Source organism: Shewanella psychropiezotolerans (genome assembly GCF_007197555.1).
Classification (GTDB): domain Bacteria; phylum Pseudomonadota; class Gammaproteobacteria; order Enterobacterales; family Shewanellaceae; genus Shewanella; species Shewanella psychropiezotolerans.
Genome location: NZ_CP041614.1, coordinates 3,512,367 through 3,627,709, shown reverse-complemented (window position 1 = coordinate 3,627,709; position 115,343 = coordinate 3,512,367). Strand labels below are relative to the sequence as shown.

Below are 115,343 nucleotides of genomic sequence, written 5' to 3'. Positions count from 1 at the left end.
GATGTGGATCTTATTGCCTATGGTCGCGGTCCGGGCAGCTTCACCGGGATCCGTATCTGCACCAGCATGACTCAAGGTCTGGCCTTAGGACAAGATATTCCGGTGATTGGCTTATCTAGTCTACAGACCATGGCACAAGCCGTATATGACGATCAAGGTGGCGAGCAGATCGTCGCTGCCATCGACGCCAGAATGGGTGAAGTCTATTGGTGCCAATTCGTGATTAAAGAGGGTATCGCGGAGGCTGTTAGCTCTGAGGTGGTGATTGCCCCGGATTTAGTGACCTTAGCACCGGATACCCAAGGCGCTATCCTGGCCACTGGTACGGGATTCGATACCTATCCTCAGCTACTCGAACTATCGAATGAATTAGTGCCTGCGGATAACATCAAGTTTCCCGATGCTAAATCGATGTTAGCGCTGGCAAAACAGGGTTATACTCGAGGACTATCGACCTCTGTCGATGAACTGGCACCTGTGTATGTACGCGATACGGTTACCTGGAAAAAATTACCGGGACGTGAGTAGCTTATACCAGTATTTAAGGTAAGCTTAATCTGTTAAAAGCCATTACGGAAATATTTGTGGCCTTAGGAAAGGAGTCGATTTAATGCAGATACAAACCAACCATTTTAACGTGCTCAAGTCCGGGTCATCGAGTATTGCGCCGGCATCCTTAGATGCCATAACCCTGAACACCAGTGATCGGGTTGAGAGCTCATCTCGAGTCGAGCAGATTGATAAGGTTCGCCCCTCATTCCAGAAAGAGGAGAGTAGAGAGAGTGCAGCAGAGGGGGCATCGAATGAGCTTCTCCTTGCTACCCAAGTTCAGTCTCCTACACCCGAACAGTTGGCGTTTCGTCTAGGCGCCAAGCTTGAATATGAGCAGCAGACCCAAGCCAGTGAAGGCGCGGTTGCTCAATACCTGACCAACCAACATGCGGCCGAAAGAGAAGCCATCCAACAGATGGTTGGAATTGATACCTATGCTTAATCAGTCAGGCGCACTCGAGACTCAGATAAACCTGCCTGTCACTGGTGCTCCCAGTCGGGGACGTTTCTTAGTCGAACTCTTAATCGCTTTGCTCATCACACGTTTACCTTTTATCAGTGTCCCTTTTAAATGGCTCGAAAGTTATTTTCATGAGCTTTCACACGGCTTGGCCACCTTATTGACCGGTGGCGCTGTGAGCCATATTCAGCTTTTCCCCAATGGTGCTGGCTTGTGTTTCAGCCAAGGTGGTTGGCCTGTGGCTATCGGCTTCAGCGGTTATTTCGGTGCCGCTCTTTGGGGGTATTTAATCTTTATTCTGGCGACTTGGCCCAAGGGCATAAGAGTGAGCTTCGCCCTATTGGGCGGCGCGGTTGTATTGACGACCTTGTTGTGGGGGAGGGATCTGCTGACTATCTCCATTTTAGCCAGTCTTGCCGTGCTCTTCCTGCTGCCGCTAAAATTAAATAAAAACCGCTTCATGGGCTGTGGCTTAAGGATCATGGCACTGATGATCATGTTAAATGCCCTAGCCAGCCCTACTGTCTTGCTCGGCCTCAATGGCAAAGGTGATGCTGCCATGTTGGCGACTGCCACGTGGATCCCAGCCTGGATCTGGGTGTTTATCTGGCTGGCCTTCAGCGCCTTGATGATCTTCCTTTGCTGGCAACGTGTCGATAGGGCAGCATCTAAGACCAGTTCCATTAAGTAAGTGATCATTCGATTGAGTCCACTCATTATCTTTTTGTTACATTTCTCCTCCACTTTCAGCCAGTAAGCCTCCCTATGGTCGGCTAAACCCACTTGGTTTTTGAGTTCGCTGCTGATAGGTTAGTCGAGTCCGATTTATGATTAACTTATATACAGGGAAGCAATAATGAGAAATAACATGTTTGTGGCTGGCGTGCTCGTCAGTGCCACGCTGAGTTTCAACGCCTTAGCCCATTCTGATGGTCATGGGGTGAGCAGTTTACAGCAAGCGGTGAATAGCGATTTTAGACAAGATAAGAATGCCAGCCGAGATGACTTTCGTCACCCTTTAGAGACCTTAGTGTTCTTTGACATCAATCCAAGCGATAAGGTGATCGAACTGTGGCCCGGTGGCGGCTGGTATGCCGAGATCTTAGCGCCATACTTGGCTGTTGATGGCCAATATGTTGCGGGGAACTTCGATACACAGCCTATTGATGAGAAGAAACGTGAAGGTTATAAAGCCAAGTCCGGTAAGAAGTTTGAAACTTGGCTACAAGATAATCGTCAACAGCTAGGTAAAGCGACGACTGTGACGTTCGATCCGCCGACACATTATGTTTTGGGTGGTGATGCCAGTGTCGATGTTGTACTGACATTTAGAAACTTACATAACTGGGCGATGAAAGATCAGCTAGAGCCAGTATTCGAGTCGGCTTATAAAGTGTTAAAATCCGGTGGAACCTTTGGCATAGTCGAGCACAGAGCCAAGGCGGGAATGGACGCTAAAACGGGTTATATGGATGAGGCGAAAGTGATCGCATTAGCCGAGAAAGTGGGCTTCACTTTAGTCGCTAAATCCGAGATTAATGCCAACACTAAAGACACCAAAGATTACCCTAAAGGTGTATGGACCTTGCCGCCTAGGTTAGCCTTAGATGATCTTGATAAAGAAAAGTATCTGGCCATAGGTGAGAGCGATCGCATGACACTAAAATTTACTAAAAACAGTCAATAAATAACTGACATCTTAGGTTAAGTATGGCACTGTTGCGCCCCCTGAAAATGGGGCGTGTTAACTAACAAGATCACAATGAGGTCCTATGCTGCATACTCGAGATGAAAAAAATGAGGTCCAGATACAGTTACCCCATATACGTTTATCCGGACGTCGTTGGGGAAGCGCTGATAAGCCCTTATTATTAGCCCTGCATGGCTGGTTGGATAATGCCAACAGTTTCGAGCCTTTGGCCGAGTTCTTACCTCAATACCAGATCTTGGCGATTGACTGGCCTGGCCACGGCCATTCTGAGCACAGGCCGGGATTATACCCATTACATTGGATTGATTACCTCTATGATCTTGAGTTGTTAATCAACAAGCTCAAAGAACAAGAAACATTCGTAGGCATCATAGGTCACTCTTTAGGGGAATCATCGCCGCAGCATATACGGCGGCTTTTCCTGAACGGGTCAAGAAGCTAGTGCTGATCGAAGCCATCAGTCCATTATTCGAGTCAGCCACTAAAAATAATTTAAGACTAAGAAACAGCTTCGCCAGTCACCTTCGCATGGTCAGTAAGAGCGTGAACTCTGCGGCCGTTTATGACTCGATTGAACTCGCGGTCAAGGCCAGAGCAAGATTGACCGGCCTCGATGAAGCTTGGTGTCGCTTGTTAGTCGATAGAAATATGCAACGAGAGGGGACGGGTGTCAGCTGGCGCAGTGATCCCCGGCTTAAATTAGACTCTCCATTGAGACTGACCTTCGAGCAGGTAGATGCCTTGATGACAGATCACAGTACTGAGACACTCATTATCACAGCCGAATCAGGTTATGAGCAGATAAGTCAATTATTGCCCAAGGCTCAACTATGGTTCAATCACTTGTCTTGTATTGAGTTAGCCGGCGACCATCATCTGCATATGGGAAATGCGAAACAAGTCGCCGATGCGATCTTAGTCTTTATGTCTGAAGAGGGAAAATGAGATAAAGAAAAATGGGGCTAGGTTTTTTACTCTATTTATGTGATGATGATCGAAATTAAAACACTTGTATGAAATTGGTGTTTATTAAAAAAATAATTAAAATCAGTGATTTTGCTTGTTGATTTTCAAGCTATTTATAGGCTGATAAGCTTATATCCACTGGATGTGGGGATTTAGGAGAGATTTGTGGAACAGATTTGGATTGATAATTTACCGGATGATGTACCCGCTGAGATCGACGTTGAAGAGTACGGCTCGCTTGTCGACATGTTTGAGACTTCAGTATCGCGATTTGCCGACCAACCCGCTTTCGTTAACATGGGCGCGACTTTAACCTATCGTAAACTAGAAGAGCGCAGCCGTGCTTTCGCGGCTTACCTTCAGAACGAGCTCAAGTTAGAGAAGGGTGATAGGGTCGCCATCATGATGCCCAACCTATTGCAATATCCTATTGCCTTGTTTGGGGTATTGCGTGCCGGCATGGTGGTGGTCAATGTTAATCCCCTCTACACACCGAGAGAATTGAAGCATCAGCTGAATGACTCGGGTGCCAAGGCCATAGTCGTCGTGTCTAACTTCGCTCATACCCTGGAAAAAGTTGTCGAGCAGACGCCGGTAGAGAGTGTTATTTTAACCGGACTCGGTGATCTTCTTAGCGCTCCGAAACGCACCTTAGTTAACTTTGTTGTCAAATATATCAAGAAGATGGTGCCAAAGTTCGATCTTCCCCATGCTATTTCCATGAGAAAATCCCTCAGCAAGGGGCGCCGCTTACAATATGTGAAGCCTAAGCTGAATAAAGATGATCTGGCTTTCTTGCAATACACAGGTGGTACAACGGGAGTGTCTAAAGGCGCGATGTTGACCCATGGTAATGTGGTCAGTAACTTACTCCAGGCCAATGCGGCATACTCTCCTATGCTCAACGACGGCAAAGAGTTTGTTGTTACTGCGCTGCCGCTTTATCATATTTTCGCGTTAACGGTGAACTGTCTGCTGTTTATGCATAAAGGCGCGAATAACCTACTGATCACTAATCCCAGGGATCTGCCCGCTTTTATCGGTGAGTTGAAGAAACATCCCTATACTGCGATTACAGGGGTTAACACCCTATTTAATGCGCTGGTTAACTCGGAAGAATTTAGAAAACTCGATTTTTCAAATCTGAAGTTGTCTATCGGTGGTGGCATGGCTGTGCAGCGCGCCGTCGCTGAGAAATGGCAGAATATCACTAAGACCAAGTTATTGGAGGGCTATGGCTTAACCGAAGCTTCGCCTTTGGTGACGTGTTGCCCCTATAACTTGGCTGGTTACAACGGTGCCATAGGCTTTCCCGTTGCTATGACAGATATTCAGGTTCGTGATGATGATGGCAAGGTCCTGGCTCAGGGAGAGACTGGAGAGTTGTTTGCTAAGGGGCCGCAAATTATGCTTGGCTACTGGCAACGTCCGGAAGAAACCGCTACCGTCATCGATAAGCTGGGTTATCTGGCTACCGGCGATATCGGTTATATGGATGAGAAGGGCTATTTCTTTGTTGTCGATCGTAAGAAAGACATGATTCTTGTGTCTGGTTTTAATGTGTTTCCCAACGAAGTCGAAGAAGTGGTCGCCATGCATTCGGCCGTGGTTGAAGTGGCTGCCGTGGGCGTGCCTAGTGACATCTCAGGCGAAACCGTGAAGGTGTTTGTGGTGGTAAGTGATAAATCTTTAAGCGAACGAGATATCATCGACCATTGCCGACTGCATTTAACGGGATATAAAGTGCCTAAGCTGGTAGAATTCAGAGATGAGCTACCGAAAACCAACGTAGGTAAAATCTTACGTAGAGAGCTAAGAGATGAGGTTAAGTCAGCTTAATCCTGTCATTGATATCTTTTCTCTCTAAGCCGGCTATATGCCGGCTTTTTAACGACACAATCTTGGGAGAAGACCTTGTTAGCGTTTGAATATATAGAGGACGATGCGAGCTTAACTGCACTCGTATCGCAATATCGACAAAGTGATCTATTGGTATTAGATACCGAGTTTGTCCGCACCCGCACCTTTTATGCCCGTCTAGGTTTAATACAGGCCTATGATGGCAAGACGTTAGCTTTGATAGACCCAGTTGCTGTCAATAATTTATCTGAGTTTTGGAGTTTACTGACTGAGCCTGGTATCACCACAGTGCTGCATTCATGTAGCGAAGACCTCGAGGTCTTTGCCCGTAATGGGGATTGCCAACCAGCTAATCTATTCGATAGTCAGATCGCCGCCGCCTTGTGTGGCTTAGGTCATGGACTCGGTTATGCTAAGTTAGTGGAGCAGACGTTAGATATCAGCTTAGATAAGGGAGAGTCGCGTACCGATTGGATGAAGCGTCCCTTGAGTGAGGCTCAGCTCAATTATGCCGCGAACGATGTCTATTATCTTTATAATCTCTATCCTCAGTTGCTCGAAAAACTGCAAGAGCAGGGGCGATTAGCTTGGGTCATTGAGGAGGGAGAGCGAATGACCCGAGGACGATTAACGCCGCCGGATCTGGAGCAAGCCTACCTGAAAGTTAAGAATGCCTTCCAATTGAGCCCAAGGCAGTTGGCCTACCTCAAGGTACTGGCTCGATGGCGCTTGAAAAAAGCCATCACACGAGACTTGGCTGTAGGCTTTGTGGTTAAAGATCATGCCTTGATAGGGTTAGCTAAGAAGCAGCCGAAAAATAGCCAAGATCTTTTTAAGATGATTGAGCTTACCGAGCAGGAGAAGCGAATTCACGGCAAGGACCTTTTGGCCTTATTGAACACAGCCGATGTCGAAAATCCGCCTAAGGCAATCGATGTTATCGCCTTAAAAACGGGCTACAAAACATCATTTAAGGCGATAAAGAACTGTCTGGTTAGCATATCCGAGGAGCAGCAAGTTCCTATCGAACTCTTGGGCTCTAAGCGATACATTCACGGGTATTTACAGTGGTTGTGGGACGGTAAAACTGGTGAGTCGCCCTTGTTATTGACGGGCTGGCGTAAGGATTTGGTTGAGACGGCATTGACTGAACTAAAGCTTTCAAATATTTAGTCGGCGCAAGACACAAAAAACCGCAGCATCAGAAAGGTGCTGCGGTTTTTTCGTTTAACTGTACGCCTGTGTACTTACTTTTCCGGTAAGGTCACATTCAGTTCGAGTACTGATAACCTGTCATCATTTTGATCCAGCTGCACGGATATCTGATCTGTATCAACCTGCACATACTTGCGGATCACCTCGATGATCTCTTGTTTCATCTGAGGAAAATAATCAGGTGCATCACGCTCGCCCCTTTGATGGGCGACGATGATCTGTAAGCGTTCTTTTGCCGTCGATGCCGTATTGGGTTTCTTCTTGGTCTTGAAATAATCGAGTAAAGACATAATTAGCTCCCAAATATCCTTTTTAAGAAACCTTTCTTCTCTTCGGTGACGAAACGTAGCGGGAGTTCCTCGCCCAGTAGGCGGTCCACGCTGTCGCTGTATGCTTTTCCGGCATCACTCTCTTGATCTAAGATCACAGGTACACCTGAGTTTGAGGCCTTTAATACCGCCTGTGACTCAGGAATCACGCCGATAAGTGGAATGGCGAGGATATCTTCAACATCTTCTACACTTAGCATCTCTCCGCTCGATACTCTTTTTGGAGAGTAGCGGGTGAGTAACAGATACTCTTTAACCGGCTCTAATCCTTCTTCGGCACGTTTCGACTTACTTTGTAGCATGCCTAGAATACGGTCGGAATCTCTCACCGAGCTCACTTCCGGGTTTGTCGTGACGATGGCGATATCGGCAAAATAGAGTGCCATCATGGCACCCGTTTCGATACCTGCGGGGGAATCACAGATGATATATTCGAAATCTTTAGCGAGATCTTGCAGAACCTTGCCAACGCCTTCCTTAGTTAATGCATCTTTATCACGGGTTTGCGATGCTGGCAGTATGTACAGTTTTTCGCAGCGCTTATCTTTAATCAAGGTTTGGCTGAGATTTGCTTCACCATTGATGACATTGACAAAATCATACACCACACGACGTTCGCAGCCCATAATGAGATCTAAGTTACGTAGTCCAATATCAAAATCTACAACGACAGTTTTATGTCCCTTCAATGCCAAACCTGTAGCAATTGCAGCACTGGAAGTTGTTTTCCCTACGCCGCCTTTACCTGAGGTGACAACAATAATTTGCGCCATGTGTGCTTCTATCCTTATTTCTGTCTTTTTAAAGTGGTAGAGCTTCGATGGTGAGAGATTCACCGTCTAGCCGAATACAACCACTTTTCGTTGTGCTGTTTGCTTGAATGTTTTCCGTTAGCCAATATTGACCCGCGATGGAAACCAGCTCGGCATCGATGGTTTTTGCGATTATGACCGCATGTTTATCACCCGCAGCCCCAGCCATTGCCTTACCACGAAGGGAGCCGTAGACATGAATGCTGCCATCGGCGATAAGCTCTGCGCCATTGCCGACTGTGCCAACCACGATCAGATCGCTGTTCTTAGCATATATCTGCTGACCCGAACGGACATTCTGTTTCACTATCTTGGTGGTCCTTGGCATTTGTGGTTGAGCTTTTGCTTGCTTGCCAGATTTGATCTGTGCCAAGCCTAAATCTTTAGCTTGAGTAGCCACTTCTGTGATCGCGCCTGTGATGCCAACGATGACGAGTTGCCTCGAAATGAGCAGGTCTTTGAGGGCGGCAAGGTTATAATCGGGATCGGTAATTGAGCTAAGATTGACAACCAGAGGGGCGCCAATAAAAAACTGAGGGGCGATAGCTAATTTGCTATCTAACTCTGCTGCGACTTTTTCCAGATCAAAATGATTGATATGAAGCACAGAAAGCGTAAAAGAGGAGCCTTTCAATTCTAGGCTGGGTTTCTGCATGCCGATATTGCTCTTTATAAATAATCAGCATTGACGCTGATGTGCATTATATTCCTGACCTTCCATGTTATAGTGTGACTCAGTGACTGGCAAGTTGAATAGTTTGGAAAGTTGGTAGTATATGATCTGTGCGGTATATAAGAGTCGCCTCAAGGCTGACAGTTATCTTTTTGTTGAGAAACGTAATGAATTTGAACGTGTCCCAGAGGCATTAATGGAGATGTTTGGTTCCCCAACATTAGTCATGATGTTACCCCTGTCAAAAAGAGATCATTTGGGCTTTGCCGACATAGATAAAGTCAAAAGTGAGCTGGTTAAAAAAGGTTACTATTTACAACTGCCCCCTCCAAAGGTTAACTTACTCGAAGAGCATAAGAAAGCGATTGGCTACAGCGGTAAATAGCCTGAATAGGGAATGTTTATGGTGCTAAAGAAGCCTCGTATGTGGGCGATGCGATTGTTAGTTATGCCATTATTGATGATGGCATCCCCAGCGGTGTTGGCCAATGAGCCAAGCAATGCGGGTAGTTTTAATGAGTATTTGTCTCAGTTAAAGCAAGAAGCCATCGATTTAGGCATCGATAAGGCCACGATAGAAACTGCATTTCCTAAGATTAAACGATTTAAACAATCTACCCCGCCAAAGCAAGACCTCAACCTTCCAGCATCTCTTGAGACATACCTACCGGCAACAGTAACCGACGCGAATGTGATCACAGCCCGTGCCATTTTTAAGGAGCACAAGGATGAGCTGGAAACCTTGGGGGATAAGTATGGGGTTCAGCCCAGATTTATTTTAGCCCTGTGGGGCATAGAATCCAATTATGGCGCCCATTTAACTAGCTACCCCGTACTTTCTGTTACCGCATCCTTAGCCTATGAAAGTAAAGAACCCTCCATATATAAAAATGAGTTTTTCGCCGCCTTGAGAATTCTTGACCAAAAGAAAATGGCTTTCGATGATCTCAGGGCGTCGAGAACCGGCAGTATGGGACAGATTCAGTTTACACCCAGTATGTATCTTGATTATGCTCAAGATGGTAACGGAGATGGCAACAAGGATATTTGGAATAACACCTTAGATGCGTTGGCGTCTGCAGCGGCTTTTCTAAAGAGCTCTGACTGGAAAAATCAAGAAACCTGGGGGCGACAAGTTAAAGTTCCTCAAGAGTTTGATGCCAAACTCGCTTCCTTAACGGTGAAGAAGACATTCTCACAGTGGTCGAATCTTGGGCTCACTCGCTTCGATGGCAGTGCATTACCAGCTAGGGATGATATGTCTGTGTCTCTCATCATGCCAGACGGCCCCTCGGGTCGAAAATACCTGATTTATGACAACTACCGTTCACTATTGGTGTGGAATCGCTCAGACTATTTCGCCATATCTGTGACTTATCTGTCTGAAAGATTGAAATACCCTCCTATCAAATAACGCTCAACCTGAGGTCTTACTAAGATAGAGAATCATGCAGAGAGCCATGAGCTTCAATGAATTCGCTAACTAGTGTAAAATAGCCTGCGAAAGTCGTCTTTTTTATAGAATTGAATAATGGAATTTTGGAAAGAAAAAACCTTAGCCCAGATGAATACTTCAGAGTGGGAGTCTTTGTGTGACGGCTGTGGTAAGTGTTGCTTGAATAAAATTATCGATGATGAGACCGAAGAGCTCTATTACACCAATGCGGCGTGTAAGTTATTAGATAGCCATGAAGGCCATTGTACCCACTATTCAAACCGATTCGACTATGTGCCTTCGTGCACTCAAGTGACCATGGATAACGTCGCCGAGTTGACCTGGTTGCCGGATAGCTGTGCCTATCGACGTTTATATTTAGGTAAGTCATTACCGAGTTGGCATCCACTCATTACTGGTTCCAAAACTCAGATGCATAAAAATGGCATGTCGACACAAGATAAGGTGATCTGCGAGACTAAAGTCAAATACATGGAAGATCATATCGTGCTCTGGCCGTTGAGAGACCTAAATTAGTCGACTAATTTCACCAGATATAGAAAACAAAAAACGCCCGGCTGGGCGTTTTTTGTTTTGGTTGATTACCTATAATCGGCGATGAATCCATGTCTCGGCTTACTGGCCGATAAAGCCGGGATAATGAAGAGAACTAAGGCCATCAGGTAAGCAGCGAAAGCCCCAATCATATATTGTCCCATAGTGACTCCCATCATTTCCCAAGGAATATCACTGCACATACCTGTAGGAAGGAAGATTTCAGGCATCCACTCATGGAGCGGCATCCAAGCAGGAAATTCGGGTAGGAAAGAGCAAGTCGCAAATGGAGATGGGTTGGTTTGCATATCGACCAGCTCAAGTGCTAGTTTCAGCCCCCAAGTGGCACTGACCCCCCAGGCTATAACAGCTATTAGCCGAGCAAAACGATTCTTATGGCCGACAATGCCAATCAAGCCCGCGGCTAAGATGCCAAAGATAGCGAGTCTCTGGTAGATGCACATCACACAAGGATCTAATTTCATTACATATTGAAAGAAGAGTGCGCATAACTCGAGTCCCAACGCCGTGCCTGCCAGGATAAGCCAGGCGAGGCGGGATTGAGCGAATCTCGTCATAGAGTTCAAATCATATTCTCCGTAATATTCTTTTATACTGCAGGCTAGGCCCTAGCCAAATTATTGATAAATCATATCGTACAGTGGTGAATGAGCCAATGAAAAACGCCCACGAAGGGCGTTTATAAGACTGGAATAGCGGGTAAAAGTTCAGTATCGGTTTTAATGACCTGTCACTGCACCCACAGCTTCTTTCGCCGAATGGTGAATGAGTATGCCTGAGTCATAGAAGTACTGAGTCATGTGCTCGAGTGCACCTAGCTGAATGGCCAACACACCGACTATGGATAAGACTATGGTGTAAGGTAAAGCCATCCATACCATGCGCCCGTATGAGAGGCGTATGAGTGGAGCAATTGCCGAGGTTAACAAGAACAGGAAGGCTGCCTGGCCGTTCGGTGTCGCAACCGATGGCAAGTTAGTACCCGTATTCACGGCGACGGCTAACAAGTCGAATTGGTCGCGGGTGATCTGTCCGTTGAGCAGAACTGCCTTGAGCTCGTTAATATAGACAGTGCCGACAAAGACATTATCGCTAACCATAGAGAGCAAGCCGTTGGCGATGTAGAAGATAACGAGCTGAGTGTTACCTTCGTAACTCAGTGCCCATTGAATCACTGGTGCGAACAGCTGTTGATCGATAATGACACCGACGATGGCAAAGAATACCGCCAACAGTGCGGTAAAAGGCAGGGCTTCTTCGAATGCCTTACCCAGTGCATGTTCGTTGGTGATACCATTGAAAGCCGTTGCAAGTATGATAACCGACAGGCCTATTAAGCCAACTGAGGCTAAGTGTAAAGCCAAGCCTAGTACCAACCATACACCGATGAGGGCCTGAACGACCAGCTTCATCTTATCGTGTTTAGTACGATGTGCATCTTCATGGGCATCGTAATCCGATAGTATCTTATGTACGGCTTCTGGCAGTTGTACGCCGTAGCTGAAGACCTTAAATTTCTCTACCAGGTAACAGGTCGCTATGCCAGCAATAAAGACGGGCAAAGTGACCGGTGACATACGTATCGCAAATTCGGCGAATTGCCAGTTTGCTTGTGCGGCTATGATTAAATTTTGTGGTTCTCCCACCATAGTACAGACACCACCTAGCGCGGTACCTACGCCGGCATGCATCAATAAATTACGCAGGAAACCGCGGAAGTTTTCTAATTCCTCTTCACACAATTGGTTATTGCCTTCATCTGTATGGTCATGATCATCAGAGAAAGATTTACCCGAGGCTACTTTATGGTAGATGGAGTAGAAACCTATGGCCACGGCAATGATCACCGCGATGACGGTTAATGCATCGAGAAAGGCCGATAAGAAGGCGGACGCTAAGCAGAACATTAAGGATACGGCGACTTTAGAGCGCACCTTAGTGATCATTTTAGTGAAGGCAAACAGAAGTAACTGCTTCATAAAATAGATGCCGGCAACCATGAAGATCAACAGCAAGAGGACTTCTAAATTGGCCTCTATCTCATGCATTACCTGACTCGGTGAGGTCATACCTATGGCAACGGCTTGAATGGCTAATAAGCCACCGGGCTGAAGAGGGTAACATTTTAGCGCCATGGCTAAGGTGAATATGAACTCGATAACGAGTAACCAACCAGCGGCAAAGGGGTTAATATAGAAAATTATTGGATTTATTATTAAAAAAGATATAATCGCGATTTTGAACCACTTGGGTGAATTTCCCAAGAAGTTGTCAATAAACGCCTGACGCATTGTCACAGGCATGGCACCCTCTCAAATTGGTATATGATTGATAGTAAAAAACGACAGTCTATTTGAATCGCCTCAGTTTAGCGTAAAGAAACCATTAATTTAATAGCTTAGTTACATCTAATACTTAAAAATAGCTTAAAAATTAGATCCAAATGGTAAAAACATCCTAAAGTCGTGAAGAGGGGGGGATTTTGTGCCTTTTTGAGAGAGTAAACTTTGATCTTAACCAGTATTACTTCATATAAGGTTTCCATTTTTTCTCGCTCTGGTATGATCAGTGCTCAAAACAACACGAACTAGAGTGGGAAAAGTAACCTGATGACAATTGCCCAAAAACCTCCTTTAACTTCAAAAGATTCGGGGATCATTGAGGCTAAAGGACCGGCGAGCTTTGCTGAAAAATACATTGTCCGATCGATTTGGGAAGATAAGTTCCCCCCAGGTACGATTTTGCCTGCAGAGCGTGAGCTTTCTGAATTAATCGGAGTTACACGAACCACACTCAGAGAAGTGCTTCAGCGATTGGCCAGAGATGGCTGGCTGACGATTCAACATGGTAAGCCAACCCGAGTCAATGATATCTGGGAATCATCTGGTCTCAATGTCTTAGAGACCATTGCCGATCTTAATCCTGCCGGTGAACCTGTACTATTGGAACAGCTACTCTCGGCCCGAACCAATATCAGCGCCATCTATTTCAAGGGCGCGGTTCGCCATAATCCGGACAAGGTACTGGAAGCATTGGAGCTGATCTCGAGTTTAGATGACGATCCTCAGGCCTATGTCGATTTTGATTATCAGCTGCATCATACTTTAGCGTTCAATTCAGGTAATCCACTCTATGTGCTGATCCTTAATGGCTTTAAAGGCCTTTATAGTCGAGTTGGTAAAGATTATTTCACCATACCTAAAGCGCGAGAGTTAGCGTTTGAGTTTTATGAAGGGCTAAGACAACTCGCAGCAGAGAAGAACCACAACGCGATACCGGCTTTGATGCGCAGTTATGGTATCAATAGCGGTAAGGTGTGGCAGAGATTTAAAAATAATCACACTCAAAATACGGAAAATTGACCGTCGCTTTTCTGTTAGCTGAATTATCGAACATCTAGTTAAACTGACCGTAGATCCTATATGGGTGTGTCAGTTTAACTTCTTTATTTGTAGTCTATTGACCAAACCTATTGCACTAGAGTCACATGCAGCTTGGCTGAGTGTCACTTCGACACATTTTCTTCAAGATCTATTTCTAGATAACAAACTTCATCAAAGTGTTATAGAGGATCCCTTCTCAAATACTGACACCGTTATACAGCATCTATAGTGACGCTTTTTCAACAAGGCCATTAATAAGTTAATTAGCAGGCCCCTTTGTTGCTGATTGGTTACTCCCTGTCAATTTGGATTTCTCTTGCGGTTGGAACTCTGCTAGCCTGACTAAAAATTCACTAGGAACCTCCATGCTGGCTAACGTCTCAAAACCATTAGTAAAATTAGTCGATCGGTATTTACCTGATCCGTATATTTTCGTCTTGATGCTCTCCTTAATGGTATTGGCTGCGGCAGTTATCATAGAGGGGAAAACACCACTAGAAGCTGTTAATTACTGGGGTGATGGCTTCTGGTCGCTACTCAGTTTTTCGATGCAGATGCTGCTGGTGCTTATCACAGGTTTTATGCTAGCCAGCTCTCCCCCGGTTAAAAAATTACTTAATTACATCGCAGGGTTTGCTAAGTCTGCCTCTCAGGCAATTATCTTAGTCACCGTCGTTTCACTTATCGCCAGTTGGATCAACTGGGGGTTTGGTTTAGTGGTCGGTGCTTTATTTGCTAAAGCCTTAGCATGTAAAGTTAGAGTCGATTACCGCTTACTCGTCGCCAGCGCCTACTCTGGTTTTTTAGTCTGGCATGCGGGGCTTGCCGGTTCCATCCCATTAACGATTGCCACTCCCGGCCACTTTTCCGAATCAGATATCGGCATTATTGCAACCAGTGACACTATCTTCGCCGGATTTAACTTAGCGTTACTTGCAATATTGTTTGTGGTTATGCCTCTGGTCAATCGGTTGATGTTGCCCGAAGAACAAGACAGTGTATATGTCGATCCGAGTAAGTTTACAGACAACGAAGAGCAAGCCTCTGAAAACCAAGCATCGGAACGGCCCGCCGACAAATTAGAGAACAGTCGTTTACTTGCTTGGAGTATCGGTGGAGCAGGGCTGATGTATTTAGCCTATTACTTCTTTGCTAACAGCGGCAGTTTGAATCTTAATGTCGTCAATTTTTTATTTTTATTTCTCGCCATTATCCTGCATCAAACACCACGTAATTTTCTAAACAGCCTGAACGAAGCGATCAAAGGGGGCGCTGGTATTGTCATCCAGTTTCCATTTTATGCGGGTATAATGGCTGTTATGATGCAATCGGGCTTGGCTCAGAGTATTTCCGAGGGCTTTGTTTCCATCGCCAGTGCTGAGAGTCTGCCCTTTTTTAGTTTTATCAGCGCAGGGATCATCAATATTTTTGTACCATCGGGTGGTGGTCAGTGGGCTGTACAAGCTCCAATTATGTTGCCAGCTGCCGAAGCTTTGGGGGCTGATGTAGCCCGAGTTGCTATGGCTGTAGCCTGGGGGATGCTTGGACTAACCTTATTCAGCCATTCTGGGCACTTCCAGTACTGGCTATCGCAGGTCTAAAAGCTCGCGATATTATGGGCTTCTGTCTGGTGCAGCTCATCATCACCGGAATCATTATTAGTATCGGCCTGAGCTGGTTTTAATCATTTTGATGATGTCACTGAACAGACTTATTTAAATGGCATCACTGAGTATTTCTCAGTTAAAAAGCAAGCCTAATCGATATCGAAGTTATAGTAGATATCTAATGACTGCTCTATGGTGCCCGATACAGTCTCTAAATAGAGCTGTGATAATAAGTAATACCTGACAGTCATCTCATAACCAGGATTAAAGACGCCATAACCATATTTGACCATCAGATCTTCGCCGATGAAACCACTGATAGCCACACGGCCGTCATCATTAGCATCGAGTTGAACATTTGAAAATCCAAGTTTTTCAATTAATCCGGTTGCCGAATCGCCGATGTTATTCACAGCACCACCACCGATCTGATTACTCAAGGTCAGCGCCGCACCCAACATCAAACCACTGTTCTGTTCATTATCATTGCTGTGAAATCCTGTACCCTTGATGATGTATGAGAGTATTTCGGCTTGTTCCTTGGTTGGGCTAGAGAATAAGGTGACAACGGGCTTGAGTGGCGTGCCTGTTATTCTTACTCCGGCCAAGACATCTTCATCTTTGATCTCTCTTACCGCCTCGATATTAAGGTTAGGCACTTCCATTGGGCCAATAAATTGGACTTCACCGGCCTTAATATCTAAAGTTTGCCCCATGAACTTATATTTACCGTCTACAACGCGTATATCACCGTAGAGTAGTGCTGGCTTAAAGGCTTCTTGTTTTAACTCTAAGACGCCTGTTAGCTTACCTTTGAGACCCATTCCATCAATTTTTAGGTTGTCTGCGAGCTTGATTTTTATGTCAGATGTGAGAGCCAAGGGATTTTGATTGATTTCCCCCGTTGAGAGACTGTCGTTAAAGACCACATCTTTAGATACCTCGACGCCTCCTTCGGGCAGCTGCACTATTTTTATATGGCCTGAAGGTACTTCGATTGCACCTTTTATATTGAAACTGTCTTTAGTGAAACTAAAGTCAAGATCGGGTGAGACATTGATGATGGCCAGAGGAGGTTGAATGATAACTAAGTCATTACCGTTAACTTGAATATTGCCATTGAGCGTACCTGTGCTCCAGTCTATGTTGCCTACGAGCTTAGCCTGACCCTCTCCCATGTTCCAGGTTCCATCGAGTAGGGCACGTTGACCTGATAGGGACACCGCAAGCTTAATATCTTCAAAGAGTGTTGGGTTCGCTGCCGCCAGGAGTTCACCATTTTCCAGTAGTAGCTGACCGGAAACATCGGGTTGATCTAATGTGCCCGCTATTTTCAACTCACTGGATATATTCCCCTGTATGATTTCCAGTTGAGGTAAAAACTCTGCCAATGCATTTAAGTTTATCTTATGTAATTTTGTATAACCCGATAGCGTTCGGTCTGGGGTCACCGCGATGTCTAGTCGTCCTTCCCAACTCGCGATATCATGTGAATCGAATCGCAGTTGCGTTGATAATATCTTCTCATCTAGTGAGGCGTGCAGTGCGAGTGTTTTATAACCTATATCCACGCTGCGCTGATTGTTTTTCAGGCTGAGATAACCAGGTTCGAAATCAAGATTCAAGGCACCTTGAGGTTTAGTATCTTTGGCCCATATCAAATGTGAAGATAATTTTGCCGGCGCTTGCCATATCAAGTTGTCGGGCAATATCGGCGCTAATATGGCACCTATGTCTCCCTGGAATTTTATACTGGCATCACCATTTTCGCCAAGCTCGGCTTGGTCATCCAGACAAAATTTGCCATCGATGTTGAGCCAACAAAAGGTACTGAGTAAGCCTGTCTGGCTTAGATTGTCCCAAGATACATTAAAAGGCGCTTCCAGATCCCAATCACCTAAGATAGAACTCAAGCTTAATCTTCTGACCTCAGCGACTAACGTTTCAGTTTTGGTGTTAAGGTTCGAGTATATTTGCGTGTCGAGTCTATACTCTCCCGATGTCTGTAGGTTCAGCTTTTGATGCTGCTCGTCTCCCTCAATACTCAGTGTGATTGAGTCTAGTTGCTGTGTATTATATTTAAACTCTCCAGTATCAAGTGTTAGGGCAAACTCTTGATTATCCAGCGGACGATAGAAACCTTTAATCTGGGCTTGCTCTAGCTTGAAATGTTCAAACTGCAGATCCAGCGCCTTGGCTGAGACTCTGACTTCAGGGTGGTCACTTTCTCCCGACACATTAATCTTAGCCTTGATACTGCCAGATGAATCCGGGTGCCAGAGGTTAAGATCGGGAACATCGAGTTGGGCATTGATTGACCAGTATTCGTCGGCTGTGCCCGAAATGGTCAAAATGGATTGTAAGGCGCTCAGTTTTAAGCTGTCGGCACTGAGATGGAGTTTATTATCCAAGCTGAGATCGCCAATGAGATGAAAAGGGTATCCTTGAATTTCACCCGTTAAATCTGATTGAGATATAGCCACTCGCCACTGTTTTTTCTGCACCTTACCTCGGGTGTTAAACCTACCGCTGATGAAACTCTCCGGTAACGGATTATCAAGGGGTAATGCCAGCTGCTCCATATCAAAATCTATGGCATTGATAGCCGCATTCCAGCTGATGTTTTTTGCGTAGCTGGCATGGCCGGAAATTTCTATGTCACCTAGTTCCCCTTTTGCTCTCAAATGTTTTACTTCGACTTCAGAACCAGCATGTGTCAGCTGGGCGTCGATAGCCAAAATGGGGTGGTAAGGGCTGTTAACTTGTCCTGAGAACGTCAGGTTTTGCAGATCGAGATCACCCACACTTTCAAGGTCGACAGACTGGGCTGAATAGGTATTTTTGTCTAAGGGCCAACCCAGTTGTTTAGATGTGAGAGAAAGATGATAAGCCAGTTTAGGGTCGGCCAGTGCAATATCGCCAGTCAGTGAATAGTCGATATGACCCTTGCCGCTCGATTCTATCTTGAGTCTATTAAAGCCTCCGGATAATGCTAAAGTGGCATGTTGCTGTCCCAATCCCGGTATCTCATCGACATGCCCGGCATCTATGACCGCAATAACATCCATTGGGTAATCATCGATGAGGGATATCTCGCCCTCAAGCTCGACCTTACCATAGGTGTGATGGACCTTAAGGTTCTCGATATGGATGAGGAAACTGTGATAACTGGCTTCAAAGTCTATCTGGGAGAAAAGGTCGTCTCTCTGCCCAAGCCTTAGATGACTCTTGGTGAGGGAAACACGTTCGGCAAATACGGGAATAGGCATAAAAACTCGAGGTAAATCTGCCATGGCCCAAGTGTTATCTTGGTCTATATCTAGTTGTGAATACTTATCTGAATCGCTTGATAATGGAATATCGACCAGCAGATCTTGAGAGGTTAAATAATTCACTCTGATACCTGTTGATTGCCATTGTGCTCTTGTTTGTAGACGCGATACATTGAAATGCATATCATCGACCCTGACTCTGACATTCGCCAAGTCAGCCTTAGTCAGATCTATGCCGAAAGGCAGGGTGATCTCTTCATTGATTTCATCCAGTCCCTCTTGCTCTTTTATATCATTCTTAGCCGGCTTTGTAGCTTCAGTTGCTTCGCTAAGTTCGGCTGTTTCTTTCTCTATTATGGATGTTTGTTGTTCTGAGGGTAAATCAGTATCTATTTCGACAATGACTCTCGACGCTAACAGTTCACTAACACAAAGCTGTTTACGTAGCAGACATAAGGGGTGCCAATCTAAGGTTAAGTCATCCAGCTCTACTGCAACTCCCGGGATCTGCCAACGGACATCCGTGACCTCGAGCCTGTTATTGATAGCACCGCCGACATAGGTGATCTGCAGATCTGGCACTAAAGCATCTGCTAATAACACAGTTATCCGGCTGCCTATATGGGTGCCGATTAAGAGTGCAAATGTGATCAGAAAACCCAGTGGGATATAAACTAAGGTGCGCGAAACAAGCTTGAAGCTTCGCCAAAGCGTGTATAGATAGCCCGTTTTTTTCTCTGGTTTTCCAGTGGATGATTTTGTGGGTTGCTCTGGCTCATTGATGGTAACGTCATTTGATTCTTGGGTCATAGCTCTGCCCCCATAGTCAAATGGATGCGCCATGGCCTGTCTACTGTATCAGTCTCTTTGAGGCCAACACCGAGATCGAGCTTGATAGGTCCGATAGGCGATATCCAATGTAATCCGCCACCCACAGAGACGATGGGCTCTATTTGGTTAACATCGAATGCATTACCCGCATCGATAAAGGTGCCCACACGCCAAGTTGGGGTGACGTAATACTGATACTCGAGACTTCCCACCATCAGGTAACGTCCACCGACAACTTCTCTGACTTCATCGCCACCACTATTGGTGTAGTCGAGGTAAGGTCCCAGTTCCTGATAGCTGTAGCCCCTGATACTCTGATCACCACCGGCAAAATAGCGTAATGAAGGGGGAATAAGGGCTAGCTCATCTTCATCGTCATCGGCTAAGTTTACACCTAAGTCTAATCGAGAAACTATTCTGTGTTTCTCGAAAAAGGTGTTAATCCATTTGTATTTTGTCTGTATACGCGTGAGCTGAATAGCCGAGCCTAAATCGGGATTCGCATACTCAATGCTGTAATACTGAAAAAAGCCAGACTTAGGGTCTAAGGTGTTATCGCCACGGGTGGTTTTGGAGATGCTGGCACCAAAGAGCAGAAACTTGGGTGAGTAGTCGGTACCAGATTGAGTGTAATACTCTCTCATAGCTTCAACAGAGTAATTCATTATCCAGTTATTAGAGAGCCTTTGCTGACGTATTACGGCTATTAGGCCTTTACTCGCCTCGAGTTCACCGGTATTGGTGAACTTGTTATCATTGGGATCGTAGACCTGAGTCACACCGTATTTATCCCTGAGCATACCAAAACGGATTTTTAGTTGATCATCCAAAGGATGGGTCAATGGGATAGTGTAAGTGGTAAGATATTTGGGTCTATCCGGGGACCATTCTAAACTGGTTTCTTGGGAATGCCCGTAGCTGTTTATCTGTGGCGTTCGCCAGTTGATGCTGACTCTTGGCTCGACGGCGCTTTCTGTGGTATTGCCTATATCGACACCTAAACCTAACTCTATCGAGTGACTTGGCTTGGGGCTCAATTCAACCTTGATGGGAACATCTAGCCCTATCGCTTTATCAACCTGAGGCAATACTTTGATGTTAGAAAAGTAGCTGGTGTCTAATAGCTCCCGGTTTAACCTAGATAAACTCCCAGTGCTATAGGGCGAGCCTTTGTCAAATGGAATTAAGGTGTCTAGAAGTCCATCTTGTAAGCTATGGCCTTCAAAACTTACCTCTCCCATACGGTACCTGGGTCCTGAATCATAATGCAGGGTTATCTTCGCCGTGTTTATATCACGGTTAACTTCGATGGAAGACTGAACATAATTACCATCGAAATAACCTCTGGCTAGTGCGAGTGTGATCAACTGAGATTTCATCAATTCGTACTTGCCGTGATTAAGAATATCTCCAGGTTTGATGGCAACTTTGTCGAGCCATTGCAGGATAAACGCGTCTTCGAGGATCTCACCGTCAAAATGTAAGTCAATCCATTCGATGCGGGTGGGCTCTCCAGGGGTCACATCTAATGATAAAATCCAAGGTGAATCAGGACTGGTTTGCACATCTTGTACCATCTCCCCATGGTAATACCCAGAGAATTCAATGCCGCGATCACATTATCTTCGGCATTGAAGATAAAAGCCCGTCGCTGGACTTCTGAGCTTGGTAAAGTCCCTAAATGGGCTTCAATGTTGCGGTTTAGGGAGGCATTCGCTCCTGTGATCTTTAATATTAGGAAATTATTTGCCATTACAGGAAATGCGCTGAGCAGGCTGCTCAATAAAATGATGCTCAGTGGCCATAAGCGGAAAGAAGATAATTGCAAAAAATCGGGCTCTATTCAGTGAGTAAAGAAGGCTGAGTATATTGTCACTATATAATTGATTTCTAGCAAGCTTATGATTGTAATTAGCACTAAAAATGGTTACAAAGAGTGCAAATAAAAATTAAAGGCCTTCAAAGTGAAAAATAAAAACAAAATACTCGCCATTCTGTTAGCTATTTCGAGCGTTTCAAGCTTAGGCGTCGTGGCCGATGATAAGCCGTTTTCAATTGCCATTCATGGCGGAGCGGGAACGATTAAGCCAAGTAATTTTACCCCAGAGAAAGAGCAGGCCTATCGAGACAAATTAAAGGAGGCCGTCGACGCAGGGTACGCGGTTTTAGATAAAGGTGGCTCGAGCCTTAATGCGGTTACCACTGCCATTAACGTTCTCGAGAACTCGCCATTTTTTAATGCGGGCAAGGGGGCAGTCTATACCCACAATGGGCAGCATGAGATGGATGCATCTATTATGGATGGTCAAACCATGAAAGCCGGCGCCGTTGCTGGGGTTAAACATATCAAAAATCCGATAGATTTGGCGCGTCTGGTCATGGATAAATCTGTTCATGTGATGCTCTATGGTGAAGGGGCCGAGGAGTTTGCCTTGACTCAAGGTGTGTCACTGGTTGCCAATGACAGCTTCGACACTCAAGATAGATACGAGGCACTGCAGCGCGCTAAGGCTAAGATGGAGCAAGCTAAACTCGAAGATAAAGATTATCTTGCCGCGCACAGTGAGCTAGATACTGAATATAAGGTGGGTACCGTAGGGGCTGTCGCTCTCGATAAGCAAGGCAATATCAGCGCTGGCACGTCAACGGGTGGGATGACCAATAAGCGTTATGGGCGGATTGGAGATTCTCCAATCATAGGTGCCGGAACCTACGCCGAAAATGGTGTCTGCGCGGTATCGGCGACGGGTCATGGAGAGTACTTTATTCGTTACCAAGTGGCGGGAGATATCTGCGCTAAGGTGAAATATCAGCAGAAATCAATCATCCAGGCGGCGGACGAGGTCATCAACCAGCGTCTAATTACAGCTGGCGGTACGGGGGGAGTTATCGCGATAGATCAGCGTGGCAATATCGCTACGCCATTTAATACCGAAGGCATGTACCGAGCGACCCGCAAGAGCGGCGAAGAGGCGCAAGTGATGATCTGGCGCGATAAGTAACGGCTTAAGAAGTGAATTTAAGCTCATAACGGCTGCTTTGGCGAATCGCCAGAGCAGCCGTTCATTTTTTTCTGTCTATTAAGCGAGTATCTGGGATACACAGAGCTAGATTCTTCTGCAACCAGTCAATAAAACTGGACTCTAACGGGTCGTCATTATTCAACTCCTGACTAAGTAAAATATAACGTTTTCCTGATTTACTAAAACCGAAGGGGGCTATGAGCTTGCCCCTGTTGATGTCATCAACTACCAGTGGATAAGACCCCATGGCGACCCCCAATCCATCGGCGGCGGCTTGCAGACAAAAGTAGAAGTGGGCAAAGCTTTGCTGGGCCCGGGGAGAGGATTGGTGTAAGGCGTTCATGCCTGCTTGTTTGTTCCAGTCAGCCCAGGCATCAGGTCTGGTCTGACTATGGAGGATTTTCATTTGACTCAGATCATCTTTTATCTTGTTCCAATGATCTGCTGAACAGACGGGCCCCACCCATTCATCGACTAACTCAGTGATATGGTGATCGTTTAATGAGACGAAATCATTCCGCCTAATAGCCAGGGATATTCCGTTGGTACCGAGCCTCACGGGTCCTCCGGCCGTCGATAACCTGACATCGCTATTCGGATTATCTTGGTAGAAGTCAGATAATCTGGGCATCAGCCAGCGCATGGTCAATGTGGGTTCGCAGGAGATCTCCAGACAAGCATGTTGTATTTGGGATAACTTGTCGATACCCGCACTCAAGGCTAGAAAGGCTTGGTCTGTATAGCCTTTAAGTAGTTCACCCTCCCGGGTCAGACAGACATGTCGTCCCTGGCGATAATATAAGCTTTGACCCAAATAGGCTTCCAGTATCTTTATCTGCTTGCTCACCGCGCCATGGGTAATACAGAGTTTATCTGCCGCTTCACTATAGCTGAGTGATGATGCGGCGACATGAAAAATATGAAAGGCTTTGAGATGTCTCATTGGTGACTTTTTCTCACAGGTTGACCGATGTTTTTTCGATTATATAAGCTCCCGTCTCCCGCTACAATATGCTTCAACTCAAATTAAAGGAGCAAGTATGGACATTATCAGTCTAGCCGTCATCGGCGCACTCATCGTTGTAAGTCCTGGAGCTGACTTTGTGTTGGTGCTGAAAAATAGTGTCACATCGGGCAGGGCTGCTGGTGTCTGGACTGCGGTTGGCATAAGCTTAGCAATAGGGGTACATATAGGTTACACCTTGCTCGGAATTGGTTACCTAATCTCACATAATGTGTTTCTGTTTAATATAATTAAGTACGCTGGAGCCCTCTATCTCATCTATATCGGGCTGAAAAGTATCCTGACCGCCAATGCTAGCCTGGATGGGATAGAGAAAGATGAATTTCAGCTAAAACCCAGCCAATACCTATTCCAGGGATTTTTGTGTAATGTATTAAACCCTAAGACTATGTTGTTTTTTGTTAGTCTGTTCAGCCAGCTTGCCTCTCCTGAAAGCCATGAGTATCGCTCAATCTTGCTCTATGGTCTGTATATCGCCTTGCTGCATGGACTCTGGTTTGGCGCAGTATCCATACTATTTACCTCAAAGGCACAGCAACACAGGATGACTAAGATAAAGACACGCTTGAGTCAGGTGTGCGGTGCAGGGCTAATGGGGCTTGGGTTCGTATTAGGCGCAAAATCTCTGTAGTGGTAGCCGACACTCATTAGATTCTGGTTGAAAAGGCTCATTGAAAAGAGTTATTGAAGATTTAGATTAGAGGAATCGATTATTTACTGTTCTGTTTTTTAATAACTTATGTATATTGGAGTCATACAGTAATCAATGTGTAGTGTTAATAACAGTAATGTTCAATAACAATACGGTTAAATAAGTAAGCTCCACATCAAAATCATAGAGTCATCAAACGACTGGGGAAGGAATATGGATTCAATTAAAGTAAGCGAATATATGGATCGTCAACCTGTGCTGTTAACTGCGGATATGCCTCTGTCGAACGCCGTTGATGCCTTACTCGTGAGGAATAAGTTGGGGGCTCCCGTAGTCGATGATTCGGGGAAATTGATAGGTTTTCTGTCACAGCAAGATTGTATATCAGTCATGCTCAAGAGCAGTTATCACTGTGACCTGGTGGCTAAGGTAAAAGATTGTATGCGCTCCGAGGTATTGTCAGTGACACCTGATACCAGCGTCTTGCAGTTAGCCGAACAGATGTTAGGCCCTAAGCCTAAGGTCTATCCCGTGGTCGATAATGGCAAGGTTGTCGGCACCATCAACAGAACCAATGTACTCGGTGCGATCAACATCTATATGCAGCAGTGCTATCTGGCACCAGTCTAAGCTTTGATTAATAGATGTTATTAATGAATTGACTCGTTATCAATGGTTTTATTTGCCTAGCTTCGAATGAAGCTAGATTAAATTTTGCTTTGGTTCATTTGATTTTGGTCGTTACTTTTCGTCATTCCGGCAGATCTTTGCTGTTGGAATATGTCATTGAAGCTCGTACCTTCGTTGTTATCTATCGCTTGCAGCGGGTGCCGTGCATGGATGCACAAATGTCGTGAAGGCAGGCCAATGATGTTCCAGACATCATAATGACATTTCCCATATCCCTATGGGTCAGATGTCTAAGAACGACCTGTTGCATATTTCTGCGAGACGCTGTGAATATATCCCTATACGCCCTGCGATTTCATCCCTGAAATCGAAGCTCGCAGCCGCATCTAAACTGGATTATTTATTTCTTCGATTTGGGTTTTGTTGGTAAGCCTAAGCTTTAATTGGTAACAGGTGCCGCTTATCCGACCAAAAAGCGTTACATCTCGAAGCGAGCCCAAAGATGTTCACCTGACTTTGATATACAAAAAGTAATGAGTGGCAAAAGGCAAGACCTGACCCTACTTTTTACCTTAATTCACACTTAATGAATTAGCGTTTTTTTGACTCAATGTTTGTAGTGATGACAATAGATCTTCCAATACAGGTCCAGAAGCATGACGACGCGACACTAAACAGCCCATAGGTGTTAACCAACCATCAAACTCATGAGCGATGGGCAATGCGACTAGCTTTTTCACAGCCAATAGTTCTGTCACTGCTTGCTCTGGTACGATTGTCCACCCTATTCCTCTGCAAGCTAAATCAAGCAGGGTTTGGTGAGTGTTGGCATACCACAGCTTTGAGCTTATCCCATAACTGAACCACAGCTCTTTATGCTCTGAACTGCGATGCACTAATTGGCGATGCCCTTTTAACGCTGTATCATTCACTACAGACAAAGCTGCTAATGCATGTTCAGGTGCCACCACGGTCAAAAAACGGGTTTGGCCTAATGTGAAAAAATCCATATCCACTTTAAGTTCACCATCTGCATACACAATACCTACTTGTGCTTTTCCTTCTCTAACTAGCTCTTCAACATCAAAAGTGGAAGTAGTGATTATTTCCACATCAGTCACAGGGAACTTATCGGCTAACTCTGCCAGTATTTGCAATAAATCATCATTAATTAAGCTTTCATCTATCGCGATAACCAGCTCGTATTCATGCTCTCTTTCTAACGATTCTACTTTTTGATCAAAATATTTTTGTTGATGCAAAATTGATTGAGCAATTGGCAACAACACTTTGCCTTTTTCTGTTAGTGCTGGCGTATTTTTCTCACGGTTAAACAGCTCTTGGTTAATGGAGATCTCTAAGTTGGCAATGGCTTGGCTCACACCAGATTGAGCACGCTTTAATTGACGAGCTGCTGCCGAGAACGATCCACTTTCACATACGGTGACAAAGATTTTTAATTGCTCAAAACTGTACAAGTCATTAGCTCACTAAATAGGTTAAGCATTCAAACTATCACGATTCGTGATGGCTGTTAACTTTATCTCTTTTATTCGCTCTCTATAATCGCAGCTTCATTATTTTTAAATGTATTAATAACGATTAAGAGGCATCGCTATGAAAACCAATGAACGAATTTTCCACGCTGTATTATTTGAAGTATTGGCTGTATCACTGTCTATCATGGGATTAGCTATGTTTACCAATTATGATGTTACCGCTCTATCAGGAACAATGATAGTTGTTGCGACTATCGCTATGATTTGGAATTTTATCTATAACTGGATTTTCGATCAGTTTTTCACAGGCGAGAAAACACAACGCACTCTTTCATTACGCATTTTTCACGTTGTTTTATTTGAATTAGGGTTACTGATCGCCACAGTTCCGGTTATGGCTTACTTATTAAACGTAAGTATCTGGGAAGCCTTTGTGATGGATATTGGCGTAACCATCTTTATCACCATTTACGCATTCACCTTTAACTGGGTATACGACAATGTAAGAGTGGTATTGGTGAGAAGAATGGCAAGAGCTGAGTCTTTGGTAATGTGAGTTTGAAATTAGATGTGATTTAAAGAACAACCCGCTGATTGGCGGGTTGTTTTGATTGGTTTTTTTCTGTCAAAATCCTACTAACTACAATATTCGAGCTGTGCAGCTTTTATTGGGCCATAGCAAAGTCGATAATACGATTCGATACCTTGGTGTTGAATTAGAAGATGCATTGCTACTTTCAGAGGGAACTGATTGCTAGGTAAAGGGAAGCCCTAGTAGTTAGGGTTTCCTTCGTTTAGTGCCAATTCTGGCACGTTTGCCCCAAAGCTTCTCAGAGTAAAAGCTCATTCATATTTTGTTTCTCTGTGTTTGCCTTATCTCAGCTAATGTGAAAAGCAAATGGCAAGGCCTGACCCCAGCCACTTGTACACACGTCCAATTAGACGTATTTCATTTGTACTTATTTGGTTAAAACATTTACTAATGCCTCTGGCATCTCTAGAGGAATGGAGTGGCCTGCCTTTTCTATTGCATAATAACTAGCATTAGGTAGTAACCGTGCAATTTCTTCTCCATGGGCTGGCGGGGTTGCAATGTCCTCTGTACCAGCGAGTACGATAGTATTCACTTTTATTTCTTTCAATGTTTCACATATATCTTCACGCTGAATGACTGCCGCATCCAATGCATGGGCAAACATCGTAGCATCCGCTTTCATTTGTTTATTAATATTTTCCATAGCGTAGATAGGATTAGCCTGTAACCACAACGATGCGTATTTGACCTTTTGCATATCTTCAAATACTCTTTTTATATTTTTTTTATCCAACGACAATAACAAAGACTGACGCTCGCGCCATAGAGTCATATGCGAGGAGCTTTCAGCCCGAGCACTAGTATTAACTAGCACAAGTTTATCCAGCAGTTGAGGATATTTAGCAGCTATCAGTAATGCAATAATACCTCCTTGACTGTGCCCGACTAACGTTACTTTGTTAATGTTATTTTCAATGATCCACAAGGCGATATCATTTGCTATATCATTTAGATTTAATCCTTCACGCCAACCACTCGTACCATGACCTGGCATATCAAATGTCACACAACGAAACTGTTTATCTATGCTATTAAGTAAGGGGTTCCAGAATGTTCGGTCAAGAAATAAGCCATGCAAAAGCACTAACGTGGAACCTTCTCCTTGATCATCCCAACCATATTCCACACCATTTACTAGCGTTGAAAGTTGAGGGTTATTACTATGATGAGTCTTAGATAACATGTGTGAATCTTCAAAAATTTGATAGCGGGTGATCTGGCCGTTACTCGTGGTAAACCGAATAATAAAGTCACCATCAGCAATAGCATTTGTACTCACCACACGATGGCGGAAATGGCCAATAGCAATTACATCAGGCGTAGCATCAATTAATGGTTCTAACTTAAAATCAATCGGTTGAAAGCCCTCTGGGAAACGCTGTAACCACAGTCTAATTGCAGCTTTCCCTTGAACTATACCGACTGTTTTTAAAATAGGGTCACCATCAATATGCCAAATGGCATTTTCACTAACATACTGAAGCGCCGACTCTATATTATGTTCAGAAAAGGCGGCCAAATAAGCATTAACTGTATCAATCGAAGACAGCGGGGAAGTAGATAAAAGAGCATTCATATAATAACTTCTCAGTAGGTAACTAATGTCGATATAAAGTGTAAAAGTTCTCTTGCCAAGTTAAAATGGATAGCATTGGAAATTAGATTTCCATAAATGGAGTGCCATGAATATTGAAAACATCTATTTTTTCACTGCCGTGATACGACATGGCAGCTTAAGTAAAGCGGCATCTAAACTGGGGGTTAGCCCACAAACGGTGGGACGAAAAATTGCAAAATTAGAGTATGAACTTGGTACAAACCTTTTCATTAAGCATCCCACGGGCTATCAACCGACTACTGATGGATTATCATTTTACAAAGACGCTGAAACGGTAGAGAAAACACTAGAATCTTTGCAAGCCAACTTTAAAAGCCAACAGAACAAATTTGAAGGAGTTGTACGAGTAGCACTTCCTGAAATGCTGGCGATACAGATAGTTATACCTCAATTACAGTCCTTTATTAAACAGTATCCAAAGTTAGAGCTGCAAATAGTTACGGGAATATTTAATGTAGGTATAGCGAGAGGAGATGCTGATATTGCTTTACGTTTAAAACGCCCAGAACAAGGAGCACTCACTGTCCGTAAAGTAGGTAGCATGTCATCAGGAATGTTTGTCTCGAAAGGTCAAAATATAGGCCTTGATAAAGTCCCTCTAATAGGCTGGGATAACCACATAGATTTACCTGCCGCTAAATGGCTGACTAAGATCACCAAACGTTCCCCAAGTTTACGCTTCAACACACTTGCTACTCAAGAAGCTGCTATTCGTAGTGGATTAGGTGCTGGAATATTGCCGCATTTCTTATCTGACGGTTTAACCGAAGTTGAAATATCATCCATCAAACCTGAATCCCTATGGTTAGTTAGCCACGCCAGTGAAACTACCACTCCAAGAATTAGAGCCGTTTATGATGAAATCGCCAATATAATCAGCGCCAACCAAAATAGACTTAATGCTTAAGCACAATCTAATAAAAAAAGAAGAGAAAATAAGTATTTAAATAGGGTCCGCACAGCATGCCATCTCATCCCGGTTTAGCGCTGAATATCATTGTCCAGGTAAGGGTAAGGCTTAGAGTGATTGCTTTAAGCCATTTGTTGTTCCGAAATGTACCAAGGGCGTAAATCATTTATGCCCCAAAGTTAGCGAGCCTTCGAATGAAGGCTTAATACATTTTCTGTTTTTAGCTTCTGGCTGAGTTGATATTGGGGAGTGTGTTTTAAGGTCGCCCTTTCATGGTTATCTATCGCCTGCAGCGTGCTTAAGTGCAGATACTTCTGCGAAACGCCGTCAATCCGTCCATGGAGGCTCTACCAAAACATCCTTGTTTTGGAAGCTCGTAGCCGCATCTACACCTGGCTGTTCTACAAGAATGGGGTCTCTTCGATTTAGCTTTATTACTAGGCTTCGTAACTCGTTTCAGCCCGTGCGACGTGAAGTCGTATGAAGCGCTGTTCACCGCTTTTGAGTGAACCATCTGTATCACCAGATGACCCTATGGCTCTGAATAAAGTAGCGAGCCAGACAATGTAACGAAATTTGGTTTTATACCGAATGGGAACAGAATCGTGAGAGGACGTTTTTCCTGATAACCACAAGTCGGGTAAGTGCTAGGGAGTCAGTATGATGAACATATGTGAATCCATGTAAGGTGCGTTATACGAGAAGCAGCGGAAGTGGTTTATACGCTGTGGCCAAAATGGCAACGAGAGCAGGAAAGAGATTGGGCAATGTTCTTTCGTGGTTGTAAAACTCTCCGCACTAGAGTGGGCATCTAACCTGACATTGCGCGACATACGGAACACGGTAAGCCTGTATCACTCCCATTGGGAGAGTTATCTCTGAAGATAGCCGATAGTGGTGCAGGTAAAGGAAGCTGGAGAAAGCCAAAGCTGCATTGTAATGATGCAGATACAGACTGGTGTCTGGCACGAAAGTGAGCCCACTTCCAGCTGGTCTCCCGTTGCAAGAAAGTTTGAAGAACTTTGTTGATGGAGAAACGCAAATGATGACTTCAAATGAAGTTAGTGCCTCTCCTTACGGCGCTTAATGGCAATCCATCAACTGGAAACCTATTGAGGAGCAAGTATTGAAGCTTCAAATGTGCATTGCAAAATCTGGCCTTAGTGGCAGGTGGGTAACATAGTACGCCTTAGTGGAGGCTTGAGCCCAGTGCAGTGAAAGTTGCACGCTGAGGTTCTTAGGAGGGCGGCACTTGGCAACAAGTGCCGCCTATCTGACCTTTACGTGTTAGAGCTATTGTTTGCTACATGTGTTGAGCAAGTTGTTTGACCTGATTTTTGTTATGGATTTATTGTGTTATGTATAAATTAGCTCATATTGTTAATAGTCATGGTGATAAAATATTTAGCTGTAGTTACACAGAACTTTTGATACAGTTTTAAGTCTTATTATGTAAGGTTTAAATTTATTTTCCTTTATTTAAACTGAGTCCCTAACCATATCTGAATAGGTTACTCCAATATGACCATAACTCCATTGCGCCGTTTAAGACGATTACGTAGCTCCGAAGCCATGCGCGATCTATTGCGTGAAAGCCACCTTTTATTAGACAATTTAATCCATCCTTTATTTGTCGAAGAGCAGATCGCTCAAGCAGTACCTATTTCCACTCTACCTGGTATCAGTCGTATTCCCGAGAACTCCCTAGCCGATGAGGTTCGTCAGCTTTATGCTCTGGGCATACGCTATGTTATGCCTTTTGGCATATCCCACACTAAGGATGCTCAAGGAAGTGACACTTGGAATGATGATGGTCTACTTGCTCGTATGGTCAAGACGATAAAATCTGCCGTACCAGAAATGATGGTAATTCCAGATATTTGCTTCTGTGAATATACCGACCATGGTCATTGTGGTGTAATGCAAAACAACAAAGTTTGTAACGACATTACAGTTGAAAATTTAGTAAAACAATCGGTGACCGCAGCTAAAGCTGGTGCTGATATGTTAGCACCATCGGCAATGATGGATGGCCAAGTAAAAGCAATTCGTCTAGGACTTGATGCTGCTGGTTTTCAGGACGTGGCAATTTTGGCACATTCGGCAAAATTTGCATCTTCTTTTTATGGCCCATTTAGGGCCGCAGTAGACTGTGAACTTAGTGGGGATAGAAAAGGCTACCAACTAGATTACGCCAATGGTCGTCAAGCTCTACTTGAAGCATCACTTGATGAGGCTGAAGGCGCAGATATTCTGATGGTTAAACCAGGAACACCATATTTAGACGTGATCTGTCGTTTAAGAAAAGAAACCCATCTACCCATCGCTGCATATCAAGTAGGTGGGGAATATGCCGGTATCAAGTTTGCGGCTCTTGCTGGCGCACTCGATGAGAAAGCGGTAGTAACTGAAACTTTTATTGGGTTAAAACGTGCTGGGGCTGACCTAATTGTGAGTTATTATACGAAACAATATGCCACATGGTTAGCCGAGGGGAAAAATTAAACTTATCAAAACATTACCGAAGTCCCTTGCGTTTGCCTGTAAAATTTAATGTCCAGAAGAGTGTCTCTAGAAGCTGCTGACACTCTTTTTTTGCTATGTAATATGTTGTTTAATGGCTGTTATGCAAATCTCAAACATGAATAACGAGGTATCAAAATCATGTACAACATTGGCATTGTAATATTTGACGATTTTACAGATGTGGACTTTTTCTTAATGTATGACTTACTCGGTAGAACGACTAATAGCTGGGTGGTGTCAATATTAGGAACTAAATCAGAACACCGCTCGCATCTAGGTATGTCGGTAAAGACCGATGGTCATATTTCAGAGGTGATTAATCAAGATGTAGTGCTAATTACTAGTGGCAAGCGTGGCATTCCTGCAGCATTACAGGACGGTGAATTTATGTCAGCTTTAAAACTCGATCCAAACAAACAGTTAGTTGGTTCGATATGTGCTGGTTCGTTTATCCTTCATGAACTTGGATTGTTAAACGGTTTGTTGTTAACGACAAATCCTGACGCTAAAAATGTACTGAAGAAAATGGGCGGCAATGTTCAAGATTTACCTTTGGTCATTGAAGGCAATATTGCTACAGCAGGCGGTTGTCTTTCTTTAGTATACCTAATAGGTTGGGTCGCGGAACGCTTGTTTGATTCAGAGAAGCGAAAATTTATTCAAAACCAGCTAATACCAGCAGGTCAATTGGAGCACTTTGAAGAACTCATTAGCTCTACAATTCTCTTAGCAGAACAAGAAAGCATAAATCGAATAACCTCTAAAAGGTAGTTGTGCATTGTTCGCTTATTCAGCGCTTGAGCATAAAGTAGATCCTCCAATAATTATAGAGTTGTAAAAAGGTAGTAGTTATGATTCTTACTTCATTAATTGATAATACAAGATTGAATAATAGAACAGACCTAGAAATAGAAAGAGGGCTTTCTATTCATGCTAGTACTATGGGAAAGAGTATATTATTTGATGCAGGAAGCAGTAGAGCCTTTTGTGATAATGCACGTTTATTAGGTGTAGATATTAAAAGCGTTGATGCAGCAGTGATTTCACATCGCCATCATGATCACTGTAATGGAATTACGCACTTCCTAGACCAGAACTCTAAGGCCCAAGTGTATTTACGTGAATGCGAAGACACAAATTATACTTTTAAAACTTTGGGTTTTAAAATTGATGTAGGTATCAATAAACAGTTGCTTACCAAAGATGCCAGTCGCATGACGTTTATTAACCAAATGACTGAAATATTGCCCAATATCTTTATAATAACTGATTTAGGTAATAAGTATGAAAAGCCAGAAGGTAATAAGTACCTATTTACTGGGTCAGGTGAGAGTTGTAAGTCTGATACATTTGATCACGAATTATTGTTGGTCATAAATGAACATGATGGGCTTATAGTCTTTACTGGTTGTGCTCATAGTGGAGTTCTAAATATGATAGATACTGCACTTAATAATTTCCCTAACACTAAAATAAAAGCTGTCATTGGCGGTTTTCATTTAGTCGGATTACCATTATTTAATAGTATCGGTGGAACTAAGAAGCAGATCGAAGAGATTGGTGAATCAATGTTAAATTACCCAATAGATAAGTTGTATACAGGTCATTGTACAGGAATGAAAGCCTATAATATCTTGAAAGGTGTGCTTGGTGAACGCTTAGAATATTTTCCAACAGGTCGCAGCGTTAGCATTTGATTTTATTTCTATTAAGACATTAAATCAGTATTTTTATTACATTTCGCATTGTCACTCCCCTCTTTTTAGTGCCTCTGGCTACAGCTAGTACTGTAGCTATAAACGTTTTATTACAGCGCTATCGAGCAAACGATTGCCATACTTTTCCTAATCAAAATCTCATGAACTAGAATCACACTTCTAGCTCATTTCTGTCCGTGCGACCTGAAGTCGTATGAAGCGCTGTTCACCGAGATAAGAGTGAACCATCTGTATCACCAGGTGCCCCTAGGATCCTGAATAAAGCAGCGGATCCGACAATGTAACGAAGCTCAGCAATTTGCTGAACGGGAACAGAATCGTGAGAGGATGTTCCTCCTGATAACCACAAATCGGGTGAGTGCTAGGGTGTCAGTATGATGAACATAAGTGAATCCATATAAGGTGCGTCACACGAGAAGCAGCGGAAGTGGTTAATACGCTGTGGCCAAAAGGCAACGAGAGTAGGAAAGAAATTGGACAGTAGTCTTTCGTGATCGATACGCTCTCCGCACTATAGTGGGCATCTAACCTGACGTTGCGTGACATACGGAACAGGGTAAGCCTGTATTACTCCTTCTTGGAAGGTTGTCTGCGAAGACAGCTGATAGTGGTGCAGGTAAAGGAGGCTGGAAAAAGCGAAAGCCGTGTTGTAATGATGCGGATACAGGTGGTTATCTGGCGCGAAAGCGAGCTGACTTCTAGCTGGTCTCCCGTTGCAAGATAGTTTGAGGAACTTTATTCAAGGATAAACGCAAATGGTAGCTTCAACAGAGTTAGTGCCTCTCCTGACGAGGCTCAATGGCAAGCCATTAACTGGGCTGCTATTGGGCAGCACGTATTAAAGCTTCAAATGCGCATTGCAAAAGCAACCCGAGAAGGTAAACGCGGCAGAGCGAAAGCCTTGCAGTGGATACTAACTCACTCAAAAGCAGCAAAGCTTCTTGCTGTTAAACGAGTATCTCAAAACAAAGGCAGTAAAACGCCAGGAATAGACGGCATCATCTGGAACACCGATGTCCGTTGTATGGCGGCGGTCAATCAACTGAGCAGAAAAGGCTACCAAGCTAAACCGCTCAGGCGTATCTATATCCCCAAGAAAAACGGCAAACTCAGACCCCTAGGCATTCCTTGCATGATAGACAGGGCGCAACAAGCCCTTCACCTTCTTGCATTAGAGTCTATCTCTGAGACCATTGTCGACCCAAACAGTTATGGTTTTCGACCTAACCGAAGTACTGCCGATGCCATCGCGCAATGCTTCAAATGCTTGTGTCAGAAAAACTCTAGCCAATGGGTTCTTGAGGGAGACATCAAAGCCTGTTTCGATAAGATTGGTCATCAATGGCTTATCGATAACATTCAATTAGATAAACGAATGCTGAAACAATGGCTTGGGTGTGGTTTTGTTGACAAAGGATTGTTCTATAAAACGGCAGAGGGAACACCACAAGGTGGGATAATATCTCCTACTCTTATGCTGCTCACGCTTGCTGGGTTAGAACAATTGGTTAAGTCTATTGCTCGTAAAACAGGTGATAGGGTTAACTTCATCGGATATGCAGATGATTTTGTAATAACGGGGACTTCACAGGAGTTCTTACTTAACGAAATCAAACCGCAGCTAATTGGCTTTCTACAAGAAAGAGGCTTAACACTTTCTGAAGAGAAAACGTATGTCACTCATATTGATGATGGTTTTGACTTTCTGGGATTCAATCTTAGGAAGTACAAAGGCAAACTGCTTATTAAACCAAGTAAGAGCAATGTATTATCATTTTTGAGTAACTTACGCGAACTCATCAAAAAGCACGCAACTATTCCAGTAAACGATCTCATTAAGATTTTGAATCCGAAGCTGAGAGGATGGGCGAATTATTATCGTCATTGTGTGGCAAAGCGAACTTTCGATTATGTAGGCCATCAACTTTTCTGGTTGTTATGGCGATGGGCGGTAAGGCGTCACCTAACGAAAAACAAAGACTGGGTACGTCGAAAATACTACATGAATCGCATAGGTGGGTGGCAATTCCACGGCTGGCAGAAAATCGCCAACATGGACTGCCATTTTAATCTGGTTCAGATAGCTCAAACGCCGATAAGGAGACATGTGAAAATCAGGAGCGCTGCTACGCCATTCGATCCTCAATACCTAGCCTATTTGGTTAATAGGAAGTAACCGATCAATATAGAACGGCCTTGCAGTAAGCTAAGAAGTTTGCACAAGTCTGACATGAGCGGGTTGTCGGCAAACTTAGTCTTTCATACTAGTGGCGGCGTAAGTTCTTCAACTTTTGAAGCCGGGGGGCCGGCTCACGCGTTGCAGGACATCAACGAGGTAAGTATAGGGATTAACCCCTTGCAGACGGCAGGTAACCAGCAAAATATAGCGCTTAATTAAATCTTAGTGGTGCGATTTACTTTCATTTCTTTTGACCCAAATAGATCTAAAACTGCCCGCTGATGAAGCTCACTGTGATTGGCATCAATTATATGAACCTCTACATCGCTTAGGGGATTATGTGTTTCCGCTTTAGAATATCTAGACTTATCAGTAAAAACCCCACGCCCTGGAGTTACCCAATCAACTCCCCCTTTTGGGGCTACACCATCTTTACCACCGGATACGTGTATATATGCATTAGTCCCTTCTTTAATTTCACTTAAGGAGGGGAGGTGATCTTTCCTAATTGGAGTTCCTAAAGTTATAAGGTGATTGATGTAGCCGCTTCCGTTTTGTTTAATAGCTTCAAATACCACATTACCTCCATGACTGTGAGCTATTATATTTGTTTGAATGTTGTTTGATGTGTTTTCTGAAATTCGCTCAGAAAGTGCTCTGCCGGCCTCAATTCGAGCCACCCGATGATTTTTACCACTCCACTGCATAGCTGTTATCTTACCACCATACCTAGTTCTAATGCGTTGATTTATGTCTATATTAGGTCTAGTCCACCCAACTAAAGGAGCGTCAGGATTAAACGTCCCATGGATTAAAATTGTCTCAATCATCTCAGGTCCAGAGTTACCCCCTTCCACAAATTTAATGTTTCCTGACGAGTACAAAGCTTTATTTAGTCGGTTAAGCCCCCCCGAAGTCATATTATTTCTTTCTTCTTCCGAAAGTGGAGGCTTTGCAGGTTTAGACTCTCCATCGCGAAACCCTGTATGACTCTTTGTTACATAAATATTTTTTTTATTTCCATCATGAATGTCTGAAATAAGTTTGTCAGTATCCTTGACGTTGAAAACAGTAGAAGTTCCTCGGAAAGCCGGGTTCAAGTTTATTGGCTCCTCCACTGGTTTAATCGAAGTAATCGATACCGCGAGAGATTTAGTTTTTGTCGGTTTAATCAATGGTTTATATGATGGCATAAAAAATGATATTCCTATTAAAATTAATTATAGATTTAAATCTCCCCCCTTGGGCAGGGTTAACGCATCAACGACTATTTATTGAACAGCCTAACGAGGTATGCTTATTTCTGGTGTATGGGCTAAGAGGATAGCGACGCATCATCTTTGAAGATGGTGTAAAACAATCAACTTACAGAGGACTCCGTCGCATGGATAATCATAATGTTATTGGGCTTCATACACCAGAGCAATTAGATCCTTTACAGGAAGTGTTGAAGAGAGGCGCGCTGTAAGTGATCAATATAGGACGGGCTTGCGGGAGACTAAGAAGTCTGCATCAAGTCTGATGTGAGTGGGTTGTCGGCAAACTTAGTCTTCCATACTCGTGGCGTGAGTTCTTCAACTTGTGAAGCTGGGTGCTGACTGACGCGTTGCAGGACATCGACGAGGTAAGTGTAGGGATTAATCCCTTGCAGACGACAGGTAACCAGTAAACTTTGCAGCATCCCCAACTGCTCCGCCCCCAGTTCGGTCCAGCAGAACAGATAATTTTTACGCCCCATCGGTATGACTCGCAAAGCACGCTCCAAGTGATTGGTGTCGATAGGCACTGCAGGGTGACTCGAGAAGACCTTAAGCTCTGTTTTTCTATCAAGTGCATAACTGAGGGCCTTACTTAACGGGTTGCTCGGTAAAATCTCCGGGCGTTGCCGTTGGTCATAGAGCCATTTGAAGAAGCGGTTAACGATAGGCTCACTCCACTTTTGCCGATAAGCGAGGATTTCATCGCTGTAGCTTAAGTTATCGCGGATGTGTTTTTCGATTTTGTAGAGCTCGGCGATTTGCTTTAAGGCTTGCTTAGCGAGTTCGGGCTCCATGAGTAAAGCTTTATCGAAGTAACGTCGGGTATGAGCCCAGCAGGCGGCATGGATGATGTTAGCTTCGTTGTCACGATTAAGTGCTTTTATCACATTGGTATAAGCCTGATAACCATCACTTAGCAGTACACCAGAGAACCCGGTTAGCTGCGCCTTAGCATGTTGAGCCCCACGGCTTGATGACCAGGTGAAGGCGACTTCATCATCTTCACCGTAGATGGGCCAAAAGTAAGTCTGTTTCATCTTACCTTTCGCTTTACGTCCCGCTTTCATCGGCACCTCATCCATGGCCAGTGTAGAGCTGGTGAGGATATGCTTTAGCTGAGCTCGGTAGATAGGGGTTAACAGTTCGATGCCCCGTTTTACCCAGTTAATGAGGGTAGCCCTGCTGACTTGAACCCCACTATCAAGCATTCTTTGGTGCTGGCGATACAAGGGTAAATGATAGACTCCCTTGTCGACCATGATGCCGGCGATAACAGAGACATCAGCAAAACACCCGTCGAGCACGTTATCGGGTGCAGGTTGTACGCTAAGGCAATGCTCGGTTTTGTGACGGACGACGGGACGCTTATAGATAAGAATGGTGTAGCTGCCCGGCTGTTGAGCTAAGCGATGGGTCTCTTTATAACCGATAACCTCATACTGCTCAGCATCGTCACCTTCTAGCTCTGGCGCTTTAAGTTCAATGACCTTGGTCGGCACCGTATCATCAAAGCGCAAGCCGGTGTCATCCACTTCATTGCCGGTGCTTTTTTTTGCTGAGCGGGTATAGGATATCTGTTGCTTATCTTCAGGCCCTGACTCCCCAGAATCAGGGCGGTCAAATAAGACTTCTTGATTGGGATTATCCTCTAACTGCTTTTCAGACTTGCGGCCAAACAACTGGCGCTTAAACCAGTCGAGTTGCTGTTGCAGCGTGAGCACTTTTTCTGACAGCTCAGAATTTTGAGCGTTTAGCTGCTCAATTTCTTGTGATAACGAGACTGTCTGTAGAGGTTGCTTCATAGAAGCATATTATATAAAAAAAACAGACAGTTATAACGAATTAAACCGCTTGCTCTTTACTTGTTTTTGTCAATTAATGCCTTCGATGAGGCATTGTAGTTGAGTCCAGGTGAGATTGATTTTATCCCCGTCACCCTCTACGTGATGAAAGCGGCCTAACTCAAGCCGCTTACTCCATAAACAGTAGCCGCCGCGACTAAAATACAGCACCTTCATCATGGTCTGCTTGCGATTAATGAACACAAACAGCTCACCACTCATGGGAGAAGCGTGGAGTTGGTGCTTAGCTAATACGATTAAGCCATCAAACTGCTTGCGCATGTCCACGGGTTTGGCATACAGCCAAATGCGTAAGTCCGGACTTGGCAGCAGCATCAGTAGCGTATCGTAAAATGACATCACCAGGGAGCACAAGCTCAATATTCCAGTTTGGCTTTGGGTCTGGCAACACCGGAAGCTTATCTTGCTTAGAGGGTTCAAGCTCTATCCAGTCGGCTTCGGTAGCCTGTATTTCTGGAGGAACCGTTAACTGCTGGCGCCAACGATTAAAAGAAGAAGTTGAAATGTTCTCCTGATGACAGAAGTCCTGCATAGATAAAGGCGTTGTGCACCACTTGTCCAGGAGGGTAGATTTTTGAGCATCGATGAGATGAGGTTTAGCCATGAGCATTCTCAGTATTAGGTTTACCCTGAGAGTAGCCACATCAAATGATCTTAGGAAGACGTCCTATATTGATCGGTTACAATAGGAAACCGAAAAAGCAAAGTCGTAATTCTTGGTTCGAACCTGCTCTGGCTGCAATGTAATTATAGGTAGCTGGGTAACGTAATACGCCTTAGTGGAGGCTTGAGCCGTATGCAGTGAAAGTTGCACGTACAGATAATTGGACTCCCCTAACCTTAACCGAATGGTGTATTTTAAATATTCACCATGACTTATTGGAGCCCATAATGAAAAAGACAATAGTTGGCGTTGATTTAGGAAAACGTGTAATTCAAGTTTGTGTATATACAAACAAAACAGTGCGTTCTAATGAAGAAATGACACCTTGCGAATTCACCGAATTCCTCGCCAAATCAGAACCGATGATGGTTGTCTTTGAAGCATGTGCCTCTTCAAATTATTGGAAGCAAAAAGCGCTATTTTTTGGTCATGATGCAAACCTTATATCTGCGCAATTAGTTTCTTCAGTGAGGCAAAACCAGAAAACTGACAAAAATGATGCTTTAGCTATTGTTCAGTCAGCTATGCTGCCAGAAGTTAATTTTATTTCCGGTAAATCGGTTGAACAGCAGCAATTGCAATCCATGATGAGAATAAGAGAGCTATACAGCAAGCAAAAAACAGCACTCAGCAATCAACTTGTTTCCTTGTTGTCTGAGTTTAATATCAGCACCGCGAATCGCAATGGTGGATTGAAGAGTGTAGTCGAGTCAACGCTCGAAGATGCAGAAAATGATTTTTCTGACTTGTTTAGACTTGCATTAGACAGTGCGTGGAAGCTGTATTTAGAAACAATAAAATCATTGGCTATTTATAATGATTGTCTCGAAAAATCCATACATGAACACTCAGATTGTAAAAAACTACTAAAACTAGAAGGTGTGGGAAGTATAAACGCGATTAACCTCTATATTGCATTGAGCTAGGCACTTTTAATAAAGGAAAAGATGCATCGGCGTGTATAGGGTTAACGCCATTACAGAATTCTAGCGGTGGTAAGACAAAAATGGGCTCTATAGGCAAGCATGTAAAAAACAGTATGCTTCGTAGTCAACTTATTGCTGGCGCCATGTCCTGCGTAATCCAGGTAGTGAAAAGAGAAGCCCGAACCACCAAAGAAAAATGGATACAAGGGTTGGTAGAAAGACGTGGAAAGAAATGTGCAGCAGTGGCACTAGCCAATAAAACAGTAAGAACGGCTTTTGCCATGTTAACCCAAGGAACAGAGTATAAGGCCAAATTAATATTGGCCAGTTAACGAGTTCAAACAACAAAATGCTTAATCGAAGATAAAAATCAGCCAGTAAAAACAGTTAAGAACCAAGAGCTCGTCGTACAGAATTGTTTATTGGTCTGCGTAAATATCAGAGAGCCTGAGTTCGCTACTCAATGAGAGCTCGTACATAAGTACGCATTAATTCTTCGATTCATAACTATTTGTTGTTGACAGTTGGGGAGTCCACATAGGTTCTTAGGAGAGCGGCACTTGGTAACAAGTGCCGCTTATCCGACAAAAGTGAGTTACTAGCCAGTAAAATTCAAATCGAAGAAGTACTCCGGTGTGAACGCGGCTGTGACCTGCGGCATCAGGGATGATGCCGCAGGGATATACTCGCGCCGTGCCACAGGAGTGTTTGCACATTTAGCGAGCCGCAGGCTATAGATTAAATTGAAGCTTACGTATCCAAAAATTAGCCATAAACAAAACCAGCCGAATGAACCCACAATAGATATTTCAAAAACTTGTTATCCGACAAGTAAACACGTTTTGTCCAGATATGTCTTAGAACTATCACTCTAAGTTGTTTTTGCTCAAAAAACACTCATGCGATGGCCCTGCCTATTAGCCCTACCGGGGCTATACTCTGATATTTCTCCAGGAGCAAGAAGATGCATCAGCCGCTTTGTCCTGCTCTTGGTCTGGGTGGGTATCAACTAACAAGATGTCCTCCCATTCCTGCGCTTTTTCTAGCAGTTCTGCTAGGTTTTCTTTTATCTGCCCAGGACGGTAGTCAGCTAAGCTAATTTTCGTAAATACAGATAGTTGTTCAGTACCGGGGTAAACACCAATACCGCATTCACCGCGCAAAGGGCCAATAGCGTGTACGCCTAATAACGTAAAGAGCTCTTTAGATATTTGTGCCGGAATCTCTGCAGCAGTCGTAACAGAGATCGCTAGCTCCATCAATGCCGTGTTACGGACGATATTGACGACAAAATAGGCACTTTCTGGATTTTTTTCTTGCTGAATTTCAAAGGAGCAAACATTGCTCTCATCAAAATTCAGCTGCTCAACCGCCAATTCGGCCAGTATTTTTTTATAAATATCCAACGGTCATCATTCCTATTACTGAATTATTATTTACTTCAAACGTTTAACTAAAAGTCACTATTTTTCTGTTGCGCGTAAGGTGTTACGAATTGAGTGTTAAATTCTGCATTCACTTTTTTGCTCAGATCTTCATATTTTTCCGTAAGCGCAACTTGTTGTTCTTGCAGCTTCACGGGATTTTGAGCTGCATCAGAGGCAAAAAGAATTTCCATTTCTTGCTGAAAGCCAGTAGTTAAACGACTAAAAAGTGTATCTTTGCCAATAATGAAGCTAGAAAAGTTTTGTTTTACAAAATCTTGCGCGCCACTATCTAAGTTTTCTAAGCCTAAACGTGTTTTATTCGCAGCAGTGACATCATCAAAAGTCGCTATTTCTGGATTGGTTCCAGGTTTTAAATATGCAGCGTCATTTTTGAACTCACTCACTGGCTGGTTGAATGCCGCTTTCACGAGATGATTAACAGGAACGACCTCTGTTATATGCTTTTGCACTTGAGATTGGATCTGACTTGCTCTGGTCGTAAATGCGCTTTCATTTTTATTTGATGCTCGACTAAAGAAGTCGACCACTGCGTTCTTTAGTCGCCCTACCGTTGATAAATGACTAAGATCTCGGCTTGCTGATACTTGCCCATTCTCACTCACTTTAATGGTGTAATCTTTACCTTCACCTAGATTAAGATGCAGTTCCTGTGCCTTTCCATCATTAAACTTATCCAGCTGAAAACTATTATTGATCGAGTTTGTAATTGCTGGATTTACACCATTTATTGCCATTGTCGTTATTCCTCATTTTTAAGCTAGTATGCACTTTGAATACACAATACATGCGTTCAAAAATGCTTGTTATCAGTAACGGTTGAAATATTTTAGAGTTGGTGATTTAAAAGCATACTTAGACAGAATTGGGGGATAAATGGGGCGGAGCGAATTAGGGATTTTGAATAAACTAAGATACTTTTTATAATCTGAACTAAGCGCATTAGTGCAAAGCCTGTAACTCACTTTTGTCCGGGAACGTGTTACTAGCAAGTAAAACCCAAATCGAAGAAATAAACATTCAGGTATGAGCGCGGCTATGACCTTCCGTGACATATAAGTGCTTGCACTTAAGGTCGTTCTTAGGCATTCGAGCCTTCACGACATTCGTATATCCTTATACGGCACCTACGACAGGTAGTAGATAAAATTGAAGTTGCGATTTTCAATGAACTAGCCAAACATCAAAGTCGTCCAATGAACCCACAATTGTTAGATAGAGGTCCTCCCTCATAAAAAGCCGCCATGCTAATCTCTACTATCGTCTAAGATCTAGGCGGCTTTTCTACTTTCGACTTTAGGAGATGACCCTATCGCTTAAAGGTCACGGTCTCTGTTTCCGCTAAATGGATCTCTGTCGTCGCTAATTGAGTCTGTGACAGCAATCTTCCGTGACGAATTGAATATTGCACCGGAACTTGACGTCGAACGGCATCGAAACCATTGTCTGCGGGTAAGATAAGCAGACTTGCAGGCTTGCCTTCTTCGATACCATATCGAGACAGAATATCCAGGGTACGGGCCGAATTATGACTGATTAAAGCCAGAGACTGGTTTATCTGCTCATAGCCCATGATTTGACACACATGCAATCCCATATGCAGCACCTGCAACATGTTGGCCGTACCCAGCGGATACCAGGGATCGAAGATATCGTCGTGACCAAAACAGACATTGATGTCGGCGGCCAACATCTCCTTGACCCGAGTGATCCCACGGCGTTTAGGATAGTCATCGAAGCGCCCCTGAAGATGAATATTTACCAATGGGTTGGCGATGAAATTAATACCAGACATTTTCAGCAGCCTGAAAAGCCGCGATGCATAAGCGCCGTTATAGGAGTGCATGGCTGTGGTGTGGCTGGCCGTGACTCTGTGGCCCATATCAAACTTATGGGCTAAGGCTGCAAGTGTTTCCACGAAACGAGACTGTTCATCGTCTATCTCGTCACAATGCACATCGATGAGGCGATCATATTTTTGCGCTAGCTCAAACACGAAGTGCAGAGATTCGATGCCATATTCCCGGGTAAACTCGAAATGGGGGATGGCGCCAATGACATCGGCGCCTAGTTTGACGGCTTCTTCCATAAGCGCCTTACCGTTGGGGTAGGAGAGGATTCCTTCCTGGGGAAAGGCGACAATTTGAATATCGACCCAAGCCTTCATCTCCTCTTTCACTTCGAGCATGGCCCTGAGTGCAATAAGCGTAGGATCCGATACATCCACATGGGTACGAACATGCTGTATACCGTTAGCTATTTGCCATTTTAATGTCTGCTTAGCCCGTGTTTTCACATCTTGGATAGACAAGGTCTTCTTGCGTTCAGACCAACGTTCTATGCCTTCAAATAAGGTGCCGGATATATTCCAACTCGGCTCTCCCGCAGTTTGAGTGGTATCGAGATGAACATGGGGTTCGCAGAAGGGGGCGATGGCCATTCCGCCTTCACCATCAATCACCTTAACGGACTGATCATTTGCTTTGATGGCCTCTGACATGGCAGTGAAGGAGGTAAACTCACCATTTTCAATGACGATTTGATGGAGGCCATCTTTACCCTCGAGAAGGACATTGTTAATCAGCATGTTATTTGTACTGTTCATTGGTGATCTCTTGTGTTGAATCTGAATGTGAAATGAACCGTGTTAATAGCGAGTCCAAAATAAGGTAACTTATTGCGCCAGCAAATACGGCATTTATCGGGACTATCCCGGGGAGAAGGTGACCGGCAGCGACACCAATTGCAACACCTAAGATAGCAGCCCAGTTGATATTGGAAAATTTGGCTGTTGAAAAATCTTTGTATTTGTCTCGATTTCTTAGGTAATCGGCAATGATGATCCCGCCTATGGGGGGAATCGCAGCCGACAGGAAGGTCAACCATCCCACAAAATTGTTATACAGCCAAAGTGCACAAAGTGTACCTATTATGCCGTTGAATATAGACAGGTATCTGCTTGGTAGGCCTGTGATATTGGAAAATCCCAGACCCGAAGCATAGAGGGCATTATCGTTAGTGGTCCAGATGTTTAAGCCTAAGATGATAATTGCCGGGATGAGTAGGCCTTGGGCTATCATCACCTCAGAAATATCGGACTGGCCAGTGGCCGCAGCGCCTGCTGCGCCGAAGATAAACATTAATGAGTTACCGATAAAAAAGGCAATCATGGTAATAAATACTGCTCCCATGGGTTTCTTGCCGAAACGGACGAAATCAGCAGTGAGGGTACCGGCCGAGATAAATGAGCCAACAACCAAGACTAATGCGGTAGAGAAGGGCATAGGATCATTCGGAATGAGGGCATTTAATCCCTCGAGTCCACCAATACTCTCAATTGCCGTTAATGCAGAGAAGCTGCCGAATAGGGCGATGGCGGGTACCGCGATGGCGGATAAGATCATCAAGGCGGCAATGCCGAAGTAAACGGTTGCGGTCATTAACAGGCCTGAGATGATGATCAGTAGGTTAGTATCTAGGCCCGTGGCTTTATGAACCGGAATAGCGAACATGGCCACTCCGACCCCAAACCAACCTACTTGCGTACCGCCTAACAGTAAAGAAGGTAACCATGAGCCTCTAGTACCGAAAGAGTAACGTGCCAGTAGGTGAGTAGAAAGACCCGTCTTGGCGCCAATATATCCTAAGCAAGAGGTATAAATGCCGAGGATGAGGTTACCTAATAGCACTGCCAGCATAAAATCATTAAAGGATAGTCCGGTCCCTAAGGTACCGCCAGTCCACATGCTGGCCGAAAAGAAGGTCAGTCCCAGCATTACCATGGTTAGCGAGAGCATCCCCTTTCTTGCCGATATTGGTACTGGCCCTAAGCTGTAATTATTATCGTTTGCCACTTTTCCCCGATGAACATGACTTAAGTTAAACATTGAATTGATATCAGCTTGGCCACTCATATTCATTTAGTGCTCTCATTTAGCATTCACTGATATGGAGCCAAGCTAAAGCTAAACGCACGAGATTGAAACTAGTTTGTTAACTTGCAACCAAGTATTTTTATTGTCACTTTGCAGACAAACGGCGCGTATTTTATGGATAAATAATTGAGTGTCAACTGCTTCATATTTCATTTATCTTGTTGATGAGTTGAATGATCAAGATATTATTTAATTTCAATGTGTTGTAATTATCCTTTGTGGCGAATTTAAAATTCGAGCCTGTTACACTGAGGAGACATTGTTAATTAAAATAATAACTTGTGTTGTTCTACATAAACCAAAGCAAGGAACTCTATGCTTGATTTAAACGATGATTATTACCGTCAATACTAATATCAATAGCTGCAAGCTAGATTTAAATCTGAGTATCGGTTGATTATTAGACATTTGAAGTTAATTTTCCGTACCAATAAGAATCGTTACTTGCTAGGATCGTTTTTTTGCTTCGAGTAATGGGATCTGACTTGAGTTCGCAACTACATCCGCTATCTAACAATTATCTAAAACTGTGTTATCAGGCCGATGCCTCGAGGATCAGGCGTCGTCTCTTCAGGCTCAATAAAGAAGTTGATTCGGATAAGAAGCGGGCAAATCTGGACAAGCTCGAAACTCAGGCCGTTGCAGCATTCGAAAAGGTTGAGCGACGCCGTCAGGCCCGTCCCGAGATCACCTATCCCGAAAGCCTGCCTATTTCTCAGAAGCGAGATGAGATAGCCAGGGCGATTGCCGGTAATCAAGTGGTCATCATCGCGGGTGAAACCGGCTCGGGTAAGACGACTCAGCTGCCAAAAATCTGTCTGGAGTTAGGCTTAGGTTGTCGCGGCCTCATAGCCCATACCCAGCCTAGGCGTCTAGCGGCGCGGAGCGTTGCCAGTCGTATTGCCGATGAACTCAATAGTCCACTCGGTGAGGTGGTTGGCTTTAAAGTTCGCTTTGCCGATGCCATCAATCAAGATTCTTACATCAAGTTGATGACAGACGGTATCTTGCTGGCTGAGCTGACCAATGATAAGTTTCTCGACCAATATGACACCATCATCATAGATGAGGCCCATGAGCGAAGCCTGAATATCGATTTCATCTTAGGCTATCTCAAGAATGTATTGAACAAGCGCCCGGACTTGAAGGTGATCATCACCTCGGCAACGATAGATCTGGATAAATTTTCCAAACACTTCAACGATGCCCCTATTATTCAAGTTTCGGGTCGGACTTATGAGGTTGAGACTCGCTATCGACCCCTGGTGCGTGATGCGGGAGACGATCTGGATCTCACCGAAGGCATATTCGAAGCCGTCGATGAACTGGTTGCCGAAGGGCCCGGTGACATTCTGATCTTTATGAACGGTGAGCGTGAGATCCGTGATGTGGCGGATCAACTCAATCGCCGTCAGTACCGAGATACCGAGATCTTACCCCTCTATGCGCGCCTATCATACGGCGAGCAGTCTAAGGTGTTTAAGAGTCATATTGGCCGCAGAATAGTGCTGGCGACTAACGTTGCCGAGACATCGCTGACGGTCCCCGGTATTCGTTACGTCATCGATCCCGGCACTGCCAGGATCAGTCGTTATAGTTACCGCACTAAGGTGCAACGTCTGCCCATCGAGCCCATCTCACAAGCCAGCGCTAATCAGCGTCAGGGACGTTGTGGCCGTGTCGCTGCGGGTATTTGTATCCGTTTATTTAGCGAGGATGATTTCAATAACAGATCCGAGTTTACCGATCCTGAGATTTTAAGGACTAACCTTGCCTCGGTTATCCTCAAGATGCTCTCAGTAGGGCTTGGCGACATAGAAGCGTTTCCTTTCCTTCAGCCGCCGGACCCTAGGTATATCCGAGATGGATTCCTGTTACTGGAAGAGTTAGAAGCAGTAAAAAATTCACAAGGGCGTTTAGCCTTGACGACACTGGGCAAGCAACTTGCGCATATTCCCGTGGATCCGCGTCTGGCCCGTATGGTTATCGCGGCGAACACGAATGGCTGTCTTCATGAAGCCTTGGTGATCACCTCTGCATTGTCGATTCAAGATCCAAGGGAACGCCCCATGGACAAGAAGCAGGCGGCCGATGAGGTACACAAGAAGCACAGCGATAAGGACTCAGATTTTGTCTCCTTCGTTAATCTGTGGGATCACCTCAAATTGCAACAAAAATCCCTATCCAGTAGTCAGTTTAGAAAGCAGTGTAAGAAAGAGTTTCTTGCCTACCTGAGGGTGCGTGAGTGGCAAGATCTCTATGCCCAGATGAGACAAGCCGTGCATGATTTGAAGTGGCGTCTCAACAGCGAACCTGCCGATTATGAGCTACTGCACAAGTCTCTGCTCACGGGTCTATTGAGTCACGTGGGCTTTAAAGACAAAGATAATGAATATTTAGGGGCCCGTAACCGTAAATTCTTCGTGTTTCCAGGATCGCCTCTGGCTCGTAAAGGGCCTAAGTGGATTATGGCGGCTGAGCTCACCGAGACTTCACGTCTGTTTGCCCGCTGCTGCGCCAAAATTCAGCCTGAGTGGATAGAGCCTTTGGCTGAGCACTTGGTCAAGAAAAACTATCTTGAGCCACATTTTGAGGCGAAGCAGGGCAGTGTGGTGGCCCTTGAAAATCAAATACTCTATGGACTGACCATAGTTAACCGCCGCAAGACGCAATATGGCCCGGTTAATCCACTGGAGGCCCGTGAGATTTTTATTCGTAGCGCTTTGGCTGATGGAGAGCTGAGAACCAATGAAGCTTTCTTTATCAAGAACCGTAACTTGCTCAAAGAGGTTGAGAATCTAGAACATAAATCACGCCGCCGCGACATATTGGTGGATGAGCAGGTGTTGGTGGATTTTTATGAGCCCAGAATTCCCGAGGGAATTTATAACGCCCCTAAGTTCTTTAGCTGGTGGAAGGCTGAGAGCAAGAAATCCCCTGATCTATTAGATTTCGAACGTGAGCAATTGATGCAGCGAGGAGATGATCATATCTCGGCGTTGGATTTTCCCGATTTTTGGCATCAAGCTAACCTTAAGCTCTTCTTGAGTTATCATTTCGAGCCCTCCGCCGAGGATGATGGCGTGGCCGTGCATATTCCTGTCGCACTGCTCAATCAGATAGAAGATGTCGATTTCGATTGGCAGGTCCCCGGACTGAGAGAGGAAAAGTGCATCGCCCTGATACGCGCTCTGCCTAAGAGTCTCAGGCGTAATTTTGTTCCTGCACCGGATTATGCTAATGCCTGTATGCAGGCGATGAAGCCCTTCGAGATGAGTTTCATCGATGCCATGTGCAAGCAATTGCTGCGCATGAGTGGCGTTCGTGTCAGCATCGATGACTTCGATCTCAGCCAACTACCCAAACATCTATTGATGAATTACAAGGTGGAGGATGACAAGGGCAAGTTAGTGGCTCAAGCTCGAGATATTGAGCAACTTAAAGCTAGCCTTCAGGGCCAGGTGACTCAGGCTATTCGCAAGGTAGCCGATTCAGGTATCGAAAAAACTGAGTTAACTCAGTGGTCCTTCGGCGACTTGCCACAGGCGTTTAAACAGAAGAAAGGTAACTTCGAGGTCAAGGCGTTTCCTGCATTGGTGGACGATAAATCCAGTGTTTCTATCAAATTATTTGATGATGAAAATGAGGCGGCTCGCTCCCATCAACTGGGCCTGCAACGCTTATTGTTAATCAATATTCCATCACCTGTGAAGCATCTGCAGAAGACCTTGCCGAACAAGGCTAAGCTGGCCATGTATTTTAACCCCTTCGGTCAAATACAGATCTTGTTGGATGATATTTTATCGGCGTCTGTGCAGCAGTTACTCGATGAGAAAGGGCTGGATGTTCGCTGTGAGTCCGACTTTGAACGGGCTAAAGATTGGGTGAGACAAGAGCTGAACTCAACGGCTGCTAAAATTGCCCTCAGAGTCGAAGAGATACTGACGCTTTATCAAAAAGTGAAGAAGCGATTGAAGGGTAAAATAAGTCTGGATATTGCCTTCGCCATGAGTGATATCAAGACTCAGCTGGATAAACTCGTGTTCAAAGGCTTTGTCGAGGCTTGTGGTTGGAAACGTTTACCCGACATGGTGAGGTATCTTAAAGCCGTCGATAATCGCTTAGACAAGTTGCCTGTCGATCCCAATCGTGACCGCTTGCACATGCACAGCATTGCTAATGTGCAGCAGGAGTTGGAGGGTCAGTTAGCTAAAGTGCCGAGATCTGCGGCTATCCCCGAGGCCTTGTTAGAAGCAAGGTGGATGATAGAGGAGTATCGTGTCTCCTGTTTTGCACAGGTATTGGGCACGGCTTATCCTATCTCTGAAAAACGTATTTTGAACCAAATCAAGCAAAATTAACTCGCCATATTAATCGGTAGCATACACAAGACTGATGATTGAAAAGCACTGACCAGATGGACGGTGCTTTTTTGTGTCATCCATGTGACTTATTAAACTCATTTCCTCGAGAAACAATCTACCCATTAAGTTATATTTATCGCATTTTATTAACATCTCGGTTGATATTTATACGCCTGTAACTCATTGTTTAGACTATGCTGAATAGTCATAGTTGTTAATCTCGGTGTTTGCCAATCTGTAAAGGTAATTAACCTAGTTGATCTATGATTTATTTTGTTAAAAACGATGATCCAGATCAAGCTAATTAGTCTTTACCAAATTGTGGGTATACAGTTTAGTCCTACATTGGGATTATGATCGACAACAAGAAAGAACTTGATAAAACATAACGTTAATTACCACCAAACCTTGAGTCATTTTTTTTGACTCCCCTTGCGAAGGGTCACAACCCTAAGTTGGAGTGCTTATGAGTTCCAGTTCAGTATTTTTCCCCCAGATAGATAAGGAACGCCCACATGTCGTTACCTGAGGCGCACATCTCAAGCCTAATTGTCCAGGTTAGCCCTGAACATATAGATGAAACTAAAAAAAGAATTGAAGCGTTTGATGAAGCCGAAATTTATGGCGTTAGTGAAGTCGGAAAAATCGTTGTAGTCCTAGAGACTCAAGCAGAAGGCTTTATTACCGATGTTATTGAAAAAATAAATAATATGCCAGGCGTGCTTGGTGCCAGTATGGTTTATCACCAAATTGATAGTGGAACCGACACCGATACCAATACCAATACCAATACCAATAAAAATAACCTAGCCCCTGATGATGGCTATAGTGTTAGCGAGGAACAAGTATGAAAATGTCTAGACGTGATTTTATCAAAGCCAATGCTGCGGCATCTGCTGCGGCACTTGCAGGGATCACCCTTCCAGCCACTGCAACTAATTTAATTGCATCGACTGAAGAGTCAAAAATTCATTGGGATAAAGCGCCTTGTCGTTTCTGTGGTACAGGTTGCTCGGTACTTGTTGGTACTCAAGATGGTAAAGTCGTTGCGACTCAAGGCGACCCAGAAGCTCCTGTAAACAAAGGGCTTAACTGTATTAAAGGTTACTTCCTTTCAAAAATTATGTACGGCAACGATCGCTTAACTCAGCCGCTGTTACGTCAAACTAATGGAAAGTTTGATAAAAATGGTGACTTTGCACCAGTAAGCTGGGATCAAGCCTTCGATATCATGGCTGAGAAGTGGAAAGCGGCTTTAAAAGAGAAAGGGCCTACCAGTGTGGGCATGTTTGGTTCTGGCCAGTGGACCGTAATGGAAGGTTACGCCGCTTCTAAGATGATGAAAGCGGGTTTCCGCTCTAACAACATAGATCCTAATGCGCGTCACTGTATGGCTTCTGCCGTTGGTGGCTTTATGCGTAGCTTTGGTATCGATGAACCAATGGGTTGTTATGATGATTTTGAAAATGCCGATGCCTTTGTTCTGTGGGGCTCGAACATGGCTGAAATGCATCCTGTTTTATGGTCTCGAATCACTGACAGACGCTTAAGTCATCCCCATGTAAAAGTGCACGTATTATCAACCTATTACCATCGTTCATTTGAACTTGCTGATAAAGGCTATATCTTTAAGCCGCAAACAGATCTTGTAATAGCCAACTTTATTGCTAACTACATCATTGAAAACGATGCAGTGAATTGGGACTTTGTTAATAAGCATACCCATTTCAAGCAAGCCACTACAGATATTGGTTATGGTTTAAGGGATGAGCATCCCCTGCAAAAAAAAGCAGCTAACCCCAATGTAGGTAAAATACATTCAATTGATTTTGAAGAGTATAAAAAATCAGTAGCACCATATACGCTTGAAAAAACCGCTGAAATGACCGGTCTAGGTGAAGATAAACTGCTCATACTCGCTAAGCAGTTTGCCGATCCAAAGATTAAGGTAATGTCACTTTGGACTATGGGAATGAACCAACATACCCGTGGTGTTTGGATGAACTCTTTGGTCTATAACATTCATCTATTAGTCGGAAAAATATCAACACCAGGTAATGGTCCATTTTCATTAACAGGCCAACCATCAGCGTGTGGTACAGCACGTGAGGTGGGGACTTTCTCTCATCGTTTGCCCGCAGATATGGTGGTAGCAAACCCCGAGCATCGAAAGCGTGCTGAGCAGCTATGGAAAATTCCGCAAGGCACTATTCCACCTAAGCCGGGTTTCCATGCAGTACAGCAAGACCGTAAATTAAATGACGGTGTGCTTAATGCTTACTGGACAATGTGCAACAACAACATGCAGGCCGGTCCTAACATCAATCAAGAGCGCTTACCTGGCTACCGTAATCCGAAAAACTTTATTGTCTGTTCAGACCCATACCCAACGGTAACAGCCCAAGCCGCCGACTTGATTTTACCGACTTCCATGTGGGTAGAAAAAGAGGGGGCTTACGGTAATGCTGAGCGTCGTACTCAGGTTTGGTATCAGCAGGTTAAAGCGCCTGGTGAATCGAAATCCGATCTATGGCAGATTATGGAATTTGCAAAACGCTTCAAAATTGAAGAGGTGTGGACCGAAGAGCTGATCGCTAAGATGCCAGAAGTACGTGGTAAGAATATGTGTGAAGTGCTATTTGAAAACGGCCAAGTGAACCAGTTCCCATTATCAGAAGCGCAAGAGCTCAATGATGATGCCAAAGACCAAGGTTACTATGTACAAAAAGGTCTATTTGAAGAGTACGCAAGCTTTGGACGTGGACATGGCCATGATTTAGCCCCATACGATCGCTACCATCAAGAGCGCGGTTTACGCTGGCCTGTTGTCGATGGAAAAGAGACCAAATGGCGCTTTAAAGAAGGCTCAGATCCCTATGTTGGCAAAGGTAAAGGGTTTGAGTTCTATGGTAAGCCTGATGGCAAAGCATGGATAATCTCGGCACCTTACGAGGCGCCACCAGAGTCTCCAGATGAAGAGTTTAACCTGTGGTTATGTACTGGTCGTGTGCTTGAGCATTGGCATACGGGAACAATGACTCGCCGTGTACCTGAATTGTACAAAGCCGTTCCTGATGCACTTTGTTATATGCATCCAGATGATGCTAAGTCTCATGGTGTGCGTCGTGGTGATGAAGTGTTAATGAGTAACAAACGTGGTGAAATTCGTGTACGTGTCGAGACTCGAGGGCGTAACCGTCCACCAAAAGGCCTGGTGTTTGTGCCGTTCTTCGATGCGCGTATTTTGATTAATAAACTCATTTTAGATGCAACCGATCCGCTATCTAAACAGACAGACTATAAAAAGTGTCCTATTAAAATTACTAAAGTAGGATAAGGCAGGGTTATGATGAAAAAATTAATTTTAATAACGTTAAGCATGACTTTTACTTTGATCAGTGGTTTAGCTGTCAGTCAGGATCGTGGTATCGGTGGTGTCGAGTCTTTGCGCGGCAATGTTGAGTTAGAAACCACGAGAGCGGCAGATCCTTTGAAGAGAGTGCCGCGAGATCAAGTGGATATTGAAAGCAGTTATGTCTTTCAGCCACCACTGATCCCGCATCACATCAGGAGCTATGAAATATCACTCAATGCTAACAAATGCTTATCATGCCATGGCTGGACAAAAGCCAAGCAGATGGGCGCCACTAAAATCAGTGTCACTCACTTTACTAATCGAAACGATGAAGTGTTGGCTGATGTTTCTCCTAGACGATACTTTTGCCTGCAGTGCCACGTGACTCAAGCAGATGCTAAACCATTAGTGGGTAGCTCCTTCGAACGTGTTAAATCACTGCAATAACAAAATAGGCAGATAATAATATGAAATGGATTATTAACGCCTTAAAAGGCTTCTGGACCATATTGAGGCGGCCCAGTAAAGCCGCCGTAGGTATCGTTCTATTTATGGGCTTTGCCGGTGGACTCATGTTCTGGGGGCATTTAACACAGGTATGGAAGCGACAAACACTGAAGAGTTTTGCTCTGGATGTCACGCACCGATTGTGGCGGAAATTCGAGAGACTATTCACTACGCTAACCGCTCTGGTGTTCGTGCTATCTGTTCAGATTGTCACGTACCTCATGCTTGGACGGATAAAATTATACGTAAAGTTCAGGCTTCTAAAGAGCTGTTTGCGTTTTTTGTTACTAAAACCATTAATACACCAGAGAGGTTCAAAGAACGACGAGCTCATTTAGCCGAAAGGGAGTGGGCAAGAATGAAAAAGAACGACTCTTTAGAGTGTCGTAACTGTCATAACTTTGAATTTATGGACTTCTCCGAGCAGAGCCCACGCAGCGTCAGGCAGCACTCTACTGCGCTTGCCAGTGGTGAAAAGACCTGTGTGGATTGCCATAAAGGTATCGCCCATAGATTGCCAGATATGCACAAAGTTGAAGGTTGGAATTAAGGAGCCATTATGAGTACATTAGAGAATGTTATATGGCATGTTCTTGGCTACAGCGCCATACCGGTCATTATACTAGGTGGTTTTTCTGTCGTTGCAGTTGCCTCTATTTGGGTCCTCTCAAAAACAGCAGATAAGTAAAGAGGCATGTTCTAGTCGGCCAAGAGCAAGGCGACTTATACCGATTGGTATTTAACAATAGAAGATGCAATAAAACCTAAAAGCCTGGCTTTAATATTAAAGTCAGGCTTTTTTATGCGTTGCACTTCTACTTTGAACAAGGATGGACTTACCGCCAGATCATAAAGTATGCCTAGTTTCCCTGAGCCTAGTGCCCTAGACTGGGTGAGCCTGCTGCACCGATTCAATGATCATCTCTCTAAGCCAGCGATGGCTCGGGTCTAAGTCGAAATGCCTGTGCCAAAGTAAGGCGTAGGTACCTGGCACAAGTTTAGTGGGCACAGGCAGTGTGATTAACTGATAATGTCCTAACATCTCTTTGGCATATTTGGCGGGGGAGCAAAGAATCAGATCGCTCTTTTCACAGAGCTGCATGGCACTGTTAAAGTCGGTTAGATTAATGGCGATATCTCGTTTCAGGTGCTGTATCTGCAGCACATCGTCTAACAGCCATTGGGCGATGCCGCCAAAGGTCACCTGAAGGTGACGATACTTGAGAAACGTATCTAAATTCCACACTTCTTTTAGCAAGGGGTGGTCTTTTCTTACCAGACAGACTGAATGATCGCGAGTCAGCTCGATATAATTTAGCTCTTCGGGTAAGTTCCTTATGTGTAAAAGCGAGCGTTCATCCCATTCTCGGCAGGCTATCCCCATATCGGTTTCACAGCGCAATAATTTATCCATGCTCTGGCTGTGCCAGGTTTGACTGTCTATGCTGACATTCGGTGCCTGTTTGAGTAGTTCCGGCATAAAGTAGGGGTAAGTGAGTGAGTATGCTGTCTCAACCAGTTCTATACGAAATTTTCTTCGACTCATGGAGGGATCAAACTCGCTGGGTCTGGTTAATTGTTCGACCTGGTTGAGGACTCGCCTCAATTCCGGTGCCAGTTGTTTGGCCTTAGGCGTCGGCCTCAGGCCATAGGCGGTGCGCTCAAACAGTTTATCGTCGAAGGTTTCTCTGAGCTTAGAAAGCTGTTTGCTCACCGCCGACTGACTCAGGTGTAGACGCGTCGCCGCGGCGGTGACGCTTTGCTCTTCGAGTAATACTTCAAGTACCGTGAGTAAGTTAAAGTCAAAGTTTTTCAATCGGCTACCGCCATTAAAGGGTTAAATATTTTCAAATAAACGAAATGCTTGCTCTTAGCTTAGTGTAATTAATTTTAGTCAGTAAATTAAGGGGCTAGATAAACATTTAGCCCAACTTGGCTCATATACTCACTTTTTAATCTTCTGTGCTGCCTGGCTTTACTTCAGGTTATTTTATCCGAAAAACAAGGTGGTGATTGGCACAAACATAGCGCCTCAGCCATAGTTATAGAGGGCTGAGTTTGACATGATTAGATGATTGGAGAGGACGAGTGATACATCCTAATAAACATTATTTACTCTTAGTATTATTTATTTTCTTAGTGTTTATCAGTTTCACGGTTACCGCGGAGTTTGATCCTAAATTAAATGCTGCAAAGCATTGGGTAAACAATGAGTTTCAGCCATCGACATTGACCTTAGACGAGCAGATGCAAGAGATGGCCTGGTTTACCTCGGCCAGTCAACCCTTCTCCGGCATGAAGATCCGTGTGGTGTCCGAGCGAATCGCGACTCATTGGTATGAAGCCAGTACATTGGCTAAGGCTTTTTATGAGATCACAGGTATCCATGTGGTACATGAATTAACTGGTGAAGATGATGTGATCAAGAAATTGTCGGCTCAGATCATGACCCGGCAAAATCTCTATGATGCTTATATCAACGACAGTGATCTGATAGGGACTCATTTTAGATCCAATGCCGTGGTTTCCCTGTCAGATTTTATGCAATTTGAGGGAGAGAGTGTCACCTTACCTACGTTAGATTTACAAGATTTTATCGGACTTAAATTTACCACAGGTCCTGACGGTCACTTGTACCAGCTACCGGATCAGCAGTTCGCTAATCTTTATTGGTATCGACACGATTGGTTCAACCGCAAGGACTTTAAGAAGCGATTCAAATCTCGCTACGGTTATGAACTCGGTGTGCCGCAAAATTGGCAGGCCTATGAAGATATTGCCGAGTTCTTCAGTGAAGATATTAAAGAGATCGACGGCAAACGTATTTATGGTCATATGGATTATGCTAAAACGGATCCCTCTCTGGGTTGGCGTATGTCCGATGCCTGGCTGTCCATGGCGGGAGTGGGGGATAAAGGCTTACCCAATGGTTTACCTGTCGATGAGTGGGGATACGCGTAGAAGGATGTCACCCGGTAGGTGCCAGCGTCGAGCGAGGCGGCGCGTTAAACGGTCCGGCGGCGGCCTATGCGGTGGATAAATTTATCTACTGGTTAAACCGATTCGCACCAGAAGAGTCGATTCACCTGAACTTTACTCAGGCCGGAGAGTGGCCAGGAAAAGGATTGATCGCTCAGCAGATCTTCTGGTATACGGCATTTGTTGCCGATCTGACTAAACCTGGCTTACCTGTGGTTAATCAAGATGGTACCCCTAAATGGCGCGTGGCTCCATCGCCTGTAGGCAAGTATTGGCAAACAGGAATGAAATCAGGTTATCAGGATGCCGGCTCATGGACTTTACTTAAATCTACGCCTCTGAAACGCCAACAGGCGGCCTGGCTCTACGCTCAGTTTGTAGTGTCTAAAACCGTCTCCCTCAAGAAGACCTTAGTGGGGCTGACGCCCATCAGGAGATCGGATATCGAATCGGAGGTGATGACACAACGCGCCCCTTATCTCGGTGGTTTAGTGGAATTTTATCGTAGCCGAGGCCGAGATGTATGGACGCCAACGGGAACTAATGTCCCAGATTACCCTGGTCTGGCTAACTATTGGTGGCAATACATTTCACGGATCATCGAGGGCAAGGTGACCACCCAGAAAGGCATGGATAATTTTGCCGCCGCAGTCGATGAGCGATTAGCATTGATTGCCGACAGTAAGGAGATGAGCTGTGAGCCTAAGTTAAATCCTAAGTCTACACGTGATTACTGGCTTGAAAAAGCGGGGGCACCTAAGCAAGCGATCACCGAACAGCCCAAGGGAAGAACCCTTCAATATGAGGAGGCTATTCATGTGTGGCAATAACGCTGTTTATCGTCTTTTAGCTAGTACGGTCATTATTATCTCCCTTAGTGTTTCAGCTTTAAAGGCTGAAACTTTGCAGATCCTCACCTATGAAGAGTCTCCCTTCGCCTTAAAGGTCGGTAAGACGCATAAAGGGTTGTTGGTGGATATGCTCAAGGAGTTATTTTCTCGCACCGACCTGCAATATGAACTCAAGTTTATTCCACTCAAACGAGCCATCATCACCACGGAAAGGATGCCGGGATACTGCGTGCTACCCGTTGGTCGAAGTCAGGAGAGGGAAGCGAGTTTTCATTGGATAAGTCCTGTGCTGGTATCTCGCTATGGCCTCTATAGCCGAAATGATGTCGTCATCCCCTTGACTACACTTAGCGATGCTAAGCCCTACACCATAGGGAGTTTCCTGGGTAGCGGCATAGGTGAATACCTCACGGATCTTGGTTTCAATGTAGACCTTGCATCTGTGAGTGCACAAAATTTACGTAAGCTTAAGCGTGCCAGGATAGAACTTTGGGCCGCAGAATTGATCAGTGCTCAAGAGCAGATGCAGAAGCAGGCGATTAACTTCGGCGCCCCGAGCTCATCTTCTACACCTCATTGCGGGCAATGGCCTGCAATCGTGAGATGTCTTTGGAGACAAAATTAAAACTGGAGCAGGCATTGACCAGCATGTACCGTGATGGCTACATGAGTGAACTCTATCTCGAATATGGCGTGGAAATATAGGACTAAATATAGGGTTTATCGCTTAATACTCAGTCCACAGGTATTCCGGCCACAAGATTTATGTGGCCGGAATGAGTAATCAGGCTTTCTTACTGAGTTGCTGCATTATGTTGCAGTTGAGATAATCACTGAAATCGTCACCGTGGTGTTGTAACATCTTGGGGAACATGGAGATGGGCGTGAGCCCAGGAAAGGTATTAATTTCATTGAGGAGAATTTCATTGTCCTGGGTGAGAAAGAAGTCGATACGTGACAGATGACTGAGTTTCATTCCCTTAAATACCTTGACTGCATATTCACGGATTTCCAGGCTCACACTCTCACTGATATCGGCAACCACCTTGGTTTCAGCTTGACTGTTCTCGGCGTACTTTTCATCGAAAGTATAAAAAGTATTTGTCGCGCAGATGATCTCACCAGGCTGAGTCGCGATAATCTCGCCATCCTTCTCATATACGGCCACTTCCAGCTCCCTGGCTTCAATGGTCTTCTCGACGATGACATAGGGCGAAAAGCTGAAAGCTTGTTTCAATGACTCAGTTAGCTCTTCTTGGTTGTCTACACGGTAACAACCTACTGAGGATCCTTGTGACGCGGCCTTGATGAATATCGAGCCCCAAGAGGTTAAGGCCTGCTCGGCCTGAGTGATAGCGTCATCATTGAAGTCATTGAGAAAAATATAGGGGGTATTAGGGATCCCCAGCGCCGAGAACCACATCTTGGCGGTGACCTTATTGAAACAATTACGGCTCGCTTCTGAATCGCAACCGAAATAGGGCAGGTTGATCAGTTCGAAATAGGACTGAATGTCACCCGTTTCTCCCGGATAACCGTGAATACAGGGAATGACGTAATCTACCGGCCAAGATGGCTTACTGACATCATCGAAACGTATCTGTTTACGATTGGTCAGTTCACAGAGTTCACCTTCTTCAGTTCGATAATGGCCCTGAGCATCAAGCTCGACTTTTAATACGTTTATATGGGCAAGTTTGGCCAGTGATGTCTCAAAAAATTTGGCTGACATCAGTGAGATTGCGTGTTCATCCCCGCCGCCGCCACATATTAACAGTAGATTCGTTTGGCTCATTATCTCTCCGTATCCTGACAGTTTTATCGATTGCAGGCTCACTATGACGCTATGGTTATTTATTGCAACCACTGACGCCAAACTTCTGCACTAAGTGGTGATTTTCTATGCTGAGTCGAGCTATTTATAAAGGGTATTAAAGCAGGTGACCGCTTAGGTCGCATTAACATGTTGATTGGCTTTTTATCCGGGTCATACTTGGATAATTTGGCCTTAGTTAATCACTATAGGAAGGCTGTTTTGGATATCAATAATAAACTGCAAATACAAGTTTCGAGCGGAGTTGTAACGGGAAAGGTGAATGTAACGGCAATGTCTGATGAAATTTTAGCCGTGATTCAGAAATGGTTTCCCGAAGAAAAAACTAAACTACAGGAACTTTCCTGTCATGGCGGTTTGGCGCGGTGTCTCTATTCGATCGATGAACAGGTCTTATCAGAAAAGCGATAGGGAGGTTTGCTAACAGAGTTTAGACACTTAAACATCATTCAGCACAAACTAGCCCTAGCCGTTAGTCAAGAGTCAGTGCATCTAGACGTTTTGCTTAAGCCCCCTGAAATACCTTGGGCGTAATGCCGACCAATTTTTTAAAGTTACGTCCCATATGACTCTGATTAGAGAAGCCACATTGAAGTGATATTTGGGCTAAGGTCAATTCGGAGGTGTTCAAGAGGTGTTTAACCTGCTCAGTCCGCACATAGGTCAGGTATTCCTGAGGTGTGCGGGCAAAGCTCAGTTTAAACATGCGGCAGAAGTGATATTCACTCAATTGTGCCAGTTCTGCCAACTCTTGCAACAATATCTGACGATGAAAGTTAGCCTGCATGTAGTCGCTGACTCGATTTGCCATCTTGGGGGAAAGTCCTCCCTTGATGGTTTTAACCTGCCTGGTCAATCCGCTGGACTGCAGCATAGATATCAAGATGGTATCAGTGATTTGCGCCATGGCGAGATGATTGTCCGTCGACCAGTTGCTGTCGGCCATTTGATATCGAAACAAGGCTTCCAGTCCGGGATGGCGGAAAAAAGTGAGCTCGGGTAGGGAGATCATACGTGGGTCCTTGTCGAATACCCTAATGGCTAGCTGTTTTAAATGGCTGTCATCGAAATACAGATGCATAAATTGTTGTGGCGTTCCTAGTTGCCAGCGACTTTCACTGCCCTCGGGCATTAAGCAGAAGCGACCCGGCGCACCGTAGTCAGATTGAATATCGGTTCTGTGGGTTTCATAGCCGCCGGACAGATACATGCTGAGGGTGTGTTGGCTATCGTTCACGTAGAATAAGCGCTCTTGTGCATTCTGATAATGAGCCCAGCCTAGCTGCTCGGTTATCTTCTGTTGACGAAAGCAGAGCTTAGAGGATGCCTCGAAGCTGATGTGCTTATTCATGTATTCAGGTTTATGCATTGTGGATCTCTGCTCTGTACGCTGCTGCCATTTAAAATTGACTCTCTTTATCATTAAACACCTAAGGTGTCTTTGAACTCAAATTTAGCCGGCAATAAACCGCAATATCGTGATAAATTCGCTAAAATCGTGACAGATAATCGCTGCATCAAGCCTGATAATGATCCCTTAACTTAGATAAGGAATAATGATGACGGCGCTATTATATCTGCTGATGATATTTGTGTGGGGCTTCTCCTGGATAGCCATAACATCTCAACAGGGAGACGTACCTACTGAGGTCTCTATCCTCTATCGTTTTGCGATTGCGGCCAGCTTGATGTTTATCATAGGCGTAATGTTTAAAAAGTTGCAACCCACCTCTGCTCGTCATCATCTCTTCTTTGCCCTGCAGGGGGTCTGCCTGTTTTGTGCTAATTTTCTGGCGTTTTATCAGTCGACGCACTATATCGCCAGTGGTTTGACCGCAGTGGTTATGGCCACCGCACCCATTTTCAACGCTATTCACGGTAAGTGGATTTATGGCATAGAGACCAAGGGTAATTTCTGGTTAGGAGTGAGTGTCGGCTTGGCTGGCATATGTCTCTTGTTTGGTCACGATCTATTGGGGGCTAATTGGTCCATTGAGGTCTTGTACGGCTTAATGTATGCACTAATGGGCACCTGGTGTTTCTCTATGGGCAATATGATCAGCATTCAAAATAAGCGTAATCAAATACAGGCTTATACCGCCACCAGTTATGCCATGGTGTATGGCTGTATCGCGTTACTTGGCATCATCCTGTTCAAAGGTATCAGTTTCGACATCGATATGAGGCTGGAATATTTAACGGGTCTGGCATACCTGGCAGTGCCTGCATCGGTAATTGGTTTTACGGTTTACTTGAACTTGGTGGACAGGCTAGGTGCGAATCAGGCGGCTTATCTGATGCTGATCACGCCTATCGTCGCCTTAGCCGTGTCGAGCCTGTTTGAAGATTACCACTGGTCTGTGTATTCGACCTTAGGTTTGAGCTTAGTGATATCTGGTAACCTGCTGGCTCAGATGAAGCCAGGAACTTTGACACAGGCTTATAACAAGCTAAAAACGGCGATAAACAAACAGGAGTCAGGCCTTAAATCTCGCTGAGATGAACTGATTTTATTTTGTTTAAGCCATTGATTAATTGTCGATAGCTCGTCTGCCAATTCAGGTAATCAAGTGGGATAGAAGTCAGATTACCATTATGTTGCAGTACCAAAGAGGGAAAGCCTTGAATGAAGGCTGATTACATTTTTTGTTGTTGGGTCGAGGTTATATTGGTATTTGGTAGGTGATTGAAGGTCGTACCTTCATTGTCACTTATAACCTGCGGCTCGCTAATGTGCACTCTTTATTATGAGAAGGTTCTGCGAGTCAGTTCCTGGAAGCTCTACCAAATCATCCCTGATTTGGAAGCTCGTAGCCGCATCTACACTGGATGATTTACAAGATAAGTTTTCTCTTCGATTAAAGCTAACTTGTTGAAGTCGCTAACACGAAAGCACCCAAAAATGAGTTTAATATTTATATCTATAAGGTAAAGCTGGCTGTATTTTGCCTCAAAAATGTAATGCCAGATCCAATAGAATGGCCAGACTTTTTATAACACTTCAATCCTTGCGGATAAGCCCTTGCCATTAGCTAGTAGTTAACGTTTAATCAAAAGTGTTAAATAAACGGTGATCTTCCTACAGAACTTACGCGTAATGAAAATTCACCTCATTGATTTCACTAATATTGAATATGGTACAGTAATGATAATTAGGCATAGTCAGTTGTCCGACTTACAAGGAATAAAATCAATTTATGAGCAGGAACACGCTTATAGCGACACATTACAGCTGCCTTATCAATCTGACGATTTATGGGCACAACGTCTAGCCAGCAGCTCAGATAACAACATCAATTTGGTAGCTGTGAAAGATGATGAAATTATTGGTCAAATATCCTTGGTTGTTATGGATAGGCCAAGGCGGAAACATGTGGCCACATTTGGAATGGGCGTATCAAGCTTACATATAGGTATAGGAGTTGGCTCAAAACTTTTAAAGACGGCCTTGGATCTAACCGATAACTGGTTAAATGTTACTAGGGTGGAGCTAGAGGTTTATGTCGACAACAAAGCTGCAGTGAGTCTTTATAAAAAATTCGGATTTGAAATTGAAGGAACAAGTAAAAATTACGCTTTTAAAAATGGGAAATATGTCGATGCGCTATTTATGGCGCGGATCAATAAAAATTAATCAGGTCGCTTTATATGTCTAGGTACGTGTCAGTGGAATGCTGCTGATACGTCCATGTCTAGGTACGGTTCAGAGTGATCAATCTAAACCGTACCTTCCCAAATGAGTTGACAGATGATTTCATCAATTCTTGATTAATAGAGTTTTGATATACAAAAACTTATCTAATTATGGATGAAAGGCTTGCGCCCAAGGTTGTGCCATTTGTCATTCTTGCTTTAATATTTATTGATCAATGACACAGACTTATAGAGCTAGCTAATAGTTATTCGCATCCGCTAAAAACTATATTTTTCAATAAAATAACGGCCTGTATATTGAAACCCACAATAAAAGTAGGTTATTGTGGGTGCAGTTAGGGAAATGCAGGTGAGACTCAACTTCTTAAGTTAAGAGGTTGATAGTAGCCATTCAGGGATGAAGATAAGCTAGCAGCACTCACTCTTTGCAGAAAAGAAGAAAAGCAGAGAGAACTGCTCAAGCAATTGATTCATATCAATTCCCCCCTATTTTTCACGCTTTGCAACGAAAGCCTTTCCCCAAAGACACCCAATCAGTTAGATTTAACAATGGGTGTTTTAGTTATTCCCTATAACAAAGCAAGGCACAACCGCACAGCAAGCTGTGCTGGATCCTGCGTCACTCGCCTGTGCTTGCAGGTGTTAGCTGTACAAGTATTTGCATCATACCCAAGTGGTCAGTCATAATAGTAAAAATAACCAACGGATTGAATATAATGAATTTATCAGCGAAGAAACTTGAGTTACATTATTATTTTAATGACTCATCTCATTCGATGAACGCATTAATACGTAACCATTGTGAAGCTGAATTTTTAGCAATTGCTATTGAAATTGCTAAAGAGCTAAATTTCTCAATTCAGTTAGAGTCAGAAGCATACCGTGAAGGTGGCTTGAAAGAAATTTGGAAGGTCATAGGGAAAAATGGGGTTCAAGTTTCTTTACTTATTTCAGTTATTGCCATTGTTACCTCAAGAATCCCTATGGGCGATCCTGAATTAGCTGATTTACAAAAACAGAATTTAAGATTAAGCATTGAAGAAAAAAAGCTAAGAATTCAAAAATTAAAAACAGAATTAAAAATTGAAGATGTTAGCGAAAAAACCGTTAGGGAAGTCGCAGCAGCTTTAGAGACTAATCTTAAAATAGTTACAAGAAAGTCCAACTTTTATAAGAAACTTAATCATTATAATAAAATTGATAAAATAGGCTTCTCTGCTCTCGATCAGAATAACGCCCCCGTAGAAAATGAGCGTATGGTTTTACGCTGAAATTTTAAAAACTTTATCATCCATTCGCATAATCTCCCCCCTATAGTGATCGAAGAAGCTTTAATCGAAATTGTCGCACCAGTCTTAAAAGAGGGCCGGTATAAGTGGAAGGGTGTTTACAATAAAGAACCTATTTCATTTTCGATGAATGATAAAGATTTTAATGCTGATGTGCTTGATGAAATCATTAGCTTTAAGCATGGCACCACAATTGAGTGTGTATTGCTAATTCATCAAAAGCTTGACGAAACTGGTGAACTACAAATTACAGGTCACTCTGTTTCAACTGTCATAAGAAAAATTGACGGTGGAGAAGAATTTGAAACACTTCAAGGTAAAAGATATAAATTTAATAAAAATCAAGTTGATTCTCAAGCAGACTTATTCGCCTAAGTACAGCTAAAATAATTTGGGTCAGAGCAAGAGGGATCCCCACGAATTTAATAGCATGCTTGTGGATCCCTAACTAATTTTTTCAGTGACGAAATAGCTGCTCGCTAATGGTGTTTCAACAGCTTCAATTTCCTATCCTTGTATGCCCTTAATCCAATAAATTGGTTTGAAAAAGATAGGACAGGCACATCTTTATTATCTTATGTTGATCACGCCCATCGTCGCCTTAGCTGTGTCGAGCCTGTTTGAAGATGACCATTGGTCTGTGTATTCGAGCTTAGGTTCGAGCTTAGGTTTGAGTTTAGTGATCACAGGTAACCTGCTGGCTCAGATGAAGCCAGAGACTCTGGTGCTGGCTTATAACCAGCTCAAAACGGTGATCAACAAACAGGAGTCAGGCCTTAAGTTACGCTGAGATAAACTTATTACATTTTATTTAAGTCGTTGTTTAAGCTGTTTATTAAGTGTCGATAGCTGGTTTGATAATCCAGATAATCAATTGGTATCGGGCTAAGGCTGCCATTGTGTTCCAGCACTAAAGAGGGAAAGCCTTGAATGGGCAGTGCCTGAACTTGGTGGATTTCTGTCATCAAGTTATGGTTTATCGTCTCGCTGCTCAGTTGCTGGGCAAACTCTTTGGGGTCTAAGTTTATGGATGCGGCAATTGATATTAGGGTGGTGAGATCCGATGGGTTCATGGCTTTCAAGTAGTAGGCCTGCTGAATGCCATCAAGCATGGCTTGTTCTAGACCTTGCTCCCGTGCGATCAAGGCGGCGCGGCACGCCGGATAGGTCGAGCGCCTAGGCTGGCATTGGCGCCAGAAGTCGAAATTAAACTCGGTGCCAAGCTCAACCGCTATCTTATGCCAGGTCTGCTCGAGAAAGGCTTTCATCTCTTCAGGCATAGGCAGGTCTGAATCAGGGGCCAGACCGCCAAGACGATATTCGACGCTTATTCCTGACTCTTTTAGCGCTGCCCTGAGCTTATTCCAGGTTGGGGCATAGCCCCAGCACCAACTGCACATAGGATCGTAGACGTAATAGAGTGTTGGTTTGCGGCTATTGTTCATTTGCATATTGTCTAGTTCCATAGTCGCCTCGCCAGTCCAGATGAGCGCTTGGTTGCCTGTAGGCTAGCCTGCTCGAAGACGGTTTGACTCCCCAGACAGGTAAACTGATGCTTGGCTCGGGTGATGGCCGTATACACCAGCTCCTTGGTGAGTAGCTGTTTCTGCGCCTGGCTGGGCCAGAGGGGGAGCACCATGGCGACCTTGCTAAACTCACTGCCTTGGCTCTTATGTACCGTCATGGCAAAACAAGTATCGTGGCTCGGCAGGCGAGCGGGGAGTACCTTTAAGATGCTGCCATCGGCTTGGATAAAGTGAGCCATCAGGCGAGGGACTGCGCCGGTCGCTTGTTGGTGGGCGCTATCGGGTAAGATGAGGCCGATATCACCGTTAAACAGGCCTAAGTTATAATCATTGCTCTGTATGATGACGGGGCGTCCCGGGTAGAACTCGTGTTCCGGCGAGATTAATTTGGCCTGTTTCAAGGCGTCTTTGACTCCTTGATTGATGCCATCGACGCCGTATTCGCCCGCGCGCATGGCGCACAATATTCGGAACTCGTTGTAACACTCTATGATATCAAGAGGATCACTTTGCGGGTCTTTAGCCATTTCCAGATACGCACTGTAGTGACTCACAGACTGAGTCAATAACTGCTCGAGTCCAGCATTTCCTGTGCTTGTCTTTTGATGCTCAATCCAATGCAGCTCATCGTATCCTGATTGCCACACCTCCATGATGCGTGACTTATCTGAATTATTGACGGCACCTGCTAACTGGCCGATCCCCGCGTCGCCCTTAAATCTATGGCTGTGCATCAACATACATAAACTGTCACCTATGCCTGGGGATGCGCTGATGAAGCCACTTAAATCATGACCTGTTAGCTGAGATAAACGTTGGGCATAGGCAGCCGAGTAACGCATCTGCCATTTTTCCGATTGGCTCTTGTCAGCTTTGAGCCCGGCGCAGATATCGGCGAGTACGGCACCAGCTTCGACTGAGGCCAGCTGATCCTGATCGCCCAGCAAGATGAGCCTGGCATGGCTAGGTAAGGCCGACAGTAACTTGTGCATCATGGGCAGGTCGACCATGGAGGCTTCATCGACTACTAACAGATCCAACCTGAGAGGATTATCCTTGTGGTGGCGAAATTGAGGCGAGTTGGGGATCACGCCGAGTAATCTGTGCAGGGTCGATGCTTCCTCGGGAACCCGGCTTAAGCTATTGATATCGATTTTGTCGGCGAAGGGGGCCAGTTCAGATTTTAATCGTACCTTAGAGGCCTTGATTGATTCACTGAGTCTGGCGGCTGCCTTACCAGTTGGGGCGACCAGCTTGATGGTCAAGTCGGCTTTTTGGGTCATTAGAAACAGGAGTTTGGTGACTGTGGTAGTTTTTCCCGTGCCCGGCCCGCCGGTTATTACTGCCAGGCGTTTGGTGAAGGCGGTGGCCGTGGCTATCTTCTGCCAATCATACACAGGGGACTCAGTGGCCGCATTTTTTGGGAGATTGTGGGGAAACAGTATGTTCAAGGTCTCCTGCGTCGCAGTGGGTAGCCCTTGGACCTCATCTTGGGCAAGGTATCTAAGTTTGTCTGCTACCTGAGTCTCAAATTGATAATAGCGCTGCAGATAGAGGGAGCCTTGATCTAATACCAGAGGCGTCGAACTACTCTCCTGCAGGCTATTTTGAGGGACACTATCTTGAGGCACCCCAATCGCACTGAACTGACTCAATAACGTCATGAGTTCATCGTGACTGCAGGTGATGCGGCACTGGGGTTCTTGCTCATTCATGGGGTTATTTAGCGATATCTGCTCTATGGGCAAACAGGTGTGCTGCTGGGAAAGCTGATGACTGAGCAGGGCACATATGAGTAGAAATAACTCATTGTGAGACTCGTTGTGCTGGTCAAGCTGTTGTCGATGAAACTCAGCTAGCTCGAGTGCAAAATGACGATCCAGTGGGGTGATGAGTCGCTCGGTTTCCCATGATTTAAGCAGGGCTTTTATGGATTGCTTTGACTGGATCATAACTTAAGCCCCATCTGATCATTATCTATTGCCGCCTGTACCGCTTTTTTGTGCGCCATATCATCCATAGGTGGTGTTTGTTTACTGTCAAATAGTGCGTCTAGGGCCTGGATAAGTGCTTTAGGCGGCTTATCATAGAAGATCCCTGACAGTGGTGAATCCACCGACATGCCACGCAGGAAGAGGTAATAACTGCCACCAATGTGCTGGTCATAATCGTAGTGGGTCATTCTCAAATTTAAGTATCTGTGCAGGGCTAAGGTATAGATGATGTACTGCAAGTCGTATCTGTGGCTACGAATGGCGCCAGCCATAGCGTCAACACCATAATGAGAAAACTCATCACCCAGATGGTTCGATTTGTAATCGGCGATAAAAAATTGTCCTTTATGCTCGAAGGTCAGATCGATAAAGCCTTTAAGCATCCCCTTGAGGGATTCAAAATTGAGTCCGGCGCTGTAGCCATAACCTTCGAGCAGCTCATTGAGCTCATCCGCTTTAAGCTGATCAATGGGCAGATAAAACTCCATCTCCACCAACTTTTGACTCGGGGTCAGCTGAGCGAGTGTCAGTGAGCCATCTTGGGTCAGGGGCGCATCGAGAATATCCAGATACCAAGTATTGAGCATGCTAAACCAAGACTCATCGATGCCATATTTCTCCATGGCGACGGGCAGCTGTACTGGCAATTCAGCCTCGGCCAAGGTGAAATCAATCAGCTCAAGCACTAAGTGCATAAAGCTACCGGCATTGGCACCACGCTCGAAGGTAAATCGAGAAGGAGTCGAGTCGACTTCATCCTGTATTATCTCAAGCTCGGGGAAACTTTCATCATCGGCGCCGGGGGCAACACGCTCATGGGGCAAGTCTTTGACTAACCCAGAGTAACTGCCCACTCGCCATGGGGTATAGCGTTTACGTTTAAGCTTTCTGGGGGCTAAGGTAAGCTTTTTATCTGTGACTCTGACCAAGGATTGCGTCGAGACATCAGCTTCAACTTCACTGACACTGATGGCATCACAGATTAACGCTTGGGCCTGGGTTTGAATGCGAGAAAAATCACAGGCTTTATCTTCTATTCCCAGCAGGTAGCCAATGCCGGTCTCGTGGAGTTGACTGGTGATCCCGGCTTTTTTGGTGAAGCGGCTATGGTTGGCGATATAGAGATAGCATTGATAAACCGGCCGCGTGATGGCGACATATAACAAGCGCAGATCTTCGGCTAAGTTTTCCCGTTTATGACGCTCCCAGCCTTCATCTGTTTGCTCTATGTCCCATATAAGCCGGTTGTTATCATGGTAAAGCATGGGGGCTGGCTTACGGCGATTATCCCGGGCCAGACTGACAAAGGGGATGAAGCAGACGGGATACTCGAGTCCCTTACTCTTATGTATGGTGACGATTTGCACTAGGTTCTGTTCACTCGCGAGCCTGAGCTGTGCCTCTTCGTTGCCATTGTTGGCGATAAGGGCTTGCTCGTACCAGTTAACCAGGGCGCTAATACCGTCCAGCTCGGTAGCCTTTTGTTGTAACAGTTCGGCTAAGTGCCTGAAATCGGTCAGACGTCGCTCGCCATCTTCGCCTTGGAGTAGGCGCTCGATAAGCTGAGTCTCATTGGCCAGACTGAGCAGGGCGGGCATGATCCCGCGCCTCAACCAATGTTGATGCAGATTATCAAATTGTTCCAGCAAGTCTTGCCTAATCATTTCATCTTGGTTGAATCCATGAATTGCTACGGCGTCATAACCCAGTAAGGAGGTGGCTAGGGCTGAGCGCAATGCTCGCTCATCTTTAGGCGTGGCTAAGGCGTGTAACACCAAAGCCAATTCCCGGGCTTCTAAGGTATTAAATACGCTGTCGCGGCTTAAGAATACCGAGCCAATATGGCGCTGAGATAATGACTCACGTATTACCCCAGCTTCGTTTCTATCACGCACCAGCACGGCGATATCTTGGGCTTTGAGCGCCTTACCACTGATGCTGCATTGACCCTGTTGAGATTCCGTCAGCAACCTTGTTATTTCGGCAGCGGCGTCTTCGGCTAAACACTTTCTGGCGCTGGCTTTGTTGAGTCCCTTATCCGGGTCTTCGCTCAGCAGCTTTATTTTCAGCGCCGAGGTGTCTCTATTTTGTTCGACGAATATTTTCTTATCGGCGAAGGGGGACGGCTGCACCGACTCGAACACAATCGCCTCATTGATAAAAGGATCGTCTCGATTCTCAAACAGGGCGTTGACCGACAAGACCATGTTGCGGCTAGAGCGGTAGTTGGTGCCTAAGCTATAGTGCTGCTCGGTTTGCTCTCGGGCCTGAATATAGGTGTGAATATCGGCCCCCCTGAAGGCATAAATGGCCTGTTTGGGATCGCCAATCATCAAGAGACTCACACCTTTGGATGTTGGCTTACTCTGGCTATTATCAGCGCTATTATCGGTGTTATGGTCTGATTTTGAGGTCCATCCTTGTTGATAGATCCGGTTAAAGATGGCGAACTGCAGGGGATCGGTATCTTGAAACTCATCGATGAGGGCCACGGGAAAACGCTTGGCTATCAGGTTAGCCAAGCTATTGCTGTTTTCATTAATATCACCAGTGTCCGGCCGCAGGGCTTGCTCCAGAGTGAGCAAGAGGTCATCGGGCGTCATCAAGTTACGCTCAGACTTTTGCAATGAAAAACGTTTCGATATGCCGTCTCTGGCACAATAGAGGAAGCTTGGAATGAAATCTTTGATGAGTAAACACAGCCGCTCGATATGATCCAGCACTGGGGCTTGTTCCGGGGTCGGGACTTCGCCGCCTTTATTGAGTTTTAGCCCGCTCAGGGAAAGACTCTCCATCACCTTCAACGGTGGCAGGCTGGTACTGAACTTACACCAGTTGTCCATGGCATCGAGCATGATGGCCAATTTGGGGTAAGCATCAGGCTTCTTACCGAAACGTACGCCATTGAGGGGCAGCGAATGCAGTAAGGTTTCTATAGTTTCACGTTCTCTGGGCCAGATGAGCTTGAGTCGGCTCATGCTCTGTGTGAGCGTGCCCTGGAGCTTGGTAAAGTCCTCGGGCTGTGGATGAGCATTGGCCTGACTCGCACCTAGCAGAGGTCTAAGTTGTTTAGACAGGGCGTCGGGGTCGGCAAACTTTTTCTGAATGATCTCCGCAAGGTATTCAGGTAGCGGATAACAGTGTTCACGCCAAAAATCGCGCACTGCATGGTGCAGAAACTCGCTGTCATCCAGCGTAAATTCTGATTCGAACAGCAGAGATGACTCAAAAGCCATGTCGGCCAAAATTCGCTGACAGAATCCATGGATGGTAAAAATTGAGGCTTCATCCAGAGACTTGAGTGCCAAGTCCAGACGTTTAAGGGCCAAGGGACGCATCGATTCTGGCGTGGCGCCGTGCAGAGACGCGAGCAGTTCATCACCGGTATCTATGCCGATAAAGTGGCGGTAGGCCAGTTGGATCTTGTTGCGAATACGATCCCTGAGCTCGCCGGTGGCCGCATTGGTGAAGGTGACGACCAATATCTGCTCACAGGTGAGGGGTCTGTCGATGCCGTGACCGAGTAACAGGCGCACATACAGACCAGCTATGGTATAGGTTTTGCCAGTGCCCGCACTGGCTTCTATCAGACGACTGCCACCGAATGGCAAGGTGAGGGTATCTAAGGGCTGAGACTGCTTAGGCTCTATAACCGGGATAGTCGGACTCGTTGTTGAAGGAGTTGATGGCATTACTTCTCTCCTTGGCTTGAGTTGGTTCCGCCTTCGACGAAGCTGGCCAGCTCACCGAGTTTGTCTTTGTGATACAGGCTAAGCATGGGGCTGAGTAATGTCATGGCTATGTGTCCGAACTCTTGTTCTGTAAAATCATCAGGGAAACTAAACAAGCGCTGATAGTGAGGCTCCATGGCTTCACCTAATTGACTCTGCTCATCGAGCCACTGACTCTGAGCTTCGAGTAATTTGTCTTGATGATCGCCTTCGGCTTCAACATAGGCGAGTGCGGTTCTCGGCATAAACATCAAGGGGTGAACCTGTCCCGACTGGAAGTAAGCTAACCACAGGCTAAGTTGAGCCTTAGCTTGCTCATGTGCCACGGGATGAAAAGCATGGAAATGACCAATATCTAACAGGTAGCTAATGTGTGGCAGCTTGTTAGTCGCTTTATTTGAGCCCATGGCGCAAATACACAGATGTCTGATGTAGAGGCGGATAAGGTCTCGTCCATTAGCGGTGCCAGGGCGGTAGTTCACCAGGCCTTTGGCGCAGAGGTCATCGATGCGTCCGACTAAGTTCATCGGTTCATTTAAACCATCGGCTTGGGTGAAGTTAAGTGCTATATCCATGGAGCGCTGGTTATCCCCCTGAAGATAGACGGCGCGGCCAATTAAAGGCTGAATGTCATGCAGGTATTGATTGAGCAAGAGATCATCGAAGGGCTGAAGCGGCAACTCGCCGCTGGCCTTTAATCGCTGCAGTAGCACCTCATCCGGGGCCTCTAGTTTCTGAGATATGGCGTTGTCCAGCAGGCTTGCCTGAAGCTTGTAGCGCTCAAGAGGATTGAGGCTAAATGGCTCATCGTTATCGTCGGCCTGAATATTCAGGCTTAAATCGACCTTGAGGGTCCGATTGAAGAAGTACTGTGCCGGGTTTCTGAAGAAACGGATAAGGGCGGAGACTTCAAGCTCATTATCAACTAATACATCTGCCAACTGGTTGGCTTCAATGGTTTGGGTTATCTTGAGTCCAGCATCGATAAAGCGTTTTTCCTGCTTAACCCCATCATTCGTTTGACTCGGACACCACTGCGCCGAGTAACTCTGCTTTAGTCGATGATCTGCAGCCTCTTCTCGCGCTTGGCTTAGATAGAGACGCTCATCGAAAGGTTGCAGGGGTTGCTCGGTCAACAATTGCTGGTGGATGGCCTTCTCTATGGCGGGGATATCAGGCTTATCAGCAGATCCTTGATTGAATGCATCTGGCTCAAGATCTTTTGGTTTAAGGCCTTCTAGTTCAAAGGCTGCTGGCAGATAACAGAGCTGACAGTACTCCACTAACTCAGACACTAGCATAGAGGGAATGCGTTCAGAATTGTCCCGTTCGCTGTGGCCGATATAACTGATGTAGAGCTGCTCTCTGGCCGAGAGAATCGCCTCGAGAAACAGGTATCTGTCATCCAGGCGGCGGGAGCGATCGCCTTTTCGTGGTCCAAACTGAGCCACAAGGTCGAAGCCTACCGGGTGCTGAACTCTAGGGTAGACGCCATCATTCATGCCGACGAGACACACCACTTTAAAAGGAATGGAGCGCATGGGCATCAGGGTGCAGAAATTGACGCTACCGGCCAAGTATCTTTGGCCGACGCGGGATTCACTCAAGGTGCTATTAAACCAATTCTGCAGCACTTGGGTATTGAGCGGCGTCACCTGTCCGGCTTCGATCAGCTCCGTTTTTAATTTGTTTATCGCTTCGCGTATGGCTTGTAATTGAGGTAACTCCTCATCGTCGACCTCATAAAAATCATCAACAAGTTGGGCGAGTTGCCCCATGCGATCTTCTATTGAGCAGGTTTGTCCGAGCACCTTTTGATAGTCATCTAAGGTCTCAATAAAGTTGAGTAACTTGCCCAGGGCCTGGGCAGATTGACCCTCGATTCCCTTTACCAGTAAGGTGTCTTGGTAGAGTGGGGCATCATCACTGAAGGCGTAGCCCAAGATGAGACGCTTGATGCCAAAAGCCCAAGAGTTTTTATCGAATGCCGGCAGAGACTGAGCGGCGCGGCTGGTTTCATCACGCCCCCAACGCACTCCGGCTTGCTCGAGCCAGTGACGAATTAAGGTCAGTGCCTCATCATCTAAGTCGAAACGCCTGAGCACGGCCGGGACTTCTAAAATGCCTAAGATGTCGGTTAAACCAAAGCGACTCTGGTTGATGGACAAAATATGTAAGAAACTGTTGATCAGCGGTGATTCCTGGGCCGCACCTCTGTCTGCAATGGCGTAAGGGATAAAATGCGCGCCATGTTTCGCCGAAAACACGGCGTCAATATAGGGGGCATAAGCGGCGACATCGGGCAACATGATAACGATATCTCTGGCAAGCAATGGCTCATCGGGATCATCTGGTGCTCGGGAGAGCATGTCGAGCAGATGGTCATGCAAGGTCTCAATTTCCCGTAGCGGGCTGTGGCAGCTGCGAAGGGTTAAGGAGTCATCGGTTTTAGCCAGAGTGCGCCGTCCATCGAGCGTCAGGTACAAGGAGGCATCGGGGCCTAAGCTTCTATCTCGGGTACTGAGTTCTAGAATGTCATGTTGAATGCCGCTGAGTAGATTATCGACACCTGGGTCTTGGTAACACTCGAAGTTAAAGTTGGCGTGTTCTTCAGGAAGCTCGAGGATCAGATCCAGTAGCTCACGGCCCATCTTGCCATTATTGGCCAGCAATGGATTACCCACCTCGAGTTTATCTTCCCAGTCTTGCTCAAGTTTGTGTTTATCGGCATATTCCAGCGCCATGCGGGCACGCAGCCGCGGATCGACAATATCGCCCCAATAATGCTGACAGGGACTCAAGTTCAGCATGATCACATCGATGCGTTTGGCCAGGTGATAGAGTACATCCAATGTTTGCGGCGCCATGGAGGATATTCCGAACACGAATAAACGTCTTGGCAGCCCTTCGAGTGAGGTGTCGGGGTTGTCCAGGGCATCGAACAAGGATTGATGCAGGTTTGCCCTGTGGTATTGGCTCTTGCCAAGATCTTGGTTATTAAACTTAATCAGGGCCCGCCATAATATCGGCTGCCAGGCCTGAGCCTGGGATAATTTATCACCCTTTGGCGGGAGTGTGGGTTCATTGGCCTCCCAGGCTGCAATCCAATCCGGACGGTACACTAGATATTGATCGAAGATATCGGCTATCTGGCCGCATAGCTGAAATAGTTTCAGTGGATTGTCTTGTTCTGGCTGGTCTTGCCCAGATGTAAGGTAGTTATTTAGTGGGGCGAACTCTTGAATCGCCAATAGATCTGGCAATAACTCCATCAATTTCCAGGTCATGGCAGGTTTCGTGAAGGCATTTTCCTTAGGCACGTCGGGCAATAATATGTGGCAGAGTTGCCAGATGAAGCTCGAAGGCAGGGGAAACTCCAGCGCCGCGGCTATCTTGTTCTTCTTGGCAACTTCCAGTCTAAGCCAGGTCGACATCCCCGGACTTTGGACTAGCACATGCTCAGGCATTAACACAGGCATACCGGGAATGGGAGTTCGTAACTCCTCGGCTAGTTGCGCCGAGAGTGCTTCCATTCGATTAGACTGAACAAGATAGAGCATGACAATTCCTAAAGAAGAGTTTGAATAAGCTATATAAAATAGAAGACTAGAGTTTATATACCTTCAAGAATTAGCTGCAATGAAGCGGATTCAAATAGGTGAAACCATTTTATGTGATTGAATTTAGATGTCCAATGAAAGCCATGATTAAAACGACTAACTGATGCTTTTTCATTAATACCAAATCGGTATAACTGTAAGGTTTCTGATTAAAATGGGGAACAGTGTTTGACGTGGTTTACAAGGATCTATGTTTAAAGAAGGTATTGTTAGCCATTTCACCTATAGGAATTACTCATAATAAGTTAAGAAAATGGCCAACATTTAGTCTATTTTTTGCTGTTACTCACTACAAAATAGCGAGGGATTATGCGGTTTTTAAGGTTTCAACATTTGGAGTGTTATGTTCAATAACCAGATCTTTAATACTTAATTGGGTTTCTCCCAGGAAGCATCCCCAAGCTCTATGCTCAAATTATCACTGTAAATTTTTCCACTGATTTTACCATTAGCCAAAATTTGTATGGTATCAGCATAGCAATTGCCTTCTACTAGACCGCTGACGATGAGTTTGTCTGCCCACAGTTCGCCTTTTACTCTACCTTCATTACTGACGATAATTGTTTGCTGTGTATTCATTTTTCCTTCGATAAATCCGTCAATTTGAATATGGCCGGATAACCTCAGCTCGCCGGCGATATGGCAGCCTTTTGCGATGACAGTTGTAGTTGTGAGCTCACCCTTTGCTCGACTGTTTTTACTAAGTAATCCCATCGTATACCTTTTTGTTTTTCAAAGAGAGAGTCAAAGTTTTCCAGATCCCATTCAACAAAGTTCCTTGGGTTTTTTGGCCGTCCAACAAAGCGCACTTCATAGTGTAAATGCGGTCCGGAGGATAAGCCGGTATTTCCCGAATAGGCAATTAAATCGCCTTTTTTGATAAAGGCTCCCGCTGAGACATTAAATTTTTGTAAATGTGAATAAGAGCTGCTTATCCCAAATGAATGTTGCAAACGAAGGAAGTTGCCAGACCCCGTATTACTCGGACGAACCACTTCTACAACACCATCAGCGGTTGCATGAACTGGCGATCCAGTATTGACCGCATAATCAATTCCATTGTGACTGCGTTTCTTACCTGTAATTGGGTGAGTACGCGTGCCAAAGTTAGAAGAAATTCTGGCATTTTTAACCGGAGCACCATTAGGCAATTCTTGTAGTAAAGCGATCCTCACTGCTGATGTAATAGCGGCAGTATCTAGCCTACTCTGTAATCCGGGCTCATCTTTTATCGTAACACCTAACATATGCTCCAGATCGCCGAGTCGATTAGAGACTTGTAGCAGATGAGATTCTCGCATTGTCAGGTCTTGTTCGAGTTGCTCCTTCAACTTCATCAAAACATCCAGGTCCTCTGATAATTCGATAGATTGAATTTGCAAAGAGGCTTGTTTCATCTTGGCATCAATAGCAGTCTCAGACAGGTAAACTAAGGCCATCAGGATAAATATGCTGACGAAAATAAAGCATAAAAAAGCCCAACGTATCCCTCTTTGTGATCGTTTATCTAGCCTGAAATGTCTTGAGCCATTAATTGTTGAGAATGAAACTGTAACTAGATTTTTCAATTGTGATTCTTCAATAAAACGTTAGCTGCCCAGAGGTCAGCAATATATACTTAAAAAGGCGACAATTATAACTCATAAATGAAATTATTTCTCTAAAGTTCAGTGGTTTAACAATTGTTGCTGGTGTGGCTGGCTGATTGATTATCTTGTTTGTAAAACTGAGTGCTTGCCTGTGTTTTTACTTAAGTAAATATACATTCCACCTGAATATAGATCCTAACCTTGATGAAAATATTAGATTAAAAATACCCGTATTGAGTATCATGAACAGCTAGAACATTTAAAATTGGGTTTAAAAACGACACGCCCTAGGTTATGCTAGAAAAGTTAATCGTTTTCTAGTTGAGGTCATCTTGAATATAGGTAAAGGAGTCATCTTGATGTTGATGCTACTGACATTTGTCGGTCAGGCATATGCGTCTGTGATCATGCCTTACTCTATGTCCATGGACATGTCTACAAGTACCATGTCTCAAAACTCCATGTCTCAAGATACGATGGAGATGAGCCAGGATTCGATGCAAGACCCTGATTCGGCACATTCCGGTATGTCTCACACCATGACAAACGATGAGCATCAAGATTGCTGTAAGAGCGTATGTAATTGCGCTATGGGCTCTTGTTTCTCAGTGGCTTTAACCATGGCACTGCCTGAATTAGATATAACAACACATCCTCTACTTAAGATGAGTGTGTTCAAGATGACAACCCTTAATCAATATCCCTCTTCGCTTTACCGTCCTCCAATACTCGCCTGATAAGGCATAGATCCGTTTAAATTTTACGATCTTAATCCTTTGCTGCTAACTGCGTCGCACATGATGAATTCTATCAAGAATCTCAGATCCGCCCGACGTTAACTCAGTTCTAAGCCTGAAATCTGATCGAACCCTGAGGTTAACTTTTAATCTTATGGGGCAATAATTTTACTTAGTTATTGTTTCAGGCTGCGTATATTCGGAGGCCCTATGGCTTCAAAAAACACTTTACCAGAAAACTCTTTACCAGAGACTAAGAGCTCAAGATTCATGCCTTCAAGTGAGGGCCGTATAAGTAAGAAACTCATGTTGACTTCTCTCCTCATAGCCACAGTTCTACTGGGAGCCAGTGCCGTGACCTATATGGATAGCCATCGAGTCTTGGCTGGCAAGGTCGCTAATGGAACTCATACCAGTAAAGAGGGAGTAATAACGGCTCAGGTTCATTCTTTGGCAGTGTATAAAGACCCCAATTGCGGCTGCTGCGGTAAGTGGATCGATTATATGAATAACTATGGATTCGATGCCAAAGCCCATGACACTGGGCAGTTGAGCTCGCTCAAACAAGCCAAGGGCATTCCCGCTAATGTTCAGTCTTGCCATACCGCGATATCTAGCCAAGGTTTCGTGTTTGAAGGTCATATTCCCGCAACTTATGTTCATCAGTTTCTAAACGATACTCCGCAGGGTGCGATCGGTTTGGCCGTCCCGGCAATGCCGGTTGGTAGCCCAGGAATGGAATATGGTGATCAATTCAGGCCTTATCAGATTTTACTGCTTAACAAAGATGGCAGTAGCAGTGTCTATGGTGAAATTAACTCACTAGAGGAGTCAGTATTATGAATAAAATGCTTAAATCGTCTCAATTAATGGAGCTTGGAAGCTTAGTCAAGGCCCCTGGAACGCTATCTCGTCGCCGATTCGTCATGGGCGCGGCGAGTGCTATGATGCTGGCCAGTCTACCTTTCACTCAGAGCGTGTTAGCCGCGTCGTTACGCAAAGGCTTAACGACGCTCAGTGGTAAAGTGTTTGATCTTAGTATCGATTATCAGACCGTTAATTTCACTGGCACCGATGTCCGCGCCACTGTGGTTAATCAAAGTATACCTGGGCCTCTGCTTCGTTGGAAAGAGGGGGAGTCGGTGACCCTTAGGGTCAAAAACAATCTGGATGTGTCCAGTTCTATTCACTGGCACGGTATTATCCTGCCGGCAAATATGGACGGTGTTCCCGGGATCAGTTTTGAGGGCATAGAGCCCGGGGAGACATTCGAATATAACTTCACTGTTGGCCAGAGCGGAACTTATTGGTACCACAGTCATTCAGGCTTCCAGGAACAAACTGGCATGTACGGCGCTATCGTTATCGATCCTAAGGATGCCGATCCCGTGGCATACGATCGGGAATACGTGGTGATGTTGTCAGACTGGTCAGACGAAGAGCCTGAGTCCATCTATGCCAAGCTCAAGAAACAATCCGATTATTATAACTTTCGTGAGCGCACCTTAGTCGATCTCTTCGATGACATCTCAGCTAATGGTTTAGTTAACACCTGGAATGCGCGTTCTATGTGGAATAAGGGGCGAATGAGTGACAGGGATATTTCGGATGTGACCGGGTATACCTATACCTATCTGATGAATGGCAATACTCCAGAGAAGGGCTGGCAGGGACTGTTTCGCAAGGGTGAAAGAGTGAGACTCAGATTCATTAACAGCGCGGCCATGACCATTTTCGATGTGCGTATTCCGGGTCTGAAAATGACTGTGGTGGCTAGTGATGGACAGAATATTCAGCCTGTCAGCGTCGATGAGTTTCGTATCGGTGTCGCCGAAACCTACGATGTGATTGTCGAACCCGAAGTTGACAATGCTTATTGTATCTTCGCTCAAAGCATAGACCGCACCGGTTTCACCTATGGCAGTTTGACTTCAGATCAGGCTCTTAAGCCTCTTATCCCACCCATGGATCCCGTTGCCGTGTTAGTACACAGAGACATGGGCATGAACATGGAAGGCATGGATCACAGTGCTATGCAGATGGATACGACCGGAAATGGTGACAAAACCATGGACATGAAGGGCATGGATCATAGTGCTATGCAGATGGATATGGCCGGAAATGGTGATAAAACCATGAACATGGAAGGCATGGATCACAGTGCTATGCAGATGGATATGGCCGGAAATGGTGATAAAACCATGAATATGGAAGGCATGGATCATAGTGCTATGCAGATGGACATGAATAAGGCCAGTGTTACGGGTTTGGGGCTAGCCGGATATGGCAGTAACAATGAAATTAAGCATATTTCCAGTGAATTTGGTCCTCAGGTCGATATGCGGGCGGCGAGCCCCCGCAGTGGCTTGACCGATCCGGGAATAGGACTCAGGGACCATCAAAGCTTGTACAAGCGAAAAGTACTCACCTATGCAGATATCAAGGGGCTCACTCCAACACTGGATAAAAGGCAGCCTAGCCGGGAGATCCAGCTGCATCTCACAGGCAACATGAGCCGTTATATGTGGTCGGTAAACGGCATCAAGTTTGCCGATGCTGCTCCACTGGAACTTGAATTTGGTGAGCGAGTACGTATCACCTTAGTCAACGACACCATGATGACCCATCCCATGCATTTGCACGGGATGTGGAGTGAATTGGAAACGGGTGATCCAGATTTTATTCCCCGTAAGCATACTGTGATAGTGCAACCGGGTTCGAGCATCAGTTATCTGGTGACGGCCGATGCGTTAGGTGGCTGGGCATATCACTGTCACCTGTTGTTCCATATGCCGGGCATGTTCAGAAAAGTCCAAGTTAAGAACGCATAACTATAAGCTCAAGTAAAAGCTCAAAGAAGGGAATAAATATGGAGTCGCAAATGAATACTAATCTGATAAATCGCTATCCCTTTATCGCCATCGCTCTGGTCGCTCTGGTAAATCTGGCCAGTGTCGACACGGCCTATGGCGCAGAAACCGACGATCCCTTGTTAACCAAGGTGATGATCGATGAGTTTGAGAACGATCTCACTAGTAACAGTACCACCAGCTGGGGAGCACAGGCCTGGCTTGGCTATGACCTGAATAAACTTTGGATTAAGACTGAGGGGGAATACTCGGGTGGAGATGTCATCGATGCCCAAGTTCAGGCCCTGTATAGCCGAGCTATCGCTCCCTATTGGGATCTGCAGATGGGAGTGAGACGTGACTTGGAACCGTCTCCTTCCCGTGATTGGGCTGTGCTCGGAATTCAGGGGCTCGCACCCTATTTCTTTGAAATAGATGCGGCGCTTTATGTGGGAAAAGAGGGGAGAACGGCGGTTAGCTTCAGTAGTGAATATGAGCTCTTGATCACCCAAAAGCTCATCTTAACTCCTGAGATTGAGATGAACTTTTACGGACAGAATGATCCCGATGTCGGTATCGGATCTGGCTTGTCAGATTTTGGTGCGGGGCTGAGGTTACGCTATGAAATAGTCAGGGAGTTCGCGCCTTATATCGGCGTCAATTGGAGTAAGAAGTTTGGTAACACGGCAGATTACGCGAGGGATGAGGGTGAGGAAGATAGCGAGACTCAATTTGTTGTCGGTTTCAGATCTTGGTTCTGAGTCCGGTTTTTATCGCCGATATCAAGAGGTGGAATCGAGAGTAGAAAAGAAAATAAGCTTCAAGAGTCAATCGACATTTGAATGATAAATCTAATGGTTACGTAATAAAAAACAAATTAATCAACATATTAAATAATATAAATTGAAGGGTATAAAATGAAATTAATCAAGACAATCGCTATCTCTGCCACCATGATATTTAGTTCTGCCGCGTTTGCGCATTCCGGGCTGATTGAGTCGAGTCCTGCGAAGAATGAGATGCTGCAAGGCTCGCCCCAAGCGCTGGCGCTGACATTTAGCAGTCCGGTACGCCTGGTTAAATTGACCCTGAAGGATGGTGCTGGTGATGACATCAAATTTGGTTTCAAGCCAAACATGCAAAGCTCAAAGAAATTCTCCCTGGATTTACCTCAATTGTCCCCCTCAAGTTACTCGGTTAACTGGATGATCATGGGAGAAGATGCCCATAAGATGAAAGGAAAATTTGGTTTCATGGTCCATGAAGTGATGGCTAAGGCGACTGAGCACGATCATGCCAGCCATTCCCATGACTGATGTAATGGTGTTAAGCCTGTTCGACATAGTCGGCATCATGACTAAATGGCTCATCTATATTGGCGTGGCGTCGAGTCTGGGCGGCTTCTTGATGATCGTAATGAATGTCAGGTCGATAATCAGGCAACAGCAAATAGATTCAAGTACAGGAGCAGGTATTGACGACTTACCCGGCTACATGAGGAAGGGGGCCATGATCGGAATCTTGGCCGTTGCCATGAACTTCTTCATTCAGGTAGGTTCGTTTGCCGAGACCGGTCTTTCAGGAATGTGGGATCCTATGATGACCGAAATCCTCTGGCAGAGTTCTGTCGGGGGCTCCGTATCCTGGCGTATTACTGGTTTTGTTTTGGTTTTGGTTACCACATTTATGCCTGTTAACCGAACGGGACCCGCTCGAAATAGTGCATTGGGTCTACTCCTGATGGCTACGCTTTGTTTGGCGTATTCATTCACCTTGATAGGTCACAGTGCCGATATGGATGACTTAGGTAAATGGCTGGTGGCTCTTCATGTTGTTGCCATCGGTGCCTGGATTGGCTCACTGATCCCTTTATGGACCATGTGTGGCCGTTTAGAAGCGCGATCACTCAAGGGTGTCATGGACTTGTTTGGCAAGCAGGCCATATTTATCGTCGCTGTTGTGGTGATCACGGGACTGATATTGCTAAGCCTGCTGTTTCAAAGTCCTGGCGAGTTTATCGACACTGGCTATGGAAGAGCCATTTTGACTAAGCTTTTCATTATCTCGGCGATTCTGGCGATAGCCGCACTGCACAAGTTTAGCTTGGTGCCTAATCTTGATGATAACGCATCGGAGTCTGGCTCGTTAGTCGTGAAGCTGAGCTCAAAGCCAAAACAAGGCGAGGCGAACTCAGTAGGCATATTGAAGCGTTCAATTGGGGTCGAGATACTCATCGCTGCGCTGATTTTAACCACAACCGCTGTGCTGTCCAGTGTGTTGGGGCCACAAAGTCTGGCTTAAACGGACGAATTGATTAAAGCAGGGCTTTTTATCCTGCTTAAAAGATATATAGAAAGTAAATAAGGAAATGAAATGCTTAGATATCAAATAAAGCAATGGCGAGGCCTTTTATCAGGGCTATTACTGCTCTTAGGCGCCAATTATTCCGGTCTTGTGCAGGCACACGGAAATGAAGAACATCCAGCCGCGACTAAAGTATTTATTGGCATGGAACAACCTGTGGCCAAGGTGGTGAGTGAGTTTCATCGCGCTATCCAGAGCGGGGATGAGGCGTCAGTTAAGAGGATATTGGCAAAAGATGTGTTGATCTATGAAGGAGGCAACGTCGAACGTTCGCTACAAGAATATGCCAGTCATCATATGAGGGCCGATATGGCTTATCTCAAAGGATTAACAGTCATCATGCTCGAGCAGCAGATACAGGTGTATGGCAACACGGCAATTTCTATGTCGGTGACTAAATCGTCTGGTGTGTTCAAGGGAAAATCGATAGACAGTCAGGGGATGGAAACCTTAGTACTGAATAAGGAAACTGGTGGAGAGTGGCAGATAGTTCACATCCATTGGTCGAACTGATCTTTTTGTCGCAATATTTTGTTTTAACCTTCTCGTTTTAGTCTGCGAGTTTATACCATTCCGAGTAAGTATCTGATCGTTCTGACCAGATACTTATATGGAATGGTATTAAGCCTAAGGATGGGCTGGAATATGTCGATAAGAGTTTAGTGCTTCCTTCGACGTAGATATATTCAGAATGATACTGGCTACTCCATAGACTCAATGATTGAATCTATGGAGATATGTTGTGCAAGACATACGTTTTCTTGTACGCTAAATCCATGCGTACTAGTGTCTTGTAAACATGTGCAAGTTTAGGTATGCGGGGCAGGATGCTCCGCTTTTTTCTGACTGAAATATGGCCGGTTATTACGTCATCACTATTGTTGAATGCATATTTTTCGTTTACCGTTTCTTGTTAGAGTTTGATCAGTTTAAGCTTCAACTTCCTGGATAATCGAATAAAAAGTTTAGTGGTGTTTTTTTTGCCACTGGGCGTTAATGTTCGATATTTAAGCGCGACGTAATACTGAGTCAATAGAGAGAAATCTTTAGCAATCGCAGGTAGCTGACTCTCTACGCTATGGCAAAAATCTATCGGGCCCTGATCGAGCCGCCTGGTCACGCCTTTCTTATCTAATAACCGACAGACTCTTAAGTAAGCCGATGATATTTTATCTTTATCTCTGCTGAAATGCAGTAATCCGGCACTGTATGCTATTACTAATATGATAAGAGCCAAGCTTGAGAGCATGAAAAAGGCTAATTTCTCTGTGGTGACCTTCCCCAGCAACTTATGTAACACCTGCTCTTGTTTACTCGAATCGAAACCTAATACCCAGACACTCCAATAGAAATCTATGCTGGCTAAATTTTGCCTCAGCTCATTGAGAAGGGGATAGTCTCTGAGCCTAAGTGTACTGAAGGGACTGTCGATAAAATAGCTGTCCCCTCCTTGAAAATAGGCGTCGAAACCTTCGAGTATTCTCTCCGGTGCTATCATAGAGGTGGGATCGAGTCTTATCCAGCCTCTGTTCTCTAACCAGACTTCTACCCAGGCATGGGCCATATATTGATAGATGCTGAGATATTGGGCTTGTTTATTCCATTCGCCGCCCTGATAGCCTGTTACCATTCTTGCAGGTATCCCGGTAGCGCGAGCCATAACTGTTAATGCACTGGCATAATGAACACAAAATCCGGCCTTGTTTTCCAATAAGAAATCATCAATTTGCTGTGGACCTACAGGTGGTGGCGTCAGAGTATAAAAATAGGCTTGCTCGGTGAAGTAATTCATCATGGCATTGAGTCTCTTTACCGGGTTTGGGTAGCGGACTGCAAAACTCTTGGCTAATTTGTGGGTTCTGGGGTTACTCAGCTCCGGAAGCTGTAAATTAATATTCCTGACATGATCTGCGAGTGTTAAATCCATGGGCATAGAGGGGAAAGATTTGACACTGTACTGAAACTTTTGTGTGAGGCTCTTGGTGGAATAGAGGCGGTAATCCGGCAATTGGATGATGTTCCTTGTATCGCTGAAAGCGACGTCCAGGCCGAAGAGCCAGTGTTGATTGCTCTTCTGTGCAATAACAGAATAATTCAGCCAGGTCCCAGTGGCAGCAGGCACAGTCGATGACGCTAAATTATTTGATTCCAAGGTTTTAATGCTTTCGTGTTGTCTCCAGGTCTGACCGTCGTAATCTTCTAAGACCAGAGCCCGCCAATAGAGTTGATGATTTCTGGGGGAGTGCCATCAAACTTGACCTGAAATGCGAGAGCCGCAGAGCGTGTCAGCCTGCCTATTTCACCGAAACTCACTTCATCTGAGATCCCAGTTTGTTCCGTTTTTAGCTGCGGCATCAACCACAGGGGAGGTAAACGAGGAAACACCAGGAAGAGCAGGGCGGCTAAGGGCAAACTTTGTATGATGAGGCTAAAACCTATTCTGGCTGTCTCATTGAGCCTCACATCTTCTCGGTAGAGGCTAACTAACACACAAGTGTTAATCGTGGCAATGAAGATTAATAGGATAGAGAAGTAGACAGATTGATGCCCGAGTAAGGTGATCGCGATAAGAATATAGCCGACAATGACCACAATTCTGACATCACGCCTGTTTCTCATCTCTATATATTTGAGTGAATAACCTAAAATCAGCAGGTTGATCAAGCCGTTGAGTAAGCCAATTTTTGATGTGACCAGTGCTAGAGTCAATGCCGATGCCAGGGCGAGTGCTGTTACCAGCAAGCGAGGAGGCTTGGCTACTCTTCCCATAAAAATGCCGTAGCGCCATACCAGGCAGATGCCGCAGATGGCCATGGTCCATGGAGTCAACTTGTCATAGAGTGGCAGAAGTATCACGACATTGATGATGAGTAACCAAAGTAGACTATGCCGGGATATGATCTCCTGCTGCGAGGGCTTCATTTTATCTCCCCATCTCTCACAGGAAGAAGTGCTATGGTTTGTTGGCACATAAGCCGATGGCTCTCGCCATCCGAAGGAGGGATCTTATGTTGGCCTATTACTAGCCCGAAAATATGCCCACGTTCACTGAGTTTATCGATGGACCAAGTCAACTTACTGATCCTTTCTTCGATGTCCGGTGAGCCTAGATTATCTAAAGTGAGCCAGAGGGGTTGTCCTTGGGGTTGCTGAAATTCCTTGCTCAGCATGCCTCGTCCCTGTGCCAGTTGTTTCCATGCAACCTGTTTCAATGATTCTCCGGGAATATGTTGCCTTAGGCCTTTAAACTCATCGACTCCCTGAACATGTATGCCTTTGTCTAAGGTGTCACTTATATCGTCTGTTTCTAAAGAAGACAGCTCTGATTGTGACTCGATGGGATTGGCAAAGACGATCACTTGATTAGCAAGATCTATATGTGACCAGGCTCTGCATAATCCAAGCGGGTATCTCGACTCTATTTTCAAGCGCCTGGGGAATATTCTGCCTCGGCTAAGGTTTTTAAATTGCAGCAGAGAAACCTGTGGTTCCTCTTTAATCATTTTGAGCACATTGACCTGGTTATTGGGATAGGAAAGCAATACTTCAAATTGAGCTTGTCTAGAGGACAATTTTATTGGGAATACCAGTGTCTCTCCAGCGTAGGCTTGAGGAGAAGGAGATGAAGTAAGTGAGAGCCCGGCAAGGTTTTTATAACTGTAGATGATGCAGGTATTAAACAGGCTTACCAGTAAAAAGCTTAATCCTATTATCAAGTTGTTCTGATAATTAGTGCCGAGTATAAACAAGAGTAAGATCAGACTGGCCCACAATAGGCCGAAGCCCGTGGGTAGAATGAAGATACTTTTATGGGCTAATGTGACCTGTTTCGATGGCGGTAGCCTACGTGCTAACCAGGCGTTCAACCAGAGCGAAGGTTTCCAGAGCCTTGTGGATTTAGTGGAGTTAGCACGATTCATCATAATGCTAATTTACAGTATCGGGTTGACGTTGCTGAGAATTTTTTGAGATAGGGCAGCTCCCTGCTGTTGACTACTGCTGCGGATCCTATGCTCGGCTACCGATGAGAACACTGCCTGTACATCCTCAGGGACAAGGTAGCTTCGTCCATTGAGAAAAGCCCAGGCTTTAGAGGCTTGGAGTAGTGCCTTGCTCGCCCGTGGTGACAGGCCAAACCCCTCATTCTGGACGCGGGAGGCTTCGACGAGTGCGAGCACATAATTAAGTAAGGCATCTGAAGCCGTAATTTTCCCAACATCTTGCTGTAACTGAACCAGTTCGATTTGGGATATACACTGGGGAAGAACCATAACCTGGGGGGATTGGTCATGTCCTTTGAGCATTTCGAGTTCGGCTGCAGCGTTGGGATAACCAATGGAGAGGCGCATCATAAAGCGATCGAGTTGTGATTCTGGCAGTGGGAATGTGCCCGATTGCTCGCTGGGATTTTGAGTCGCTATTACAAAAAACGGGCTGGGCAGTGGGTGAGTGATCCCATCGACTGTGATCTGACTTTCGGCCATGGCCTCGAGTAGTGCGCTCTGTGTCTTGGGACTGGCACGATTGATTTCATCCGCTAGCACCATCTGTTTGAAGATAGGCCCAGGGTGAAAGATAAACTGAGCTTGCTCCTTATCGAAAATAGAGACTCCTAGAATATCGGCGGGTAACATATCGCTGGTAAATTGTATCCGCTGATAAGTGAGTCCCAGACTCTGGGCGATGCCATGGGATAGGCTGGTTTTCCCCATACCGGGAAGATCTTCGATCAGCAGGTGTCCTTTGGCGAGAATACATGCAAGTGCCAGCTTTATCTGTTCTGGTTTGCCTAATAGAACACGCCCAAGTTGAGTGATAATATCTGAAATTGTCTGTTTGGACATTGAATTCCCTTTACTGGCATTATGGTTATTACTATGCGGCAAATTAGATTCTTGATCCAGTTTCTTGGTTTGACTCTAAGTCTAGGTCAATTCGTTACCCTTGCATGGCTTGCTAGTTCATTAATTTTGCAGGCAAAGGCTCAATGTTAGTCAGGTTTTCATCGAGGGCTAGTAGTGGTGTGACAGAAGGCGCTGTGATGAATTGGGACTTAAATAAAAATCCTTGCACCAGATCTATACCGAGTTCTTGCGCGAGCGCAAATTGTTGCCGGTTTTCTACGCCCTCGAGGACAGTTTGTTTACGGCAATCCTTAGCAAACCGGATCAGGGCTTTCATCAGATATTCTTGCTCTATATTACCCATTTGATTAAGCCAGTGGATATCAAACTTTAGGGTATCTACTTGGCCTAACAGGGCTAGAGACAACATGGAATGTGGGGCACCAATATCGTCGAGTGCCACATTTATCTGTTTGGATTTTAAATGGGATACCAGTATTCTCGAGAGATTTGCATCATTGATGCAAGTATTCTCGATGATCTCTACGGTTAAATTAGGCCGAAGCGATAATAAATTCAACATGTGTTGGCTTTTGGGGCCTATGGCATGGGGGTCTAAGTTGATAAACAGAGGCAAAGAGGCAATTGAGTGTTTAAGTTGAAAAAACTTAGCTTGTATCTCAACTTTTTCTAATAGAGATGCTTGATTATGCAGATGATCGAAGACGATATTGGGTGGCGTGTGACGGCCATCGAGATCGGTAAATCTAGACAGGGCTTCATAGCCATAGACAGACGAGTCCGAGGTGTTGATCAGGGGTTGATATTCTGCGCCCAGGTAAAGATTATCCAGTGATACCATCAAGTCGATCTTAATATTTTACGTTAATGATAATTATTCACAATAAAGGCTGACTGTCTAAGCTTTTTACCTGAAACTGGGTTCGAATGAGCTAATTTTCATCACACCGGTGAAATCTGATCATTTTTCAATTCCCAAGGATTGAGACACTGACGTTATTGTATTAAGTATCCTGAAAGAATCTTAGTCATGCTTGCCGAGCAGACGCTTAAGTACCTATTGACTAATATTTAAAATCGAGCTCTTTAGCCGAAAACAACTCGGGTTTCTTACCTTGTTTGATTTGGTAGATGACTCGATAGCTAAGCACTGCTTGTACATACTCACGGGTTTCGGTGAAAGGGATTGCTTCGATGAAGGCGACAACATCGAGTTCTCCATTGGTTTTCTTTAACCAGCGCTTAACCCTATGGGGACCAGCATTATAAGCTGCTGTGGCTAACACACGATTATTATTGAACCGCTTTAATAGGGAAGCATAGTAAGCACTGCCGAGACGAATGTTTATCTCGTTGACGTACAGGCTACGTGTGCCCTTGTATTTGACTCCAGCTTTCCTGGCTGTCTCTTTTGCGGTTGCTGGCATGAGCTGCATCAAGCCTCTGGCGCCGACCCCAGAGGTTGCGTAAGGGTAAAAAGCACTCTCTCTTCTGGCTATAGCCCTGAGCTCATCGATATTGACCTTCTGTTTCTTGCTGGCTGTCACGAAGGCTTGCTCGGCTGCATAGGGGAAACGCAGTGTCATGTCGTTCCACAGTTTGCCTTGTATGCTGGCTTGAACACCGAGATCGTACCATTTATTCTCTAATGCCAATATTGCATACTCTTTTTGCATTGCTTGGCTGTGTCGTCCCAGCATTTGGACCCATTCAGATCTGGCGTCAATGGTTTTATCTATGGCCAGTAGCTCAATCACACGAGCCAAGGCTTTATCATCGAAGATTTTCTGTCTAAGTGCCGGGTCACTGACGGTATCAACGTGCTCGAGTTGATACTCACCATTGAGCTCGTGTGCCGCGGCATAGCCATAAAAATTTCTACGCTTGCTCAAGTTCGCTAATCTGCTGCTAGATGGGTTTTCGACAATATCTGAACTCGGTGCTGAAGTGGCTTGATTCGAGGTGATTTTATCGACCCTAGACAGCCAATATTGCCATCTGGATTTAGCTTTTTTCTGTTCACTCAACTGGGGTAAGTAGGCAATAAGGCTAGTGATGTCAGCCTCTCTGATGGCCCATCTCAATCGTAACTCCACCAGATCATCACTGTCTAGTAGTGGCAACATGGTATCGACGAATGATTTTAGGCGCTCTTCCTGTCTGATGATGGCGCGTTTGACAAAATAGCGGCTGAGTTTTCTACCTTGATAATCACTAAATCTGTCCAGTTTTTGGTAGGTCATATAGAGCTTTACAGCTTGCTTGAGATCTTTTCTCGCCAGTTTCTTTAATCCAGCGGCGACGATCTCGCCATTAATTTTTGCCCGCCCCATAAATCTTTTCGTGTGTCTCAGGCTACGGGGATCTTTATATACAGACAGGAGTCGCGTTACTTCGGCTTGATTACCAGTGATCTTTCTGGACAGATAAGTCAGTAATCCGTGTTGATTGGCATTAAAACTGAGGAACATACGTGACCAGATCATCTCTTGAGTGCGATAACCTGCTTTTTGCCAGACCTGAAAGAGCGGGTCACACTCTTCTGGCCTCGACTTTCCATAAAGCCAGAGAGATTTAGCGCCTTTAAAAGCGATATCTTTATCGCCTGATGCCAACTTAGCACGGTAGAAATAACACTGTAAAATGATGTTGTTGGGTCTGCTTGGACTGACCATTAAGAAGTCATCCCAACGCCGTTTGGAGCCCGTTCTCATTAAATAGCGATATCTAGCTGTGTTAAATAAGGGAGTATCTTTAAATTGGTCAATCTCAGAGCTGGCTCTGCTACCCTTATGAGTCAGAATGCCATTGATATTGGAATGAAAGTCCAGATAGACGGTCAGAGGGTAGTCATCGAGTTGCTTACGTAATTTATTGTAGCTGCTGAACTGCTTGTTTTTGAGTGCTTTTCGCGCATCTAAGTATGTTTGTTGCTCGGCAGTGTAATTACTGGCATGGGCTGGGTTAACAACCGAGCTAGCCATCAATGTCGACATTGAGATCAGGCTCAGGCCAGTATAAAAAAACAAGGATTTTAACATGCCATTAAACTGCTTATGCATTGCGTCTTCCTTCAATATCCATATTTATCAGGAGATCATCTATTGACTGACTAATTCAATTTGGACTCAAGTCCTGGATAGTCTGATAGTGCGCTATCCAATAAGCGCTGATCGATTTTTTTACTGGTATCCACACCCAACTGCTGCATCTGATGGGCTTGTCGGACTAAGTTTCCTTTACCATTGGCGAGCTTGCTCATGGCGTTGGCATAGCTTTTCTCAGCGCCTTCGATGGCCCTACCGAGTTTTTCCATATCTTCGATATAGCCGCACAGTTTATCGTATATCTTTCCTGCTTGTTTGGCGATACGTTGAGCGTTTTGATTTTGATATTCGTAGCGCCAAATGTTGTTAATTGTCCTTAATGCAACCAAAAGATTGGTAGGGCTAACAAGCATGATGTTGAGCTCTAAGGCATAGTTCACCAGACTAGGGTCATGTTCAAGTGCGAGTAAAAATGCCGGCTCCAAGGGGATAAACATAAGCACGTAATCCAGGCTGGTTAGCCCATGAAGCTTTTGATAGTCTTTTTGGCTCAGCCCCTTAATGTGACCCCGGATAGAGAGGACATGATCTTTAAGTGCCTGTGCTTTGATATCTTCATCATCATTGTTGAAATACCGCTCATAGGCGACCAATGACATCTTAGCATCGATGACGACATCTTTATTTTCAGGCAAATGAACGATGACATCGGGCTTAAAACGCTTACCATCATCATTCTTAAGCTCAGTTTGAGTGTCATACTCATGACCCTCTCGCAAACCACTCTCTTGTAATACACGCTCTAAAATGACCTCTCCCCAGTTACCTTGCTGTTTATTGTCACCCTTGAGTGCCCGGGTGAGGTTGATAGCGTCTTGACTCATCTGCTGGTTGAGGGCTTTCAGTGATTCGAGCTGGTGTCTGAATGCACTGCGCTCGGATTGCTCATTAGTATAAGATTCCTGAACCTGTTTCCTAAACCCCTCAAGCTGCTGTTTAAAAGGGGCTAACACCGTATCTAAATGCTGAGTGTTTTGGCTCTGTAACTTCTCACTGCGCTCTTCAAATATCTTGTTGGCGAGATTTTCAAATTGGGTTGTCAAACGGATTTCAGCACTCTCTAATAGAGAGACTTTATCTTCCAGAGCTTGTTGCTGCGTACTAAATTTGACGGTTAAGGTCTGTTGCATGGCATTGGATTTTGACAGGGCCAGTTGGGTTTCCATCAATTTTCGCTGAGATTCTTGCAGTTGGCTGTCTAATTGAGGAAGACGACTCGATTCGGCTTGAGCTTGTCCTAATGCACTGAGATTTTTTTCGACCTTAGCGTATAAGGTTTCTATTTGTGCTTCTTTATCTAGTAGCAATGAATCCCTGTGGCCGATCTCAATTTGGATTTCATCTAACGTATGTTGGTGTTGGTCTGCAAGTTGGTTTTTTACTTCTTGCCACCTCTGTCGAGTCAGACGTTGGTTCAATAAGGCGCCGATGAGCAGAAACAGAAAAGCGACCGCTCCTAAGACTATGATTTCGGGTAGTGACAGAGGGAGATTAGTAGGCATAAGAAGGTGGCCATAAAGAATGAAGCGAATAGCCTCTCATGCAAGATGACTCTCTTCAAGTGGCATCTTGCATTTTTTAGCGTAAATGAATAACTCTTAATCGTATGTTGCTAATATGTTTAATCTTGGTTGGAGGTATAGATGAGTGTTTTGAAGACGATTAAAGGAGGTGAATTGATTGCACTGTTTAAGCACGGATTAAGTTAACTGAGATTTTAGGAAATTTTTTGTTACTTTTTCCTGTCTAATACTTGTGTGTGATTTTTAATGCTTAGAACCCAGAAGAGGCTGTAGAGATGAAGTTTAGCAAAGGTATAAGACAAAAAGCCCCATGGGAGCTTAAAGATTCTGATGTGACGCCGGAATCCGTGTTTAATGACCGTCGCCGTATCATAAAGGCGATGGGGCTTGGCGCTTTAGGTGCGAGTATTCCAGGCCAAGTTCAGGCCGGAATCTTCGATCTTTTTGGTGACAAGAAAATATCTCAATTTCTTACCTCACCCTTAACTTATACCTCAAACTTGAGTTTTACCGGTAATGGGGCGACAACGCCGTTCAATAAAATTACCACCCACAATAATTTCTATGAGTTTGGTACCAGTAAACAGGACCCTTCTGAAAATGCTCAAGGGCTAAGTGTCGATCCTTGGAAACTTGTCATCGAAGGAGAAGTAGAGCGTCCGTTGACGTTAGATTTAGACGATTTAACTCAGATGATAGCTTTGGAAGAGCGTACCTATCGTCTTCGCTGTGTCGAAGCTTGGTCTATGGTGGTGCCTTGGGTGGGATTTCCTCTTGCTAGCTTATTGAAAAAGGCCGGTGTGAAGAGTCATGCTACTCACGTGGCTTTCGAGACCTTGTTTGATCCCGAGCAGATGCCTGGTCAGAAGAGTCGCTTAATGGGCGGCGGGATCCATTACCCCTATGTGGAAGGCTTAACCATTAACGAAGCGATGAACCCACTATCCTTCATGGCGGTTGGCTTATATGGCAAAACCTTACCGCCTCAAAATGGGGCGCCAATACGTTTGGTTGTGCCTTGGAAGTATGGCTTTAAGAGTATTAAGTCCATCGTCAGGATCCGAGTCATGGATAAGCAGCCACCCACTAGCTGGAACCAGCTTGCGACCCATGAATATGGCTTTTACGCCAATGTGAACCCAAATGTTGACCATCCACGTTGGTCTCAGGCTACTGAGAGGCGTATAGGAGAGGGGGGCCTGTTTTCGGCCAAGCGGATTAACACTCAAATGTTTAATGGTTATGGTGAGCAAGTGGCAGATTTATATCAAGGGTTAGATTTAAAAAGATATTTCTAGTCAGAAATTGAAGCACGCTATGGACAATAGCGGAGATAGGCTCAGTGATAAAGTGGGAGGAATAATGCGGTTAACTTCGAAACATCTTTTTTGGCTGAAAGCCATCATACATCTGGTCGCCTTATGGCCTATCGGTTATCTGGTTCTCTCTGTAATATCTGGTGATGCGGGGGGGATCCTGTGCAGTACATTATTCATTATACCGGAGTCGGAGCCCTCAATACCTTAGTGATATTACTGATGATATCCCCTTTAGCACGTCGCTTAAAACAAGGGATATTGATACAGACTCGCCGTCTAATCGGCCTCTATGTGTTTGCCTATGCTAGCTTACATATTATGGCCTTTATCAGTTTAGATCTCTTGTTTGAATGGTCACTCCTGTTTCAGGAGATCCTTAAGCGTCCCTACATATTAGTCGGGGCTGTGGCTTATCTGGTTCTAATCGCCTTGTCCGTTACCTCATTAAAAGTCATTAGAAAGAAAATGGGCAGACGTTGGCAGCAATTACATAACTGGGTTTATCTGGTCGCCATCTTAGTGCCTATTCACTTCTATTGGTCGGTGAAGTCTGAAGTCATCGAGCCCAGTATCTATATTTTAATCGTCATTGGTTTATTGACCCTAAGACTTACGATAGGTAAAAAGTTATCGCAAACATTCACTCGCTTAAGACTAAAGTTGAGCAGCCAGTAAAATGAATATGATGTAGCTTCATTGAAACAGTACTTAGAAAGCATGACGATGCATTTTTAAAGCTGGGTCGGCTAGGGTAAGAGGTGCAAATCATTACCTTGTAATAAATCCAAGCGATCTTTGACAAACAGTGAAATATCTCCAAAAGTTATGATAGGTAAATCAGCTTGCCACAAATTGCTTAAGGATTGTCAATGGACACGATTATTAGCCTGTTTAGAAAGATAAAAATCTCGAGTCGCCTGTTTATCATGTTGGGTTTATCCATACTCGCTACCATATTAATGTTCCTGTTTGCGCTTATGAGTATCGATAATATGTTGGTTGGTGAGAAAGAGGCCAAGATATCTTCTTTGGCCGATGTGGGTGAGAAAGTCATTAGCGACTATTATCAGAGATCCAAACAGGGGCTGATAACTGAAGATGAGGCCAAGTCTGGTGCCATTATGGCGCTGGACACATTACGGTATGCAGGGAAAGAATACTTTTTCACCATAACTACCCAAGGTGTGATGGTTCAACATGCTTTCGCTAAGAAACTCGTCGGGACTAATGTGCTCGGAATGAAGGACCCTAACGGCGTTCGATTATTCGAGGAGATGGTCAAGGGGACCGAGCGACAAGACTCAGCGAAAGTCGAGTATATGTGGAATCGACCAAATGCAACGGCTCCGAGTCCAAAAATGAGCGTGGTGAAGCGATTTAGACCTTGGGGATGGATTGTCGGTACGGGTATGTATGTCGATGATATCGATGCGCAAAAATTAGATTTTACCTGGATGTATCTCTTGGTGGTGGCGCTCGTTTGGTTTCCGGTGATCGCTATTCTATTTGCCATCATTCATAGTATATCCAGGCCGATGAGAGAGACTATTCAAGCGCTAGAGAATATAGCAAAGGGAGAAGGGGATCTGACTTTGAGGCTCAAAGAATCTGGAAATGATGAGCTCAATGAGGTTGCAGGTAACTTTAATGTCTTTGTGGTTAAAATCCAGACACTAGTACAATCAGTCATGGATTCAGTGACACACAGCCGCGAGCTAGCGGTCGGTTTAGCCAGCATCTCAACAGAAGCGAGTAAAGTCACCTGCAACATGCAAACCGAAACTGAAAGTGTAGCCACTGCAATTAATGAGATGTCTATGGCGGCTTCAGAAGTTGCCTCTAACGCACAACTCGCGGCAGATAGTGCTGGGAGTGCCGATGAAGAAGCTGATAAAACGACTAGGGTCGTCGATAATGCCGTTATTAAAATAAAGGAGCTCTCCGAAGAACTGGAAAATACCTCGGAAGTGGCTCAAGGGCTGCAGGTTAGTTCAGGAAAAATTGGGCAAATTTTAGATGTTATCGTAGGTATTGCCGAGCAGACAAACTTATTGGCTCTCAATGCAGCTATCGAAGCTGCGCGGGCTGGGGAAGCGGGTAGGGGTTTGCCGTGGTTGCGGATGAAGTGAGAACTTTGGCAAGTCGTACTCAAGAGTCTACCCAAGAAATTAACGGCATCATAGATGCGATTAGGGGATCGATAGAGAGTGTCAATGATTCGGTTGGGCGAGCTAAAACCCGTTCTAGTCAAACTGTAGAAGAAACCTCACAAATTGTTACTGCATTAGTGACCATTAAATCCTCAATCAGAGAGATTTCCGATATGAATATTCAAATTGCGGCTGCAACGGAAGAGCAGAGTTCGGTCATTGCAGAATTAAATATGAATGTGACTCGAATCAATGATATTTCAGTAGATAATCAACAGAAGAGCGTACAAATTGGTGAGACGAGTGAACAGATCCAGCAAGGCTCGACAGAATTAGATGGGCTTGTCTCCAGCTTTAAAGTGTAATGGCAACATCATACTAAGACTAAAATAAGTCCTAGTTGAAAATAGAACTAAAAACCAGGCAAATTAATTTGTCTGGTTTTTTAAATTAATCATGACTTGTACAACGTCATCATATGAGATGTTGAATTGTCTGGAGAGATTGATGACTTTAGTTTTATAAGTTTGAATGTTTTCTTGTTGGGTTATTTGGTGCTTCTTCTTTGCAACCAAGTCTTCTACCGTATCTTGTAATATGAGTAAACGACGTAAACTATAATCAAGCGAATCGATATATTTAGTCATTTGCTGTTTATTTCTTGCTTGAGATAAATCACTCGAGTGTTTTTTATCGAAGCCGTATTCATCTAAAGCCGCAAGCGCATTCTGTAAATCATTGTTATCAAGCATTAAAATTCACTTTTTCCGAGTAGGTAAGAAGGACAGTATTAGTACGTTCCCATAATGAGCCAATTATAGACTTTTTGTTCCGGCTCTCAAAGGCATTTGATCATATAAAAGCCAAAGTAGGTAAATGTTTCAGGATATTCTTGTTGTGGTAATAGTGAACGAGTAATCTTTAATTTTATTTAATGGAGAATAAGATGAAGGACCTGCTACCTGATTTATTCGATTATTTTAATAATGAACTGGTATTGTTAACGACTCAATACAAGCAATACGGAAAGCGTACAATATTTTGGGGTGAGCTTGTTACCATTAAGTGTTTTGAAGATAACTCAAAAGTAAAAGAGATCCTTAAAACAGAAGGTAAGGGTAAGGTACTCTTCGTCGATGGTGGTGCCTCGATTAACAGGGCCCTACTTGGTGACTTAATCGCCTTGAGTGCAGTTGAAAATGGTTGGGAAGGTATCGTTATCAATGGCTGTGTCAGAGATGTCGGTGCGTTGAAACTGATGGATATAGGCATCAAAGCCATTGGTTCTAACCCGATAAAAACACAAAAGAAAGGTGTAGGGGAAGTCAATTGTATGATTTCAATGGATAACATTATAATCACACCGGGTATGATGTTATATTCTGATGAAAATGGCATCGGGATCGCCAATACCGAACTCGACCTCTCTCGCTTGCTCTAATTTTGCTCAGCTATTTGGATGGAACCTGTTATGAAAATTGTTAAATGGTTTTTTATTGTCTTATTTCTCATGTTCGCGAGTCTCGCGGCCTATCTGACCTTGGTTTTTGATCCAAATGATTTTAAACCTGAAATCGTCAATGCGGTAAAGAAGCAAACAGGACGGGAGCTCATCATAGGAAAAGATCTCACATGGACATTTTTTCCAAGCATAGGTATCGAGCTTGGAGATATTACATTATCTAATCCTAAGGGATTCGATAATGACTCTATGTTAAAGGTGAACAAGATCGTTGCACAAGTAGAGCTTTTGCCTCTGTTTAGTAAACAAGTAGAGATTGCTAAATTAAATCTCGATGGCTTGGTCGTCAATCTGGAAACCCGCAAAGATGGCCGTACCAGCTTCGACGGTTTACAGAGTTCTGCCGCGGAAGATAAACCAGCTCAACTTAATGATACTACTGCTTCATCGGGCAACTTATCGAGTCTGGATATTGGTGGTGTCTCGATCACCAATACACAAATTCGAGTCTCAGATAAACAAGCCGGGACCGAACAAGTATTTAGTCTGGATAATTTAACCCTTGGGAAATTCTCTCTGGGGGAGTTTGCTACTCTCGAGTATCGCTTCAGTGCTGAAATGCCTGATATGACACTAATGAGTCAGGGCAAGGGCTCAATTAGAGTCGCCCAAGACATGACTAAGGTTCAGGTTAAAGATTTTAAGATAACTAACGAGGTAGCCGGTGAGGGAATCCCCAATAAGCAGTTAGATATCTCATTGTTAACCCAGCTGGAAATCTTGCTAGAGACCAAGCAAATTCATCTTATCTTGGATGAATTAAATGCAGGTGACATCCAGGCCAAAGGTAAATTGGATATCGCTTATGGTCATAAAGTGCCTCAAATCATTGCTAAGCTGGATTTGGGCGACATAGATCTTGATAAGCTCCTGCCACAAACAGATAAAGCTGACAAGACCAAGGAGAAGAGTCAAGCTGAGGCGACTCAAGTTGAGCCAGATTTAAGTGCCATGAAGTCTCTTGATCTCACCTTGGCGCTAACGGCGAAATCCATCAAGGCGTCGAATATGATGACCAGTAATTGGATTATGGCTATGACGTTGAAGAATGGCATTCTCAATCTGAAGCAGCTCAATGCTGATCTCTATGGCGGAAAACTCGCCGTGACTGCTAGTCTCGATGGTCGCCAAGCCGTACCTAGTTACAGTTTTGAAAAATCGGTTACAGGGGTTCAAGTGAGAGAACTCTTGAAAGATGCGGTTGATGTCGATCTGTTGGCGGGAACGGCAAACTTCAGTGTTAAAGGCAAGGGCAGGAGTCTGCTTGCCGATAATATCAAGAAGAACATTGCCGCAAAAGGTAAGTTTGAGATTGCGGACGGTGCCCTATACGGAGTGAATATTCCGCAAATGATCAGAGAGGCCCAGGCAAAGCTCAGTGGTGGTGGATCATCTACAAGTTCATCTGAAAAGAAAACCGACTTCACCTCATTGACCGGGTCTTTTTCGGTCGTCAAGGGCGTCGTATCAAATCCGGATCTGCTGATGTCCTCTCCGTTAATCAGACTTTCGGGGGCTGGAACGGCCAACATTATCTCCGAGGCACTGGATTATCAATTAACCACTGCAGTGGTGGGTTCCCTCGAAGGGCAAGGTGGAGGAGATACAGACCTACTCTATGGCATTGAAATTCCATTCTTAATCACAGGCACTATGTCGGATCCCCAATTTGCTTTAGACACCGCAGGACTGTTTGACGCTAAATTGAAACAAGAGGTAGAGAAGGTGCAAGATAAGCTCAAAGATAGTCTGTTAAAGAAATTAGGTGGCTTTTAATGAATAAATTATTCTGTGTTTATCTTGGGATTATCGCCTTATCTGCTTGCTCTCAAGAAGTATCGCAAGCGGTTGCACCGACTCAAGTTAAACAGCAATCAGTTGTCCAGGTGGAGCCTGCTAGAATCGATGAATCTTCATTAACGTCTTCAGAGTCCTATAAACTGGCTAAAGGGGCTGAAAAAAAGGAGAGCAAGATGGAGAAAGGATTGTTATCCGGACAGTTACAAGTCTCATTGAAAACGGGTTTTACTGTGTCACTCATTATCACCAACAATCAGAGTTTCGCTGTGCCAATTCAGTATCGATCGGGCATGACGGCAGATCTTCACTTATTGGACCCTCAAGGAAATAAAATCTGGGCGTGGTCCGATACCATGATGTTTACTCAGGCGATACGTGATGTGGTGATACCCGCCGGTAAAGTGATTCCGGTGAGATTTTCTCTGCCTAAAGAAGCGTTAGCTCAAGTTAAGGGGAAAGGCTATAGCTTAGTGGCGATTTACGCTGGACATGCAACAGAATCGACGAAAGTGGCGATGGGGAATGTGCGTTTGTCTCTAGATGAATACGTAAACTAGCTGGGGAATATAGTATTGGAAAAGATGCCAAGTTTTTATTACAGACTTGGCATCTTTGTCTATTGCCTCTAAGCATTGCCTCTATCAATTAGGCTCTGACATTTGTCATGTTTACATATAGCCTTAATTTTTGGCCAGGCTGAATGTATTTAGATTTTTCTAATGTATTCCAACGAACCAGGTCGTTGACGCTGACTTTAAATTTTGAAGCGATACGTGCCAGTGAGTCTCCGCTGCGTACCGTATAATTCACCTTGCGAGTGACGGAAGAGGCATTTTTACTGCCTGTCCATATCGCTAACTTTTGTCCAATTTTCAATGTGTCTTTTGGCGCCATATTGTTCCACTTGGCCAGCTGCGCCGTCTTAACCTTATGAGCCTTTGCTATTTTCCAAAATGAATCACCAGACTTAACGATATAGTCGATTTTTTCGCTACCACGGCTAATATTTTGTTTTGACTTCACTCTTTGAGCTAGGCTAAGGGCGTATTGTTCAGGATCGTTTGCCGCAACAGGGATGAGTAGATGACGCCCTGCTATGATGGTATTGCCTTTAATGTCATTGACAGCACGAAGCGCCGAAGGTGTCGTGCGATAACGCTGGGCTATTAGGCCTAAACTATCACCTGATTTGATCTGGTAGCGTTCCCAGTTCAACCTGTCATCCGCTTGTGTATCTGCCATGGCTAATTTGAAATTTGCCACCTTGTCTACAGGCAACACTAAGTTGTGAGGGCCATTGGGTGCCGTTGCCCAACGGTTATATCCAGGGTTGAGCTTATGTAATTCGGATGTGGTCATATCGGCAAATCCGGCAGCGAGTGCGAGATCTATCTGACTACCCACATCGATCACTTGGATATTGGCTTGATTGTCTATCGGGTAGAGCTCTATGCCGTATTTATCGGCGTTCTTGATGACATCAGCCAGCGCGAGAAGTTGAGGGACATAGCGTTGTGTTTCTGTCGGCAGACGTAATGACCAAAAGTCGGTAGGTTTTCCTTTGCGCTTATTCTTCTTAACGGCGTTTATCACTCGTCCTTCACCTGTGTTGTATGCCGCGATAGCATAAAGCCAGTTACCATCCGTCTTTTTATACAGGTACTCGAGCATGTCTAAGGCGGCAATGGTTGCTGCGGGTACATCTCTGCGACCGTCATACCACCAATTCATTTGCAGACCGAAATGTTTCGCCATGGGGGAAGTAAACTGCCATAAGCCTGATGCGGCGCCATGTGAATAGGCGAAAGGATCGAATGCACTCTCCACTATGGGAAGAAGGGCCAGTTCGATAGGCAGATCACGCTTCTCAATCTCTTCGACGATCAAATAGAGGAAAGGGGTGGCACGTTCCGATACTGTCGCGAGATGTTGCGGGTGCTTGATGTACCAGTCACGATATTGCTTGACTAACTTTTGGTCTGGCACATCGAATGATAAACCCAGACGGATCCTTTGCCAGACATCGGTGACTTCTGCAACTTCAACTTTTGGTTCAATGACTTCTTTAGGCGAGATCATAGGTAGAATGGGTATAGCTTGAGTACTGTGTTCTTCAGAGGCTGACTGGTCGAATGACTGACAGCCTGAAAGCAGCACAATACTCCCTGCTAGGACAATGTTTTGTATGCGCATCGAAAAATAATTCCTTAATTCTCTGTCCCTCTATTTTGAAATACTCGAAAAGGGGACTTATTTAGCGCTGCATTGTAATCTGTTTTTTAGAAATTGTCTTTCCATTGCCTTAGAAGGGCAAAGGTGTCCACAGGATCCGACGCTTTTTGCATGAAATGTTGATTAACTGAGGCCTTAATCGTATCGGCATTGCAACGCAGAAAGGGGTTGATGTTACGTTCTGTGGCTATGCTGGTTGGAATTGTTGCTATTCGCCTACTTCGTTTGTTTAGACAAAGCTCATGGTATTGGATGAGTTCGGGGTTAGTCGGTTCAACCGAGAGAGCAAAATCCAGGTTGGCTAGCGTATATTCATGGGCGCAATAGACTCGGGTCTCTGTTGGAAGCCGGGATAAAGTCATTAAAGAGTCGTGCATCTGTAGAGGAGTACCTTCGAAGAGTCTGCCACACCCGCCGCTGAACAGGGTATCACCACAAAAAAGCTCACCCGCCATTAAATAACCTATATGGCCTAATGTATGTCCCGGCAAAGGAATGACATCCACCTTTTGGTTGAAGTTTTTAAGAGTGATTTGGCATTGAATCGAACTCATGGTCGAGATGGGATTGAGTAAATTATCTATGTTCTCATTATCGGGCCCATATACTTCAATCTGCTGCCCTGCATGTGCTAACAGTTTAGCTATGCCGCCAGTGTGATCATGGTGGTGATGTGTTATTAAGATACCCGCGAGTTGTAATTGCTCTGTGTCCAGATAATCTATGACGACTTGGGCATCGCCCGGGTCGACTACGTACACTGACTGATTGCCATCTTGTGCAATAATCCAGATATAATTATCATTGAATGCGGCTAATGGGGTGATTTTTAATTTTGAAGATTCAATTGCTTGCATATGTGTCTCATCTTATCTGGTGGTAATTTTCACATTGAGGACAGCGCTTCAGGTAACCAAGTAAATTAATTGCGAAGTTTGCAGATTCACGTTTTAATGGTATTAATCACCCTATAATTATACCACTGCTGATTAGCTAGGTATATTAGTCAGAATCGCTGCATCAACCAAGGGAGTACTGCTTGTTTAATGACATAAAGGTATTGGTACCTCGAACGTGGTCGCAATTGCCTAATGGAGAAAAGATCAAGGCAAGTGTAGAGCAAGAGCTTGAATCATGGTGGCCAAGAGTGTTTGGCTATCATATGTTAAGTCTTGGTCCCTTGAGCGCTGAACTAAAAATGCCTGGCCTGCCTATTGGTCGCCAGTTTTCTCTGTTCGATGGTGATGGCGCATCTTTGCGCGCAGAGTTTAGTGCACTGCCCATACAGAACGGGGTCATCGATGCTGTCGTCATGAACATGTTGCTCGAATTTGAGCATGATCCTTACAAGCTACTGCGTGAAACCGACAGAGTGCTAATATCCGGTGGATACTTGTTTATTGTGGGGTTTAATCCCCTGAGTCCGGCTTTTATTGGTAAAGTCCTGCCCAAGTACCAAGACAAACTTCCCTGGTGTGGTCGGTTCTTTACACCATCAAGGGTCAAAGATTGGCTTGGATTATTGGGTTACCAAGTGGTGGCTGATGAACGCATCATTCACCATCATCTGCTGAGTGAAATACGCCAGAAAAGTATCTGGCAAAATGCACTCAAGGCCTGGTTGCCCGGAACGGGTAGCGTCTATCTGATCGTCGCTCGTAAGCTAGAGACGCCATTGACACCAATACATGAAAGGAAAAAAGTCCGTCAACCTAATTGGTCTGCGGCACCCACGGCGGGGAGAACCTCGTTAGAAACCACCAGTAAACAAAAAATAATAGAATTTAAATGCGAATAACACTAAAGCAATTATCAATTTTTGAAGCCGTCGCTCGCAGTGGTCAAGTTGCCAGAGCCGCCGATATGATGAATTTATCGGCCCCTGCGACCTCTATGGCCTTGTCTGAATTAGAGAAGCAACTCGATGCAAGATTATTTGAGCGAGTTGGTAACCGATTAAGATTGAATTCTCAGGGGAGCCTCTTGCTGCCATTGGCTACCGAGGCGTTACAGAAACTAGAGCAGATAGAACATCTGTTCTCCTCTCCGGAGGCCGAACTCAGTGGCACGTTAAATGTCAGTGCTAGCTCCACAATCGGTAATTATTTGATGGCTAAAAGTGCGGTGGCCTTCTGTCAGCAACATACCAGCGCCTACGTCGATCTCGATATTGATAATACTCAAGCCGTCATAAAGTCTGTGTTGGAGTTCAGAACTGAAGTTGGGTTTATCGAGGGGCAGTGTCTTGATAGTCGCATTAAAGTTGAAGCCTGGCATAAGGATAATTTGCTGATATTTTGTCATACGGCTCATCCTCTTGCGGGGAAACGGGTTAAACCAGTGGAATTACGTGGGCAACCTTGGGTGATGAGGGAAGAGGGCTCGGGTACCCGAGATTATTTTATCAGTGCGGCAAATGCACTGGATATGCAGCCCATAGAAAGATTCAGCTTCAGTACGCCCGATGCGATAAAGCAAGCGGTCAAGCAAGGAGCTGGCTTGGCCGTGCTGTCTGAATTGACCCTTGAAAAAGAACTGAGCCGCAAGGAGCTGGCTGTTATCGAGGTTGAAGGACTCGCGTTGACGAGACAGTTTTATCGCATCCATCATAAGAGCCGAAACTTTACACCGCTATGTGATGCGTTTATCGGTTTCTGCACAAAATTTAATAAACTGTCGATTTAGCTACACAGGCTTGCTTAAGCCGGATAACCTATATCTTCCTGGGTCGGCTTGGCTTCGGCAGCCACTCTGGCTAAGGTGTCACAACGTTCATTTTCTACATGACCTGCATGACCCTTAACCCAGCGCCAGTCTATCTCATGGGAGGCTGTGGCTGCATCTAAGCGCTTCCAGAGATCGACATTCTTTACTGGTTGTTTCGCGGCAGTTAGCCAGCCCTTTTTCTTCCAACCGTGGATCCATTGAGTGATGCCTTGTCGCATGTATTGACTGTCACTGGTGAGCACTATTTTACAGGGCACTTTTAAGGCTTCCAATGCGATGATAGGCGCCAGTAACTCCATTCTGTTGTTGGTGGTTAACAGGAATCCGTCGGAGAGTTCTTTGACTTGTGATTTATACTTCATCACCACCCCATAACCCCCGGGGCCAGGATTTCCTAAACAGGAACCATCGGTAAATATAGAGAGCGGTTTTAACATCAAGTTGTTACCATAGACAGATTAGCGGGCGAGTATACCCAAAAACTTAAGAAGTGTTAGTAAATTTATGAACATAGTGTCTAGTGCAAAACGTCAGGTCATTCTCGATACTGAAACCACAGGTATGAACCAGAGCGCTGGTGCTATCTTTCTAGGTCATAGAATCATAGAAATTGGTTGCGTCGAGGTGATTAATCGTCGTTTGACCGGTCGTCATTATCATGAATACATTAATCCACAACAGCTCATCGATGAAGAAGCCATTCAAGTCCATGGTATATCCAACGAATATGTCGCTAATAAGCCAAAATTTGCCGAGATAGCACAGAGTTTTATCGAGTTTATTGATGGCGCCGAAGTTGTGGCTCATAACGCGTCGTTCGATATAAGCTTCATGGATCATGAGTTTGGCTTATTGCAGCCTAAAGGGCCTAAGACTGCCGATATCTGTGCCATTTTGGATACCTTAGCGATTGCAAAATATTTGCATCCGGGTCAGAAAAATAATCTTGATGCCTTGTGTAAGCGTTATGGCATAGATAACTCACGTCGTGAACTACACGGCGCATTATTAGATGCGGAGATCTTAGCTGATGTCTATCTGCTGATGACAGGTGGGCAGACTAAGTTTAATCTTTCAGGCGATACCGGAGGCGAAGGTGCCGGTGGGATCATACGATTAAGTCAAGAACGCACAAAACTTAAAGTGATCGCGGCATCGGCCGATGAACTAGCTAAGCACGAAGCGCGACTCGATATCGTGGCTAAGGGCGGACTCTGTGCATGGCGTGATTAGGTCACTGACATAGTGTGATAGCAAACAGAGAATGAGGGCGTTTTCTTGTCGGCCGCCCTATCAATAGCATCAGAACAAAGCTTCCGACATTGTATATTCCAATTTATAACTTCTTCGACGAGGACAGACGTCATCTTTATGAGTGTTAAACATTTTGTTTCGAGAAAAAAAGCATTAGTGGCGTTAATCATGATGCTAGGCACAGTGTTTTCTACATCTGTGTTGGCCAATGTCGTGCCTTCGAGTGAAGCCAGTGTATTGAAGAATCGCTTCAGAATTGATCATATGGTCGATAGTCTCACCCTGTTTATTCAACGCCAATATGGCAGTTCGCCAGTCGTCATCGTCTTGCCCGATGGCAGCAAGTGGTATGCGAGTCGACACCCCAAAGAGGTGCAATGGGTCGATGGTTTGAGCGGTGATATCGTGACCATACATAAACCTATGCCTGGCCCTTGGCAGCTTATAGGCAGAGTCGTCGAAGGTTCTAAAATTCAAAAGATCTCTAAACTGGGCATAAAGGTCGAAAATTTACCCCAACCTTTATTTCAAGGTGAGCGCGTAAAAGTGACGGCTCAGCTATTGGGAGATGAACAGCGTCTAAGGATGCCGGGGCTGGATTACTTAGTCGAATGGACCGCGCGTTTTATCAGTGATCATCTGCCTGGAGATGAAAATTTTGCTGCGGGTATTCTGGTCGTTGGTTCATATAAAGATTATGGCGAAGACCTAGATGAAAGACCCGATGACGGTGTTTTTACCGGGAAAATCAATTTAAATCAACCATGGGGTCACTATACGTTTCAAGTCAAGGTTCGTAACAAGGTATTTTCTCGTGAAAGCCTGTTTAAGTTCATGCTATCACCTATCCCGATTGAGATCGAAATCCTTGAACCTGAAGATCCTTTAGAAGGGCGCTGGAAGCTATTTGTCAAAGTCGATGAAGCTGTGGTGCAGTTATCCGAGACACATTTAGATTTAGAATTAGTCGGTCCAGCGGGACTTCAACTGCCTATTACATTAAGCGGATTAGAATCATCACAGAGTGAGATTATTCTTCCGGAAGTATCAGACTTTGGTAGCTATAGAATTAAAGGGATGGCTGCAACGACAACCTTGGGCGGTCGAGAGATCGTATTAGCCTTACCTGAACGCTTCTTTAATTTAATCGAGCCTCCTAAGCCGCCACCGACAGCGGAAGAGTTAGCGGCCAGAGCGGCAAAGAAAGCGGCCATTGAAGAAACGAAGGCCAAAGATGATGCTATTTTTTGGATAATCACGGTTAATGTAACCCTCTTGGTCTTAGGAACACTGGGATTACTCATCTGGCGTAAGAGACGTAACTTGAAAGAGGCGTTAGCCGCAACTCAAAAAAGATTAGATGAAGAGAAAGAGAAAGACTTAGGCCCGAGCTTAGATGAAATAGATCTGACCATGCCTGAAGATCCTCCTGTAGAGGGGAAAGGTTAATTGGTCGTTTTTCTACCCAGAAAAGCAGTAATTTACGCCTAACTGCTGCTTTTTTAGCTGATTGGTTTATCTGTTTAAAATAACTATTGACGCGGCATGCTCGCCTACGTATTATTCACCGCAACTTGATGTGGAGCGGTAGTTCAGTTGGTTAGAATACCGGCCTGTCACGCCGGGGGTCGCGGGTTCGAGTCCCGTCCGCTCCGCCAATCAAGTTATAAATTTAGTTTAGTTGTTAGTGACATAGCAGTTAAAAGCCGAAAGGCAATAAGTTTAGGAGCGGTAGTTCAGTTGGTTAGGACTATTTGTAAACATGGGCGGCCTGTCACGCCCTTGGTCGCGGGTTCGAGTCCCGTTAGCTCAGCATAGTCGGACAGAAAAGTTTAGGAGCGGTAGTTCAGTTGGTTAGAATACCGGCCTGTCACGCCGGGGGTCGCGGGTTCGAGTCCCGTCCGCTCCGCCAAACAACGAAGCCCTTGTCGAAAGACGAGGGCTTTTTTGTGCCTGATACTAAAATGACTATGACCATGACCATGACCATAAGCAGAGCAGAGTGCTAGTGCAGTTGTGCCAACAATGTTCCAAACATTGTTTTTTGGCATACACTCCTGAATACATGGATGTTCGAATGCCGTAGTAATAGGATATTTAGGAGCGGCCCATGGAGATATTAGCCTCTTATGAATAGAAAGCGGCCTGTCACGCCGAGGGGCGCGGGTTCGTCTCCTGATTAGAGCGAGTCCGCTCCGCCAAACAACGAAGCCCTTGTCGAAAGACGAGGGCTTTTTTGTGCCTGAAGCTTTCTTGATAATTCATTAATATGGAGTAGATTGGTTTTTTTAACTGCTTATTTAGATACAGCTTCCGGTTCGGTTTGCAGTCATACCGATTGATATTAATTACTTTGAGAAGCAAAGCTTGGCCTATATTAGGGCTGCATAGGGATACTTGTTATCTATACTGATAACACTATTTAAGGATAAATTCTTATGGTTGAGCAGATCACTGCCATGCTAGGTTTGTTAGGTGTGCTTTCACTCTTGTGTCAGTGGATTGGATGGAAGTTACGCCTGCCGGCAATTTTGCCTCTCTTACTCTGTGGTCTCTTGCTGGGACCCGGTCTCAATATTCTCAATCCTGACGCCATTTTTGGCGACCTGCTATTTCCTATCATTTCATTAGGTGTTGCGGTCATATTGTTTGAAGGCGCGTTAACGCTTAACTTCAAAGAGATCCAAGATCATGGTCGTATGGTGACTCATCTTGTGACGATTGGCACCCTGATCACCTGGGCTTGTATCGCTTCGGCAACACATTTCTTGATGGGTTTTCAATGGGAGATGGCCTTGCTGTTCGGCGCTTTGGTTGTTGTGACCGGGCCAACTGTGATTGTGCCTATGCTCAGAAGTATCAAGCCAAAATCTGAACTGGCTCGTATTTTGCGCTGGGAGGGCATAGTTATCGATCCTATCGGGGCACTCCTTGCCGTTTTGGTGTTTGAATACATAGCCGTCGCGGCAGATCCTACCGTTCATGTCTTACATGCCCTAGGTTACATGTTAGGCATAGGAATCGGTTTAGGAGCGCTCACAGGTTACCTGGTGGGTATCATTATCAAGAAGCATCTCTTACCTCATTATCTGAAGAATGCCGGAGTGCTAACCATCATGCTGGGGGTATTTGTCGGCTCGAACCTGATACAGGATGAGTCGGGATTATTAACCGTGACTGTGATGGGGATAGTGCTTGCCAATATGCGTGGTATAGATATCTCAGATATCATTGAATTTAAGGAAACATTAACTGTACTGCTTATTTCGGCCTTGTTTATCTTGTTGGCGGCCCGACTCGACTCTGATGCACTGCTTAACTTAGGTTGGCAAGGGCTGGCATTATTAGCAGTAGTGATGTTTATCGCCAGACCGCTCAGTGTATGGGCTTGCGGGATCGGGACATCGCTGAGGCGTAATGACAAGTGGTTTCTAAGTTGGATGGCCCCCAGAGGTATAGTGGCAGCTGCGGTATCGTCTCTCTTTGCCATTAAGCTTGAAAGCCTAGGTGTCCCGGGGGCAAACCTTATTGTACCTTTAGTCTTCTTGATCATCATAGGCACTGTTGTCATGCAAAGCTTAACGGCTGGTGTCTGGGCTAAGTATTTAGGGGTGAGTGCGGGTTCATCACAAGGGCTGCTTATTTTTGGCGCTTCGGCGTTTTCCAGAGAACTGGCAAAGGTACTTAAGTCTAAAAATATCACAGTGACTCTGGCTGATAATAACTGGGATAATATTCGGCTGGCCAGGATGGATAATATTTCCGTGTATTTCGGTAATCCAACATCCGAGCATGCCAGTAATTTTCTCGACATGACAGGAATAGGGCGCTTACTGGTCATCTCTCCCTATCGTCAGCTCAATCCATTGGTGAGTTTTCACTATCAAGATGTGTTGGGGACCAATAAGGTCTATGGATTGAGTAACATCGAAGGGACGAGTGCCAGACATCAGCTGTCAGAGTCTTATCTCGCGCGTTTATGTCTGTTTGGTGAGTCGGTATCCTATGCCAAACTCGCCAGTTTAATGTCTCAAGGCGCTGTGATTAAAAGTACCAATATCACCGACAGCTTCAGCTTCGAGGATTTCCTTGCCCGCTACGGAGACTGTGCCATGCCCTTGGTGTACATCCAGGCGGGTAAGGTGAACATCTGCACCGGCTCGGCCAATAAATTGGTTAGTGGCATAGAGTTGATTAGCTTGTTACCCATAGAGGCGCAGCATCTGGCTAAGGAGCATGCTCTCTTGCTAGAATCTAAGGCGGTAGAAAAACTTGCTCAGGATGAACTTGAAAATGAGATTAAGCTCAAAGCCGGTGTGGAAAAAATTAACACCGGCGAGTCGATAGAAGCTGCTCACAAGAGATAACTCGATATCTGAAGAATTTGCTAACAGCGACTCGTCAACTGTATTTCATCTTTGTTGGTAAATCGAAGACATAAAGAAGGAGGCGTGAGCCTCCTTCTGGTCTATTGATTAAATTTAAATGTCGTGACGCTAAGCAGCCTGCTCATGGCTTTGTTTACCTATGGCCATGGCTTTGAGCTCATCCGGGTCGAAGTCATCCACATTGATGGATTTCATACGACCGATCTCGGCGCGTTCAAGCAGGGCAACTTCCTCATCTGTGAGTACACCTAAAGCTTTCCCCTGTGCGGCAATCTTATCGAGCCACATAAATGGAATACGCTTACCCGCAGCCTCAGAGACCTTGGCATGCAGTGGTTCACAGGCGAGAATATCTTTGAAGGTCTGCTCCTGTACTCCGACCGGATTATTCTCACATGGGGTCCAGAATTGGCCTTTACCTAAGCGTTCACGACTGGCACAAGGAGTTTGCATTATGGTCGCCACTTTATGATCTAACACATCGCTAGGCCTTTTTAGTGGGCGGCCGAATGGGAAGATAATGCCTCGAAGGACAAAGCCCAATCCCATAGGGAAGTTATTGAGCAGATCGTCGAGTGAGTCCTGTAACTTGTATAGTGAATCTTCGACGGCCCACTGAACTAGCGGTAAGTCTTCAGTTTGACGTCCCTCATCTTGATAACGCTTAAGGGTTGCAGAGGTGAGATAGAGCTGACTGAGTAGGTCGCCTAATCTTGCCGATATGCGTTCCTTACGTTTCAGTCCACCGCCTAATGTCGCCATTGCCAGATCCGAGAGCAGGGCTAAGTTAGCGCTGAAGCGATTCATCTGTTGATAATAACGCTTGGTTTTATCTGAATAGGGCGCATTTGAGAATCTTGAAGATGTCACTCCAAGCCAGAAACTGCGGACCAGATTGCTGATGGTAAAGCCGATATGGCCAAATAGCGCAGAATCGAAGGTATTGAGGCCGCGGTTAGCATCGGTATCGAACGCTGACTCCATCTCGGTGATCACAAAAGGGTGACAACGAATAGCACCTTGACCATAGATGATCATAGAGCGAGTCAGAATATTTGCGCCTTCAACCGTAATGGCGATAGGGGCTGCCTGATAGCCTCGACCTAAGTAGTTATTCGGGCCTAAACAAACCCCTTTACCGCCGTGGATGTCCATGGCGTCAATCACACACTTCTGCATTCTGTCGGTCAGGTGGAACTTCACGATGGCAGAAATAACCGAAGGCTTTTCACCTAAGTCTATGCCCGTTGTGGTTAGACTGGTCACGGCATCCATCAGATAAGCGTTACCGCCGATACGTGCCATGGGCTCTTCGATACCTTCAAGCTTGCCGATAGGCAGTTTAAACTGACGACGGATACGCGCATAAGCGCCAGTTGCCACCGCCGCTGTCTTGATGCCACCCGCTGAGTTAGACGGTAAGGTAATGCCACGTCCCACTGACAGACATTCGACCAACATGCGCCAGCCTTGTCCGGCCATTTCCGGGCCACCTATGATGAAGCTCAGAGGCACAAAGACTTCATTGCCTTTGGTTGGGCCGTTTTGGAACATACAGTTGAGCGGGAAGTGGCGACGCCCGGTTTCAACGCCTTCCATATCGGTAGGTATCAGGGCACAAGTGATTCCTAGCTCTGCCTTGTCACCCAGTAGTTGATCCGGGTCGCGCAATTTAAACGCCAGACCTAACACGGTAGCGACCGGGGCTAAGGTAATGTAGCGCTTATTCCAGGTTAACTTCATCCCCAGAATTTCTTCGCCTTCCCATTGGCCTTTACACACAATGCCAAAGTCAGGGATGGCGCCTGCATCACTACCAGCTTCGGGGCTGGTAAGGGCAAAACAGGGAACTTCCAGACCTTGAGCGAGCCTGGGTAAGTAATGTTCTTGCTGTTCGGGAGTGCCATAGTGTTGTAACAGCTCGCCCGGGCCTAAAGAGTTAGGCACGCCGACGGTGGAAGCCAGTTCACTGCTGAGACCGGCAAGCTTTTGTAGGACGCGAGATTGCGCATAGGCTGAATACTCGAGACCGCCGTATTTTTTCTTGATGATCATGGCAAAGAAGCCATTATCTTTCAGGTATTGCCAGATCTCAACGGGGAGATCGCCCAGTTGATGTGAGACCTGATGTTGATTGAGCATCTTACAGACCTCTTCAACGGGGCCGTCTAAGAAGGCTTGTTCATCGGCACTCAGTCTGGCTACTGGATAGTTGTGGAGTTTTTTCCAATCTGGGTTTCCGGCAAATAGATCGGCTTCCCACCATGTTGTTCCGGCTTCAATGGCTTCTTTTTCGGTAGAAGACATCTCAGGCATGATGCCACGATAGATCTTTAATAATGGTTTAGTGAGGAAGTTTTTACGAAATGCACTGATGTTCAGTGGCAAGGCGATGGCTAAGAAGATGATCCACGCTAGGGGGCTCACGACTTCAGTTGCTGAACCGACAGCCATAACGACTGCGGCAATGATGCTAGATGTTAGCAACGAAACTCTTAGGTAGGCGAGTGTGCCTAACACAAAAAGAAACGCGAGGATCCATAGTAAGCTTGTCACTGTTATTCTCCTTAAGGTGCGACCTGAATATGAACTGAGGCCAGAACTTTTTCTGATCATTATCACAATTATAGGTTGTGGTCTGACCTGTGTCGCATAAAATTTAAACCTATGTGAAATTTAATACAAGGTTTATTTCAAACAAACGTTTAGATAAATTGTTAAAGTCGAGATTCCACTTTCTGCTTCAACTAGTTAGAATGCGTTAGAATTTAAATATTACAGCTGTAATTAAAGGGTTGAATTAATGTGTGAACTCCTTGCCATGAGCGCTAATGTGCCGACGGATATTGTATTTAGCTTTACCGGCCTGGCTCAGAGAGGTGGTGTCACCGGTCCCCATGTGGATGGCTGGGGGATCACCTTCTATGAAGGAAAAGGTAGCCGTACCTTTAAAGATGCTCGTCCAAGTAGTGAGTCCCACATCGCTGAGCTCATTCAGAGCTATCCTATCAAGAGTGAAGTGGTTGTCAGTCATATTCGTCAGGCTAATCGGGGCTGTGTGTCGCTAGAGAACACCCATCCTTTCACCCGTGAGCTTTGGGGACGTTATTGGACCTATGCCCATAACGGGCAATTGAGTGATTATCAGAACAAATTTACTGTCTCAAGGTTTCAGCCTGTGGGTGATACAGACAGTGAATTGGCATTTTGCTGGCTGTTAGAGAAGGTAGTCGACAAATTTGGTGAGCAAGAGCCTGAAGATATCACACTCGTGTATCAATTTATCGCCAAGCTAGCCGATGAAATTCGTTCCTTGGGTGTATTTAATATGATCTTGACCGATGGCGCGCACCTGATGAGCTATTGTAGCAATAATCTCTGTTATATCACCCGCAAAGCTCCCTTCGGTAAGGCTAAGCTCATCGATACCGATGTGGTCATAGACTTTGATAAAGAGACAACTCCTGAAGACATCGTCACAGTGATCGCCACCAGACCTCTGACTAAGGATGAAGAGTGGCATATTTTAGGGCCTGGGGATTGGAAACTATTCCGTAAAGGTGCACTGATTCTTGATGAGGGAGTTCAAGGCTGATTAATCATCTCTAAGAAGATCTTAATCGAGGGAGCATGGCTGAACATTGTTATGTTCCCTTTTTAATGGGATGAATTTATTCGTGGAAAGGCCAGAATCAATTATCGCCCTTTTGCTGCTTGTCTATGGCTGTACAGTTACATCAGTAGCAAGCTTGTCTATCTTCACAGTTTGCTCAGGAGAAAAATGATAGCTGAGCAGTTTAATATCCAGCTGCTTACTGCCTTTTTCGAAGTGGGTTAGACGCACTGGTAGGTAGCCTAGATCCGGTGCCATCCAGAAAAAGGTTTGACGTTTCTTACTGTCTCTGACAACTTCAATCTTGATGGTTTCGTAGCTGCCACTCTCAATATTCATTCTCTCCTTGCCTATGACACGAAAGTTATACTCATCAACCTCTCCCTCTTTGACCATGGAATAGTGAAGGTTTTCTTTTCCTTGTGCCAAGTCGAGTCGGAATTGCAGCTGGACCATGAGGGGATCGTATAAGATATCGGTATAATCTAGTTTAGCTCTCTCATCTTTATAGCGGCTGTGAACGACTTCTTGTTCTCTGGCAAAGGCGGCTTGTTCTTGAAAGCTAGGGCCTGTGCCTTTCCTGTTATGGGTATATCGCATGGGGGTGAGCTGGTCGCCTTCGCGAATGAAGTCACTGCGTACATTACGTCTGTCTGATAACACGAGTAAGCTGACATCACTGTCGAAGCGGTAGTGATAGAGATTACCTTCGGCTTTAGGGAGCTGATAGCGAGCCTTTCCTAGTTCGATACTGCCATAATTTACCTGATACTCTGCTGTTTGTGGGGTTAGCGGGCTCGGGGCCGCAGCCACGTAGAGGCTGAAGAGGCACAAATGTGTTGCTAGCACTACACGCTGACCAATCGACAATGACGTCTCCTTAAATTTGTGCATGGATAAGTTTTTACCTGCTTGCAAAGTCCAGGACCCTTTGTGGCGAGTTCTTACTTGCTGTTAGTTGCTGTATCTAGCCTTAATATTGGTCCTGAATTACCCGAGAATCGATGGAGAAAACACTAGTTCAGAAAATAGCCCCGACAATAGCTCAGACAATGAATCTGCTTTATGGTTCATTGGCGCTAGTTCCACTTGGCGCTTTACCTCATCACTTTTAGTTAAAACGGCAGTTGTAAAACCAGTGTGGCCATATCCGGTCGCCACTCAAATTTGGCTAAAGATATTCTCCCTCGGTTGACCTCTACGCCATCTAACCTGAGTAACTGCATTTGTATTCGGAATGCTTCAGTATCTGGTTTGAAAGAGATTTTCCCTTGGCTGTTGATGACTCGGTGCCATGGCAGGTTTAATGTTTCAGGTGCCATCTTTAATGCTTTAGACACGTATCTTGCCCTACCGGGTAATCCTGCTAAATCGGCAACCTTACCATACGAGCTTACTCGACCCTTTGGCAGCATGGCGACGATGAACCAGATTTTTTCCATAGGGGATTTAG

86 protein-coding genes, 2 tRNA genes and 11 pseudogenes (1 of these 99 only partly in view) are annotated in these 115,343 nt (G+C 45.0%); 58 read left to right on the top strand and 41 right to left on the bottom strand.

Going from position 1 to position 115,343, the window contains the following annotated elements; all coding sequences use genetic code 11:
* The 7 genes and pseudogenes from tsaB to rnd form a co-directional block, all read left to right on the top strand.
* Nucleotides 1-528: the 3' portion of a tRNA (adenosine(37)-N6)-threonylcarbamoyltransferase complex dimerization subunit type 1 TsaB gene (gene tsaB, locus FM037_RS16090; protein WP_144046806.1), read on the top strand. It extends 192 nt beyond the left edge of the window; only the last 528 of its 720 coding nucleotides appear in the window; its start codon lies off the left edge, out of view; the stop codon is at nt 526-528.
* A gap of 82 nt (nt 529-610) precedes the next feature.
* On the top strand, nt 611-994 hold the full coding sequence (locus FM037_RS16085; RefSeq protein WP_144046805.1) for a hypothetical protein: 384 nt from the start codon (nt 611-613) through the stop codon (nt 992-994).
* Nucleotides 987-1,703, top strand: a complete 717-nt coding sequence (locus tag FM037_RS16080) for a M50 family metallopeptidase (RefSeq protein WP_144046804.1) — start codon at nt 987-989, stop codon at nt 1,701-1,703. Before FM037_RS16085 ends, FM037_RS16080 begins: the two co-directional genes overlap by 8 nt.
* 165 nt (nt 1,704-1,868) lie before the next feature.
* Nucleotides 1,869-2,699: a class I SAM-dependent methyltransferase gene (locus FM037_RS16075; protein ID WP_144046803.1), complete on the top strand. Its 831-nt coding sequence runs from the start codon at nt 1,869-1,871 to the stop codon at nt 2,697-2,699.
* An 85-nt stretch (nt 2,700-2,784) separates the two neighbouring features.
* Nucleotides 2,785-3,668: pseudogene (locus tag FM037_RS16070) on the top strand (alpha/beta fold hydrolase).
* A 186-nt stretch (nt 3,669-3,854) separates the two neighbouring features.
* The gene (fadD, locus tag FM037_RS16065; RefSeq protein WP_144046802.1) at nt 3,855-5,528 is read left to right on the top strand and encodes a long-chain-fatty-acid--CoA ligase FadD; all 1,674 of its coding nucleotides are present in this window, start codon (nt 3,855-3,857) and stop codon (nt 5,526-5,528) included.
* Between the two features lie 75 nt (nt 5,529-5,603).
* Entirely contained in the window at nt 5,604-6,722 is a 1,119-nt protein-coding gene (rnd, locus tag FM037_RS16060; RefSeq protein WP_144046801.1) for a ribonuclease D, read from the top strand.
* 74 nt (nt 6,723-6,796) lie between these two features.
* On the opposite strand, the gene minE is transcribed toward rnd, so the two are convergent.
* Genes minE through minC form a run of 3 tightly spaced genes read right to left on the bottom strand, consistent with a single transcriptional unit; the run spans nt 6,797 to nt 8,560 of the window.
* Nucleotides 6,797-7,054 (bottom strand): cell division topological specificity factor MinE, encoded by a 258-nt coding sequence (minE, locus tag FM037_RS16055; RefSeq protein WP_144046800.1) that lies wholly within the window; start codon nt 7,052-7,054, stop codon nt 6,797-6,799.
* 2 nt (nt 7,055-7,056) lie between these two features.
* Nucleotides 7,057-7,866: a septum site-determining protein MinD gene (gene minD / locus FM037_RS16050; RefSeq protein ID WP_144046799.1), complete on the bottom strand. Its 810-nt coding sequence runs from the start codon at nt 7,864-7,866 to the stop codon at nt 7,057-7,059.
* Between the two features lie 28 nt (nt 7,867-7,894).
* Complete coding sequence (gene minC, locus FM037_RS16045; RefSeq protein ID WP_144046798.1) at nt 7,895-8,560, bottom strand: septum site-determining protein MinC; 666 nt, start codon at nt 8,558-8,560, stop codon at nt 7,895-7,897.
* Between the two features lie 121 nt (nt 8,561-8,681).
* Here minC and FM037_RS16040 point away from each other — a divergent pair, with 121 nt between their 5' ends.
* The 3 genes from FM037_RS16040 to FM037_RS16030 all read left to right on the top strand — a co-directional run bounded on the left by FM037_RS16040 (nt 8,682) and on the right by FM037_RS16030 (nt 10,550).
* On the top strand, nt 8,682-8,963 hold the full coding sequence (locus FM037_RS16040; protein ID WP_144046797.1) for a YcgL domain-containing protein: 282 nt from the start codon (nt 8,682-8,684) through the stop codon (nt 8,961-8,963).
* An 18-nt stretch (nt 8,964-8,981) separates the two neighbouring features.
* Nucleotides 8,982-9,992 carry a lytic murein transglycosylase gene (locus FM037_RS16035; protein WP_229380911.1) on the top strand — a complete coding sequence of 337 codons (1,011 nt, stop codon included), beginning with the start codon at nt 8,982-8,984 and terminating at the stop codon, nt 9,990-9,992.
* Between the two features lie 117 nt (nt 9,993-10,109).
* Nucleotides 10,110-10,550, top strand: a complete 441-nt coding sequence (locus FM037_RS16030; RefSeq protein ID WP_144046796.1) for a YcgN family cysteine cluster protein — start codon at nt 10,110-10,112, stop codon at nt 10,548-10,550.
* A gap of 65 nt (nt 10,551-10,615) precedes the next feature.
* Here FM037_RS16030 and dsbB read toward each other — a convergent pair whose 3' ends face one another.
* Together dsbB and nhaB are read right to left on the bottom strand one after the other, a co-directional pair.
* Nucleotides 10,616-11,155 carry a disulfide bond formation protein DsbB gene (gene dsbB, locus FM037_RS16025; RefSeq protein ID WP_144046795.1) on the bottom strand — a complete coding sequence of 180 codons (540 nt, stop codon included), beginning with the start codon at nt 11,153-11,155 and terminating at the stop codon, nt 10,616-10,618.
* A 153-nt stretch (nt 11,156-11,308) separates the two neighbouring features.
* Nucleotides 11,309-12,892 (bottom strand): sodium/proton antiporter NhaB, encoded by a 1,584-nt coding sequence (gene nhaB, locus FM037_RS16020; protein WP_144046794.1) that lies wholly within the window; start codon nt 12,890-12,892, stop codon nt 11,309-11,311.
* A gap of 306 nt (nt 12,893-13,198) precedes the next feature.
* Here nhaB and fadR point away from each other — a divergent pair, with 306 nt between their 5' ends.
* Together fadR and FM037_RS16010 are read left to right on the top strand one after the other, a co-directional pair.
* Nucleotides 13,199-13,951 (top strand): fatty acid metabolism transcriptional regulator FadR, encoded by a 753-nt coding sequence (gene fadR, locus FM037_RS16015; RefSeq protein WP_144046793.1) that lies wholly within the window; start codon nt 13,199-13,201, stop codon nt 13,949-13,951.
* Nucleotides 13,952-14,337: 386 nt separating this feature from the next.
* Nucleotides 14,338-15,656, top strand: a pseudogene (locus FM037_RS16010) (short-chain fatty acid transporter).
* Nucleotides 15,657-15,728: 72 nt separating this feature from the next.
* On the opposite strand, the gene tamB reads toward FM037_RS16010, so the two are convergent.
* A complete protein-coding gene (tamB, locus tag FM037_RS16005; protein WP_144046792.1) occupies nt 15,729-19,661 on the bottom strand; it encodes an autotransporter assembly complex protein TamB in 3,933 nt (1,310 codons plus the stop codon).
* Nucleotides 19,658-21,525: pseudogene (locus FM037_RS16000) on the bottom strand (autotransporter assembly complex protein TamA). Before FM037_RS16000 ends, tamB begins: the two are co-directional and overlap by 4 nt.
* Nucleotides 21,526-21,646: 121 nt before the next feature.
* Between FM037_RS16000 and FM037_RS15995 the strand changes: the two are divergent.
* Nucleotides 21,647-22,684: an isoaspartyl peptidase/L-asparaginase family protein gene (locus tag FM037_RS15995; protein WP_144046791.1), complete on the top strand. Its 1,038-nt coding sequence runs from the start codon at nt 21,647-21,649 to the stop codon at nt 22,682-22,684.
* Between the two features lie 61 nt (nt 22,685-22,745).
* Here FM037_RS15995 and FM037_RS15990 read toward each other — a convergent pair whose 3' ends face one another.
* Entirely contained in the window at nt 22,746-23,648 is a 903-nt protein-coding gene (locus FM037_RS15990; RefSeq protein WP_144046790.1) for a LysR substrate-binding domain-containing protein, read from the bottom strand.
* A gap of 97 nt (nt 23,649-23,745) precedes the next feature.
* Between FM037_RS15990 and FM037_RS15985 the strand changes: the two genes are divergently transcribed.
* Together FM037_RS15985 and FM037_RS15980 are read left to right on the top strand one after the other, a co-directional pair.
* The gene (locus tag FM037_RS15985; RefSeq protein ID WP_144046789.1) at nt 23,746-24,360 is read left to right on the top strand and encodes a LysE family translocator; all 615 of its coding nucleotides are present in this window, start codon (nt 23,746-23,748) and stop codon (nt 24,358-24,360) included.
* A gap of 234 nt (nt 24,361-24,594) precedes the next feature.
* Entirely contained in the window at nt 24,595-25,011 is a 417-nt protein-coding gene (locus FM037_RS15980; RefSeq protein ID WP_144046788.1) for a CBS domain-containing protein, read from the top strand.
* Between the two features lie 572 nt (nt 25,012-25,583).
* On the opposite strand, the gene FM037_RS15975 is transcribed toward FM037_RS15980, so the two are convergent.
* Nucleotides 25,584-26,489, bottom strand: a complete 906-nt coding sequence (locus FM037_RS15975) for a LysR family transcriptional regulator (protein ID WP_144046787.1) — start codon at nt 26,487-26,489, stop codon at nt 25,584-25,586.
* Between the two features lie 139 nt (nt 26,490-26,628).
* Here FM037_RS15975 and FM037_RS15970 point away from each other — a divergent pair, with 139 nt between their 5' ends.
* Nucleotides 26,629-27,066 (top strand): PACE efflux transporter, encoded by a 438-nt coding sequence (locus FM037_RS15970; protein WP_185976839.1) that lies wholly within the window; start codon nt 26,629-26,631, stop codon nt 27,064-27,066.
* 88 nt (nt 27,067-27,154) lie between these two features.
* Nucleotides 27,155-27,268 (top strand): annotated as a pseudogene (locus FM037_RS15965) (integrase); the annotation flags it as partial.
* Between the two features lie 201 nt (nt 27,269-27,469).
* Here the strand turns inward: FM037_RS15965 and FM037_RS15960 are convergent.
* Nucleotides 27,470-28,681, bottom strand: a complete 1,212-nt coding sequence (locus FM037_RS15960) for an alpha/beta fold hydrolase (RefSeq protein WP_144046785.1) — start codon at nt 28,679-28,681, stop codon at nt 27,470-27,472.
* 106 nt (nt 28,682-28,787) lie between these two features.
* On the opposite strand from FM037_RS15960, the gene FM037_RS15955 reads away from it, so the two are divergent.
* The 5 genes from FM037_RS15955 (at nt 28,788) to ltrA (ending at nt 36,053) form a co-directional block, all read left to right on the top strand.
* A complete protein-coding gene (locus tag FM037_RS15955; protein WP_144046784.1) occupies nt 28,788-29,630 on the top strand; it encodes a LysR family transcriptional regulator in 843 nt (280 codons plus the stop codon).
* A gap of 1,524 nt (nt 29,631-31,154) precedes the next feature.
* Entirely contained in the window at nt 31,155-32,138 is a 984-nt protein-coding gene (gene hemB / locus FM037_RS15945) for a porphobilinogen synthase (RefSeq protein WP_144046783.1), read from the top strand.
* A 159-nt stretch (nt 32,139-32,297) separates the two neighbouring features.
* Entirely contained in the window at nt 32,298-32,930 is a 633-nt protein-coding gene (locus FM037_RS15940) for a DJ-1/PfpI family protein (protein WP_144046782.1), read from the top strand.
* Between the two features lie 80 nt (nt 32,931-33,010).
* The gene (locus FM037_RS15935; RefSeq protein ID WP_144046781.1) at nt 33,011-33,856 is read left to right on the top strand and encodes an MBL fold metallo-hydrolase; all 846 of its coding nucleotides are present in this window, start codon (nt 33,011-33,013) and stop codon (nt 33,854-33,856) included.
* A 766-nt stretch (nt 33,857-34,622) separates the two neighbouring features.
* A complete protein-coding gene (ltrA, locus tag FM037_RS15930; protein ID WP_144046780.1) occupies nt 34,623-36,053 on the top strand; it encodes a group II intron reverse transcriptase/maturase in 1,431 nt (476 codons plus the stop codon).
* Nucleotides 36,054-36,136: 83 nt separating this feature from the next.
* Here the strand turns inward: ltrA and FM037_RS15925 are convergent.
* The 5 genes and pseudogenes from FM037_RS15925 to tnpA all read right to left on the bottom strand — a co-directional run.
* Nucleotides 36,137-36,257 (bottom strand): annotated as a pseudogene (locus FM037_RS15925) (transposase domain-containing protein); the annotation flags it as partial.
* Between the two features lie 14 nt (nt 36,258-36,271).
* Nucleotides 36,272-37,249 carry an esterase/lipase family protein gene (locus FM037_RS15920; RefSeq protein ID WP_144046779.1) on the bottom strand — a complete coding sequence of 326 codons (978 nt, stop codon included), beginning with the start codon at nt 37,247-37,249 and terminating at the stop codon, nt 36,272-36,274.
* A 305-nt stretch (nt 37,250-37,554) separates the two neighbouring features.
* Nucleotides 37,555-39,117, bottom strand: coding sequence for an IS66 family transposase (tnpC, locus tag FM037_RS15915; RefSeq protein ID WP_144046778.1), 1,563 nt, complete (start codon nt 39,115-39,117; stop codon nt 37,555-37,557).
* Between the two features lie 69 nt (nt 39,118-39,186).
* The gene (gene tnpB / locus FM037_RS15910; RefSeq protein WP_185976838.1) at nt 39,187-39,438 is read right to left on the bottom strand and encodes an IS66 family insertion sequence element accessory protein TnpB; all 252 of its coding nucleotides are present in this window, start codon (nt 39,436-39,438) and stop codon (nt 39,187-39,189) included.
* Nucleotides 39,422-39,820: an IS66 family insertion sequence element accessory protein TnpA gene (gene tnpA / locus FM037_RS28575; protein ID WP_194165871.1), complete on the bottom strand. Its 399-nt coding sequence runs from the start codon at nt 39,818-39,820 to the stop codon at nt 39,422-39,424. The genes tnpB and tnpA overlap by 17 nt, the downstream gene beginning before the upstream one ends.
* A gap of 248 nt (nt 39,821-40,068) precedes the next feature.
* Here tnpA and FM037_RS15900 point away from each other — a divergent pair.
* Nucleotides 40,069-41,099: pseudogene (locus tag FM037_RS15900) on the top strand (IS110 family RNA-guided transposase).
* A gap of 600 nt (nt 41,100-41,699) precedes the next feature.
* Here the strand turns inward: FM037_RS15900 and FM037_RS15895 are convergent.
* The 4 genes from FM037_RS15895 to codB all read right to left on the bottom strand — a co-directional run bounded on the left by FM037_RS15895 (nt 41,700) and on the right by codB (nt 46,066).
* Nucleotides 41,700-42,173, bottom strand: a complete 474-nt coding sequence (locus FM037_RS15895; protein WP_144046776.1) for a type III secretion system chaperone family protein — start codon at nt 42,171-42,173, stop codon at nt 41,700-41,702.
* 47 nt (nt 42,174-42,220) lie between these two features.
* Nucleotides 42,221-42,949 carry a hypothetical protein gene (locus FM037_RS30175; RefSeq protein WP_144046775.1) on the bottom strand — a complete coding sequence of 243 codons (729 nt, stop codon included), beginning with the start codon at nt 42,947-42,949 and terminating at the stop codon, nt 42,221-42,223.
* Between the two features lie 572 nt (nt 42,950-43,521).
* On the bottom strand, nt 43,522-44,817 hold the full coding sequence (locus tag FM037_RS15885; protein WP_144046774.1) for a cytosine deaminase: 1,296 nt from the start codon (nt 44,815-44,817) through the stop codon (nt 43,522-43,524).
* Nucleotides 44,801-46,066: a cytosine permease gene (gene codB / locus FM037_RS15880; RefSeq protein ID WP_144048992.1), complete on the bottom strand. Its 1,266-nt coding sequence runs from the start codon at nt 46,064-46,066 to the stop codon at nt 44,801-44,803. The genes FM037_RS15885 and codB overlap by 17 nt, the downstream gene beginning before the upstream one ends.
* Before the next feature lie 554 nt (nt 46,067-46,620).
* Here codB and hrpA point away from each other — a divergent pair.
* The 6 genes and pseudogenes from hrpA (at nt 46,621) to FM037_RS15850 (ending at nt 55,061) form a co-directional block, all read left to right on the top strand.
* Nucleotides 46,621-50,508 carry an ATP-dependent RNA helicase HrpA gene (gene hrpA, locus FM037_RS15875; RefSeq protein WP_144048991.1) on the top strand — a complete coding sequence of 1,296 codons (3,888 nt, stop codon included), beginning with the start codon at nt 46,621-46,623 and terminating at the stop codon, nt 50,506-50,508.
* A gap of 518 nt (nt 50,509-51,026) precedes the next feature.
* Nucleotides 51,027-51,362, top strand: a complete 336-nt coding sequence (locus FM037_RS15870; RefSeq protein WP_144046773.1) for a chaperone NapD — start codon at nt 51,027-51,029, stop codon at nt 51,360-51,362.
* Nucleotides 51,359-53,848, top strand: a complete 2,490-nt coding sequence (gene napA / locus FM037_RS15865) for a periplasmic nitrate reductase subunit alpha (protein ID WP_144046772.1) — start codon at nt 51,359-51,361, stop codon at nt 53,846-53,848. The genes FM037_RS15870 and napA overlap by 4 nt, the downstream gene beginning before the upstream one ends.
* A gap of 9 nt (nt 53,849-53,857) precedes the next feature.
* Complete coding sequence (locus FM037_RS15860; protein ID WP_144046771.1) at nt 53,858-54,313, top strand: nitrate reductase cytochrome c-type subunit; 456 nt, start codon at nt 53,858-53,860, stop codon at nt 54,311-54,313.
* 20 nt (nt 54,314-54,333) lie between these two features.
* Nucleotides 54,334-54,923 (top strand): annotated as a pseudogene (locus tag FM037_RS15855) (NapC/NirT family cytochrome c).
* 9 nt (nt 54,924-54,932) lie between these two features.
* Nucleotides 54,933-55,061: a TIGR02808 family protein gene (locus tag FM037_RS15850; RefSeq protein WP_144046770.1), complete on the top strand. Its 129-nt coding sequence runs from the start codon at nt 54,933-54,935 to the stop codon at nt 55,059-55,061.
* A 195-nt stretch (nt 55,062-55,256) separates the two neighbouring features.
* Here FM037_RS15850 and FM037_RS15845 read toward each other — a convergent pair whose 3' ends face one another.
* Nucleotides 55,257-56,189 carry a LysR family transcriptional regulator gene (locus FM037_RS15845; RefSeq protein ID WP_144046769.1) on the bottom strand — a complete coding sequence of 311 codons (933 nt, stop codon included), beginning with the start codon at nt 56,187-56,189 and terminating at the stop codon, nt 55,257-55,259.
* Between the two features lie 272 nt (nt 56,190-56,461).
* On the opposite strand from FM037_RS15845, the pseudogene FM037_RS15840 reads away from it, so the two are divergent.
* Nucleotides 56,462-58,182 (top strand): annotated as a pseudogene (locus FM037_RS15840) (ABC transporter substrate-binding protein).
* Nucleotides 58,169-58,828: a substrate-binding periplasmic protein gene (locus tag FM037_RS15835; RefSeq protein ID WP_229380909.1), complete on the top strand. Its 660-nt coding sequence runs from the start codon at nt 58,169-58,171 to the stop codon at nt 58,826-58,828. Before FM037_RS15840 ends, FM037_RS15835 begins: the two are co-directional and overlap by 14 nt.
* Nucleotides 58,829-58,987: 159 nt before the next feature.
* Here FM037_RS15835 and FM037_RS15830 read toward each other — a convergent pair whose 3' ends face one another.
* Nucleotides 58,988-59,998: a D-alanine--D-alanine ligase gene (locus tag FM037_RS15830; RefSeq protein WP_144046768.1), complete on the bottom strand. Its 1,011-nt coding sequence runs from the start codon at nt 59,996-59,998 to the stop codon at nt 58,988-58,990.
* A gap of 240 nt (nt 59,999-60,238) precedes the next feature.
* Here FM037_RS15830 and FM037_RS15825 point away from each other — a divergent pair, with 240 nt between their 5' ends.
* Nucleotides 60,239-60,448: a hypothetical protein gene (locus tag FM037_RS15825; protein ID WP_144046767.1), complete on the top strand. Its 210-nt coding sequence runs from the start codon at nt 60,239-60,241 to the stop codon at nt 60,446-60,448.
* 94 nt (nt 60,449-60,542) lie between these two features.
* On the opposite strand, the gene FM037_RS15820 is transcribed toward FM037_RS15825, so the two are convergent.
* The gene (locus FM037_RS15820) at nt 60,543-61,406 is read right to left on the bottom strand and encodes a helix-turn-helix domain-containing protein (protein ID WP_144048990.1); all 864 of its coding nucleotides are present in this window, start codon (nt 61,404-61,406) and stop codon (nt 60,543-60,545) included.
* A 190-nt stretch (nt 61,407-61,596) separates the two neighbouring features.
* Here FM037_RS15820 and FM037_RS15815 point away from each other — a divergent pair, with 190 nt between their 5' ends.
* The 5 genes from FM037_RS15815 (at nt 61,597) to FM037_RS15800 (ending at nt 65,770) form a co-directional block, all read left to right on the top strand.
* Complete coding sequence (locus FM037_RS15815; protein ID WP_144048989.1) at nt 61,597-62,535, top strand: DMT family transporter; 939 nt, start codon at nt 61,597-61,599, stop codon at nt 62,533-62,535.
* Between the two features lie 599 nt (nt 62,536-63,134).
* Nucleotides 63,135-63,671 carry a GNAT family N-acetyltransferase gene (locus tag FM037_RS15810; RefSeq protein WP_227992897.1) on the top strand — a complete coding sequence of 179 codons (537 nt, stop codon included), beginning with the start codon at nt 63,135-63,137 and terminating at the stop codon, nt 63,669-63,671.
* 736 nt (nt 63,672-64,407) lie between these two features.
* Nucleotides 64,408-64,962 (top strand): hypothetical protein, encoded by a 555-nt coding sequence (locus FM037_RS28835; protein ID WP_221937420.1) that lies wholly within the window; start codon nt 64,408-64,410, stop codon nt 64,960-64,962.
* A 45-nt stretch (nt 64,963-65,007) separates the two neighbouring features.
* The gene (locus FM037_RS28830; protein ID WP_221937419.1) at nt 65,008-65,355 is read left to right on the top strand and encodes a hypothetical protein; all 348 of its coding nucleotides are present in this window, start codon (nt 65,008-65,010) and stop codon (nt 65,353-65,355) included.
* A 166-nt stretch (nt 65,356-65,521) separates the two neighbouring features.
* A complete protein-coding gene (locus FM037_RS15800) occupies nt 65,522-65,770 on the top strand; it encodes a hypothetical protein (protein ID WP_185976836.1) in 249 nt (82 codons plus the stop codon).
* A gap of 10 nt (nt 65,771-65,780) precedes the next feature.
* Here the strand turns inward: FM037_RS15800 and FM037_RS15795 are convergent, their stop codons facing one another.
* The 6 genes from FM037_RS15795 to FM037_RS15770 form a co-directional block, all read right to left on the bottom strand.
* Complete coding sequence (locus FM037_RS15795) at nt 65,781-66,431, bottom strand: DsbA family protein (RefSeq protein WP_407695601.1); 651 nt, start codon at nt 66,429-66,431, stop codon at nt 65,781-65,783.
* Between the two features lie 5 nt (nt 66,432-66,436).
* A complete protein-coding gene (gene recD, locus FM037_RS15790) occupies nt 66,437-68,458 on the bottom strand; it encodes an exodeoxyribonuclease V subunit alpha (protein ID WP_144046765.1) in 2,022 nt (673 codons plus the stop codon).
* Nucleotides 68,455-72,192 (bottom strand): exodeoxyribonuclease V subunit beta, encoded by a 3,738-nt coding sequence (gene recB, locus FM037_RS15785; protein WP_229380908.1) that lies wholly within the window; start codon nt 72,190-72,192, stop codon nt 68,455-68,457. The genes recD and recB overlap by 4 nt, the downstream gene beginning before the upstream one ends.
* The gene (recC, locus tag FM037_RS15780; protein WP_144046764.1) at nt 72,192-75,791 is read right to left on the bottom strand and encodes an exodeoxyribonuclease V subunit gamma; all 3,600 of its coding nucleotides are present in this window, start codon (nt 75,789-75,791) and stop codon (nt 72,192-72,194) included. Before recC ends, recB begins: the two co-directional genes overlap by 1 nt.
* A 429-nt stretch (nt 75,792-76,220) precedes the next feature.
* Nucleotides 76,221-76,565 carry a bactofilin family protein gene (locus FM037_RS15775; RefSeq protein ID WP_144046763.1) on the bottom strand — a complete coding sequence of 115 codons (345 nt, stop codon included), beginning with the start codon at nt 76,563-76,565 and terminating at the stop codon, nt 76,221-76,223.
* Complete coding sequence (locus FM037_RS15770) at nt 76,475-77,419, bottom strand: M23 family metallopeptidase (RefSeq protein ID WP_144046762.1); 945 nt, start codon at nt 77,417-77,419, stop codon at nt 76,475-76,477. Before FM037_RS15770 ends, FM037_RS15775 begins: the two co-directional genes overlap by 91 nt.
* A gap of 353 nt (nt 77,420-77,772) precedes the next feature.
* Between FM037_RS15770 and FM037_RS15765 the strand changes: the two genes are divergently transcribed.
* The 7 genes from FM037_RS15765 (at nt 77,773) to FM037_RS15735 (ending at nt 83,903) form a co-directional block, all read left to right on the top strand.
* Nucleotides 77,773-78,177 carry a CopL family metal-binding regulatory protein gene (locus FM037_RS15765; protein WP_144046761.1) on the top strand — a complete coding sequence of 135 codons (405 nt, stop codon included), beginning with the start codon at nt 77,773-77,775 and terminating at the stop codon, nt 78,175-78,177.
* Between the two features lie 210 nt (nt 78,178-78,387).
* Nucleotides 78,388-79,020: a DUF411 domain-containing protein gene (locus FM037_RS15760; RefSeq protein WP_227992894.1), complete on the top strand. Its 633-nt coding sequence runs from the start codon at nt 78,388-78,390 to the stop codon at nt 79,018-79,020.
* On the top strand, nt 79,017-81,008 hold the full coding sequence (locus tag FM037_RS15755; protein WP_407695600.1) for a copper resistance system multicopper oxidase: 1,992 nt from the start codon (nt 79,017-79,019) through the stop codon (nt 81,006-81,008). The genes FM037_RS15760 and FM037_RS15755 overlap by 4 nt, the downstream gene beginning before the upstream one ends.
* Nucleotides 81,009-81,058: 50 nt before the next feature.
* Nucleotides 81,059-81,787 carry a copper resistance protein B gene (locus FM037_RS15750; RefSeq protein ID WP_227992891.1) on the top strand — a complete coding sequence of 243 codons (729 nt, stop codon included), beginning with the start codon at nt 81,059-81,061 and terminating at the stop codon, nt 81,785-81,787.
* A gap of 156 nt (nt 81,788-81,943) precedes the next feature.
* Nucleotides 81,944-82,342 (top strand): copper resistance CopC family protein, encoded by a 399-nt coding sequence (locus tag FM037_RS15745; protein WP_144046759.1) that lies wholly within the window; start codon nt 81,944-81,946, stop codon nt 82,340-82,342.
* Nucleotides 82,320-83,327 (top strand): copper resistance D family protein, encoded by a 1,008-nt coding sequence (locus FM037_RS15740; protein ID WP_144046758.1) that lies wholly within the window; start codon nt 82,320-82,322, stop codon nt 83,325-83,327. The genes FM037_RS15745 and FM037_RS15740 overlap by 23 nt, the downstream gene beginning before the upstream one ends.
* Nucleotides 83,328-83,399: 72 nt before the next feature.
* The gene (locus tag FM037_RS15735) at nt 83,400-83,903 is read left to right on the top strand and encodes a YybH family protein (RefSeq protein WP_144046757.1); all 504 of its coding nucleotides are present in this window, start codon (nt 83,400-83,402) and stop codon (nt 83,901-83,903) included.
* A 400-nt stretch (nt 83,904-84,303) separates the two neighbouring features.
* Here FM037_RS15735 and FM037_RS15730 read toward each other — a convergent pair.
* From FM037_RS15730 to rmuC, 6 genes and pseudogenes are all read right to left on the bottom strand, one after another.
* Nucleotides 84,304-86,312 (bottom strand): annotated as a pseudogene (locus FM037_RS15730) (transglutaminase TgpA family protein).
* Nucleotides 86,309-87,313 (bottom strand): DUF58 domain-containing protein, encoded by a 1,005-nt coding sequence (locus tag FM037_RS15725; protein WP_144046756.1) that lies wholly within the window; start codon nt 87,311-87,313, stop codon nt 86,309-86,311. Before FM037_RS15725 ends, FM037_RS15730 begins: the two are co-directional and overlap by 4 nt.
* Before the next feature lie 9 nt (nt 87,314-87,322).
* Entirely contained in the window at nt 87,323-88,234 is a 912-nt protein-coding gene (locus tag FM037_RS15720) for an AAA family ATPase (protein ID WP_144046755.1), read from the bottom strand.
* A gap of 112 nt (nt 88,235-88,346) precedes the next feature.
* Entirely contained in the window at nt 88,347-89,096 is a 750-nt protein-coding gene (locus tag FM037_RS15715) for an EAL domain-containing protein (RefSeq protein ID WP_144046754.1), read from the bottom strand.
* 223 nt (nt 89,097-89,319) lie between these two features.
* Nucleotides 89,320-91,317 carry a transglycosylase SLT domain-containing protein gene (locus FM037_RS15710; RefSeq protein WP_407695599.1) on the bottom strand — a complete coding sequence of 666 codons (1,998 nt, stop codon included), beginning with the start codon at nt 91,315-91,317 and terminating at the stop codon, nt 89,320-89,322.
* A 50-nt stretch (nt 91,318-91,367) separates the two neighbouring features.
* A complete protein-coding gene (rmuC, locus tag FM037_RS15705) occupies nt 91,368-92,864 on the bottom strand; it encodes a DNA recombination protein RmuC (RefSeq protein ID WP_144046753.1) in 1,497 nt (498 codons plus the stop codon).
* Between the two features lie 296 nt (nt 92,865-93,160).
* Between rmuC and msrP the strand changes: the two genes are divergently transcribed.
* The 3 genes and pseudogenes from msrP (at nt 93,161) to FM037_RS15690 (ending at nt 96,719) form a co-directional block, all read left to right on the top strand.
* Nucleotides 93,161-94,183 carry a protein-methionine-sulfoxide reductase catalytic subunit MsrP gene (gene msrP / locus FM037_RS15700; RefSeq protein ID WP_144046752.1) on the top strand — a complete coding sequence of 341 codons (1,023 nt, stop codon included), beginning with the start codon at nt 93,161-93,163 and terminating at the stop codon, nt 94,181-94,183.
* A 61-nt stretch (nt 94,184-94,244) separates the two neighbouring features.
* Nucleotides 94,245-94,879, top strand: a pseudogene (msrQ, locus tag FM037_RS15695) (protein-methionine-sulfoxide reductase heme-binding subunit MsrQ).
* Between the two features lie 194 nt (nt 94,880-95,073).
* Nucleotides 95,074-96,719 (top strand): annotated as a pseudogene (locus tag FM037_RS15690) (methyl-accepting chemotaxis protein).
* Between the two features lie 63 nt (nt 96,720-96,782).
* Here FM037_RS15690 and FM037_RS15685 read toward each other — a convergent pair.
* Nucleotides 96,783-97,106 (bottom strand): hypothetical protein, encoded by a 324-nt coding sequence (locus FM037_RS15685; protein WP_144046751.1) that lies wholly within the window; start codon nt 97,104-97,106, stop codon nt 96,783-96,785.
* 194 nt (nt 97,107-97,300) lie between these two features.
* Between FM037_RS15685 and FM037_RS15680 the strand changes: the two genes are divergently transcribed.
* Genes FM037_RS15680 through FM037_RS15670 form a run of 3 tightly spaced genes read left to right on the top strand, consistent with a single transcriptional unit; the run spans nt 97,301 to nt 100,233 of the window.
* Nucleotides 97,301-97,795, top strand: a complete 495-nt coding sequence (locus FM037_RS15680; protein WP_144046750.1) for a putative 4-hydroxy-4-methyl-2-oxoglutarate aldolase — start codon at nt 97,301-97,303, stop codon at nt 97,793-97,795.
* A 30-nt stretch (nt 97,796-97,825) separates the two neighbouring features.
* On the top strand, nt 97,826-99,652 hold the full coding sequence (locus FM037_RS15675) for an AsmA family protein (RefSeq protein WP_144046749.1): 1,827 nt from the start codon (nt 97,826-97,828) through the stop codon (nt 99,650-99,652).
* Nucleotides 99,652-100,233 (top strand): BsuPI-related putative proteinase inhibitor, encoded by a 582-nt coding sequence (locus tag FM037_RS15670; protein WP_144046748.1) that lies wholly within the window; start codon nt 99,652-99,654, stop codon nt 100,231-100,233. The genes FM037_RS15675 and FM037_RS15670 overlap by 1 nt, the downstream gene beginning before the upstream one ends.
* An 88-nt stretch (nt 100,234-100,321) precedes the next feature.
* Here FM037_RS15670 and FM037_RS15665 read toward each other — a convergent pair whose 3' ends face one another.
* Complete coding sequence (locus FM037_RS15665; protein ID WP_144046747.1) at nt 100,322-101,869, bottom strand: lytic transglycosylase; 1,548 nt, start codon at nt 101,867-101,869, stop codon at nt 100,322-100,324.
* An 86-nt stretch (nt 101,870-101,955) separates the two neighbouring features.
* Nucleotides 101,956-102,765, bottom strand: coding sequence for a hydroxyacylglutathione hydrolase (gene gloB, locus FM037_RS15660; protein ID WP_144046746.1), 810 nt, complete (start codon nt 102,763-102,765; stop codon nt 101,956-101,958).
* Nucleotides 102,766-102,947: 182 nt separating this feature from the next.
* On the opposite strand from gloB, the gene FM037_RS15655 reads away from it, so the two are divergent.
* Nucleotides 102,948-103,706: a class I SAM-dependent methyltransferase gene (locus FM037_RS15655; RefSeq protein ID WP_144046745.1), complete on the top strand. Its 759-nt coding sequence runs from the start codon at nt 102,948-102,950 to the stop codon at nt 103,704-103,706.
* Nucleotides 103,697-104,593 (top strand): LysR substrate-binding domain-containing protein, encoded by an 897-nt coding sequence (locus tag FM037_RS15650; protein WP_144046744.1) that lies wholly within the window; start codon nt 103,697-103,699, stop codon nt 104,591-104,593. Before FM037_RS15655 ends, FM037_RS15650 begins: the two co-directional genes overlap by 10 nt.
* 14 nt (nt 104,594-104,607) lie before the next feature.
* On the opposite strand, the gene rnhA is transcribed toward FM037_RS15650, so the two are convergent.
* Nucleotides 104,608-105,072, bottom strand: a complete 465-nt coding sequence (rnhA, locus tag FM037_RS15645; RefSeq protein WP_144046743.1) for a ribonuclease HI — start codon at nt 105,070-105,072, stop codon at nt 104,608-104,610.
* A gap of 67 nt (nt 105,073-105,139) precedes the next feature.
* Here rnhA and dnaQ point away from each other — a divergent pair, with 67 nt between their 5' ends.
* The 5 genes from dnaQ to FM037_RS15620 all read left to right on the top strand — a co-directional run bounded on the left by dnaQ (nt 105,140) and on the right by FM037_RS15620 (nt 110,256).
* On the top strand, nt 105,140-105,868 hold the full coding sequence (gene dnaQ / locus FM037_RS15640) for a DNA polymerase III subunit epsilon (RefSeq protein ID WP_144046742.1): 729 nt from the start codon (nt 105,140-105,142) through the stop codon (nt 105,866-105,868).
* Between the two features lie 138 nt (nt 105,869-106,006).
* Nucleotides 106,007-107,338 carry a TIGR03503 family protein gene (locus FM037_RS15635; protein ID WP_144046741.1) on the top strand — a complete coding sequence of 444 codons (1,332 nt, stop codon included), beginning with the start codon at nt 106,007-106,009 and terminating at the stop codon, nt 107,336-107,338.
* 132 nt (nt 107,339-107,470) lie between these two features.
* Nucleotides 107,471-107,547: transfer RNA gene (locus FM037_RS15630), tRNA-Asp, on the top strand.
* 177 nt (nt 107,548-107,724) lie between these two features.
* A tRNA-Asp gene (locus FM037_RS15625) sits at nt 107,725-107,801 on the top strand.
* A 526-nt stretch (nt 107,802-108,327) separates the two neighbouring features.
* A complete protein-coding gene (locus FM037_RS15620) occupies nt 108,328-110,256 on the top strand; it encodes a cation:proton antiporter (protein ID WP_144046740.1) in 1,929 nt (642 codons plus the stop codon).
* A 129-nt stretch (nt 110,257-110,385) separates the two neighbouring features.
* Here the strand turns inward: FM037_RS15620 and fadE are convergent, their stop codons facing one another.
* Nucleotides 110,386-112,833: an acyl-CoA dehydrogenase FadE gene (gene fadE / locus FM037_RS15615; RefSeq protein ID WP_144046739.1), complete on the bottom strand. Its 2,448-nt coding sequence runs from the start codon at nt 112,831-112,833 to the stop codon at nt 110,386-110,388.
* A gap of 247 nt (nt 112,834-113,080) precedes the next feature.
* On the opposite strand from fadE, the gene FM037_RS15610 reads away from it, so the two are divergent.
* Nucleotides 113,081-113,872, top strand: coding sequence for a class II glutamine amidotransferase (locus FM037_RS15610; protein ID WP_144046738.1), 792 nt, complete (start codon nt 113,081-113,083; stop codon nt 113,870-113,872).
* 123 nt (nt 113,873-113,995) lie between these two features.
* On the opposite strand, the gene FM037_RS15605 is transcribed toward FM037_RS15610, so the two are convergent.
* Together FM037_RS15605 and FM037_RS15600 are read right to left on the bottom strand one after the other, a co-directional pair.
* Nucleotides 113,996-114,784 carry a DUF3108 domain-containing protein gene (locus FM037_RS15605; RefSeq protein WP_144046737.1) on the bottom strand — a complete coding sequence of 263 codons (789 nt, stop codon included), beginning with the start codon at nt 114,782-114,784 and terminating at the stop codon, nt 113,996-113,998.
* 221 nt (nt 114,785-115,005) lie between these two features.
* Nucleotides 115,006-115,332: an MGMT family protein gene (locus FM037_RS15600; RefSeq protein ID WP_144046736.1), complete on the bottom strand. Its 327-nt coding sequence runs from the start codon at nt 115,330-115,332 to the stop codon at nt 115,006-115,008.
* Between the last annotated feature and the right edge of the window lie 11 nt (nt 115,333-115,343).

Coding starts and splice junctions, on each gene's coding strand:
- FM037_RS16085 (WP_144046805.1), top strand. CDS start 611: ATGCAGATACAAACCAACCATTTTAACGTGCTCAAGTCCGGGTCATCG.
- FM037_RS16080 (WP_144046804.1), top strand. CDS start 987: ATGCTTAATCAGTCAGGCGCACTCGAGACTCAGATAAACCTGCCTGTC.
- FM037_RS16075 (WP_144046803.1), top strand. CDS start 1,869: ATGAGAAATAACATGTTTGTGGCTGGCGTGCTCGTCAGTGCCACGCTG.
- minE (WP_144046800.1), bottom strand. CDS start 7,054: ATGTCTTTACTCGATTATTTCAAGACCAAGAAGAAACCCAATACGGCA.
- minD (WP_144046799.1), bottom strand. CDS start 7,866: ATGGCGCAAATTATTGTTGTCACCTCAGGTAAAGGCGGCGTAGGGAAA.
- minC (WP_144046798.1), bottom strand. CDS start 8,560: ATGCAGAAACCCAGCCTAGAATTGAAAGGCTCCTCTTTTACGCTTTCT.
- FM037_RS16040 (WP_144046797.1), top strand. CDS start 8,682: ATGATCTGTGCGGTATATAAGAGTCGCCTCAAGGCTGACAGTTATCTT.
- FM037_RS16035 (WP_229380911.1), top strand. CDS start 8,982: ATGGTGCTAAAGAAGCCTCGTATGTGGGCGATGCGATTGTTAGTTATG.
- FM037_RS16030 (WP_144046796.1), top strand. CDS start 10,110: ATGGAATTTTGGAAAGAAAAAACCTTAGCCCAGATGAATACTTCAGAG.
- nhaB (WP_144046794.1), bottom strand. CDS start 12,892: ATGCCTGTGACAATGCGTCAGGCGTTTATTGACAACTTCTTGGGAAAT.
- fadR (WP_144046793.1), top strand. CDS start 13,199: ATGACAATTGCCCAAAAACCTCCTTTAACTTCAAAAGATTCGGGGATC.
- tamB (WP_144046792.1), bottom strand. CDS start 19,661: ATGACCCAAGAATCAAATGACGTTACCATCAATGAGCCAGAGCAACCC.
- FM037_RS15990 (WP_144046790.1), bottom strand. CDS start 23,648: ATGAGACATCTCAAAGCCTTTCATATTTTTCATGTCGCCGCATCATCA.
- FM037_RS15985 (WP_144046789.1), top strand. CDS start 23,746: ATGGACATTATCAGTCTAGCCGTCATCGGCGCACTCATCGTTGTAAGT.
- FM037_RS15980 (WP_144046788.1), top strand. CDS start 24,595: ATGGATTCAATTAAAGTAAGCGAATATATGGATCGTCAACCTGTGCTG.
- FM037_RS15970 (WP_185976839.1), top strand. CDS start 26,629: ATGAAAACCAATGAACGAATTTTCCACGCTGTATTATTTGAAGTATTG.
- FM037_RS15960 (WP_144046785.1), bottom strand. CDS start 28,681: ATGAATGCTCTTTTATCTACTTCCCCGCTGTCTTCGATTGATACAGTT.
- FM037_RS15955 (WP_144046784.1), top strand. CDS start 28,788: ATGAATATTGAAAACATCTATTTTTTCACTGCCGTGATACGACATGGC.
- hemB (WP_144046783.1), top strand. CDS start 31,155: ATGACCATAACTCCATTGCGCCGTTTAAGACGATTACGTAGCTCCGAA.
- FM037_RS15940 (WP_144046782.1), top strand. CDS start 32,298: ATGTACAACATTGGCATTGTAATATTTGACGATTTTACAGATGTGGAC.
- FM037_RS15935 (WP_144046781.1), top strand. CDS start 33,011: ATGATTCTTACTTCATTAATTGATAATACAAGATTGAATAATAGAACA.
- FM037_RS15920 (WP_144046779.1), bottom strand. CDS start 37,249: ATGCCATCATATAAACCATTGATTAAACCGACAAAAACTAAATCTCTC.
- tnpC (WP_144046778.1), bottom strand. CDS start 39,117: ATGAAGCAACCTCTACAGACAGTCTCGTTATCACAAGAAATTGAGCAG.
- tnpB (WP_185976838.1), bottom strand. CDS start 39,438: ATGCGCAAGCAGTTTGATGGCTTAATCGTATTAGCTAAGCACCAACTC.
- FM037_RS30175 (WP_144046775.1), bottom strand. CDS start 42,949: ATGGCAATAAATGGTGTAAATCCAGCAATTACAAACTCGATCAATAAT.
- FM037_RS15885 (WP_144046774.1), bottom strand. CDS start 44,817: ATGAACAGTACAAATAACATGCTGATTAACAATGTCCTTCTCGAGGGT.
- hrpA (WP_144048991.1), top strand. CDS start 46,621: ATGGGATCTGACTTGAGTTCGCAACTACATCCGCTATCTAACAATTAT.
- FM037_RS15870 (WP_144046773.1), top strand. CDS start 51,027: ATGTCGTTACCTGAGGCGCACATCTCAAGCCTAATTGTCCAGGTTAGC.
- napA (WP_144046772.1), top strand. CDS start 51,359: ATGAAAATGTCTAGACGTGATTTTATCAAAGCCAATGCTGCGGCATCT.
- FM037_RS15860 (WP_144046771.1), top strand. CDS start 53,858: ATGATGAAAAAATTAATTTTAATAACGTTAAGCATGACTTTTACTTTG.
- FM037_RS15850 (WP_144046770.1), top strand. CDS start 54,933: ATGAGTACATTAGAGAATGTTATATGGCATGTTCTTGGCTACAGCGCC.
- FM037_RS15835 (WP_229380909.1), top strand. CDS start 58,169: ATGTGTGGCAATAACGCTGTTTATCGTCTTTTAGCTAGTACGGTCATT.
- FM037_RS15830 (WP_144046768.1), bottom strand. CDS start 59,998: ATGAGCCAAACGAATCTACTGTTAATATGTGGCGGCGGCGGGGATGAA.
- FM037_RS15820 (WP_144048990.1), bottom strand. CDS start 61,406: ATGCATAAACCTGAATACATGAATAAGCACATCAGCTTCGAGGCATCC.
- FM037_RS15815 (WP_144048989.1), top strand. CDS start 61,597: ATGACGGCGCTATTATATCTGCTGATGATATTTGTGTGGGGCTTCTCC.
- FM037_RS15810 (WP_227992897.1), top strand. CDS start 63,135: ATGAAAATTCACCTCATTGATTTCACTAATATTGAATATGGTACAGTA.
- FM037_RS28835 (WP_221937420.1), top strand. CDS start 64,408: ATGAATTTATCAGCGAAGAAACTTGAGTTACATTATTATTTTAATGAC.
- FM037_RS15795 (WP_407695601.1), bottom strand. CDS start 66,431: ATGCAAATGAACAATAGCCGCAAACCAACACTCTATTACGTCTACGAT.
- recD (WP_144046765.1), bottom strand. CDS start 68,458: ATGATCCAGTCAAAGCAATCCATAAAAGCCCTGCTTAAATCATGGGAA.
- recB (WP_229380908.1), bottom strand. CDS start 72,192: ATGCCATCAACTCCTTCAACAACGAGTCCGACTATCCCGGTTATAGAG.
- recC (WP_144046764.1), bottom strand. CDS start 75,791: ATGCTCTATCTTGTTCAGTCTAATCGAATGGAAGCACTCTCGGCGCAA.
- FM037_RS15775 (WP_144046763.1), bottom strand. CDS start 76,565: ATGGGATTACTTAGTAAAAACAGTCGAGCAAAGGGTGAGCTCACAACT.
- FM037_RS15760 (WP_227992894.1), top strand. CDS start 78,388: ATGGCTTCAAAAAACACTTTACCAGAAAACTCTTTACCAGAGACTAAG.
- FM037_RS15755 (WP_407695600.1), top strand. CDS start 79,017: ATGAATAAAATGCTTAAATCGTCTCAATTAATGGAGCTTGGAAGCTTA.
- FM037_RS15750 (WP_227992891.1), top strand. CDS start 81,059: ATGAATACTAATCTGATAAATCGCTATCCCTTTATCGCCATCGCTCTG.
- FM037_RS15745 (WP_144046759.1), top strand. CDS start 81,944: ATGAAATTAATCAAGACAATCGCTATCTCTGCCACCATGATATTTAGT.
- FM037_RS15740 (WP_144046758.1), top strand. CDS start 82,320: ATGCCAGCCATTCCCATGACTGATGTAATGGTGTTAAGCCTGTTCGAC.
- FM037_RS15735 (WP_144046757.1), top strand. CDS start 83,400: ATGCTTAGATATCAAATAAAGCAATGGCGAGGCCTTTTATCAGGGCTA.
- FM037_RS15725 (WP_144046756.1), bottom strand. CDS start 87,313: ATGATGAATCGTGCTAACTCCACTAAATCCACAAGGCTCTGGAAACCT.
- FM037_RS15720 (WP_144046755.1), bottom strand. CDS start 88,234: ATGTCCAAACAGACAATTTCAGATATTATCACTCAACTTGGGCGTGTT.
- FM037_RS15715 (WP_144046754.1), bottom strand. CDS start 89,096: ATGGTATCACTGGATAATCTTTACCTGGGCGCAGAATATCAACCCCTG.
- FM037_RS15710 (WP_407695599.1), bottom strand. CDS start 91,317: ATGCATAAGCAGTTTAATGGCATGTTAAAATCCTTGTTTTTTTATACT.
- rmuC (WP_144046753.1), bottom strand. CDS start 92,864: ATGCCTACTAATCTCCCTCTGTCACTACCCGAAATCATAGTCTTAGGA.
- msrP (WP_144046752.1), top strand. CDS start 93,161: ATGAAGTTTAGCAAAGGTATAAGACAAAAAGCCCCATGGGAGCTTAAA.
- FM037_RS15685 (WP_144046751.1), bottom strand. CDS start 97,106: ATGCTTGATAACAATGATTTACAGAATGCGCTTGCGGCTTTAGATGAA.
- FM037_RS15680 (WP_144046750.1), top strand. CDS start 97,301: ATGAAGGACCTGCTACCTGATTTATTCGATTATTTTAATAATGAACTG.
- FM037_RS15675 (WP_144046749.1), top strand. CDS start 97,826: ATGAAAATTGTTAAATGGTTTTTTATTGTCTTATTTCTCATGTTCGCG.
- FM037_RS15670 (WP_144046748.1), top strand. CDS start 99,652: ATGAATAAATTATTCTGTGTTTATCTTGGGATTATCGCCTTATCTGCT.
- FM037_RS15665 (WP_144046747.1), bottom strand. CDS start 101,869: ATGCGCATACAAAACATTGTCCTAGCAGGGAGTATTGTGCTGCTTTCA.
- gloB (WP_144046746.1), bottom strand. CDS start 102,765: ATGCAAGCAATTGAATCTTCAAAATTAAAAATCACCCCATTAGCCGCA.
- FM037_RS15650 (WP_144046744.1), top strand. CDS start 103,697: ATGCGAATAACACTAAAGCAATTATCAATTTTTGAAGCCGTCGCTCGC.
- rnhA (WP_144046743.1), bottom strand. CDS start 105,072: ATGTTAAAACCGCTCTCTATATTTACCGATGGTTCCTGTTTAGGAAAT.
- dnaQ (WP_144046742.1), top strand. CDS start 105,140: ATGAACATAGTGTCTAGTGCAAAACGTCAGGTCATTCTCGATACTGAA.
- FM037_RS15635 (WP_144046741.1), top strand. CDS start 106,007: ATGAGTGTTAAACATTTTGTTTCGAGAAAAAAAGCATTAGTGGCGTTA.
- FM037_RS15620 (WP_144046740.1), top strand. CDS start 108,328: ATGGTTGAGCAGATCACTGCCATGCTAGGTTTGTTAGGTGTGCTTTCA.
- FM037_RS15610 (WP_144046738.1), top strand. CDS start 113,081: ATGTGTGAACTCCTTGCCATGAGCGCTAATGTGCCGACGGATATTGTA.
- FM037_RS15605 (WP_144046737.1), bottom strand. CDS start 114,784: ATGCACAAATTTAAGGAGACGTCATTGTCGATTGGTCAGCGTGTAGTG.
- FM037_RS15600 (WP_144046736.1), bottom strand. CDS start 115,332: ATGGAAAAAATCTGGTTCATCGTCGCCATGCTGCCAAAGGGTCGAGTA.